This window comes from Pseudoalteromonas sp. DY56-GL22, assembly GCF_041414715.1.
Taxonomy (GTDB): domain Bacteria; phylum Pseudomonadota; class Gammaproteobacteria; order Enterobacterales; family Alteromonadaceae; genus Pseudoalteromonas; species Pseudoalteromonas simplex.
The window spans coordinates 115,344-230,686 of record NZ_JANHZR010000006.1 but is presented as its reverse complement, the minus strand read 5'-3'; the positions used below and the strand labels follow the sequence as shown (position 1 = coordinate 230,686).

96 protein-coding genes and 1 riboswitch (1 of these 97 only partly in view) are annotated in these 115,343 nt (G+C 41.9%); of the genes, 48 read left to right on the top strand and 48 right to left on the bottom strand.

Features of this window, described 5'->3' with window-relative positions:
- On the bottom strand, positions 1 to 950 hold the 5' portion of the coding sequence (locus NO991_RS14740) for a porin (protein ID WP_054552296.1). The gene continues 370 nt to the left of window position 1, outside the view; only the first 950 of its 1,320 coding nucleotides appear in the window; the start codon lies at positions 948 to 950; its stop codon lies off the left edge, out of view.
- A gap of 105 nt (positions 951 to 1,055) precedes the next feature.
- On the bottom strand, positions 1,056 to 1,541 hold the full coding sequence (locus NO991_RS14735; RefSeq protein ID WP_054552297.1) for a MarR family winged helix-turn-helix transcriptional regulator: 486 nt from the start codon (positions 1,539 to 1,541) through the stop codon (positions 1,056 to 1,058).
- Positions 1,542 to 1,870: 329 nt separating this feature from the next.
- Here NO991_RS14735 and NO991_RS14730 point away from each other — a divergent pair, with 329 nt between their 5' ends.
- The 5 genes from NO991_RS14730 to NO991_RS14710 all read left to right on the top strand — a co-directional run bounded on the left by NO991_RS14730 (position 1,871) and on the right by NO991_RS14710 (position 8,079).
- Entirely contained in the window at positions 1,871 to 2,722 is an 852-nt protein-coding gene (locus NO991_RS14730; protein WP_300359619.1) for a D-hexose-6-phosphate mutarotase, read from the top strand.
- Positions 2,723 to 2,790: 68 nt separating this feature from the next.
- Positions 2,791 to 3,324: a PH domain-containing protein gene (locus tag NO991_RS14725; RefSeq protein ID WP_054552299.1), complete on the top strand. Its 534-nt coding sequence runs from the start codon at positions 2,791 to 2,793 to the stop codon at positions 3,322 to 3,324.
- A complete protein-coding gene (locus tag NO991_RS14720; RefSeq protein ID WP_300359614.1) occupies positions 3,287 to 4,849 on the top strand; it encodes a PH domain-containing protein in 1,563 nt (520 codons plus the stop codon). Before NO991_RS14725 ends, NO991_RS14720 begins: the two co-directional genes overlap by 38 nt.
- 79 nt (positions 4,850 to 4,928) lie before the next feature.
- Positions 4,929 to 5,171, top strand: coding sequence for a hypothetical protein (locus NO991_RS14715; protein ID WP_054552301.1), 243 nt, complete (start codon positions 4,929 to 4,931; stop codon positions 5,169 to 5,171).
- Between the two features lie 85 nt (positions 5,172 to 5,256).
- A complete protein-coding gene (locus tag NO991_RS14710) occupies positions 5,257 to 8,079 on the top strand; it encodes a hypothetical protein (protein ID WP_300359610.1) in 2,823 nt (940 codons plus the stop codon).
- 1 nt (position 8,080) lies between these two features.
- Here NO991_RS14710 and NO991_RS14705 read toward each other — a convergent pair whose 3' ends face one another.
- Positions 8,081 to 9,220 carry a lipopolysaccharide assembly protein LapB gene (locus NO991_RS14705; protein WP_054552303.1) on the bottom strand — a complete coding sequence of 380 codons (1,140 nt, stop codon included), beginning with the start codon at positions 9,218 to 9,220 and terminating at the stop codon, positions 8,081 to 8,083.
- Positions 9,221 to 9,491: 271 nt separating this feature from the next.
- Here NO991_RS14705 and NO991_RS14700 point away from each other — a divergent pair, with 271 nt between their 5' ends.
- Positions 9,492 to 10,106, top strand: a complete 615-nt coding sequence (locus NO991_RS14700; RefSeq protein WP_138619614.1) for a PQ-loop domain-containing transporter — start codon at positions 9,492 to 9,494, stop codon at positions 10,104 to 10,106.
- A gap of 49 nt (positions 10,107 to 10,155) precedes the next feature.
- Here NO991_RS14700 and NO991_RS14695 read toward each other — a convergent pair whose 3' ends face one another.
- Positions 10,156 to 12,666 carry a zinc-dependent metalloprotease gene (locus NO991_RS14695; protein WP_300419100.1) on the bottom strand — a complete coding sequence of 837 codons (2,511 nt, stop codon included), beginning with the start codon at positions 12,664 to 12,666 and terminating at the stop codon, positions 10,156 to 10,158.
- 265 nt (positions 12,667 to 12,931) lie between these two features.
- Here NO991_RS14695 and NO991_RS14690 point away from each other — a divergent pair, with 265 nt between their 5' ends.
- The 5 genes from NO991_RS14690 (at position 12,932) to NO991_RS14670 (ending at position 21,017) form a co-directional block, all read left to right on the top strand.
- Positions 12,932 to 14,104, top strand: coding sequence for an efflux RND transporter periplasmic adaptor subunit (locus NO991_RS14690; protein ID WP_300419098.1), 1,173 nt, complete (start codon positions 12,932 to 12,934; stop codon positions 14,102 to 14,104).
- A gap of 9 nt (positions 14,105 to 14,113) precedes the next feature.
- Positions 14,114 to 17,251 carry an efflux RND transporter permease subunit gene (locus tag NO991_RS14685; RefSeq protein WP_187490532.1) on the top strand — a complete coding sequence of 1,046 codons (3,138 nt, stop codon included), beginning with the start codon at positions 14,114 to 14,116 and terminating at the stop codon, positions 17,249 to 17,251.
- Between the two features lie 135 nt (positions 17,252 to 17,386).
- Positions 17,387 to 17,470, top strand: a riboswitch (cyclic di-GMP riboswitch).
- A gap of 108 nt (positions 17,471 to 17,578) precedes the next feature.
- Positions 17,579 to 18,148 (top strand): hypothetical protein, encoded by a 570-nt coding sequence (locus NO991_RS14680; protein WP_054552308.1) that lies wholly within the window; start codon positions 17,579 to 17,581, stop codon positions 18,146 to 18,148.
- 322 nt (positions 18,149 to 18,470) lie between these two features.
- Entirely contained in the window at positions 18,471 to 20,564 is a 2,094-nt protein-coding gene (locus NO991_RS14675) for a S9 family peptidase (protein ID WP_371352147.1), read from the top strand.
- Positions 20,565 to 20,615: 51 nt separating this feature from the next.
- The gene (locus NO991_RS14670) at positions 20,616 to 21,017 is read left to right on the top strand and encodes a hypothetical protein (RefSeq protein WP_054552309.1); all 402 of its coding nucleotides are present in this window, start codon (positions 20,616 to 20,618) and stop codon (positions 21,015 to 21,017) included.
- Positions 21,018 to 21,075: 58 nt separating this feature from the next.
- Here NO991_RS14670 and NO991_RS14665 read toward each other — a convergent pair whose 3' ends face one another.
- Positions 21,076 to 21,549 (bottom strand): Dps family protein, encoded by a 474-nt coding sequence (locus NO991_RS14665; protein ID WP_054552310.1) that lies wholly within the window; start codon positions 21,547 to 21,549, stop codon positions 21,076 to 21,078.
- Between the two features lie 364 nt (positions 21,550 to 21,913).
- Here NO991_RS14665 and NO991_RS14660 point away from each other — a divergent pair, with 364 nt between their 5' ends.
- Positions 21,914 to 22,123 carry a hypothetical protein gene (locus NO991_RS14660; protein WP_054552311.1) on the top strand — a complete coding sequence of 70 codons (210 nt, stop codon included), beginning with the start codon at positions 21,914 to 21,916 and terminating at the stop codon, positions 22,121 to 22,123.
- Positions 22,124 to 22,127: 4 nt separating this feature from the next.
- On the opposite strand, the gene NO991_RS14655 is transcribed toward NO991_RS14660, so the two are convergent.
- Both NO991_RS14655 and NO991_RS14650 read right to left on the bottom strand, forming a co-directional pair.
- The gene (locus NO991_RS14655; RefSeq protein ID WP_054552312.1) at positions 22,128 to 22,733 is read right to left on the bottom strand and encodes an alpha/beta hydrolase; all 606 of its coding nucleotides are present in this window, start codon (positions 22,731 to 22,733) and stop codon (positions 22,128 to 22,130) included.
- A gap of 8 nt (positions 22,734 to 22,741) precedes the next feature.
- Positions 22,742 to 23,278 (bottom strand): YaeQ family protein, encoded by a 537-nt coding sequence (locus NO991_RS14650; RefSeq protein ID WP_054552313.1) that lies wholly within the window; start codon positions 23,276 to 23,278, stop codon positions 22,742 to 22,744.
- A 91-nt stretch (positions 23,279 to 23,369) separates the two neighbouring features.
- Between NO991_RS14650 and ylqF the strand changes: the two genes are divergently transcribed.
- Both ylqF and NO991_RS14640 read left to right on the top strand, forming a co-directional pair.
- Entirely contained in the window at positions 23,370 to 24,314 is a 945-nt protein-coding gene (ylqF, locus tag NO991_RS14645) for a ribosome biogenesis GTPase YlqF (RefSeq protein ID WP_054552314.1), read from the top strand.
- Between the two features lie 727 nt (positions 24,315 to 25,041).
- Positions 25,042 to 28,491 (top strand): PAS-domain containing protein, encoded by a 3,450-nt coding sequence (locus tag NO991_RS14640; RefSeq protein ID WP_300543785.1) that lies wholly within the window; start codon positions 25,042 to 25,044, stop codon positions 28,489 to 28,491.
- On the opposite strand, the gene NO991_RS14635 is transcribed toward NO991_RS14640, so the two are convergent.
- From NO991_RS14635 to NO991_RS14590, 10 genes are all read right to left on the bottom strand, one after another.
- Positions 28,488 to 31,460 carry a DUF3857 domain-containing transglutaminase family protein gene (locus NO991_RS14635; protein WP_300363109.1) on the bottom strand — a complete coding sequence of 991 codons (2,973 nt, stop codon included), beginning with the start codon at positions 31,458 to 31,460 and terminating at the stop codon, positions 28,488 to 28,490. The two genes, NO991_RS14640 and NO991_RS14635, sit on opposite strands and share 4 nt — an antisense overlap.
- 112 nt (positions 31,461 to 31,572) lie before the next feature.
- Positions 31,573 to 32,742 (bottom strand): DUF547 domain-containing protein, encoded by a 1,170-nt coding sequence (locus NO991_RS14630; RefSeq protein ID WP_371352145.1) that lies wholly within the window; start codon positions 32,740 to 32,742, stop codon positions 31,573 to 31,575.
- Between the two features lie 179 nt (positions 32,743 to 32,921).
- Entirely contained in the window at positions 32,922 to 34,091 is a 1,170-nt protein-coding gene (locus tag NO991_RS14625) for a DUF547 domain-containing protein (protein ID WP_166341231.1), read from the bottom strand.
- A 99-nt stretch (positions 34,092 to 34,190) separates the two neighbouring features.
- The gene (locus tag NO991_RS14620; protein WP_371352144.1) at positions 34,191 to 35,471 is read right to left on the bottom strand and encodes a PAS domain-containing sensor histidine kinase; all 1,281 of its coding nucleotides are present in this window, start codon (positions 35,469 to 35,471) and stop codon (positions 34,191 to 34,193) included.
- Positions 35,472 to 36,848, bottom strand: a complete 1,377-nt coding sequence (locus NO991_RS14615) for a sigma-54-dependent transcriptional regulator (RefSeq protein ID WP_371352143.1) — start codon at positions 36,846 to 36,848, stop codon at positions 35,472 to 35,474. It lies immediately after the preceding gene.
- 57 nt (positions 36,849 to 36,905) lie between these two features.
- A complete protein-coding gene (locus tag NO991_RS14610) occupies positions 36,906 to 39,356 on the bottom strand; it encodes an ABC transporter permease (RefSeq protein ID WP_371352142.1) in 2,451 nt (816 codons plus the stop codon).
- A complete protein-coding gene (locus NO991_RS14605) occupies positions 39,356 to 40,108 on the bottom strand; it encodes an ABC transporter ATP-binding protein (RefSeq protein WP_105173892.1) in 753 nt (250 codons plus the stop codon). The genes NO991_RS14610 and NO991_RS14605 overlap by 1 nt, the downstream gene beginning before the upstream one ends.
- Positions 40,105 to 41,382: an HlyD family secretion protein gene (locus NO991_RS14600; RefSeq protein WP_138599091.1), complete on the bottom strand. Its 1,278-nt coding sequence runs from the start codon at positions 41,380 to 41,382 to the stop codon at positions 40,105 to 40,107. The genes NO991_RS14605 and NO991_RS14600 overlap by 4 nt, the downstream gene beginning before the upstream one ends.
- A gap of 153 nt (positions 41,383 to 41,535) precedes the next feature.
- Positions 41,536 to 42,198 carry a response regulator transcription factor gene (locus tag NO991_RS14595; protein WP_054552322.1) on the bottom strand — a complete coding sequence of 221 codons (663 nt, stop codon included), beginning with the start codon at positions 42,196 to 42,198 and terminating at the stop codon, positions 41,536 to 41,538.
- Positions 42,199 to 42,310: 112 nt separating this feature from the next.
- Positions 42,311 to 44,602: a TonB-dependent receptor gene (locus NO991_RS14590; protein WP_300544130.1), complete on the bottom strand. Its 2,292-nt coding sequence runs from the start codon at positions 44,600 to 44,602 to the stop codon at positions 42,311 to 42,313.
- A gap of 295 nt (positions 44,603 to 44,897) precedes the next feature.
- On the opposite strand from NO991_RS14590, the gene NO991_RS14585 reads away from it, so the two are divergent.
- The 13 genes from NO991_RS14585 (at position 44,898) to NO991_RS14525 (ending at position 59,517) form a co-directional block, all read left to right on the top strand.
- Positions 44,898 to 46,199, top strand: coding sequence for a GntP family permease (locus NO991_RS14585; protein WP_235372549.1), 1,302 nt, complete (start codon positions 44,898 to 44,900; stop codon positions 46,197 to 46,199).
- Positions 46,200 to 46,208: 9 nt separating this feature from the next.
- The gene (locus tag NO991_RS14580; protein ID WP_300361264.1) at positions 46,209 to 47,396 is read left to right on the top strand and encodes a homoserine O-acetyltransferase; all 1,188 of its coding nucleotides are present in this window, start codon (positions 46,209 to 46,211) and stop codon (positions 47,394 to 47,396) included.
- 4 nt (positions 47,397 to 47,400) lie between these two features.
- A complete protein-coding gene (locus NO991_RS14575) occupies positions 47,401 to 48,162 on the top strand; it encodes a 3-hydroxybutyrate dehydrogenase (RefSeq protein ID WP_300416965.1) in 762 nt (253 codons plus the stop codon).
- Positions 48,163 to 48,171: 9 nt separating this feature from the next.
- Positions 48,172 to 48,879: a CoA transferase subunit A gene (locus NO991_RS14570; RefSeq protein WP_063527828.1), complete on the top strand. Its 708-nt coding sequence runs from the start codon at positions 48,172 to 48,174 to the stop codon at positions 48,877 to 48,879.
- Between the two features lie 11 nt (positions 48,880 to 48,890).
- Positions 48,891 to 49,550, top strand: coding sequence for a 3-oxoacid CoA-transferase subunit B (locus NO991_RS14565; protein WP_300416962.1), 660 nt, complete (start codon positions 48,891 to 48,893; stop codon positions 49,548 to 49,550).
- 227 nt (positions 49,551 to 49,777) lie between these two features.
- Positions 49,778 to 51,019, top strand: coding sequence for an OprO/OprP family phosphate-selective porin (locus NO991_RS14560; protein WP_300360735.1), 1,242 nt, complete (start codon positions 49,778 to 49,780; stop codon positions 51,017 to 51,019).
- Positions 51,020 to 51,031: 12 nt separating this feature from the next.
- On the top strand, positions 51,032 to 51,997 hold the full coding sequence (locus tag NO991_RS14555; protein WP_370625277.1) for a Bug family tripartite tricarboxylate transporter substrate binding protein: 966 nt from the start codon (positions 51,032 to 51,034) through the stop codon (positions 51,995 to 51,997).
- 9 nt (positions 51,998 to 52,006) lie between these two features.
- Entirely contained in the window at positions 52,007 to 52,471 is a 465-nt protein-coding gene (locus NO991_RS14550; protein ID WP_054562934.1) for a tripartite tricarboxylate transporter TctB family protein, read from the top strand.
- Between the two features lie 3 nt (positions 52,472 to 52,474).
- Positions 52,475 to 54,013 (top strand): tripartite tricarboxylate transporter permease, encoded by a 1,539-nt coding sequence (locus NO991_RS14545; protein ID WP_054552331.1) that lies wholly within the window; start codon positions 52,475 to 52,477, stop codon positions 54,011 to 54,013.
- A gap of 14 nt (positions 54,014 to 54,027) precedes the next feature.
- Entirely contained in the window at positions 54,028 to 55,650 is a 1,623-nt protein-coding gene (locus tag NO991_RS14540; protein ID WP_054552332.1) for a sensor histidine kinase, read from the top strand.
- A 37-nt stretch (positions 55,651 to 55,687) separates the two neighbouring features.
- Positions 55,688 to 56,416 (top strand): response regulator, encoded by a 729-nt coding sequence (locus NO991_RS14535; RefSeq protein ID WP_166341214.1) that lies wholly within the window; start codon positions 55,688 to 55,690, stop codon positions 56,414 to 56,416.
- A 209-nt stretch (positions 56,417 to 56,625) separates the two neighbouring features.
- Positions 56,626 to 58,713, top strand: a complete 2,088-nt coding sequence (gene fusA / locus NO991_RS14530; protein ID WP_062566304.1) for an elongation factor G — start codon at positions 56,626 to 56,628, stop codon at positions 58,711 to 58,713.
- A gap of 387 nt (positions 58,714 to 59,100) precedes the next feature.
- The gene (locus NO991_RS14525; RefSeq protein ID WP_138618514.1) at positions 59,101 to 59,517 is read left to right on the top strand and encodes a hypothetical protein; all 417 of its coding nucleotides are present in this window, start codon (positions 59,101 to 59,103) and stop codon (positions 59,515 to 59,517) included.
- 43 nt (positions 59,518 to 59,560) lie between these two features.
- Here the strand turns inward: NO991_RS14525 and NO991_RS14520 are convergent, their stop codons facing one another.
- From NO991_RS14520 to NO991_RS14465, 12 genes are all read right to left on the bottom strand, one after another.
- Positions 59,561 to 62,338, bottom strand: coding sequence for an ExeM/NucH family extracellular endonuclease (locus tag NO991_RS14520; protein ID WP_300360729.1), 2,778 nt, complete (start codon positions 62,336 to 62,338; stop codon positions 59,561 to 59,563).
- Between the two features lie 131 nt (positions 62,339 to 62,469).
- Complete coding sequence (gene hemB, locus NO991_RS14515; RefSeq protein ID WP_054552337.1) at positions 62,470 to 63,480, bottom strand: porphobilinogen synthase; 1,011 nt, start codon at positions 63,478 to 63,480, stop codon at positions 62,470 to 62,472.
- Between the two features lie 13 nt (positions 63,481 to 63,493).
- A complete protein-coding gene (locus NO991_RS14510; protein ID WP_300544146.1) occupies positions 63,494 to 65,350 on the bottom strand; it encodes a diguanylate cyclase in 1,857 nt (618 codons plus the stop codon).
- A gap of 1 nt (position 65,351) precedes the next feature.
- Positions 65,352 to 66,134 (bottom strand): TatD family hydrolase, encoded by a 783-nt coding sequence (locus NO991_RS14505; protein ID WP_138599080.1) that lies wholly within the window; start codon positions 66,132 to 66,134, stop codon positions 65,352 to 65,354.
- Positions 66,134 to 66,658, bottom strand: coding sequence for a hypothetical protein (locus NO991_RS14500; RefSeq protein ID WP_054552340.1), 525 nt, complete (start codon positions 66,656 to 66,658; stop codon positions 66,134 to 66,136). The genes NO991_RS14505 and NO991_RS14500 overlap by 1 nt, the downstream gene beginning before the upstream one ends.
- A gap of 1 nt (position 66,659) precedes the next feature.
- A complete protein-coding gene (gene tatC, locus NO991_RS14495) occupies positions 66,660 to 67,400 on the bottom strand; it encodes a twin-arginine translocase subunit TatC (protein ID WP_054552341.1) in 741 nt (246 codons plus the stop codon).
- A gap of 50 nt (positions 67,401 to 67,450) precedes the next feature.
- Positions 67,451 to 67,783, bottom strand: coding sequence for a Sec-independent protein translocase protein TatB (tatB, locus tag NO991_RS14490; RefSeq protein ID WP_054552342.1), 333 nt, complete (start codon positions 67,781 to 67,783; stop codon positions 67,451 to 67,453).
- Positions 67,784 to 67,788: 5 nt separating this feature from the next.
- On the bottom strand, positions 67,789 to 68,028 hold the full coding sequence (gene tatA / locus NO991_RS14485) for a Sec-independent protein translocase subunit TatA (RefSeq protein WP_054552343.1): 240 nt from the start codon (positions 68,026 to 68,028) through the stop codon (positions 67,789 to 67,791).
- Positions 68,029 to 68,105: 77 nt separating this feature from the next.
- A complete protein-coding gene (ubiB, locus tag NO991_RS14480; protein WP_187489537.1) occupies positions 68,106 to 69,707 on the bottom strand; it encodes a ubiquinone biosynthesis regulatory protein kinase UbiB in 1,602 nt (533 codons plus the stop codon).
- A 17-nt stretch (positions 69,708 to 69,724) separates the two neighbouring features.
- A complete protein-coding gene (locus NO991_RS14475; protein WP_300420705.1) occupies positions 69,725 to 70,330 on the bottom strand; it encodes an SCP2 domain-containing protein in 606 nt (201 codons plus the stop codon).
- 28 nt (positions 70,331 to 70,358) lie between these two features.
- Positions 70,359 to 71,114, bottom strand: a complete 756-nt coding sequence (gene ubiE, locus NO991_RS14470) for a bifunctional demethylmenaquinone methyltransferase/2-methoxy-6-polyprenyl-1,4-benzoquinol methylase UbiE (RefSeq protein ID WP_054552346.1) — start codon at positions 71,112 to 71,114, stop codon at positions 70,359 to 70,361.
- 121 nt (positions 71,115 to 71,235) lie between these two features.
- Positions 71,236 to 72,222: a GGDEF domain-containing protein gene (locus NO991_RS14465; RefSeq protein ID WP_138618532.1), complete on the bottom strand. Its 987-nt coding sequence runs from the start codon at positions 72,220 to 72,222 to the stop codon at positions 71,236 to 71,238.
- 359 nt (positions 72,223 to 72,581) lie between these two features.
- Here NO991_RS14465 and NO991_RS14460 point away from each other — a divergent pair, with 359 nt between their 5' ends.
- Together NO991_RS14460 and NO991_RS14455 are read left to right on the top strand one after the other, a co-directional pair.
- The gene (locus NO991_RS14460) at positions 72,582 to 74,360 is read left to right on the top strand and encodes a DUF885 family protein (RefSeq protein ID WP_300361945.1); all 1,779 of its coding nucleotides are present in this window, start codon (positions 72,582 to 72,584) and stop codon (positions 74,358 to 74,360) included.
- 133 nt (positions 74,361 to 74,493) lie between these two features.
- A complete protein-coding gene (locus tag NO991_RS14455) occupies positions 74,494 to 74,910 on the top strand; it encodes a nuclear transport factor 2 family protein (protein WP_300361947.1) in 417 nt (138 codons plus the stop codon).
- A 9-nt stretch (positions 74,911 to 74,919) separates the two neighbouring features.
- On the opposite strand, the gene NO991_RS14450 is transcribed toward NO991_RS14455, so the two are convergent.
- Positions 74,920 to 75,819, bottom strand: a complete 900-nt coding sequence (locus NO991_RS14450) for a LysR family transcriptional regulator (protein WP_300361949.1) — start codon at positions 75,817 to 75,819, stop codon at positions 74,920 to 74,922.
- A 154-nt stretch (positions 75,820 to 75,973) separates the two neighbouring features.
- Here NO991_RS14450 and NO991_RS14445 point away from each other — a divergent pair, with 154 nt between their 5' ends.
- Entirely contained in the window at positions 75,974 to 76,729 is a 756-nt protein-coding gene (locus NO991_RS14445) for an SDR family oxidoreductase (RefSeq protein WP_054552351.1), read from the top strand.
- Between the two features lie 182 nt (positions 76,730 to 76,911).
- Complete coding sequence (locus NO991_RS14440) at positions 76,912 to 78,396, top strand: FMN-binding glutamate synthase family protein (protein ID WP_055020563.1); 1,485 nt, start codon at positions 76,912 to 76,914, stop codon at positions 78,394 to 78,396.
- A gap of 56 nt (positions 78,397 to 78,452) precedes the next feature.
- On the opposite strand, the gene mtnK is transcribed toward NO991_RS14440, so the two are convergent.
- Complete coding sequence (mtnK, locus tag NO991_RS14435) at positions 78,453 to 79,670, bottom strand: S-methyl-5-thioribose kinase (RefSeq protein ID WP_235372557.1); 1,218 nt, start codon at positions 79,668 to 79,670, stop codon at positions 78,453 to 78,455.
- Positions 79,671 to 79,815: 145 nt separating this feature from the next.
- Here mtnK and mtnA point away from each other — a divergent pair, with 145 nt between their 5' ends.
- On the top strand, positions 79,816 to 80,841 hold the full coding sequence (gene mtnA, locus NO991_RS14430) for an S-methyl-5-thioribose-1-phosphate isomerase (protein ID WP_300417295.1): 1,026 nt from the start codon (positions 79,816 to 79,818) through the stop codon (positions 80,839 to 80,841).
- A gap of 4 nt (positions 80,842 to 80,845) precedes the next feature.
- Here mtnA and NO991_RS14425 read toward each other — a convergent pair whose 3' ends face one another.
- From NO991_RS14425 to NO991_RS14405, 5 genes are all read right to left on the bottom strand, one after another.
- Complete coding sequence (locus NO991_RS14425; protein ID WP_300361959.1) at positions 80,846 to 83,008, bottom strand: winged helix-turn-helix domain-containing protein; 2,163 nt, start codon at positions 83,006 to 83,008, stop codon at positions 80,846 to 80,848.
- Positions 83,009 to 83,102: 94 nt separating this feature from the next.
- On the bottom strand, positions 83,103 to 83,444 hold the full coding sequence (locus NO991_RS14420) for a gamma-glutamylcyclotransferase family protein (protein ID WP_054552356.1): 342 nt from the start codon (positions 83,442 to 83,444) through the stop codon (positions 83,103 to 83,105).
- 1 nt (position 83,445) lies between these two features.
- Positions 83,446 to 83,988, bottom strand: a complete 543-nt coding sequence (locus NO991_RS14415; RefSeq protein WP_300360803.1) for an acireductone dioxygenase — start codon at positions 83,986 to 83,988, stop codon at positions 83,446 to 83,448.
- Positions 83,985 to 84,671, bottom strand: coding sequence for an acireductone synthase (gene mtnC, locus NO991_RS14410; protein WP_300360806.1), 687 nt, complete (start codon positions 84,669 to 84,671; stop codon positions 83,985 to 83,987). The genes NO991_RS14415 and mtnC overlap by 4 nt, the downstream gene beginning before the upstream one ends.
- Positions 84,668 to 85,297 carry a methylthioribulose 1-phosphate dehydratase gene (locus tag NO991_RS14405; RefSeq protein WP_371352141.1) on the bottom strand — a complete coding sequence of 210 codons (630 nt, stop codon included), beginning with the start codon at positions 85,295 to 85,297 and terminating at the stop codon, positions 84,668 to 84,670. Before NO991_RS14405 ends, mtnC begins: the two co-directional genes overlap by 4 nt.
- A gap of 99 nt (positions 85,298 to 85,396) precedes the next feature.
- Here NO991_RS14405 and NO991_RS14400 point away from each other — a divergent pair, with 99 nt between their 5' ends.
- From NO991_RS14400 to NO991_RS14375, 6 genes are all read left to right on the top strand, one after another.
- Complete coding sequence (locus tag NO991_RS14400) at positions 85,397 to 86,539, top strand: methionine aminotransferase (protein ID WP_371352140.1); 1,143 nt, start codon at positions 85,397 to 85,399, stop codon at positions 86,537 to 86,539.
- Positions 86,527 to 87,300 carry an amidohydrolase gene (locus NO991_RS14395; protein WP_300360814.1) on the top strand — a complete coding sequence of 258 codons (774 nt, stop codon included), beginning with the start codon at positions 86,527 to 86,529 and terminating at the stop codon, positions 87,298 to 87,300. Before NO991_RS14400 ends, NO991_RS14395 begins: the two co-directional genes overlap by 13 nt.
- Positions 87,301 to 87,365: 65 nt before the next feature.
- Entirely contained in the window at positions 87,366 to 88,781 is a 1,416-nt protein-coding gene (locus tag NO991_RS14390; protein ID WP_300542507.1) for a mannose-1-phosphate guanylyltransferase/mannose-6-phosphate isomerase, read from the top strand.
- Positions 88,782 to 89,013: 232 nt separating this feature from the next.
- A complete protein-coding gene (locus NO991_RS14385) occupies positions 89,014 to 89,649 on the top strand; it encodes a hypothetical protein (RefSeq protein ID WP_300417315.1) in 636 nt (211 codons plus the stop codon).
- Positions 89,650 to 89,714: 65 nt separating this feature from the next.
- The gene (locus NO991_RS14380; RefSeq protein ID WP_054552374.1) at positions 89,715 to 90,005 is read left to right on the top strand and encodes a hypothetical protein; all 291 of its coding nucleotides are present in this window, start codon (positions 89,715 to 89,717) and stop codon (positions 90,003 to 90,005) included.
- 72 nt (positions 90,006 to 90,077) lie between these two features.
- A complete protein-coding gene (locus tag NO991_RS14375; RefSeq protein WP_300360824.1) occupies positions 90,078 to 90,668 on the top strand; it encodes a hypothetical protein in 591 nt (196 codons plus the stop codon).
- Positions 90,669 to 90,711: 43 nt separating this feature from the next.
- Here the strand turns inward: NO991_RS14375 and NO991_RS14370 are convergent, their stop codons facing one another.
- Positions 90,712 to 92,352: an endonuclease gene (locus NO991_RS14370; RefSeq protein ID WP_300360827.1), complete on the bottom strand. Its 1,641-nt coding sequence runs from the start codon at positions 92,350 to 92,352 to the stop codon at positions 90,712 to 90,714.
- 349 nt (positions 92,353 to 92,701) lie between these two features.
- On the opposite strand from NO991_RS14370, the gene NO991_RS14365 reads away from it, so the two are divergent.
- From NO991_RS14365 to NO991_RS14345, 5 genes are all read left to right on the top strand, one after another.
- Positions 92,702 to 94,516, top strand: a complete 1,815-nt coding sequence (locus NO991_RS14365; RefSeq protein WP_300360830.1) for an assimilatory sulfite reductase (NADPH) flavoprotein subunit — start codon at positions 92,702 to 92,704, stop codon at positions 94,514 to 94,516.
- A 48-nt stretch (positions 94,517 to 94,564) separates the two neighbouring features.
- Positions 94,565 to 96,262: an assimilatory sulfite reductase (NADPH) hemoprotein subunit gene (cysI, locus tag NO991_RS14360; protein ID WP_062566681.1), complete on the top strand. Its 1,698-nt coding sequence runs from the start codon at positions 94,565 to 94,567 to the stop codon at positions 96,260 to 96,262.
- A 38-nt stretch (positions 96,263 to 96,300) separates the two neighbouring features.
- Positions 96,301 to 97,041: a phosphoadenylyl-sulfate reductase gene (locus NO991_RS14355; protein ID WP_194442446.1), complete on the top strand. Its 741-nt coding sequence runs from the start codon at positions 96,301 to 96,303 to the stop codon at positions 97,039 to 97,041.
- Between the two features lie 100 nt (positions 97,042 to 97,141).
- Entirely contained in the window at positions 97,142 to 97,870 is a 729-nt protein-coding gene (locus tag NO991_RS14350; RefSeq protein ID WP_300360837.1) for an ABC transporter substrate-binding protein, read from the top strand.
- Between the two features lie 12 nt (positions 97,871 to 97,882).
- Positions 97,883 to 98,425 carry a DUF4124 domain-containing protein gene (locus NO991_RS14345; RefSeq protein WP_300360840.1) on the top strand — a complete coding sequence of 181 codons (543 nt, stop codon included), beginning with the start codon at positions 97,883 to 97,885 and terminating at the stop codon, positions 98,423 to 98,425.
- Here the strand turns inward: NO991_RS14345 and NO991_RS14340 are convergent.
- The 4 genes from NO991_RS14340 to NO991_RS14325 all read right to left on the bottom strand — a co-directional run bounded on the left by NO991_RS14340 (position 98,422) and on the right by NO991_RS14325 (position 102,889).
- On the bottom strand, positions 98,422 to 98,667 hold the full coding sequence (locus tag NO991_RS14340) for a hypothetical protein (RefSeq protein ID WP_054552382.1): 246 nt from the start codon (positions 98,665 to 98,667) through the stop codon (positions 98,422 to 98,424). The genes NO991_RS14345 and NO991_RS14340 overlap by 4 nt on opposite strands.
- A gap of 386 nt (positions 98,668 to 99,053) precedes the next feature.
- Positions 99,054 to 101,804 (bottom strand): aconitate hydratase AcnA, encoded by a 2,751-nt coding sequence (gene acnA / locus NO991_RS14335; protein ID WP_300545845.1) that lies wholly within the window; start codon positions 101,802 to 101,804, stop codon positions 99,054 to 99,056.
- A gap of 220 nt (positions 101,805 to 102,024) precedes the next feature.
- Positions 102,025 to 102,444 (bottom strand): hypothetical protein, encoded by a 420-nt coding sequence (locus NO991_RS14330; RefSeq protein ID WP_054552384.1) that lies wholly within the window; start codon positions 102,442 to 102,444, stop codon positions 102,025 to 102,027.
- A 70-nt stretch (positions 102,445 to 102,514) separates the two neighbouring features.
- Entirely contained in the window at positions 102,515 to 102,889 is a 375-nt protein-coding gene (locus tag NO991_RS14325) for an RNA-binding S4 domain-containing protein (RefSeq protein WP_138599152.1), read from the bottom strand.
- A gap of 235 nt (positions 102,890 to 103,124) precedes the next feature.
- Between NO991_RS14325 and NO991_RS14320 the strand changes: the two genes are divergently transcribed.
- On the top strand, positions 103,125 to 103,412 hold the full coding sequence (locus tag NO991_RS14320; protein WP_062566674.1) for a hypothetical protein: 288 nt from the start codon (positions 103,125 to 103,127) through the stop codon (positions 103,410 to 103,412).
- A 61-nt stretch (positions 103,413 to 103,473) separates the two neighbouring features.
- Positions 103,474 to 104,136: a hypothetical protein gene (locus NO991_RS14315; protein WP_054552386.1), complete on the top strand. Its 663-nt coding sequence runs from the start codon at positions 103,474 to 103,476 to the stop codon at positions 104,134 to 104,136.
- Here NO991_RS14315 and NO991_RS14310 read toward each other — a convergent pair.
- From NO991_RS14310 to glnA, 5 genes are all read right to left on the bottom strand, one after another.
- A complete protein-coding gene (locus tag NO991_RS14310; RefSeq protein ID WP_138599054.1) occupies positions 104,133 to 104,591 on the bottom strand; it encodes a cyclic nucleotide-binding domain-containing protein in 459 nt (152 codons plus the stop codon). The two genes, NO991_RS14315 and NO991_RS14310, sit on opposite strands and share 4 nt — an antisense overlap.
- A gap of 24 nt (positions 104,592 to 104,615) precedes the next feature.
- Complete coding sequence (ntrC, locus tag NO991_RS14305) at positions 104,616 to 106,001, bottom strand: nitrogen regulation protein NR(I) (protein WP_054552388.1); 1,386 nt, start codon at positions 105,999 to 106,001, stop codon at positions 104,616 to 104,618.
- A gap of 18 nt (positions 106,002 to 106,019) precedes the next feature.
- Complete coding sequence (gene glnL, locus NO991_RS14300) at positions 106,020 to 107,090, bottom strand: nitrogen regulation protein NR(II) (protein WP_054552389.1); 1,071 nt, start codon at positions 107,088 to 107,090, stop codon at positions 106,020 to 106,022.
- An 80-nt stretch (positions 107,091 to 107,170) separates the two neighbouring features.
- Entirely contained in the window at positions 107,171 to 107,692 is a 522-nt protein-coding gene (locus tag NO991_RS14295; protein ID WP_235372566.1) for a DUF4124 domain-containing protein, read from the bottom strand.
- Between the two features lie 133 nt (positions 107,693 to 107,825).
- On the bottom strand, positions 107,826 to 109,232 hold the full coding sequence (glnA, locus tag NO991_RS14290) for a glutamate--ammonia ligase (RefSeq protein ID WP_054552391.1): 1,407 nt from the start codon (positions 109,230 to 109,232) through the stop codon (positions 107,826 to 107,828).
- Between the two features lie 507 nt (positions 109,233 to 109,739).
- Here glnA and typA point away from each other — a divergent pair.
- Complete coding sequence (gene typA / locus NO991_RS14285) at positions 109,740 to 111,563, top strand: translational GTPase TypA (protein ID WP_054552393.1); 1,824 nt, start codon at positions 109,740 to 109,742, stop codon at positions 111,561 to 111,563.
- Between the two features lie 386 nt (positions 111,564 to 111,949).
- A complete protein-coding gene (locus tag NO991_RS14280) occupies positions 111,950 to 112,375 on the top strand; it encodes a BLUF domain-containing protein (protein WP_054552394.1) in 426 nt (141 codons plus the stop codon).
- A 15-nt stretch (positions 112,376 to 112,390) separates the two neighbouring features.
- On the opposite strand, the gene NO991_RS14275 is transcribed toward NO991_RS14280, so the two are convergent.
- On the bottom strand, positions 112,391 to 113,482 hold the full coding sequence (locus NO991_RS14275; RefSeq protein WP_300360604.1) for an MBL fold metallo-hydrolase: 1,092 nt from the start codon (positions 113,480 to 113,482) through the stop codon (positions 112,391 to 112,393).
- Positions 113,483 to 113,631: 149 nt separating this feature from the next.
- Here NO991_RS14275 and NO991_RS14270 point away from each other — a divergent pair, with 149 nt between their 5' ends.
- A complete protein-coding gene (locus NO991_RS14270; protein WP_300360602.1) occupies positions 113,632 to 114,561 on the top strand; it encodes a hypothetical protein in 930 nt (309 codons plus the stop codon).
- Between the two features lie 63 nt (positions 114,562 to 114,624).
- On the opposite strand, the gene NO991_RS14265 is transcribed toward NO991_RS14270, so the two are convergent.
- Complete coding sequence (locus NO991_RS14265; protein ID WP_300360600.1) at positions 114,625 to 115,281, bottom strand: DUF2959 domain-containing protein; 657 nt, start codon at positions 115,279 to 115,281, stop codon at positions 114,625 to 114,627.
- Positions 115,282 to 115,343 lie beyond the last annotated feature (62 nt).

Genomic DNA, 115,343 nt, shown 5'->3' with positions numbered 1-115,343 from the left:
AGCTGGAAGTTCCATGGGCCAATAGTACTGTTTAAGTGCAGTGCCCAAGCGTAGTAATCGCCGGCTTTGTCTTCGCCGTCATGCAAACCACCTGATAACGCAGAAACACCTAGCTCGGTGGTGCCGCCGTCATGCTCAAAATGATAGCCATAACGGCCAGAGAAGGTATTGTACTCACCAATCGGATTGGTTGGTTCGGCATAAACACCTTCATCAGCAGAGCGGAAACCGACAACATCATATGAGTAGCGGTCGCTTCTGTCGTCTACATAGCCGTCAACGCCACCTAGCTCATCATTTTTGAAAAAGCCAAGATCAATTTGCCAGTTATCAGCAATTTTGCGCTTGAATAGCACACCTAAATCATGATCATCTTCAAGACCTATATAATAAGTAGTGCCAAAGAAATAGTTGTGCGAGTTGTAAGGCCAGTTACCAAAAGGCACTTTGGTAATACCTGCCTGCACCTGCCAGTCTTCAGCAAAGTCATAGGCTGCATAGGCATATTTAACTGCAGTCATGTAATCGAAAAAACGGATCTCAGCGTTAAGCTGTACATCACCGACATCGCCTGCAAAATTTAGTCTGAAGATGTCAAAGTCGAAGTCGCCACCGCGGTTTTTATTACCATCGTCATAGGATGTATGGCTGAAGTTGGTACGTACTGCACCCCCAACCTTAATGCCAGATTCTTTTTTAGGAGCTTCAACAGCCGCTGTTTGCTGCTCAAGTTGCTTTTGTTGCTTTGCTACTTGTGCATCAATTTGCGCTTGTTTCTCGGCTTGTTGCTGTGATTTTTCTTCTGCAGCATCAAGTTTGCTTTGCAGTTGCTGCATTTGCTGTTTCAGTAACTGCAGCTGTTTTTGAAGGTCATCAATTTCAGATGCCTGACTAAGACTTGAAGTTGTGCCCAAGGCTATTGCGAGGGCTAACTTTGATAGTTTAAGCATGAATTTTCGCTAGTGTTGGAATGGGTACTACCAAGCATAGTTGATATTCATGCTGAACCCAAGACTAGCCACAGAAAATTAATATTAATCAATCAGTTTTAATTTTTACTGTGGTTCTAATGTCTTGGTGATTGCGCCAACTTCAAGTAGTGGTGAAGCATCAAGTTGATCTGCATCCATCATTGCGGCAATACGTTGCATTGATGAAAGTAATAAGCTTTGTTCCCACTCTTCGAGTGCTGAGAACTTTTCGATGAAGTGCTCTTGCAGAGGTTGAGGTGCTTGTTCTAATAGCTGTTTACCTGCTTCTGTGAGATGCAAACTAACTCGGCGTTTATCTAATTGGCTACGTACACGGGTGATCAGGTTACGGTTTTCTATACGGTCTAAGATATTGGTAACCGTAGCCGGGCTTAAATTTACATTTTGTGCAATGCGACTAGCGGTTATGCCATCGGTTTGTGCAACCTCGTTCATAATCAGTAATTGTGGGCCTGTTAAGCCTGAGGTTTTATTGAGCTGTTTTGAATGAAGGTCGATGGCTCTGATCACTTTGCGCAGCGACACTAGTAGCTCGTCATACTTTTGCATGTTTCTGTCTCTTAAATAAGGCGGCGTGGAACAACCGCAATCGCAAAATATTACACATCTAATAAATTGAGTTCAAATAAATAATAACTATGTGGCTTATAATTTGCGGCCATAAAGGTTGTTATCGTGTTTATTTATTAATTAGAGTAGAAATTAAAACATAAAAGTTGAAATTTAGATGGAGTAATTGTTGTTAACACTTAAAATGCAACTACGAGGTGACACCATCACTTTGTAGTAAAACAATTTATACAAATAACTAAATATTATTTACTAAAAGCCACTGCATTGGGTAAGGTGGATTTTTCTTTCATTAAATGGGACGAATTATGAAGTTATCGCCATCAGTTACGATTGAGCAAAGTGAAACCGGGCTTGAATTTATTAAAGTTGCTAGTGAGTTTTGTAGCGCAACTATTTTTCTGCAAGGTGCGCAGATCACTGAGTTCACGCCAACCGATAAAAAGCCACTATTATGGGTCTCAGAATTAGAAGATTACCAAGAAGGCAAAGGTGTGCGAGGCGGTATTCCAATTTGTTGGCCATGGTTCGGAGTAAGCCAACATGAAGGCTGGCCAGCTCATGGTATTGCTCGCACAAGTTTATGGCGCGCAGAAGAAGTGAAAGAACAAGACGATTCTATTTATATCAGCTTGTCATTGCCGATGACGCAAGTTGATGAAAAGTATTGGCCTTATAAAACTAAGTTATTGGCTGAGTTTATTTTAACCTCTAGCTTAGAGCTGCGTTTAACAACCACGAATTTAGATAACCAAACATTACAGTTCACTCAAGCACTGCACACGTACTTCCCAACACCAGCAATTGAAGAAACAAAAGTAGATGGCCTGCAAGGCGCGAAATACATTGAATTTGCTGAAGGTCCATTTGAGCAAAATGAATTAGTGTCGTTCGCGCGTGAAACAGACATGGTTTATACCGAAGCAAAAGACACTCAGCGTATCATTACACCTGATGGCATTATTGAAGTAGGCCGCGAAAATTCAACATCCTGTGTACTATGGAACCCATGGATTGATAAATCAAAACGCCTTTCTAATTTTGCTGATGACGAATATCACGTCATGCTGTGTTTAGAAGCGGCTAATGTCCTTGATGATAGTGTTGAACTTGCACCTGGAGCAAGCCATACACTTGCAACAAAACTACGCTGGGTATAATTTATAACATATAATAACTCAGTGTTAGCACGTAAGGCCGGCACCGCTGGCCTTTACAAGGAATTACCGTGTTTAGTAATCAACAAATAGAAACCCTTCCAAAGCATCAAACGATTCAATTCCAACCACTTGCAGATAATGCGATATGGCATGTACAACTAAATTGGTTGTTGTTTTATGTGCCTTTAATGGCCGTGATCATTACAGTACGGCACTTTAATCCAGCCATTAGCCAAGCTATTGCTACACCTTGGCTTTTGGTTTTGCCATTGTTGGTAATACTGTCAATGGTTTACAACCTTTACAGCGTTCGCGCCAAAGGGGTAGCAGTAAGAGAGCATGATATTGCCTTTAAGCGAGGTTTAATTTGGCAACAAATCACCTTATTGCCTATTTCTCGTGTGCAACACACCGAAATTCATCGCGGCCCAATTGAGCGAAAGTTAGGACTCGCAACACTCAGGCTTTACAGTGCCGGTGGCATGAGTGCTGATTTACATATCAGTGGGTTAACGGACGAACAATGCAATGATGTCCGCCAGTTCGTGCAAAGTTATGGTGATAATGCAGCAACTCAAGAAAATGAGCTTGCCGATGAGTGATCAACAATGGCAACGCGTGTCGCCATGGGCGCTACTGTATTTTATTGTTCACTTTGCACTGCGCTTCATAAAAGATGGGCTGCTTAATTTACTGCCTATTTTGGTGTTATTTGTTACGCAAGTTGAGCAAAAGCTGTTTTGGGGGCAAATAGCTGTTGCCGTGGCCTCTTTAGTTTTAGTGCTGTATGCCTTTGCTTATTATCGTAATTTTAAATACCGCATAACGGATGGTCACGAAATACTGCTCAATAAAGGGGTATTTAAAAAAGAGCGGCTAACCCTAAAATTTGCTCGAGTACAGAACGTAAACATTGCCGAACCTTTTTATTTTCAGCCAGTTAATTTAGTTAATTGTATTTTCGATGCCGCCGGTAGTAGTGCTCAAGAAGCTGTGATCCCGGGAGTTAAGCTTAGCTATGCCGAGCAAGTTCGTGAACAAGTTATGGAATTTAAGGCTCAGTTACAACAGCAAGAACAGCCGTCTATTGAGCAGAGCGAAGCAACAGATAAACCGAAAACCTTAACGATCAGCAATGCTGAAATTGCTAAGTTTGGTTTGATGTCGAACATGGCAATATTGGCATTGGCTGCACTTGCTCCATTTATGAATGTGATTTTTGAGTACCTCGAAAAAACCATCATAAACCGCCTAGAGGCCATACTGAATGAGCAAGCTGCGTTCGTTGGTAGTGCCGCTGCAATCGCTGTGTTAATCATGGTTGTTGCCATTGTTTTATGTGCTATTTTACTTTCTGTTGTCATGGCCTTGGTGCGCTTTTTTAACTTTCAGCTGTATTTTCAGGACGATAAGTTTAAGCGTGTGGCAGGTTTATTTGAGCGCCAGCAACTCTCGATCAGCGTGTCGAAAATTCAAAGTGTGCAAATCAAGCAAAATATTATTGCTCGGCTGCTTAATCGCTATACCTTAATTTGCCCACAAGTGAGTAGTGGTGGTATGGCTGCTGGGGTTGCGGCACATAAAAATAAACAAACGTTAGTGATGCCAGTAATCACCAAAGAGCAAGTGCAAGCCGTGTGTGGCTGGTTATTTCCATGGTTTGTTGATTTAACAGAGCTTAACTTTGTTAAGCCTGAGCGCGCTTTACTTTATAAGAATACGTTTTTATATGTGGTCCTACCTACTATATTTTCTGCTTTAATTTTCAATGTCTTATTTGATGCTGCTACGATGCTGTGGAGCATTGTCGTGGGCTTAGTTTTGATGATCGGTGTGTTTTTGAATTATCAAAAAACGGGTGTGGCTATGTATCAACATGACGGCCGCTTTTTTGCCGTATTTAAAACCGGCATGCTGGGTGTGCAGTATCGTGTTTTTGAAATCTATAAAGCACAAAGTGTCACCACAATAAGCACTTATTTAATGCTCCGATCACAGCTAAAAAGCTTGTATATACAACTTGCTTCTGGTTCAGTATCAATGCCTTATTTAAAAGCAGAGCTGGCTGAGCAGTTTGCTGATTTCGCCCTATATGAAATAGAAGGCGTCGAGCGGAATTGGTTTTAAATGAAAATAATTCTCAATATCATTGACCTGTTTGGGTTTTTGAGTATACTTTCTCAAAAGCTACAGATGGAGGTTCGCAATGATTTATTTACTACCTATTTTAGCTATTTCAGGTGTTGTCGGATTGCTTTGCTATGCTCGCAATAAGAAGGAGTGTAAAGGTCTTTGCGTAAGTTGTGCAGTGACTTGTATTGCTTTGCTTGTGACTGGCGCGATGGCTCTTGCGGGTCTTGGTGCATTGAGAAGCAGTATTATGTTTGCAGCGACAATATTTATTGTTTATCAATTACTAGGCTTGGTTCGCCCACTTAAGATCGAGTAATTTCTTACACTTTTTAACTTCAGCCTTTTTAAAAAGCATCGCATACTAATCCTTAAATTAAGTAACTTGCTAATCAAGGATTGTGATGAAAAAAGCCCTGTTAACTGCGGCACTACTTGCTGCTAGCCACGCTTCAAGCCAAGAAACTTGGCAAACCATTCATACCGAACACTTTAACGTGCATTTTAGTACTGAGAATCAGCAATGGGCCCGTTCAGCAGCAACAGAGCTTGAAATTGTTCGTGATAAGGTTTTAAAACAGCAAAACCGTGCCCTTGATGAAGTGGTCGATGTACTGGTTTTCGACCCGTTTAACGCCTCCAATGGCTTTGCTTTGCCGGTGACTAACAAACCTCTAATGGCTTTGTTTACCACGCCTCCACAATCCGACACGGTGATTTCTAACACCGATGGCTGGCAGCAGTTATTGATTTTGCATGAATATATTCATTTAGTGCATCTTGCTCAGCCTACTCGAAGCGACGTACGTCAGGTTATTCGTAATAGTTGGGATATTTACGATTTAGTTGATGGCGAAATGCCGCGCTGGGCTGCCGAAGGCTATGCAACGCTGCTTGAGTCGAAAATGACAGGCCGAGGCCGTTTATACGATAACCTTTCAGAAGCAATACTGGTTGAATTTGCCCAGCAAGGTGCGCTGCCACAATATAACCAATTGAGTAGTACCGAAGGAGGCTATTTAGCTGGCTCAATGGCGTATTTAATGGGTTCTCGCTTTCTTGCATGGCTCGAAGAGAACTATTCAGCGCAAACTCTTGATGCAGTTTGGACACGCATGCAAGCGGTTAAAGCACGTGATTTTGATGAGGCCTTTAGCGGGGTATTTGGCGACTCACCTGAGCGCCTATATCGTCGTTTTATTGCCGAATATACTTATAAAGCAATGGCTAAAGAGGTAAGTGAGCAAACACTTACAAGTAAGCTTTGGTTAGAGCTTGATTTATACGCTTCGAACCCTGTTTTAAGTTTAGATAACAGTAAACTTGCGATTGTTGAGCGCAACAAAGATGACGAAACCCGTTTAGTCATTTATAGCACTGATGACAATCAACAGGCTGCCGATGATTTTGCAAAGCAGCAACAAGCGTTACTTGATAATGATCCTGTCGATATCGCAGATAAAGCCCCCAATGTCTTTAAGCGTAAGCAAAAACATGTGCTTCAACAAATTAATAGGCAGGGTATAAAAAACCCGCAGTGGTTAGACGAAAATACTTTGTTTTTCACTGCCACAACAACAGTTGCTAAAGGCTCCATTCAAGGTATTTCTGATTTATACCGCTATGATATCGACACTGGTAAAGTGAGCGCTTTGACGCATCATGCAGGGCTGCGCCGCTTTAGTATTAGTGATAACGGGCAAACTGTTTATGCTGAGCAAACTCAGCATGGTTTCTCTGAGCTAGTGCGCCTTGACCTCAATACGGGTGTTTCTACCCCTTTATTTGAGAAAAGCCTAGAAACGGTTTATGACTATCCATTACTAAGCCCTAATAAAGCTCAACTTGCTTATTTAAAAGCGACATTGAATGCCAACTGGGAGTTGTATATACAAGATTTAAGCTCTCAAAAATCACTTACTGTGCCAATGCCTGAGGGCTATCAGTATCTGTCACAACCTAATTGGCAAGCAGATGGCAAAGGGCTATATTTTGTTGCCGGTAAAAAGAAAGCTCTCGATTTATATCATTATGATCTACAAAGCAATTCACTACGCCAATTAACGCAAGGCCAAGAAGCTGTTGCACACCCAATGGCAATGAATAATGGTGAACTTTTGTATTTATCGATCACTGCTGAAGGGCCGAATATCAAGCATTTTGCTGAGCAACCACAAGGATTAGAGGTTGTTGAATTTGCTAAAAGTGCGGCGCCACCACGAGGGCAAGTAACGAGCGAAGTATTACCTGAGGCGAAAATCTACCCGCAAAGCCCAACTGAGCCAGCCGATTATGATATTTGGCAGCAAAAACCAACCTTTTCGTTGGCATCTCAGTACTATTCAGCTTCATCTTCACTGCTTACCCTTGGCGTAAAAAGCAATGACTTTTTAAAGCAGCTCGATTTACAGGCAGGCTATAGTGCTGATTTACATGACAAAGCATTAGAAGGGGTGTTCGCGGCCGTTAAGTACTCAGCGTTTGATTTAAAATTTAAAGCGCTGTTATTTGATTACGACCTTGAATCAGCAAAACAGTACCACTCACAAATGCCACTAAACATTAGTAACACAGGGGCGCATTTAGCTTTGAGTTACCCGTTGCAGTTTCAGCAGCTTAGTATTACGCCGAGTTTGAGCTATAACTACAGTGACTTTAGTAATGGGGATGATCAATGGTTAACGCTTGGCCTTGAACAAAAATGGCAACATGATAGACAGCAATATGGTTTTGCTCAGTCCGTAAGTGCCCAGTGGCTATCCGGTGATGCTGACCCGAATAATTGGCAGGGCTATAACTTTGCTACCGTATTGAGCGGTTATGCCTATGATATTCCCGTTTATGTTAATTTTGCTCAGCAATATCGCGATGACAGTAGCCTTGCGCTTGGCGGTTATGAGTCAAACTTAATTAATAATGACACGCAAAGTGGCTTTGTTGTTGCCCCTGAGCTGCCGTTTATTAGTCAATTAGGTAACCGCTATAAAGGCTATGGCGGGGGTATTAGTTACAAAGATTCATTACCTTGGCTTTATTACCAACAGCATCAGGTCGATAACCGAGTTTATGCACAAAGTTACGGTCTCAAGTGGCAAGGAGACTTTAGCTTTGGCATGGGGCCTGCAGGTTTAAATGATGTAAACCTTGATTTTGGCGTCGCCCGAGTAGAAGGCGACGACTTTGAAAATGATTTACGCGCTTGGCTAAGCTTTTATTACTCGTTATAAACTAGTGTTGACCTTTTAAGGCGAAAAGCTTGGCGTGATAAAGTGCTAGTTTTTCGTCTTTATTTTCTATCTCAATGGCTTTTTCTAGCCATTCTTTGCTGCTTTGTTCATTACCTTGCTGATAACTTACAATCGCTAACTCTATATATGGTTCAGATAAATACGGAGCTAATGCGATAGCCTCCTCGAGTTGTTGTTTTGCTTTGTAAAATTGGCCATTGTTACGAGCGTTAATCGCTGTAGCGAGTAACTCGAATGGGTCTTGTCTAAGCATAGCAAGTTGAGAATTGAGCTGCTCTGCCAAAACCTGATCATTCAGTTGCTCGGCCAGCACTGCGTAATTATGTAGTAAATTCGTATCTTTAAAGCCATGCTGCATCGCTGTTTGATAAATATGTTTTGCTCCAGCTAAATCACCCGATTGACGATGTAATACGGCAGCTAAATTGTAAAGCGCAGCAGAATTTGGTGTATATTCATTGGCTTTTAAAATATAGCTGTAGCTCAAATCAAATTGGTTAGCAATAAGTGCGTCGCTTGCTAGGTTGCTGTAATAACGGCTAATTAAATCTTTTAGTTCAGCGCGGCCGGAATAAAAACTACCACGAGCAGGAAAGTAGTCAATGACAGTACCTGGCGGTACCAAATAATTATCTTCTTCACTTAAAGGGGCATAGACTTTGGTGCGAAAATGGCCTGACACATACACTATATTATTTTGCTTACTATAAACAGGCTCACTTGAGACCGCTTGGAAACCAGTTTTGAGCCCGACTAGTTGCGCGTATGCGTGAGTTAAAATTGCTAAACTGATGCAATTGCCTTGCTCATTTTGTAATGCCTGTTGGGCATTTAAGGTGGCGCTAAAATAATTAAAATTACTGAGCTTATTTTCTAAGTATTGATAAAGAACTTGATCATCTCTTAAATAGTCACCTTGGTGTCTTGTGAAATAGTTAAGGAAGCGTTTTTGTTCCTCGGCTGGTAAGGTAAAAAGTTCAGGGTCTTTTAGTTCAACTTGTTGAAAATGTTCATTGTTTAGTAAGCTGGCAACGCTAGGAGGGGGGGCTGACTGTTGGCTTGTACTCTCGCATCCAGCCAAAAAGGAAAATAAAACAATTACATATAAAATTGGCTTCATAGCTTTTCTCTCCTGAATACTATCCGCTCAATGTACCCATATTGCAGTGACTATTCAAGTCAGTCGTTAGTGTCATCAGCTGTAAACAGCTTGTACGGATATCTTGCCAATAGTCAGTTGTATATTTTTTATTCTTTATTGCATTCTAATACTCTCTCATTACAATGCCGCGCTCTTTTAAATCGCTTTAAAAACAGTTGTTTACTGCACTTTCATGGGCGATTTATAAATTGCTAACTTATTAACTAAATTGTAACGAGAGAGGTCTGTTTTGGCGCACTTTTTGCCGATTATTTCATGCTTTATTTTAGCGTTTAGCTTTTATCCGCTTTTAAATAAGATCCGTAAAAATCGCAGTGTGTCGGGCGTTTCGCTGTTAATGATGAGCTTTGGTGTTGCGCAAAGTGTGTATTTCATCACCTTTAATTTGTTTTTTCAGCGTTTTTACATGGTTTTGCCGTTTGTTGTTACCGGCATGCTAAGTGGTGTGATTCTTTACTACTTTGTTCGTTACAATGCTGAACGAAAGCAACGCATGCAGCTAGCTGGGTTATTAGCTATCTCGGTCGTGCCTTTTGGTTTGTTGCTTAACCCTCATTATGAAACAGCAACGGTGCTTAACTGGCTAACCTATGTAGGTTTAGTCATGAGCTCTATTCGTGTTATGCCGCAGACTTATAAAACCATTAAAAGTGGTGATATTAGTAATTTAAGTGCGCGCTACTTTAGCCTACAGTTTGTTGCTGGAAGCTGCGGCCTTGCTGCCGAGCTTGCTATGACGACACCGAGTGTGTCTCACATACTGACCTTTGTAATGATTCTACTGACTAATGCAGCGCAACTAGGGTGTATTCAGTATTATAAATCGCGCCCAGCAATGGCTTAAACTAAAAACAAAAGGCTGCCAAGTGGCAGCCTTTTTTGTGTTGCTAAGATTATGCTTCGAGGGCTTTACTAATTAAGCGATCGATATATTGCTTATGCGCTTTAGCTGCGGTGTCTGCACCCCATGGTACGCTCATATCAGCAATTTGATTTAACTGATAAAGCGCGGCAGCTTTGGCTAGGTTATCGTGCTTGCTCGCTTTGCCTAAACCAGCGATCGTGATTAGCTGATTCACATATTCAACTTGTAGATTGTGACTTAGGGTGTTTGCTTTTTTGCTGTCTACAAAAATGCTTGCTGTTAAGTCATTCATAAATTGGTTAAGTGAATACTCGTTGCCATACATTGCGCTGTCTGAAATACGCAGCATGACAGCCGGGTGTAATAACTGAGCAAGTACCAGCTTCTGCATACCTAAAATCATGCCGTGTGGTTTAGGGTCTTCGTTCTTACCGTAATGATTAAAACCACGACGCTGCTGTAGCAGGTAGTTATACAGTGGCTGCATGCTCGAAAGCACATTTGGCGAGAATACTTTGTCGGCTAACACTTGCATTGCATGTTGCTGGCGCTCAAGTGGCACAGGCGTAAATGGTGCACCATTTTTGTCATCGCCCACCACATTACGTTCTACATAAACACCACCAATTTGACGAGATACCACGCCTGCTTGTGTTCTGTAGCTTCTAAATAAAATGTTCGCTGAGGTAACCAGCTGTTGGTATGACTCACCATTAACCGTGGCTTTGTCTTTAAGTTCAGTAAGCAGCTTATTGATAAGCTCCATACGATCATCAGCATATGCGGCAGGGTTAGATGACATATCGCCAATCATTACACGTGGGTCAATATGGCGGCCTGGAGCACGCATATCATCAGCATCATTACCAAACGCTAAAGCATGCTCAGATGAGCGAGCGAGAATTTTCTCAAGGCGTTGTTGCTCAGCCGCTTTATCAGCCAATGCTTGGCTGTAGCCGTATTCAATTGCCCAATCATCGTAAGGGCCAGGTTTGGTTTGGAAGATATCACCTTGCTGCATACCAATAGGGGCAATGTTTGCTGGTGCATAGTCCATAACAGAACCCGTTACGATACCTTGCGTTTTACTCTTATCGTGAACTTCTTTTTCATCCCATAAGATAGATGACTTCATATTGTGGTTAAGACCAAGGGTATGGCCTACTTCGTGTAAAACTAGCTGAGTTAAACCTTGGCGTAAAATCTCTTTGTCTTCAATGCTCGCACCTGTGCCTAAGCCTTTAGCAAGTAGCATGTTTTCTTGAATGCTGTGACCCAATGAGCAATGTAAATCGGTGCTGCTTTGGTTAGTTTCAAGCGTGGTTGCACCTTGGGTGTATAAAGTGTCGTACATCCAACGGTTTTTCATGAAAACATACTCTAACATGATGTCAGAGCCTAAGATTTCACCGGTTAATGGATTCGCAAGGGCAGGGCCATAACCGCCAAATGGAGGGCGTGGTGATGCCGTCCAACGTAACACGTTGTAGTTAATATCGCCCGCATCCCAATCAGCGTCATCAGGTTGTACTTTTACTTCGATGGCATTTTTAAAGCCTGCTTTTTCAAATGAGCTATTCCACGCGAGCACGGCATCACGAATAGTGTCTCGCCACTCAACCGGGGTAGTATTTTCAATCCACCAAGTAATCGGTTTAACTGGCTCAGACAGTGCCGCTGACGGGTCTTTCTTTTGTAAGTCCCAGCGCTTGATGACATCTTCATAAGGTGCCCAATCCGCTGATGTCATATTGTCGAATTCGTTAGTAAAATAACCAATACGTGCGTCATCTTGGCGAGCTTGATAATCATTTTTCGGTAGCGCGACAAATGAATGCTGTACTTTAATTGAAACGTTACGAGGATCGCTTACGGCTTTTGAACCTCGTACTGTTGGGTTAGCATTAGAAAATACATAATCCACCACAACATCTAGGTTATTTGGGTAAGGGCGCTGTTTAACAATACGCGATTTTTTGTCGTTTAACTTACCAAGTTTAAAGCGTTTGCTGGCATTTTTATCTTTTGGGTTTGCCCAAGGTGACACTTTATGCAGTGCTTCACTTAAAAAGAGCTTATCAACTTTAAAAGCAATTTTACCGTCTTCTTCTTTTTCGATTTTAATACTCGCAAGGACAGCTTCGCTGATGTTGGCATCGGCAGAGCGTGCTAGGGCTGAGTTTTCATCAAATTTATAGCGCGGTGTTTTGCTAATAATATCAATGCGGTCAAAGTATTTACGAAACTCAATTAGCTTTGTCTCGCGATATGCCCCTCTGAAGTGACCTGCGTCAGTAACACCATCAACGGTGTGAGCAAAGTACACAAATGGTGTATCAAGTTGAGATTGGTCGATCACCATTAAGTTATCGCCGGTTTTCGCATCTTGGTAAATGCTGAAAACACCGGCAAACTCGCTTTTATCTTTGATCATTTCAGCCAGTGTTTTTGGCTTCTTTTCTTCTTTTTTTGTTTCGGCGGCGTGGCCATTCATGGCAAACGCTAAGCTTAGTGCCAGCGCAATGTTTGTTATTTTCATTGTTAACTCGTTCCTTTCATTATTTCTCAATCAAGTTTAATGAATTAACCCTTTGATAAAAGGCTGTTTGTTAACAAGTGTGAAAGTAGTGTTGTAAGTCTCTGATATTAAGTGGTTTTTGTTTGTAACAAATTGTTCTTAGATAAGTTTTGGTTTTTGTGTTGCCAATTTATCTGTTTTTGTAACAGTTCCTTACAAATGTCACATTAATGTTTCTGTCAGCTTTGGTATGATAGGGCCAGTGAAAATATTATAGGTGTAAGTTATGCGCACAAGTTTATTAAAATGGATCTTACCGTTTGTTGCATTAATCGTTGGTGTTGCTGGTTTTAAGGCAATAAACGCGATTGCTCAAGAGCCTAAAGACAAGGATGTAGTTGATGTGCGTCCTTTAGTACAGGTTGAGCCAATAGCAAGTGATGATCATCAAGTGATTATTAATAGTTACGGCGAAGTGAAACCGCTTGAAAGTACCTTACTTGCCTCGCAAGTGGCTGGTGAAGTTACAAGCTGGCACCCAAACTTTGTTGCGGGTGGCATCGTAGCTCGCGGTGAAGTGTTATTTACCATCGAAAAAGACAACTACGAAGCGGCTGTACTACAAGCTGAAGCGTCACTTGCCAGTGCTCAAGCGGCACTGATCGAAGAGCAAGCACAGGCTAAAGTGGCAGAGGATGAAGCAAGACGTTACCCAGAGCGTGAGCGCACCGACTTATTCCTACGTAAACCTCAAGTTTTAAGTGCACAAGCAGCTGTTAAATCAGCGCAAGCGGCATTAAAACGTGCCGAGCGTGACCTTGCTCGCTGTGAGGTGAAAGCACCTTACGATGCACTGGTGATCAGCCGTGAAATTGGTGTCGGTCAATACATCAATGTAGGCAGCCAAGTTGCTGAAATTAATAATATTGAAAGTGCAGAAATCATTGTACCAATTGCTGGTTTCGATAGTGTATTTTTGCCAAAACGCTTAAAAGGCGTTAAAGCGACCATTATCAATAAAGGCTTAAACAGCTTTACTCGTGAAGCCGAAATTGACCGTGACCTAGGCGTTGTTGATAACGCGACGCGTATGAGCAACTTAGTTGTTCGTGTTGATGACCCATACGGATTAAAGCATGACGTACAACCAATTAAATTTGGTGCTTACGTTCAAGTGAACTTTGCCGGTGCAACATTACAAAACATCTACCGTTTACCGCAGTCTTTAGTGAATAACCAAACGGTGTGGATTGTGAACGGCGAGAATAAACTTGAATCACGTAAAGTAACCGTAGTGCGTGAAGAAGGTGAGTATTTCTACATTAGCGATGGCCTTGAAGTGAATGACCAGTTGGTTCTGACGCTACCTGAGTATCCGCAAGAGGGTATGGAAGTGAAGATTGCTGGAATGAAAGAAATGACAAGCGATGCAGAAACTGCAGCGGTTGAAAAGCTTTAAGGTAGCACTATGACTGATACAAACACAGAAAAACAGTCTGGCCTTATTGCCTATTTTGCCAATAACTCGGTCGCTGCTAACTTAATGATGGTGTTTATCATCATCATGGGGATCATTAGTTATTTCACTATTCAGCGTCAGATGTTCCCGAATATTGAAATTAACTATATCGAGGTACAGGCCAATTATCCGGGTGCCTCACCACAGGAAATTGAAGAAAGTATTCTGATCAAAATTGAAGAGTCACTAAAAGATGTCACCGAAATTAAACGTGGTGTATATCGTTCGTTCCGAAATAGTGGCACTGCAAGTTTAGAGATCAACACAGATGCAGAGCTCACGGATGTACTCGATAAAGTGAAACTACGAGTAGACAGTATTGCGACTTTCCCTGCCGGCATGGAGCCGGTGACAATTAGCCAAGTTGAGTTTCGCCAAGACGTGATTGGTATGACGCTAGTGGGTGATATTCCACTGACTGAGTTAAAGCCTGTTGCAAACAAAATTGAAGATGAGTTATTGCAGTTATCTAATGTGTCGCTGGTACAAAACGATGTACCACTTGATGAGATTGCGATTGAAATTGACCCAGATTCACTTCGTCAATACAACCTTACTTTAAGTGAGGTGGCCAGTGCTGTACGTCGTTACTCTGCAAATATTTCAGCAGGTCAATTACGTACTGACGCAGGTATTATCTCGGTACGTGTTGAAAATCAATATTACAGCGGTGATGAGTTCCGCCAGATCCCAGTAAAAATTGGTGCTAATGGCGCGAAAGTACTGCTAAACGACATTGCTGTGATCAAAGACCAATTCACTGAAGGTGAACGCTATTTTAAATTTAATGGTGAAAATGCCGTTTATTTATCTGTAAAAGCAACTAAAGAACAAAATATGATCCCGGTTGCTGATTCAGTTAAAGCCTTTATTGAACAAAAGAATAAAGAGCTACCAGCCGGTCTTCGTCTTGTGCCACTGATGGACATGACTTATTACCTCAATGCCCGTTTAGACATGATGAAAACCAACCTTTTCCAAGGGGCTATCTTGGTGGCAATTATGCTGTCTATCTTCTTACGCTTTAAGCTAGCACTTTGGGTAATGATTGGTTTACCTGTGTGTTTCTTAGGTGCAATGATGATGATGCCATTATTTGGTATCAGTATTAATATCGTGTCGTTATTTGCCTTTATTATGGTACTCGGGATCGTGGTCGACGATGCCATAGTCATAGGGGAGAGCGCCTACACCGAAATTGAGAAAAAAGGCGGTGGTGTTGTAAACGTGGTAAATGGCGCAAAACGCGTTGCTACCCCAGCAACATTTGGTGTCTTAACAACAATTGCTGTATTTGCACCGTTTACATTATCAAGTGGTCCAGAGAGCGCATTCTTCTTTGGTATCGCCGTGGTGGTTATTCTGTGCCTGATATTTAGTTTGATTGAATCGAAACTTATTTTACCCGCACACATTGCCCATACTAAGTTTCCGCCAATTAATCCTAATAGCTGGCGAGCGCGTTTTAACAAACGTTTCTTTAACTTTGTAAATGGTCCATATAAGCGTTTTATTGAGCTGTGTGTTGAATGGCGCTGGTTTGTACTATTTGCGTTTGTCGGTTTATTGATTTTGACGTTTGGCTTAATTACATCAAACCAAGTGCGTGTGGTACCAACACCAAAAGTACCTCAGGACTTTCCGCAAATTCGTTTAGAAATGAATGAAAATGCCTCGGATATGCAAACAATTAATGCTATTCGTGAAATCGAAGCCATGGTTAACAAGGTAGATCAAGAGACAGAACGAGAGTTTGGCCAAAAGCTAATTCGCGATATCTTAGTGTTTAACCAAGGTCGTACTGAAGCACAATTACTTGCTCCGCTGGTAGATGAAGAGCTTCGCCCGTATAACGCATTCGAATTATCGCGTCGTTGGCGTGAACAAATGCCAAGCATCCCAGGTGTGAAATCACTGCAAATTTACGATGATGTAAATGGCGGTGGTATGGATGGTGAGTTTGGTTACTTACTTTACGGCCCAGATATCGATACCTTAAATGATGCAGGTCGTCGTTTCATCCAACTATTACAACAGCAAAAAGGCTTGTTTGATATTAGTTCGACCATCGATCCGGCGAGCAAAGAAGTACAATTAAGCTTAAAACCTGTGGCATATGATTTAGGTTTAGACCTTGCCAATATTGCTAATCAAGTAGGCGCAAGCTTCTACGGTGGTGAAGCACAGCGTGTTATTCGTCGCGGTGAAGAAGTACGTGTTATGGTTCGTTACCCGAAACTAACACGTGAAGCGTTTGCATCATTAAAGCATGCTGTGATCACAACGCCTGCGGGCCAAGAGGTGATGCTGGGCGATGTTGTTGAACTGAACGAAAAACCAGGTATTAGCTATATTCGCCGTGAAGGTGGCTATCGTACTGTGTATATCTACGGCAGTATCGATGAAGAAGCGATTGAACCGGGTGAAGTGGTTAAGCAAGTTGATGAGAACTTATTACCGCAGTTAAAAGAGGAATACCCATCAGTTAAAACTGAGCTAGGTGGTTCTATTGAAGAACAACAAGCGCAAGCTAACGAGCAAATCATGTTCTTTATTGGCGGTATGATTTTAGTGTATATCTTGCTTGCAGTGCCGCTTAAGAGCTATTCACAGCCTCTTATTGTTATGTCGGTTATTCCATTTAGCTTAACCGGTGCTATTTGGGGTCACTTCTGGTTTGGTTTAGATATTAGCTTGATGTCGGGCTTTGGCTTGATTGCTGCGGCCGGTGTTGTAATTAATGACTCGTTAGTTATGACAGACTTTGTAAACCAAGCACGCCGCGAAGGTATTTCAACTCGCCAAGCGGTTATTGAAGCAGGTTGTGCGCGCTTTAGAGCAATCACCCTGACATCAATTACAACCTTTGCCGGTGTACTACCGATTATGTTCGAAACCAGCTTGCAAGCTAAGTTTGTAATTCCAATGGCGGTTGCACTTGGTTTTGCGGTTATGTTTGCAACTCTAATCACTTTAGTACTAGTACCTTGTTTGTACATTATCATGAGTGATGTAGGTAATGGCTTTTTGAATATATTCCGTTCTGGTCACCGAGTAACGACCAGAAGAAAGCTGGTGAAAGACTAAAGCTCTTTCTGTTTTAAAGCCAACCGAGCGGTTGGCTTTTTTGTTTCTGCATCTTTTGCTAGTAACTATTTGCTATATAAGACCTTTGGTTACATTCTTTTGTTTGATTTGTGATTCGGTCGCGATTATACTCAGTCTTGTTTTTGGCAAACTAACTGAAAAGTTAGGACGCAAAGTTTCCGGTCTAAGGTTTTAAACTATGATAGCGGGACCGCTGATAAGCACATAATCTAGTGCTTTGGATCTTTTGCCTCAAACTAAAAAGTATTTATTTTGTACGGTTGTTAGATAATGCCTATTAGTTGTTCTTAGGGTGATACTTTGTTTATGCATACGTCAATGGCCTCCGGGAAGTGGTTGCCGATTGGTTGCTTGAATCATCATACCCAACTATTTGTTGGTGATAGGGTGATTGTGACCTTTTATGACATGCAAGGAGAGCTAGTCGATTTATCATTCGAATATCCAATAGTCAGTACGGATCAAGGTGAGCCTCATAATTGGCCGCGCTCCGTTGCTGAGCATATTAATGTGCATATTCCGCTAGTAAAAGCTGGAAAAATGACTGATCAAGGTTTAGTGGTAGCCTATCGCTCAAACCAAATTTATGCCCTAGAAGGCTCGGGTATTACGCATGTAAAAGTGGCGTTTAATTGTATCGCCAAGTGTGAAGAGCGAGTAAAAGATAGTCTGCAAGATTATGACTATGTTTATCCTCAAGCATGCAACGATTACAGTGCAGGAATTAAGGTTTTACAACCTAAAACAGGCCATATTTATATGTGTAAACCATGGCCATTTAGCGAGTTTTGTCGTGTTAAAGATTCACACAACCCGCTATTTGAACCAGGTGTAGGAAAAAGCTGGGCTATGGCTTGGCAGCAAGTTTCACATTAAGAGTTTCCCCCTAAATGCTATTTTAGCATTGCTTAGCCCACTCAATTTGAGTGGGCTTTTTTAATACCAACCCGCAATAATACTTAATCATTTTGAGGGATTAAACCTGTCGTTAACTGCGTTAAAAATTCCTCATTTACGACTGCATGGATGCAGGAGGTAGAGCAATGCAGGAGCAATTGCCGAGAACAACTAAATAACGAAATTTTTGCCTTGTTATCAACGAGGTTTTATTGCCTCAAAATAGACTACTTAATTAAGCGGATTGGAATAATTCTGTGATAAACTGCCAGCAATTCGTTTTTTATTTTGGTTTTTTCTTGTGTCGTCAAATTCGTATTCTTTGTCTTTATTAGCGCATCCTCCTGTTGCCAAAAAACAGCCTCATCCATTAACTACTCATCAACTAACTCGCACCGATAACTATTATTGGATGCGTGATGATGAGCGTGAAAATAAAGATGTATTAGCGCACTTAAACGCCGAAAACGATTATTGCGATGAGCAACTCGCCGATATAAAACCACTGCGCGAACAATTATTTAATGAACTAAAAGACCGCATTGTAAAAGACGACAACACGGTACCCGTGAAAGATGGTCAATATTGGTATCACTCAGAAGTACGTGGCGACGATGAATATGCACGCCATTATCGCAGTAGCTCAATAGAGGCACGCGACAAGCACTTGCTGTTAGATGTAAATCAATTAGCTGGCGATTACGAATTTTATGAATTAGGCGAAGTTGCAATTAGCCCTGACGAGCAGCTACTTGCATACTCTGAAGACACTGAAGGTCGTCGTATTTATACCGTGCGTTTTAAAAATATTGCCAGCGGCGAGATGTTTAGTGATGTGCTGGAAAACACCGAAGGCCAAGTGGTGTGGGCTAATGATAATAAAACGGTGTTTTATGTGAAAAAAGACCTGCAAACCTTATTGGGTTTTCAGGTTTACCGCCATGTTTTAGGCACCCCGCAAGCTGATGACGTACTGGTTTATGAAGAGCAAGATAAAAGCTTCTTTATGGGGCTTGGCAAAAGCCGCGATGAAAGCCTGATCATAATTGACCTTGCGACTACAGAAACAAACGATACTTGGGTGCTTGATGCCAATAATCCAGAAGGTGGATTTAGCGCCTTAATGCCACGCGAAGAAGGCCATGAGTTCGATGTCGATAAGCTAGGTGATACCTTTTACATTGTGACCAACTGGCAAGCGAAAAACTTTCGTTTAATGACCGCGACGCAAAGCACCATTGCCGATAAACATCGTTGGCAAGAGCATACAGCACATCGCGAGAACGTATTGTTAGAAGGGGTCGAGATTTTCGATGACTACCTTATCCTCACCGAGCGAGAGCTTGGCCAAACACGTTTTGTAGTGGTGGCTCAGCAAGCCGAGCGTCTTACTTTAGAGTTTGATGACCCTTGTTATTATGCTGCAATTGCCATGAATCCAGAGCCGAATGTGAGCTCTGCGCGTATTTACTATTCAAGCTTAACTACGCCAGGTTCTTTGTATGATGTTGATTTAAAAACAGGTAACAAAACCTTATTAAAACAACAGCAAGTATTGGGTGATTTTAACCCAGAGCATTATCGCTCAGAACGTTTAATGGTTACTGCAAGAGATGGCGAGCAAGTGCCGGTATCTTTGGTTTATCGTATCGACCAATTTAATAAAGATGGAAGTAATCCGCTGTTGCAATATGGCTATGGCGCGTATGGTATTACCATCGATCCTAGTTTTTCAAGTAGCTCACTAAGCTTGCTTGACCGCGGTTTTGTTTATGCGATTGCACATATTCGTGGTGGTGAAATGCTAGGGCGTCACTGGTATGAGCAAGGTAAAAAGCAATATAAGCAAAATAGCTTTAGCGATTTTATTGATGTTACGCATGCGCTTACTGAGCAAGGCTATGCACACCCAGAGAAAGTATTCGCGTCTGGTGGCAGTGCTGGTGGCTTATTAATGGGCGCTGTGGTTAACCAAGCACCTGAGCTTTATTTAGGTATTGGTTGTCATGTGCCATTTTTGGATGTGCTAACTACTATGCTAGATGAGAGTATTCCACTGACGACCAATGAATACGACGAATGGGGTAACCCAAATGATCCAGCGTTTTATGATGTGATTCAGGCTTACTCACCGTACGATAATATTAAGCCACAGGCTTACCCTAATATTCTTGTTACAACAGGGTTTCATGACTCTCAAGTGCAATACTGGGAGCCAATGAAGTGGGTTGCTAAGCTACGTGAGCTTAAAACCGATGACAACATTTTGGTATTTAAAACCGACATGGATGCAGGCCATGGTGGTGCATCGGGTCGCTTTAAAAGCCTTGAAGAAAAGGCATTAGAAATGGCCTTTTTTATTGCTTTATTATCGAATAAAGGCTTAGATAAATAGGTAAATAAATTTTATAAGCGTAAACTTAAGTTGTATTTCAAAGGGGTAAGCATGTTTAAAGCCCATGGTGATTGGCGTTATTTTGTTGAGCCGCCGGTGATTTATGTGGAAATGAGTGGCAGTTTTAATAAAGAAGCCGTTGCTTCATTTAGTATTGAAGTTGCTCAAGAAATCATGAAGTACCCAGAGTTTTCAATTCAGTATGCTGTGGTTAATTTGGAACAATTTGAATTAGCAACTGCCGATAGTATTGAAACTGCTAAGGTTTACTTTCAGGCTGTCAAAGCACGAGGCTACAAACGCGTTGATTACATCAAAGCGAATATCATTGCCCGCAATTTATTAGAAACAGTTTGGTCTGGTGTCGAAATGGATATTAACTTTCACCAAGACGCTGAAAGCTTTTTTCAAATAAGACCCGAGTACGATAATTTAAGAAAGTGGTTAAAATAATACCTTCTGAATATAAAAAAGCCCTCAAGAGAGGGCTTTTTCGTGTCAATTCTGAATATTAACCTAGGTAAGCTTTTAACATCCAAACAAGTTTCTCTTGTTCTTTAATGTAGTCGCCCATTAATGATGCTGTACCTTCGTCATCTGCATCACCAGCTTGTGCTAAGATTTCACGCTGCATTTGAATAAGCGTGCTGTAACCTGCTAAAAGGTTTTCTACTGCAGCAGTGCCTTCTGTGATATTTTTAGCTTCACTGATCTTACTTGCTTCAATGTATTCAGAGAATGCATGTACCGGTGTACCACCTAACGTTAAAATACGCTCTGCAATCTCGTCTACTTTCTCAAGTAGTAAGTTATAAATTTCTTCAAATTTAAGGTGTAATTCAAAAAAGTTACGACCTTTGATATTCCAATGAAAGCCGCGTGCGTTCATATATTGAATTTGGTAGCAGCTTAGTAAAGAGTTTAGTGAATTTACGATATCTTCACTTTTTGCGCTGTTTAAACCAATTGCATTTACCTGTGACATAGATTGCTCCTTAAAAAAACCGTTAAGTGTTTACTTGCTAGTGCTTGGTGTTAAGTATTAGCCATCTTGGTTAATCTGTAAAATGGTTTAATTCGAACACAGTGATAGGTTTTACCTATCAAAGGTTGGTGTTGTCCATTTATGCACTATCAATATAACTTTGAATTACTTTTAATAGACTTGGGGCAACTGAGCAAAAAATCTACCTTATTTTACGAATATTTTAAAATTAGGCAGAAAGTATGATCTAAAACAAGGTTTGCACCTGCTGAGAAACACGCTGATTTAGAACTTGATTTAGGTCAAAAAAACAACGAACCAGAAGCGCATAATGACTTTACCGCATTTAACCAGGAGAAGAAAAATGGACGGTAAAACAGTTAAAGAAAACAAAGCTGAAATAGTCGTTGTCGTGATCGCATTACTTGCATTTGTTATCGGTTTGGTAGGTCATCTAGCAGGTGCTAGCTTCGCAAACTTTGATACCTTTGGCTATATTGCAGCACCTGTACCATTGATCTTAGGGATCATTGTTTTAATCTCATATAAAGTGGCTGCAAGTGCTGAAGATTAAAGTATCACTCACTTTGATTTATAAGCTTAATGATGTAATCCATCACTTGGCGTGAGTAGATCATACTGGTGTGACTCAAATGAAACACCTTATGTTCTGCCATGCCATTGAGCTTGGTTTCATCTATCAAAACTGTACCATCAGAGACACTGCCTTTAGCAATCAGTGGCATTAGCCCTATGGGTAAGTCACCAGCAATACTATAAAGCTTGGCATTAAACGGCCAATTGCCATTCTCAGATAATAGAAACTCCACGCTATTTTTTAACAGCATTTCAAAGCCCTTCTGCTGCATTTGTTTGGCAATATGGCTGCCTTTATGCGGGGTGCCTAAGGTGATCACCTTTTCGACATGGCGGCTTTGAAGAGAATTGGCCTCTAAGTAAGCGCGAGCAACCAAGCCGCCCATTGAGTGGCAAACTAAGGCGGTAGGTTTACCACCAATAAAGCGATCAATCTTATCGAAAATCGCCGCTCTATCGGGAGAGAGCGTGTTATAGGTCAAATTGAGTATTTTTAGTCCTGACTTTTCAAGACGCGCACATAAAGGGCGCATCACAAAGCCTGACATATATAGTCCGTGTAATACTACAACTTGCCTAATTGCCATCGCATTCCTTACATTAACTGTTGCGGTTTAATTTCGATATTTGCTGTGTCTGAGCTAACCCATACTTCACCGTCTTGAATGGTAATAGTGAGCTTAATATTACGATCAGCTAAGTCGGCTAATGCCTGAGTCGCAGCATAATCGAGACTAAAAATACTTAAGTTTTTAAAATCATACAACTTAGGTTGATGTTTTTGCCACCAAATCGCTTGGTTATTTTCACCATAGGTATATAAAACAACTTGCTTCGACTTATTGCAGGCTTTTTTCAGGCGTTTTTCGTCTGGTAGTCCAAGCTCAACCCATAATTCAATTTCTTCGCTATAGTTAATGTGCCAAAGCTCAGGCTCATCATCGGCGCATAAGCCTTTAGTAAACTCTAAGCCTTCACGGGCATTTAGCGCAAAAGCCAACAAGCGGATCATCAAACGTTGTTCGGTTTCTGATGGGTGTTGTGCCAGAGTTAAATTGAAATCTTGATAAATGTGGCGATCCATATCGCTTAACGATAATTGCGCTTTAATAATGGTTGATTTAAGAGCCATAACTGCTTACTTGAAAAAATTTGCGTCATTATAGCGCAATTCGTTGCCGAGCCAGTTAAAATACCGTGAAATTATCTTGTAGGAGTTAAAAATGGCCATCCAGTGGTTCCCGGGTCACATGAACAAAGCCCGAAACGAAATTAAAGAAATCATGCCACAGATGGATGTGATCATTGAGGTACTTGATGCCCGTATTCCTTACAGTAGTGAAAACCCAATGGTTACTGCGCTGCGTGGCGATAAGCCGGTGATCAAAATCATGAACAAGGCGGACTTGGCTGATCCTAAGTTAACGCAAGCTTGGAAAGACTACTTTGAGCAGCAAAGTGGTGTGAAAGCGATTGATTTTGGTAATGATAAAGCAGGTGAAGTGCACCGTATTAATGAGCTTTGTAAAAAATTAGTGCCTCATAAAGTAGGCGCTGATAAACAAATTAAAGCCATGATCATGGGTATTCCAAACGTTGGTAAATCAACGCTTATTAATACTTTGGCCGGCCGTATCGTGGCAAAAACAGGTAATGAACCTGCGGTAACCAAAGCGCAGCAACGTATTAAGCTTGACGATGGCATTATGCTTTACGACACGCCGGGTATGTTATGGCCTAAAGTAGAGAACGAAAACTCTGGTTATCGTTTAGGGGCAACCGGTGCTATTCGTGATACCGCTATCGACTACGAAGAAGTGGCAAGTTACACCGCTGAATATTTACTGCATGCATACCCAGAGCTTTTAAAAAGCCGCTATAAAATTGATGAGCTACCAGAGTCTGACTGGGAGTTTGTTGAAATGGCAGGTAAAAAGCGTGGTTGTATCCGCGGTGGCAATCAAATCGACACTTACAAAATGTCTGAAATTCTTATCAACGAATTACGCGATGGCATTATTGGTCGTATTACCATGGAAACACCGGCCATGCGTGAAGAAGAAGAGCAAATGGTTGCACAGCTTCGCGCTGCTGCAGAGGCGAAAAAAGCCGCTAAAGAAGAAGAGAAAAAACAACGCCGTGCACGTGCACGTAAGAACCGTCGATAAAGTTAACGCATTAACTTTTAGACATAAAAAAAGCCCTGCAAGGGCTTTTTGAGTTTCATATCTACCGTCACCGATATGAGCAATGTAGCAAGTAAAATAAGTAGGGTCGCTTATATGTCGCCAATATCAAGGGGCGTTGCGATTAGCAACATATAAGCTAAAGCTTTAACGTGTCGACACGCGTTTCTGGGGAGAAACAAATTCAATCTCAACAAGTCATCATACTTCGCTTGGCTTGTTGAGATTAATTATCAATTAGGTTTGCGATGCTGTCAATACTTTTTTGAAAATAATTCTCATTTAGTTTTATTGCAGGTTTTGTACGAATTTCAGACATAAAAAAAGCCCTGTAAGGGCTTTTTGAGTTTCATATCTACCGTCACCGATATGAGCAATGTAGCAAGTAAAATAGTAGGGCGATCACCTGTTGCCAATATCAAGGGGCGTTGCGATTAGCAACAGGCGATCTTAGCTTTATCGTGGGCCACACGTGTTTCAGGGTCGAGAAACAAATCAGTTTATTCCGAACAAGTACTTTATCGTCTTGTTGATAGTGATTATCAATTAGATTTACGTGTCTGTCAACACTCAATTGAAAATAATTCTCATTTCTTTGTGTTTGTTTTTTAAACTTCCGTAATACAATGCATTAGCACTAAAGTTAGGCTGTAAATTACGTGCAATAAAAACTATGCTGGGGCTATAACAATTAAAATAATCACATGCGATGTTCTCAATTTGGTCAATAAGCCTTCTTGCAATTGTGTATCTGGCAATTTTATTTGCGGTTGCAGGCTGGGCTGATAAAAGAAAAGTATTGCCTTTTAAAGGCTTAACCTATGGTTTATCACTTGGGGTGTATTGCACCTCTTGGGCGTTCTTTGGCACTACAGCACAAGCTGCATACAACGGCTGGTGGTTGGCTCCGACCTATGCAGGCACTATCTTGTTATTCATTTTTGGGTGGCAAGTCTATTGCCGCATAGCGCATATTTGTCGGCAGCAAAAAATAACCTCAATGGCAGATTTTATTGCGACTCGGTATGGTCAGTCGTCGAGTTTGTCTGGACTCATTTCATTGATTTCAGTGATTGCCATTGTGCCCTATATCTCTTTACAGCTAAGTGCAACTGCACAAAGTATCAACTTACTTACCGACCGTGCTGCCACACAAAGCCATGAAGTATGGGCCGATAGTACTTTTTACATCACGATTGTATTGGCACTGTTTGCTATTTTATTCGGCGCGAGGCGGTTAAAACCCAGTGAGCATAACCCAGGATTGATTGCCAGTATTGCTTTTGAATCTGTGGTTAAGTTGTTGGCGTTTTTAGCGGTGGGTTTGTATGTATGCTTTGCTCTATTCGACAGCCCAGTGGCGCTGTTTGAAAAAGCGCATGACTTAAATATTGATCAGCAAGTGACGGCCACACAAAGTCCAACCTATGTGTATGTTGCTCATACTTTGCTTGGTATTTTGGCGACCTTATGTTTGCCAAGACAATTCCACATGAGCTTTATCGAAAAAAATAACGATAAAGAGCTGGCCTCGGCGCGTTGGCTATTTCCGATTTACCTCTTACTTATTAACCTATTTATTTTACCTATTGCATATGCCGGATTAATTTACTTTCAAGGTCAAGAAGTCGGCTACGACACCTTTGTATTGGCTTTACCTATGGCGGCTGATGATGCTTTTGTGGCGTTATTAGCCTTTTTAGGCGGCTTTTCCGCGGCAACCAGTATGGTGATAGTGTCATCAATTGTGCTTTCAGTGATGATCACTAATGACTTTATTAACCAGTTTATTTTACGCCGCTCGCAACTTACATCGAGCAGTCGCGGGCTTGATAAAAATAACCTATTACATGCACGTAAAATCGTTATCGTATTGATTTTATTGCTTAGTTACTTCACTCACCGAGTGCTAGGCGAAAGTACAACCCTTGCCAATGTGGGTTTGATGTCGTTCACCTTAGTCGCGCAATTTTCGCCAGCCATGATTATAGGCTTATGGTGGCGACAAGCATCGTGTCGCGGTGCGCAATTGGGGATTTTAAGCGGCTTTATTATTTGGGGATACACACTTTTACTACCGAATATCGCTGGAGGTTTAGGAAGCGATAGCTTATGGCTTGTAAATGGACCTTGGGGAATAAGCTGGTTAGCGCCAACCGACTTATTCTCACTAGGCATGGAAAGCATTAGCCAAGCTCTATTGCTATCGTTAGGTGCGAACTGTTTAGTGTATTTCTTAGTGCCTTTATTTAGTCGAGCAACCTTAGCTGAACGCTTACAGAGTAATAAGTTTGTTTCGCAGCTGAATGATTCGAAGGTAAGCAATCATCTACAGCCTTTGAGCTACCATGACCTAGGTGCACTATTGCAACGATTTGCCGAAAAAGAAGCGGCACAGTCTTTGGTAAATCATTACTTTCCGGATGATAAAAGTAAGTGGAAGCGCCCTGCCAATGTCGAGTTAGAGCTATTAGTTGAGCGCGAGATGTCTGCGGTGATCGGCGGCGCATCGGCACGACTTATTTTAGATGTGGCGAAAAATGAGCAGCGCCAGCCTCTAGAACAGGTTGCCGAGTTTGTTGACGAAGCAAGCCAAGTGCTTAAATTTAATCGTGATTTATTGCAATCAACAATCGAAAACATTCAACAAGGGATCAGTGTAGTTGATAGTGAGCTGCGCTTGGTAGCTTGGAACCAAGGCTACAAAAACATGTTCGCCTACCCAGATGATGCGCTTTACATAGGCCGCCCGGTTGCCGACATTATTCGTTTTAATGCCGAGCGCGGTTTATTTAGCGGCGAGAGCATGACCAGCGAAGTTGAAAAACGCTTAGCCTATTTACGCCAAGGCAGTGCTTATAAATACCAGCGCTCGCACAATGATGGTCGCGTGTTTGAAATGCAAGGTAACCCACTGCCAGGTGGCGGCTTTGTAACAACCTATACCGACATCACCGAGTTCGTAAAACAACAAAAAGCGTTAACCGAAGCCAATGTTAGCCTTGAAGAAAAAGTCGCAGCACGCACCTTGGCATTGACTCAAGCAAACCAAGAGTTGTCGATGGCAAAGCAAGTGGCGGAGCAAGCAACGGTCAGTAAAACGCGCTTTTTTGCCGCTGCTAGCCATGATTTACTGCAACCTTTCAATGCTGCGAGCTTGTTTTGTTCTTTAATGAATGAAAAAGCCCAAGACACCGAACTTAAAGAGCTGGCGATGAATATTAAGAATTCATTGGGCAGCGCCGAAGAGTTATTATCGAGTATTTTAGAGTTAACTAAGCTCGATTCAGGCTCATTTAAAGTACAAATGAGCGAGTTTGCTGCCAGTTCGTTGGTTGAGCCTCTGCGTAATGACTACGAAGCCCTTGCCCGTGAAAAAGGCTTAAAGTTCATTATTGAAACCTGTGATGTGCGCTTGCATACCGACAAAGCGCTGTTACGTCGAGTACTACGTAACCTTTTGAGTAATGCGATTCGTTATACCGAGCAAGGTGAAGTGCGCTTAAAAATGCAGTACGACGATGACCATGTATCCTTTATTGTTGAAGACACAGGGATTGGTATTGCATCGAGCGATCAACAAACTATTTTCCAAGAGTTTAAACAGCTTGGTGCAAAGCCAAGCGCCGAGGGGTTAGGCTTAGGGTTGGCAATCACTAAACGTATATGTGACTTACTTAAAATACCCTTAGTGATGGGGTCTGAACTTGGTAAAGGCACGCAATTTACCCTTACCCTGCCTTGTAGAGTGAGTGCTGCGCTTGCGCAAGCGAAAGGCGCTGAAGCATCACAAGAAACAGAGCTGGGGCAATTGCGTATTTGGTTGCTTGATAACGACCGCAACGTGTTAGAGGCATTAAAGCAGCTACTCGAAAATTGGGGCTGTGAAATTTCAATAGCCACTAACTTAGCGGAGCTTGAGCAGTTAAAGGCAAGTCAAGCCCTGCCGCAATTGTTGATTATTGATTATCAGCTTGATGATGGAGTAACGGGACTTGAAGTGATTGAGCAAGCGGCACTAACACACTTACCTGCCATCGTTAATACTGCGAATCATGATGAAGGCATACGCGAATTAGTGCTCGATGCGGGCTATCCATTGCTTTATAAGCCTCTGAAAGCGCCCGCCTTAAAACGCATGATTAAGCGACTGACTTAATCTGCGTTTTGCTCAGTTGCTAAGGTTGACTCTTTGAGGCGTTGCTTAACCTTGGCAACAAAGCGTCTATCTAGGTCGTCTTCATTGCTTAAGAATAACAGCATCTCATTACCGTCATAATCAATAACGGTAAGTGAAGATGTTGTTAGAGGACTTTTTGCATAGTCTGCTTTCACTTCTTTTATTTCATTAAAGTAGAGCAGATCTTTTTCAATTACACCTTGTTCATTTTTCCAGTAACTAAAAAGCGTATTTTTCGTCATGCCATTGCCATCATCTCTGAAATCAAAAAATGCATCGCTATAAAAATACTCCACATTTTCATCACTAGGCATAATCTCTTGACGCTTTAAAAAGTTAACCTGATAAGACCAAAGTTTGTCACCTGTAACTATGGTTGAATTAGGCAATAAGTATAATTCAGCAATTAGCCCATAAAGTAGTAAAGGCGTCGCGAATACAGAAATTAGCAGCTGTCTTGCACGCCATTTTGAGTTGTACTCTAACGCATCTTTAGGTTGGTTCAGGTTTTGAATGTAGTTAACAATTGGTAGCCACAATAAAGGAATGATTAAGAATAGCCACATACCATAGTCACCTAGTGAACTTGCTATTTCACATACAATAATCATTAGCCAAATTACAAAAGCAACCGCAGTTGGTAATATTTTATTTTTGTTAAAGGTTTGTTCGCTATGTTTTATAAGTTGAAGAAACAGTGCAAAAAAGAATAAAGGCGCAAAAATACCTCGGGCAATGGGCATCATATGGCTGTTTTGTTGCTGCTTAATAAACTTCCAATTGCGATAACTCCAGTAATTAATAAATATGCCCAAGCTGAATAAACTATAAAGGTAAAATTTACTGTTGCTTACAGGGTAAAACTGCGCACCTTCAAATTCTGGACGTTTTCGAACTTCAAAACGCCAAGCCGCGATGAAAAAGATGATTGCCGCTAAGTAACTTAAAATAAAAACGCTATACCAGTTGGTTTCGTCATCCGCTGGTGTGGTTGTGGCGCTATTTGTGCCGTATTTAATGATGCCGTAATGGGTCGCGTTATTGAGTTTTTTACGCTCGCTTAGGTAAAGGTCTATTTGATCGGCTGGAATATGATCCTGCTTAGCACTGTAATCAAAGTATAAGGTCAACACCGAGTCTTTAAATGTCACGCGTTTCTCGAGATGAAAAAATGGGTTATCGATTGTGGCCTGCTCATCATCAAACTGCCAATTAGAGTCCGTAAACGTAACCTTTATGGTTGTTTCGATATTATTTGGGTAACGAAACCACATTGGTGCATTGTTACGCTCTCGCTGTTCCGGCTTATAAACTGAGTTTTGAATTTCACTGGCGTAAAAGTCATTTTGAAAATCATTACCCTCAGGTCGCCAAAAGTCATCAATAGTATAGTGCTCATTGGTAATTAGCTGACCGGTGTCCTCTGGGGACTCAACCAGCATAGGTTTGGCAGTTTTTAAGCCCTTGTAGGTATCTTGATAATATTCGCGGTAATCATCTTCTATGCTTTTTAAGCTGTTTTTAGCGATTGAACTGCGGCGGCTAATTGCTTCAAAGTCACCGTATTTATATTGAGTTGAGAAACTAACTGGCTCATCAATACCTTCTGGGATCTGATAATTATCAGAAACCTGTATGCGTTTTAGGGCAGGCTCTGTGAACATATCTGTAAAGCCTGTTTCACCTTGCTTTATTATTAACGCTACATCGTAGTTCGGTTGAGCTAAATTTTCTAAATCGCCGCGCTGATACGAAATGGTCGGATCAAGCCAATAACGCTTACCTTGATGCTCTAAGGTGACAATGACATGGTCAAATAAGCTAGGAGAGACCGGTAAGCTAGCAGTACGTTTTCGGTCTTCAGTGTTAACTAAAGCAGGATGAGCCTCTACCCCGAGCGCTTTAAGTAAAGAAATGAGCAAGACGGTTTTGTCTTTACAGTCGCCATAGCGCAGTGCCAGAGTTTCTGATGCTGGAGTAGGCTGGTGTGAGTTGGTGCCCATTTCTAGGCCCAAATAACGTACTTCGTCTTGGCTAAAGCGCAGGGCAGCCACAATTTGAGACTCTAAATCGGCATGTTGAAACTTAATTTGACGAGCAATTGTTTCAATAGCAGGGCTCACTTCGATGGCAGATTGGTACAAAGGTAACGACCAATTGACTACCTCTTGCCAATTATTTACTTCAGAAAAGTACACTTCCTTGTAAGGCGAATACCAATGCGGTACTTCGCTTGCAGAGCTAAGGGTCGGCTCATTGTGTTGGCTAATCTGGTAGTCAAAACCCGTATCTAGCTTGGTTTTAGTAACAGGCGACTCGCCATTTATAAAGTTGATATATAAGGGCGTAGGCTTTTGCCACTGTACCCGCATAAATTGCTGCACTATCGGCACCGACCAGTTCAGTGTGCGCTTGGTGCTGAAGTGTTGATAAACCGGATTACTGCCCGAAACCGTATAGCTGTAATCTAAAATATCCATGACCCGCATATCATCAATAATGACATTTAGGCTTAAGGTGCCATTGTATATACGACTTGCTAAGTCAGTCTCGCGTTGTAACACCTGTAGCTCGGCACTATTTAGTTTATCTATATATTGGCCGTCACGAATAATGCCTAAACTATTGAGCGTAAGAAATTGATAATTTGGGTCAAAATCAATATTCAGCTGGCTAATATAATCAACCCCAGACTGATTGACCGCTTGCATTACAGTACGATTAAAGCGTTGCTGTGGGGCTTGCTCAGATACCTGAAGCTGAGTGTCGAGCATCAGGTAGAAAGTCCCGTCTCGTATTTGGTCTCGAGGTATCTCAGGGGTAAGTAACTCATGGTGTTTTACCCAGTTAGCTGCGGGCGCAACTTGATACTCTTCAGCGGCTGCAAAGCAGCTCACAAAGAATAAAAAAACAGCCTGTAGCTTAAGTTGTAAGTGCATCCATTTCATTGTTATTTTCTAATTACGTTTAGCTTTATATGACAAATTACTGAATTTCGCTGCATGAGCCAAATAAAGTTCAATATAAATGCTTCTTTTTAGGTCCAATGCTAAATAAGCGTTAGTTTTCAGTGCCTTCTTTGTCAGGTAAATCTGTGATTTCAACGCGGCTATTTACTTCATAGTATTTTTGCGTGATTTTTTTCAAAATCTCGCGGCGCAGTGGGCTTACCTGACCTATTATTTTACTTGAATTATCACCATAGGTCGTAAAGGCCGTATCCCAACCAACTGCCACAATACTTGGATCGATAACTACTGCATTACCGCCACCGTATGGAATATCGCTACCTAAAATATCGGTAATATCGTAATTATCGATACTAAAAGAGAGGTTTTGCACAACTTGGTTTTTATCTGGCTCTGGAATCACTAATGACTGAAGATGAGCAGCTAAATCTTCTTCAAAATTAGGAAAATAGTTTTTCTTTTCAAGGTACAAAGAAGAAACGCGTGTGCTGTGAGTATCAATAACACTGCCTCGATTTGAATTTACAAATTGCACAGCATTGGTGGTCAGAGCGGTAAATACATTTTTTGCTGTATATGGGTGATCTAGTAAATTTGGGCTGCCAATGTAGCCACGGTAATAGCCGTACATTAGTAGTGGATCGTTGTTAAATAGTGGTGCCACAATGTTGTATTCAATGTCGTTCAATGAATACTGGTTACCATTAAAGTTAAAACGCGGCTTATCAAAAAAACTTGGCTCTTCGTTTATTAGCTTAGATAAGTTTTTTACTGGGTACTGCTGAACTAACTCATTGAGTACCGTCACGTTATAAAGATTGAACCAGTAAGCGAGCAGTTCAGACTTTGGCAAGTTACTCAAGTTAATCTTATTTGGCAGGTCGGCCATTTTTTTTTGCACAACTTGCAAAGCTTGCTTCATTTTAGGGTTTTCTTTATAAGAATCATAATAAAAGCGGTTTGCTTCTGTTGCTGTAGACGGTTTAGGGTTAGATGACAACCGTGTACCTATAGCAGTGGTGTGTGAGGTGATGCGGTAGCGGTCAGACACGCCTAAATCAATCACCGAAGCACTTAATATTTGCCCATAGCTAGCGTATTCAAGTGTGGAATTTGAGTTTTCATTATATTGATGAAATTGACTGAACTTCTCTTGGTTAATTGCTGTGGCGGCTGTTTTATTAATAGGTGCCGTTGAATTACAGGCCATTACCAAAATAAGTGACGTTGCTAATGCGATGGGTTTTATGGCGTTTTTCATTTTCACCACCTTGCTTAGTACAAAAAACAAACATATTACTTTTACTTTAAATTGGCAATATCCAGAAAATTAATACAGAAAAAACCAAACTTAAAGCTGGCTATTGCGGCTTTGCTAAGTGTTTTAGTTGGAATTTCAGGGAGATTAAAGCGGCTCATGGCGAGCCGCTTTAGGATACATTATTTATCTTCAGGCTCTTTAGCGGGTAAGTCTTTTATTTCAACGCGGCTATTTACTTCATAGTATTTTTGCGTGATTTTTTGCAAAATCTCGCGGCGTAACGGGCTTACATGACCGACTTCTTTGGTTAAGTTATCACCATAGGTCATAAAGGTTGTATCCCAACCCATTGCCACAATACTTGGATCGGCGACTATCGCATTCCCTCCACCGTATTCAATATCGCTACCTAAAATATCGGTAATATCGTAATTATCGATACTAAAAGAGAGGTTTTGCACAACTTGGTCTTTATCTGGCTCTTGAATAACTAATGATTGAAGATGGTCAGCTAAATCTTCTTCAAAGTTTGGGAAGTAGTTTTTCTTTTCAAGGTATAAAGAAGAAACACGAGTGCTATGGTTACCTATCACACTACCACGGTTTGAATTAACAAATTGCACCGCATTGGTGGTCAGGGCTGCAAACACATTTTTCGCTGTATATGGGTGGTCTAGTAAATTTGGGCTGCCAATGTAACCACGGTAATAGCCATACATTAATAGCGGGTCATTGTTAAATAGCGGTGCAACAATGTTGTATTCAATGTCGTTCAATGAATACTGGTTACCATTAAAGTTAAAACGCGGCTTATCAAAAAAACTTGGTTCTTCGTTTAATAGTCTCGTTAGGTTTTTAACAGGGTACTGCTGCACTAACTCATTGAGTACTGTCACGTTATAGAGGTTGAGCCAGTATGCGAGTAACTCTGATTTTGGTAAGTTACTTAAATTCACCTTGTTTGGCAGGTCGGCCATATTTGCTTGCACTATTTGCAAATCTTGTTTCATCTGAGGATTCTTTCTGTATGAATCATAATAAAAGCGATTTGCTTCTGTTGCGGTAGACGGTTTAGGGTTAGATGATAATCGTGTGCCTATTTTGCTCGTATTATTTGAAATGCGATAGCGGTCTGACATACCTAAATCAATCACCGAGGCATTTAATATTTGCCCGTAGTCAGTGTACTCAAGGGTGATATTTGATTTTTCATCATATTGATGAAATTGGCTAAATTTTTCTTGGTTAATGGCTGTCGTTGCTGTTTTATTAATAGGAGCCGTTGAATTACAGGCGGTAATTAGAATAAGTGATGTTGCTAGTACGATGGGTTTGATGGCGTTTTTCATTTTTATGACCTTCCGTAGTTTAAAAATTAAACATAGCGTGGTTTTTCTGAAAGCACAACAATCTGTTGTTTTTGTTAAAAGTACTAACTTTTGTGTTTCTCAGGTAGGCACAGTAATTATAGCTTGTGTGCCTTGCTGGGGTTTTGAATTTATCGATAACTCAAAACCTTGGTTGCGCACAAGTTCTCGGGTGATCACAAGTCCTATACCTGTGCCATTTGCTTTGGTTGAGTAAAATGGCACGAACAAGTTATCGGGGTTTTGAATACCACAACCTTGGTCGCTAATTGCAATATTTAAGTTATCACCTTGTCTTGACCAAGTGAGGGTAGGGGCTGAATTGCTGTCTGCTTCAAAAGCATTTTTTATCAGGTTTATTAATGCTTGTTCTAGTTGGCCGAAGTCGGCATTAATAAGTAACTCTTCACTGCTATTTATCACTAGTTCAGGAAAGATAGCACTTAAACGCGTGTTTAATTGCTCGCTACTGATTGCCTGCTTTTGTGCGGGTGGTAGCTTGGCAAACGCACTGTAACTGGCTACAAAATCAAGCAAGTGCTGAGCGCGTTTTTCTATTACTTGCAGCATATCTTGAGCGAGATCATCGTGACTGCTAATTTGTCCTTGGCGCTTGAGGGTTTGCAATGATTGACTCATTGAATAAATCGGCGTGAGTGAGTTACGTACTTCATGATTCAACACGCGAATTAAACGTTGCCAAACAAGTTGTTCGTTATCGCGAAGCTGTTGCTCAATTGAAAAGAAGGTTAGTAATTCAAAGTTTCTGCCGGTCCGCCAAAAAGTCTGCGATGAGATTTGAAAGCGTTGTTTAAACAGTGAGTCACTGTTTTGTTGCCATTCGCCATCATGCAGGGCTATGCCTAAGTCGCTGGCCGATTTACCTTCAATCTGGCGATGGCTAATACTGTTTAAAAATGCCTTATTACTAAAGTAAATCAAGCCATGGGGGTCTAGTATAACGATGGGTAAGTCCAGCATGCTGGCAAACTCAAAAACAAACTCTTCAGTTTGCATATAATGGCGTTTGTTCTTGGCTATTTTATTGCTGAGCTTGGCAAAATCTTGCTTAAGCGCTGCAACTCGTCCACTTTGATAAGACGCTAAATGCCAACTATTACTTTCGTCATTTGCCAATGCATCTAGTTGCAGGCCAAAGCGTTCAACCACATCGGTGATCGCACGGTAGCTTTTAATTAAAGCAAAAGCGCTTATTCCGATAAACGGCAATAATAGGCTGATACTGGCAAACCAATCTAGTTCTAAGCTGAGCGAAAGGGCAATACCAAGTGCTAATAGCACCGCTATAACCATATAAAAATAGCGTCGAACACGCTGCTCTAACGACAACTTGCTACTCATTTAGCGTTCTACTTCTTTTAAATCGAGCTGATGTTTATCAATGCGACGATAAATCGCTGATTTACTTAACCCTAAAAACTCTCCTGCGGCGATAACATTGCCATTAAATTGCAGCAGTGCTTTTTGAATCATCTGTTTTTCAAGCTCTTCAAGGGGCAATAGTGGCAAAGCTTGTTCCGCATTACTATTCGGTTGCTCGCAACTTGGTTGATCTAAAATGAGGTCATTGGCTTGAACATTGTTGTTATCGCTCATGATCACCGCGCGTTCAATGCAGTGACTTAGCTCACGAATATTACCAGGCCAGCTGTAATTTTTTAGCGCCTTTAGGGCATCAGGACTTAGCGCCATATTCGCGCGTTGGTATTTTTTACCATGCACCAACAACAAGTGTTCTGCCAAGGGAGCGATGTCGTCTTTTCTGTCGCGAAGCGGTGGAATGTGTAGTTCAATGGTATTGAGTCTAAATAATAAGTCACGGCGGAATTCACCCTGCTCAATGGTCGTAGCTAATTCACTATTGGTAGCAGAAATAATGCGAACATCGGCGGTTTTGGTTTGGCTTGAGCCTAGCACTTCAAATTCTTTGCTTTCTAGCACACGGAGCATTTTACTTTGCAGCTCAAGGCTTAAAGTCGCAATTTCATCTAAAAATAAGGTACCGCCTTCGGCAATTTCAAAACGCCCTAGGCGGTCTTCTTTGGCATCAGTAAAAGAGCCTTTCTTATGGCCAAATAATTCGCTTTCGAATAGCGTCGGGGCAATGGCGCCAACATTCACGCTTACATAGCGTTTATCAGCTCTGAGTGAGTGCTGGTGAATATAATGTGCCAATAAGCTTTTGCCAGTGCCATTTTCGCCGGTAATTAAAATGCTGGCATCGGTTTTAGCTGCGCGCTCAGCTTTGGCAAGCAACAGCTGCATGATTTCTGATTGAGCTATGTAATGTGCTTGTGTGTCACTGGTAAGCGCCTTTAAGCATGCGTTGTCGTGATTACTTTGCTTGAGCTTGAGTTGTTGTTGTACAACGGCGGTTAAGCGCAAGTTATTCCATGGCTTTTCAACAAAGTCGACTGCCCCTAATTGCATGGCTTTAACAGCGACGTCAATGCTGGCCCATGCGGTCATCACAATGACAGGTATGGTCGAACCTAATTGATTTAGTTGCTTTAAAAAGCGTAACCCTTCTTCACCTGAGGTCGTGTCGAGCTTGTAGTTCATATCAAGCAAAATCAGGCTAATGTGCTCCGATTTTAATAATTCAAGGGCATGTTCAGGGCCTTCGGCCTCAAGGCAATGTAAGCCCAGTTGTTGTAATGCAACAGTAGCAGCCAGACGCACATCAGCTTGATCGTCTATGACTAAGATTTTGTCCATGATGTTTTCTTATTATCCTGTTGAGGTGGCTTAAATTTAAGCCACCATTTTGTGCTGTTAATCGTTACGTAGTGCGGCCATAGGTTTTGCTTTAAGCAGTAAAACCAAAGGTCTAAAGCAAGCGAATAGCGCAATACATAAGGTAATACTCCAAGCGAGTAATTGCAGTCTTACATCAAGTATCAGCCAAGACATTAGCTGTCCTTGTAACATGTAAAAACCCACCATTACCGCGGCGAGAGCAACCGCAAAACCAATGAGCACAGGGATAATAGCTTCAACACTCATCAACTTGAATAAGCGTGCTTTTTTTGCACCTAATGCCATACGAATACCAAACTCATAGCGGCGCAGACCCAGGTTGTAGCTCAGTACCCCAAAAATACCGATTGCTGCTAATAATAGAGTAAATAGCGCTAAGGTACTACACAGAACCACGGTCAGTCGGCTCATGTACAGTAAATTGTCGTACTCTTGTTGCAGGTCATTAAACTGCCACATGGTTAGGTCGCTGTTTTTTTCTTTTAGCGTATTAAGTATTTGTTTATTAGTCAGCTTAACGCCTTCAGAAGCTTTGATAGTAAACATGTAGCTATACGGTGTCGCAGGCCACCAAATGTGACGACCAAACGATTCATCGTAGTATTTAGGGTGATTAAAATCTTCGGTTACACCCACCACTTCATACATCTTTTCTTCTAAGCCTTGGTAGCTCTTGCCGATGATATTTCGATAGTCTTGGCCTGGTAATAAGTTTTCAGCCACGCTGACCGATACCAGTATCTCGTTAGTTTCACCGCGTATTGCTTGTTCAGTAAAGGTGCGGCCAGCGAGAATTTTGGTGTTAACTAACGCAAAGTAATCAGGCCCTACCCACTGACTAGGGAAGAAAACTGAGCTTTTACCGTTTACATCAGTCAAGGTGTTGGCGTTTTGTCTTTGCGAAACCGGGCTATGACCCAGGGCAACATCATCAATGCCTTGGCTATCAAGCAAAACCTGCTTGTATTGCAGCATATGTTCGTAGCGCTCAGCCAATGACATCTGATTATTTGGCTGGAAAAGGTTGGCAAAATATAGGTTTTCGGTATCACTGCCGAGTGGGCGGTTAATCGTGCCCATGGCTTTACTCACTACCATCACTGAAAAACTAACAAGCAGCGCGGCAACAAACATTTGTGAGCCAATTAAAATACGCACTGTAAGGCCAGATACCTGTGAAACCCCGCCTTTACCGCTGTTCTGCATTTGCGTATTTAGGGTTTTGTAATTCACCAAACGCGCTGTAATTACAGAGAAAATATAAGCAAGAGCAATACACAGTATGATGGCAACAATGACCAACGTGCTATCCACGGCCAAGCTATTAACCAGTGGCAGTCGGCCTTCTGCTAGTACTTTAAATAAACGTATGCCCCATACCGATAAAAACAGCGCAATGCTTACCGATAAGGTCATTAAAATCAGTGACTGTAAAAAGATACTTTTAAATAATGTGCTGCGTTTTGCACCTAACACCGCCTGCAAGGCGAGGGTTTTATGTTGGGCAAGAGCGCGCGAGAAGAATAAAGTGCTTACATTAAGTACTGCAATAATCAGTAGCCCTACTGCACCGGCTAACATCATTAAGCTTAAGTCATCGTTATTACCCAGCTCAACGTCACGATACGGGGTTACTTCAGGTTTTACATCGGTGATCCCCCCGTTGTTTAGCCACTCTGATTTAACCGTATCAATTTGCTGTTTTAAATCGACTTTAACTTGATCTATGGTGACCCCAGGCTTTAAAACGGCAATCAGTTTTAGGTTTTTGAAAGTGTTTGTCCACGGGCTTTGCCAATCGTCATTGTGAAAGAAACGGCGGTCCGCACTGGATGGAAACCATACTTCAACATCGCTTGCTTTAAACATGTAAGGTGGGCTGAATGAGTCATCAACAACACCGACGATACGGTGAACGTAATCGGTTTCACCCGCCATGACTGAAAGTGTTTTACCAATAATGTTCGGATCGCTGTTGTAATGCTTGCGCCAGAAGTTAGCAGAGATAACAACGCGGTCATCAGGTGTTTCTAGCGTTTCTCCAAGGTCAAAACCTTGTCCCATTAAAAATGGCGTGTTTAATAAGTCAAAGTAGTTGCCGCCAACATACAGCACAGGCTCTTTAGGCTCGCCATCAAGGTTTGCAAAGATTTGCTCACCTGCATTGATCATCATACTTTGTTCAAAGCTTTGATTATGCTTAAGCCAATGCACCATCGATTGATAGCTTTGAAAGCCGGTGGCATCGTAGTCATCATAAGTAAGTGATTGCTCAACCACCACCATGCGGCTTTCATCGTACACATCAAGGGGCTTTAAAAAGTAGCTGTTAACAAGGCTAAGCACCACAAATAAGGTGGCAAGAGTTAAAGCAAGCGTTGCGATAACCGCTGTCACAAAGCCCGGTGCATTCATTAATGATGCCCACGCTAAGCTTAGTTGGGCGCGTGTTTTGGTTAATTTCATTACATCACCTCGGCGCTTTCGAGTACTTGCTCAGCAGTGTCGCTGCTAGGTGCTTGGCGTGCTTCAGAGTAGGAAACAATTTCACCATCTAGCAATTTAAGTTGCGTCTTTGCACGTCCGGCATAACGTAAATCATGGGTTACCATACAAATCGTGGTGCCTTTTTTATTCAGCTCATCAAGCAAGTCCATGACGGCATCACCATTTTTTGAATCTAAGTTACCAGTTGGCTCATCCACCAATAAAATACTTGGCTTGCCAGCTAGTGCGCGGGCAATAGCAATACGCTGTTGCTGACCACCGGATAATTGGTTTGGTTTGTGCTGAGCACGGTGGCCCATCTCAACTTCATCAAGGGCTTGCTTTACCGCAAGCTCAATTTCGTTTGGGCTCATGGCTGGCTCTCGGTAAGTGAGCGGAAGTGCCACGTTGTCAAATACCGATAATTCATCAATTAGGTTAAACGACTGAAATATAAAACCAATGTGAAGGTTTCTAAGTTCAGCTTGCTGATCCATATCAAGGGTTTTTGTGTCGACTTCTTTAATGAAATAGTCGCCAGCAGTAGGGCTATCGAGTAAGCCTAATAATGACAGTAACGTCGATTTACCACAGCCAGATGGGCCGCTAATGCAGATATAGTCACCTTGGTTAATATTCAGGCTGATGTCTTTTAATGCATAGGTTTCAACATTTTGGCCGCGATAAACTTTGGCGATTTTGTTTAATGAGATAAGCGTATTGGTTTTCATAAACTGTCCTGTTCGATTTTTATTGTTGCCAAATGCTGCCATTTAGAAAGGTCTGAAATGATCAGCTGTTCGCCCACGGTGGCACCGCTCAAAAGTTGAATTTGATTGTCACTGAGTGTACCAAATTCGATATTGGTTGGCGTTGCTAACTGGGTATTTGGATTAAGTTTAAACAGCGTGGCTTCGCTGTGTGCTTGTGCTTTTTGTGGCACGTTAATGGTTAATGCATCGGGAATAATGTTGCTAACGACATAGCCTTCGATGCTTAAATCGGGGCGAGCATTAGCGGGCAGTGTGCCTTGTAAATCAAGTTCGATAATAACTCGACCATCGGTAACAATAGGGTCAATTCGGGTGACTTTGGCATCAACTTCACCGTGGTCTGCTTGGCTAAAAGTATTTACTTTCGCTGCCATATTGAGTGCCACTTTTTCGGCATCTGCTTGCTTAACGCTTAGCTCTGCTTTGAGTGCTTTATTTGAGCCAACCACCGCAAGGCGGGTACCGGGCACGAGGTTTTGGCCAAGTTCAACATTCAATTCTTGCAGCATGCCATCGATACCTGACGTTATTTGCAGCTGATCAAAAGCCTGTTGCTCAACTTGATAATTAAGCTCAAATTGGCTTAATAGCTCTTGCTGTATTTTGCTACGTTGTAAGTGCATTTCTTTAAGCTGTGCAAGACGTTGCTGCTCAATACTTACGCGCTCTGTAAGCTGTGCAACGTTTAGCATGCTTCGTTTGTAATCGAGGCTTGAAACAATTCCTTGCTCGATCAGTTTGCTTTCAGCATCGACTCTTAGCTCTGCGCTTTGCAGCTCACTTTTTAAAATGGCGAGATTTGCTTGGCGCTCAAGTAGCTCACTCTGCTGGTTAATTCTTTGTTCATTAACACTGGCTTTTTGGCGAGCAAGTTCTAGCCTAGCGACCGATAAACGCTGCGCTTGCTGTGGGTTGACGAGGCTTAAAATCACCGTGTCTTTTTTAACGATAGTGCCGGGGTATACATGGATAGCTTCGACCATTGCGGTGTCGGTATTGGTTAAATAACGTTGATACTTTGGCTTTAAACGGCCAAAGCCACGTATTTTTACCACAAAATCGGCTTGTTCTACGGTTGCTATTTGCAGCTGGCTTGCAGCAACCACAGTGGGGGTTGTCCATTGATACACCATTAAAGCGCCAAGAGCCGATACGCCAATGGCTGCAACAGCCAGCCATTTTTTAGCTTTTGATTGCTGAGGTTTGCGTTTTAGTGTGCTGTCTAAATCCATGATACTGAGAAATATAAATAATCATGGAATAGCTAAAGCGAGTTTTGTGCCAAAAGTTAAGGTGTTGAAAAGTAGTAGCTTTTTATCTTTTGCAACGTGAGCTTTTCCCACTACTGGGAAAGCGAGTTTTAAAACTGGGAGTGAATGCTTAAATTAGCTTTCTTCGATTTTGCCAACCTGCGAAAGCTGGTTAAACAAAATGCCTGCTTGAGTACGGTTATAAACATTGAGTTTGCGTAAAATCGCTGACACATGTTGTTTGATTGTAGTTTCTTGAATCGACATTTCAAAGGCGATTTGTTTATTCAATAAACCGTCGGCAATCATTGCAAGTACGCGGTATTGCTGCGGAGTTAGTTTTTCGAGGTTACGAGCAAATTCGCTTTGTTCGTCGTTGATCACCACATCGGTTAAATCTACTTCAGGTGGTAACCAAGTGTCGCCATTGAGTACATGACTAATTGCTTCACTAATAACATCTAAAGAAGATGACTTAGGAATATAGCCAGCAGCGCCAAGGCTCATCGCTTGTTTGATTATGGCGGGTGTCTCATTGGCAGAGACCATGATTACCAAGATATCAGGGTAGTGGTTACGCAGTTGCGAAAGGGCTTGCAGGCCATTTGCACCTGGGATCGTAAGGTCTAAAAATATCAGTTCAATCTCAGGATGAGCGCTTAACAGTGCAAACAAACCATCAATGTCACTGGTTTCTTTAATATGTTCTTCAGGCACTGATGTCGCGGCAGCTTGACGCAGCGCACTTCTAAATAACGGGTGATCATCGGCGATTATGGTGTTCACAGCTAAAGACATTCCCTCGATTCTCCAATGCGTTATGTTATAAGTGATTTTGCCTTTTGAAACAAGGTTTGCCTGAGGGGAAGTTTCAGACAAACCTTTCTCACACAAGGATTTAGATTCTATTTTAGAAACGGTAACCAACAGTGAAGGCTACAGTACGAGGGTCGCCGTAGTAACCAATCAGGGTATTATCACCACCTAAACCTGGGGTGTATTTGCTGGTATCTGTTGGGTCTGTTGGATCAGGTGCTACGAACTGGTAACCACCAATCATGTACTCTTCGTCCGTTAAGTTTTTACCGTAAAGACCTGCCGTCCAGTGACCATCTGTGCTGTACCAAGTAATACCCATATTAAAGATACCGTAAGTATCTTGCGTTAATAGGCTATCTTCTTCGAATAGCGCGTAGTTGCCTCTGTGGTAGTAGTTACCGTTGACAACAAAGTCACCCATTTCTGTGTACATGCGGTACGTTGCACCCAGGTTAAAGGTTAAATCAGGTGTGTTTGATACCGTAAAGCGGTCTGATTTATCGAATGCTTCACCGGTTTCTGGGTCGTAATCAATTACGTTATCAAAGCTACTATCGATGTAACCCACTGATGCATCAAAGCTGAGTGATTCTGTTGCAACATAGTTAAGCTCAAGCTCAATACCATCTGATGTTGACTCACCAATGTTACCTAAACGTTGGTTTAGATCTGCAGCGCTGTCGCCCGGTAATACCGAAATATATTGACGGTCTTTATGGTCAAGGGTGAATAACGTGACGTTTGCACGTAAGTTGTTGTTCCACTCACTCTTCATACCTATTTCGAATGAATCAACGATTTCTGGTTTTGCTGCTGGCTCTGCAGTGGTTGCACGTGGATTGAAAGTACCTGACTTAAAGCCTTGCGCATAACTTGCAAAGAACATGATGTCACGATTGTACTGGTATTCAACGCCAGCACGTGGTGTGAAGCGTGACCATTCTTCTTCATCATCGAGTACTGTTGGTACAAGCTGACCTTCTGGGCGAGTGTAACCTGGTACCCAACCTGATTCAGGGTAAACAATGTCAAAGATTAGGCCATTGTTAACCTGCGCTTCTTTTTTGTCTTTGGTGTAACGTGCGCCGAGTGTCATTGACCATTTATCTGTTAAATCAATCGAGCTTTGGATATACGCTGCTTTACTGTTTGAGTTACTACAGCCGCTTACTTCACGAGTTAGGCCTGGTGCCCCTAAGCTTTGACCTAAGATACCTAAAATAGCCTCAAATTGACCGCAAGATTCACCATCATAGTAGTAAAGACCTGAAACCAATTTGTAGTTATCGCCTTGATGATTTAGCTGCAACTCGTGAGTCGTTTGCTCATCATCGTAAATAGCAGGTACGTCGAAAATTTGCAGTGACGTGTTATCAAAGTCGATATTGGTTGGTGAGTAGCTCTCACGGCTTGAACCAATATATTTAATACTAGTGCTGTCAGTCATATCCCAACGAGCAGTTAGGCTGTAGCCTTCGAGTTCAACTTTATTCCATGTTGGTAAGCTGGTGTATGAGTCATACACGCTGTCTGGAACTGGTGCATCGGTAAGAATACTAGGTAGTAAACGGTAACCACCTTTTGCGTTTGATTTGTCTTCTGTTTTATCCCACGCGAGGCGGAAGAATAAGTCATCAGTCGGTGTGTATTCGAGTGTAACACGAGCTGCGGTTACGTCTTTGTTGTAGTTTTCGCGGTCTTGGTTATCAAGAGCCGATGTTAAAAACTCACCAAAGCCATCACGGTTAAGCGTTGCAAAACCAAAACCCACGTAAAGTTTTTCGTCAACAATCGGTAATTGGCCAGTGATTTTTAAATCTTTTTGGTTATAGCTACCTACAGTGCCTTGTATATTTAAGGTAGCATCACCGCTCATTTCTTTGGTGACGTATTTAATTGCACCACCAATGGTATTTTTACCGTAAAGCGTCCCTTGTGGGCCGCGTAATACTTCGATTTGTTGCACATCAAGCAGATCAAGCACGGCACCTTGTGGGCGAGCAAGATAAACATCATCGATATAAATACCTACGCCTGGCTCATACCCCCAAAGTGGATCTTGCTGACCTACACCACGAATAAACGCAGTAATTGTAGAGTTAGTACCACGGCTTGCTTGTAAGGTGGTATTTGGCGAGAACTGCTGAACTTCGGTCATGACGACGATGCCATTTTCAGCTAGCTCTTCAGCACCAATTGAAGTGACTGCGACTGGCACTTCTTGCAGGTTTTCAACAGTTTTACGTGCTGTTACCTGAATACGTTCAAGTTCACCTTTTTTTGCTGCAGGTTCGGCTTGTTCTGCCGCTTGAGCACTGACACCTGCCAAAGCAAGTGATACAGCCAGAGTAAGTGGCGCGACTTTTGGGTTAAGCTTTATCATGTTGTATTCCTTGTTATTGTTGTCATTAGTCTTATGGCCACTCACATCGATGTTGCCGAAGACTGAATAAGATTTGCCCGTGTCACCTGTCAATTAATGTAGAAGATAGTTGCAAAAATTGAATTAGTACCATAGTGCTATACCCGTCACAGCCCTTTATTTATCAAGCAATTAAGCTATTTTTAAAGCAGATAGTACCTTAGTGTTATGTATTTTTTGAACGCTTAGGGTAAGACTGAAAGCATTATTCCGATGTCACCTCATCTGTGTAATAACAATAATTATAGGAATGTCTATGCTGAGCATGATAGGACTGTTAGGCGGTTTAATACTGCTGATCATTTTAACGCTGCGTGGGGTAAATTTATTTATCGCTGCGCCAATCTGTGCACTGTTAGTTGCACTTAGTAGTGGCATGGCCATTTTCCCTGTATCGGCAGATACAAACTTTATTAACGCCTATATGGATGGCTTTGCAGGCTTCTTAAGTGCGTGGTTTTTTATGTTTTTACTGGGGTCGTTGTTCGGTAAATTCATGGAAGACACCGGTGCTGCAGACAGTGTTGCAAGCTACATTGTGGGTAAACTAGGTATGAAGCACGCCGTTCTTGCGGTTGTGATTGCCTGTGCTGTTTTAACCTACGGTGGCGTGAGCGTCTTTATTGTTGCGTTTTCCGTTTATCCAATGGCATTAAGTCTGTTTAAAGATGCAAACTTACCGCGCCGCTTTATTCCAGCAACGCTGGCATTTGGTTCGGTGACCTTTACCATGACTTCGGCAGGCTCGCCAGAAATTCAAAACTGGATCCCGGTTAAGCACCTTGGTACGTCACCCTATGCAGCGTGGGAAGTGAGCTTAGTGGTCGCTATTTTCATGGCGACAGCAGGTTACTTTTGGTTGAACAAGATGATCAAAAAAGCCGTTGCTAATGGCGAAACCTTTGAAGCGCGTGATGATGATCCTGTCATTATTGAGCGTCGTCGTCCGCATCCAATTACGGGTGTGATCCCACTGATTGTGGTGCTGCTTTTATCATTTACGCTACATGATGTACTGCAGCAAACCGCGCTTATTGTCGCTTTGCTTGGTGGTGTACTGAGTATTGTGATTATCAATTTTAAGCATTTTCACGATATGGGTAACGCTATTAATGTTGGTACAACCGGCGCCTTAGTGGCAATCGGTAATACCGCTGCCGTGGTTGGTTTTGGCGCTGTGGCGAAAGTATCACCAGCATTTACCGCCGCTGTCGATGTGATGACCCATATGCCGGGAAATGAGTTGGTTGGTGCTGCGATTGCGGTTAGTGTAATTGCTGGTTTAACTGGCTCTGCTTCTGGCGGGCAAGCCATTGCATTACCCCTTGTCGCACCAGGTTATTTAGACATGGGTGTAAACCCCGAACAACTGCACCGAGTAGTGGCAATTAGCTCTGGAGCCCTCGATACCTTGCCGCATAATGGTTATGTGGTCACAACAATACGCGCTATCTGTAAAGAAACGCACCAACGTGCGTATTGGTCAATGGCAGCGCTGACGGCGGTTATTCCGCTTATCGGTGTTGCATTGGCACTCGGACTCTTTATTATCTTTTAAGGAACAGCAATGAAAACCAAATTAATAATTTTGCTATGGCTGGTTGTATTTAGTAGCACTGCGTTTGACGCTGCAAATAAAGCCGACACCATGCTGGTGGAAAAGCAGCATTTTACGACAAAAGATTTTACCACCGTGTCTGGTGTGACGTTAGAGCAAGTGGATATTGGCTGGGAAAGCTACGGTAAACTAAACGCCAATAAAGATAACGTGATTTTAATCACTCATTACTTCTCTGGTACTTCTCATGCCGCAGGTAAATATAAAGCAGATGATGCCCTACCGGGTTATTGGGATGCGATTATCGGCCCAGGTAAAGCTATCGATACCAATAAATATTATGTGATTAGCTCAGATACTTTAGTAAATGCCAACTGGCATGATGAAAATGTTATTACCACAGGCCCTGCGTCAACTAATCCAAAAACAGGTAAACCTTATGGTTTGGATTTCCCTGTGGTTACGATTACTGACTTTGTGAATGTGCAAAAGCGTTTACTCGACAACCTAGGTATCACTAAGTTACATGCTGTGATGGGTGCATCAATGGGGTCGTTTCAAGCACTTGAGTGGGCAACTCGTTACCCAGATAAAGTAGAGCGTTTAATTCATGTGATTGGCGCTGCAACGATGGATGCATGGACAGTCGCTGCACTTGAAAAATGGGCGTTACCAATTCGTCTAGATAAAAACTGGCAGCAAGGTAATTACTACGGCAAAGAGCGCCCGTTAGATGGTTTAGCGGCAACCATGCTTAATATTACGCAAGATGCGATGCATCCAATTATTTATAACGCGAGCTTCCCTGACTTTAATGTATTGGATGAAGGTGCATTAAAAGATATTCGTACCTTGCCTAAGTTAAACCAAGTACTCGCTCAGCGCGCAATGGCACGAGCTAAAACCCAAGATGCAAACCATGTACTTTATTTGGTCCGGGCATCACAACTATTTACCGCTGGTATGCAAAGCGATTTAACAACGGCACTTAAAAATGTCTCTGCCAAAACATTATTACTACCTGCAACGAACGACTTACTGCTTCGCCCTGAAAACATGCGCACCGTTTTTGACACCATGAAAGCGGCAGGTAAAGACGTTGAGATTTCAGAAATTGAAGGGGGCTGGGGACACCTTGATGGCATTTTCTCAATCGCCCCGAAAGCGCAGCTTATCAGTGAGTTTTTAGAGGAGTAACCCGATGAGCAAAACAGTTTTAATTACCGGTGCAGCCAGTGGGATTGGTCTATATGTTGCCCAGCAACTGGCGATGCAAGGTCACACTATTATTGTGACTGATTTAAATCAGCAAGCAGCACAACAAGCAGCCGCAGGCATTGTTGAACAAGGTGGTAGCGCCGAAGGGTATGCACTTAATGTGGCCGATAGTGATGCAATAGAGCAGTTTTTCATTGAGCTTAATCAGCCAATTGATGTGCTTATTAATAATGCAGGTATTCAGCATGTTGCTAAGCTTGAAGATTTTCCGGCTGATAAATGGCAGTTCTTACAGCAAGTTATGCTCGTTGGCCCGGCGATGATGACCAAGGCGGTACTCCCTCGCATGCGTGAGCAAGATTTTGGTCGCATCATTAATATTGGCTCAATTCATGCCATGGTGGCATCTAAATATAAGTCGGCTTATATCGCTGCAAAACATGGCTTAATCGGCTTTGCTAAAACCATGGCACTTGAAACGGGCGATGCCAACATCACGATTAATACCGTGTGCCCAGCCTATGTAAAAACGCCGCTTGTGGAGCAACAAATTGCCTCGCAAGCCAAAGAACATGGCATTTCTGAGCAACAAGTGATCGACACAATTATGCTAGCACCGATGCCGAAAAAAGCATTTATCGGCTTAGATGAGATCCTGCATACCGTTAGCTTTTTAATGGCCGATGCAGCACGCAATATTACCGCCCAAGCAATCGCCATTGATGGCGGTTGGACTGCACAATAGGAGGAGCCAATGGCAGGTTTTGATAAAGTAGTTACAAGTTATAGCGAAGCAATGGCTGGCCTTGAAGATGGCATGACAGTGATAGCCGGTGGATTTGGCTTATGCGGTATTCCTGAAGGCTTGATTGCGCAAATTAAACGTCAAGGCACCCGAGATTTAACCGTGGTATCGAATAACTGTGGTGTTGATGGTTTTGGTTTAGGGGTGCTACTTGAAGACAAGCAAATCAGCAAGATGGTTGCCTCTTACGTTGGTGAAAACGCGTTATTTGAGCAGCAACTATTAAATGGTGAACTAGAAGTTGAGCTGACTCCGCAAGGCACCTTAGCTGAAAAAATGCGAGCAGGCGGTGCGGGTATTCCTGCATTTTATACCGCAACGGGTGTCGGTACACCGGTGGCTGACGGTAAAGAAACCCGCAATATTAATGGTCGCGATTATTTATTAGAGCCAAGCATTACTGGCGACTTTGCGATAGTTAAAGCGTGGAAAGCAGATCGCTACGGTAACTGCATTTATCGTCATACGGCGATGAACTTTAATCCGATGGCAGCAACCGCTGGCAAAATTACGGTTCTTGAAGTTGAAGAAATTGTTGAGCCAGGGGAGCTAGAGCCAAGCCAAATTCACACGCCGGGTATCTATATTGACCGAGTGATTAAAGGTGAATTTGAAAAACGCATCGAGAAAGTTACCACTAAGCAAGAGAATCAATAAGGAGCACGCTGATGGCATTATCACGAGAACAAATCGCTAAACGCGTGGCGATGGAACTACAGGATGGTTACTACGTTAACTTAGGCATAGGTATTCCAACCTTGGTTGCTAATTATGTCCCTGATGGCATCGAAGTGATGCTGCAATCTGAAAATGGTTTACTCGGTATGGGGCCATACCCAAGTGCAGACCAAGTTGATGCTGATATGATCAACGCAGGTAAAGAAACGGTCACCGCTGCAACGGGGGCGGCTATATTTAGCTCCGCAGAAAGCTTTGCCATGATCCGTGGCGGCCACGTTGATTTAACCGTGCTGGGCGCGTTTGAAGTAGACCAAAACGGCAACATAGCCAGTTGGATGGTCCCGAAAAAGCTGGTTAAAGGCATGGGCGGTGCGATGGATTTAGTGGCCGGTGCTAAAAACATTATTTGTACCATGACCCATGCCAACAAGCATGGTGAATCAAAACTGCTGACCGAATGTAGTTTGCCGTTAACGGGTGTTGGTTGTATCAATAAAGTGATCACTGATTTGGCTCTTTTAGAAATTAAAGACGGTGCATTTCATTTATTAGAGCGTGCTCCGGGTGTTTCGGTTGATGAGATTATTGCTAAGACACAGGGCAAACTTATTGTCTCTGGAGACATTCCTGAGATGACTTTTAGCTAGTTTTGCGACTTTTAAGCAGCTAATTTGCCTAGATTTTATACTAACCCACAGTAATGTGCTTTTTGTTCATGGGTTTTATGAACAAAAAGCCATTTATCACCATCAATGCAACTTACCCCCTAAACATTTCGTTAATCTATCGTTAACACTATGCTCCAAACCAGATCGCCGTTTGCAGTAGGCCGATCAACGACAACAAATAATTATAATCTGGTGTGGAGTAATTCATGAAAGCAAGTAACACACAGCTCGCTTTAGCCGTTGCAGCGGCGTTAGCAAGTACATCAGCATTCGCACAAAGCGACACTGAACAACTACAGCAACAACTCGATGCACTTCAAAAAGAAGTGGATTCATTAAAAACATCTAGCGGCTTCAACCTAGAATTTGGTGGTCGCGTGCAACTTGATTACAACTATTTCGACGGTGCTTACAATGCCGACAATGATGGCGCTGGAGGCAGCGACTTCTTCCCACGTCGTATCCGTACTTATGTTGAAAGTGAACATGGTAACTGGGATCACAAATTACTACTCGAATTTTCTGAAGGCACGGCTGAAATCGTGTTAGCGCGGGTACGTTATGCATTCGACAACGGCTTAAAAGTAAAAGCCGGTAAAATCCGTGAAGACATGTCGCTCAATGCGCTAACCAGTTCTAAACACATTAATACCATTGAGCGTAGCACCCTTGCTAACACCTTCTCGCCTTTCTTCCGCTGGGGTATCTCGGCTTATCAATACTTTAAAGATTCAGGCTTACGTTACGCCGTGGGTGTTTACAAAAACGATGCGTTTGGTGCCTCAGGCCATGACGAAGATGACAAACTAACATTGGCTGTAACAGGTCGCTTAACTTGGTCAAGTGCAGCGCCGGGTGATGTGATTCATTTAGGTGCTTGGCACTCTTATCGTGATATGGGCGGCAATGACTTAAGCGCTCGTTTTGCCCGTGGTGAAGTGCGTGAAACCAATGTGCGCTTAGTCGATTATGCAGTCGGAGGTGAAACCGCAGCGCTAAATAGCATGTCGCAAAGCGGTCTTGAATTTGCCTACCAAGCGAATGCATTCACTCTAGAGGCTGAATATGCCAGCCGTTATCTTGATACGGTAGATAGTAGCAACGAACTTGATGGTGAACGTTTTGATGGCTTCCATGTTTCGGCAAGTTACTTCTTAGGTGGTGAGCAGCGCCGTTACAAAGCAGGCTCAGCATTATTTGTACAACCAAAAGGGATTAAAGATGCATGGGAGCTTGTTGCACGTGTGTCACAAATGAACGCCAGCAGCAAACAGCAAGGTACCGATGTAACCACTTACACATTAGGCACATCATATTACCTAAGCAGCGATATCAAATTTATGGGCAACCTGATTTACAGCGATGTTGATGGTGCCGGTGCTTCTACCCTGGTAGGTGATGAAGATTCAGGTATGGGCATCAGTGCTCGTATGCAGTACTTATTTTAGGAGTCGTGCATTATGACTATGTTTAAATCATTAAAAAGATCTGTTTTAGCAGCTTCATTATTAGTAGCCAGCCCACTGGCATTAGCAAACTTACACTTTTTGGTACCAGGTGGCCCAGGCGGCGGTTGGGATACCACAGCACGTGGTGTTGGTGAAGCAATGGTAAAAGCGGGCATTGAAGATAATGCATCGTTCCAGAATATGTCGGGCGGCGGCGGTGGCCGTGCAATTGCTTACTTGATTGAGTCGGGCACTAAAAAAGGCGATATGTTGATGGTTAACTCAACGCCTATCGTTCTGCGCGCATTATCAGGCAAAATTCCTTACAGCTATCGCGATTTAACACCAGTTGCCAGCATGATTGCTGATTATGGTGCATTTGTGGTGCGTAATGACTCCCCATTTAAAACATGGCAAGACGTTATTGATGCCATGAAAAAAGACCCAGGCTCTGTAAAAGTAGCAGGTGGCTCTGCGCGCGGCAGCATGGATCACTTAGTGGCTGCACAAGCGGTGAAAGCGGCGGGTCTTGATGGTCGTCGATTACGTTACATTCCTTACGATGCCGGTGGTAAAGCGAAAGCTGGTTTACTGTCGGGTGAGGTCAACTTACTTTCAACAGGCTTAAGTGAAGCACTCGAAGTCGCTAATGGTGGTCAGGCACGTATTTTAGCGGTGACTTCTGCAGAAACATTGCCAGATTACCCAGCAATTCCAACCTTAAAGTCGCTAGGTTACGACATGGAGTTCGTAAACTGGCGCGGCTTTTTTGCAACCCCAGATTTACCAGCAGACAAACTTGCCGAGTACACAGAAAAGCTACGTAAGTTGCAACAAACCCCTGAATGGGAAGCGGTTCGTGCCCGCAATGGTTGGCTAAATCTATTTCAAGAAAAAGAAGCGTTTATTAAATCGCTTGAGCAGCAAGAAGCGCAATTACGCGTTGTAATGAAAGAACTTGGTTTTATCCGAGGCTAAGGTTAGACGATGTTAAACCGTGAACTAATTGGACCAAGTTTATTCTTGGTCCTCTTTACCCTCTACGCCCTTGTGGCTTGGCAAATTCCACTTATGCCATTTGAAGAGTACGAAAGCGTTACTTCTGCAACCTTACCAAAAGTGTATGCAGTATTCGGTATCGTGGTGTGTGTACTATCGATTGGTGCCAACTTATTAAAGCAAGCGCCTGCAGAAAAAGCAGAGCTACTCAGTAAGGGTAACTTACTACGTACCTTTGCACTGTTGGTATTAATGGTTGCTTATAGCGCCATGCTTGAACCGTTCGGCTTTTTAATTGCCACCAGTGCCTTTTTAATTACGGGCTTTTTTATCATGGGCGAACGCCGTAAGGCAGTGTTGTTGTTTGCTTCTGTGCCTGTGGCCGTGGTTTTTTGGTTTTTAATGACACAAGTACTGGGCATTTACTTAGTACCTGGCAACCTGTGGAGTTAAGTTATGCTTGATGGAATTATGTTAGGTTTGTCGACCGTACTCGACTGGAACAACTTGCTATATGTGATTGTAGGCTGCTTTGTTGGCACGTTCATTGGTATGCTACCTGGTCTTGGTCCAATTACTGCAATTGCGTTGATGATCCCGATCACTTACAGCATCGGTGCTGATTCGGGCATGATTTTAATGGCCGGTGTTTACTACGGGGCTATATTCGGTGGCTCTACTTCTTCTATTTTGATTAATGCGCCGGGTGTAGCGGGGACAGTAGCGTCATCGTTTGATGGTTACCCACTAGCAAAACAAGGTAAGGCTGGTAAAGCCCTTGCGATTGCAGCTTATTCATCCTTTATAGGTGGGACGATTGGCGCCATTTTATTGATGGTGGCTGCGCCATTATTAGCGAAAGTGTCATTAAGTTTTCAGTCGCCTGATTATGTTGTACTGATGTTTTTAGGCTTAACGGCTATCGCTGCGTTCTCTAATAAAGGGCAATTTTTAAAAGCCATGATGATGACGGTATTTGGTTTAATGCTGGCAACGGTAGGTATTGATCCCTCTTCAGGTACCGAGCGCTTTACTTTTGGCCAAGCTGATTTATTAGATGGTATTAGTTTTTTATTAGTAGCAATGGCAACGTTTGCGTTGGCTGAGGCACTGATTAATGTGGCACGCCCTGAAGCTGAACCAGATAAAAAAATTGATGATCCTGATACGCCAAAAATTGGTTCAACAAAGCTAACCAAAGAAGAAGTAAAAGACATGGCTCCTGTGGTTGGCCGCTCATCTTTACTTGGCTTTATAGTCGGTGTTTTACCGGGCGCAGGGGCAACCATTGCCAGCTTTATGGCCTATGCTACTGAGCGTAACCTTGCTCCAAAAGCACTGAAAGATAAATTTGGTAAGGGTTCAATGCGTGGCTTAGCGGCACCTGAGTCGGCTAATAATGCAGCCTGTACGGGCTCATTTGTACCATTACTGACTTTAGGTATTCCAGGCTCTGGTACAACAGCGATCATGCTAGGGGCATTAATTGCTTACGGTATTCAGCCGGGCCCTATGTTAATGCAAGAAAACCCAAGCGTGTTTTGGGCAGTTATTGTCAGTATGTACTTTGGCAACATTGTACTGCTGATTTTGAATCTGCCGTTGATCCCATATTTCGCTAAAGTGTTGGCAATGCCTAAATCTGTGCTGACCGTGATGATTTTATTCTTCAGCTTAATTGGTGTGTATTTAGTGTCATTTAACACCTTTGATTTATTTATGATGGTGGGCTTTGCGCTGGTGGCCTTGGTGCTTCGATTGTTAGCTTTCCCGATGGCACCTTTATTACTTGGCTTTATCCTCGGTGATATGATTGAGCGAAACTTCCGCCGTGCCATGATGATTTCAGATGGCTCGCTGAGCTTTTTATGGGACCGCCCATTAACACTGAGTATTTTTGTGATTTCGATCTTAGTGTTGTTGTTCCCACTGAAAGACTATATTGTCCAACGTCGTAAAGAAAAAGCAGCTACGCAAGCAGAGCAACATGCGTAGAACAAGGCACTGATATGAGATACACCAATAAGCTAAACCCATTTCAGCATATGGTTAAAAAACCTAAGCGCTTAGAAACGCGACTCATTATTTGGGTTACCGGTCTATGTGTTTTGCAAGCTGTGTTGTTTGGCGCTTTGGTGTATCAGATCACTGCAGAAAGCTTACATAACCACATGGGTGATAAAGCGCTTGCGCTCGCAACCAGTATTGCCTCACGGGATGATGTGCAAAGCGCATTGCAAACCAAGCAAGGGCTTGATGAGTTAAATACGCAAATAGAGCATATTCGTGAACTCACCGCTGCCAGCTTTATCGTGATTGGTGATAGAAATACTCGCCGCATTGTTCACCCCGACTCTGATAAGCTCGGTAAGCCGATGGTGGGTGGTGATAGTAAAGCGGCGCTACGTGGTGAGCGGTATGTGTCGATTGCAAAAGGGAGTTTGGGCGAGTCTATTCGTGGCAAAGTCCCCGTGCTTTCAGAGCAGGGCGAAGTTATCGGCTTGGTATCGGTTGGCTTTTTAGTGCAATCAATTGAACCGCTTATTCGTGCTCGTAGTGCTGAAATTATGCTTTGGGGTTTGTTGTTAGTCGGTTTAAGTATTTTGGCCGCGGTATATATTGGTCAACGGGTTCGTAATGCTATTTTTGGTTTACAGCCTGATGAAATAGCACGATTGTTCTCTGAGCAAGATGCTATTTTGAATACCGTTCGTAGCGGCATTATTGCCCTCGATCCTGAAGGTAATGTACGTAACTTAAACCAACGTGCCTGCGAAATCCTCGGTAAACCGACTAGCTGTATTCATCAGCCACTTAAGCTTGCAGATTTGCTTCCTGAACATAGCGAGTTTTTGATGCATAACCAACAGCGTCCGATTGTAGGTTTTGAATTGTTTGCCGCCGATAAACGCATTGTGTTGTCGCGATATGCATTGCAAGTGCAAGGTCAGGCTGATGGTATTTTGTTGAGTATGCGCCCTGCGGATGAGCTTGAATATTTATCGCAGCAATTAACTAAAGTGCAAGCCTTTGCTGAGTTATTGCGGGTGCAAACGCATGATTACTCGAACAAGCTAAACTTAATTGGTGCGTTAATTCAAATGGGGCAAACGGATCAGGCAATTGAGTTAATTGGTCAAGAAAGTAAAGGCTCGCAAGCGCAGATCCATCATTTACTCGAAAGGATCCAAGATCCGGTACTAGCAGGTTTATTGGTTGGTAAATACCACAAAGCCCGTGAATTAAACGTGATACTTGAGCTTAATCCAGATAGCTTATTAGGATCGATCACCCGTAAAGATATGCTTGAACGGGTTGTCTCGATACTTGGCAATTTGATTGATAACGCAATTGAAGCTGCTATTCGAGCTAGCGATACACGTACCCCTAAGGTTCGTGTTACGGTTGATGAAACCAGTAAAACACTATTGTTTGATGTTGAAGACAGCGGTTTTGGTTTAGGCGATGACAAGGATGTGATATTTACACCACAATACAGTTCTAAGTCAGGGGCTGAGCATGGTATCGGCCTTTATTTGGTCAAAACCAACTTAGATTCGTGTCGTGGTAGTTTAGAAATAGGTGAGTCTGATCTGATGGGGGCACGTTTAAGTGTCTACATTCCAAAATAATAAAAAATGATCAGCCTATAAATAAAAGGTAAAGAACATGACTTACTCAGTTGTCATTGTTGAAGACGAAGTTGAAGTAGCCCAATTATTGGCGCAATACTTATTACTTCCTCATGGCGTTGCTGGCCAACAAGGGGCACGGCAAACTCTACGTCAGGGGCAATATCAGGTTGTTGGTATTGCAGGCAATCTTGCCACCGCGAAAGCGTTATTATCGGCGATTAATGCCGATTTAATTTTGCTCGATATTCATTTACCCGATGGCAACGGTCTTGATTTACTTAATGAATTACGCCGCGAAGAAATGAAAAGCGAAGTAATGCTATTAACCGCAGCAAAAGAAGTAGAAACACTGGAAAAAGCCATGCAACTTGGCGCCTGTGACTTCTTAGTAAAACCATTAATGCTAAATCGTTTAGATCAAGCACTGGCGCGATTCGAAGCAAGGCAACAATGTTTGTCAGATGCCGATGAAGTAACCCAATCTATGGTCGATACTTTATTTGGATCGCAAGAACAGTTAAAAACCCCTGTCAGGCTGCCAAAAGGGGTGGATCAGCTTACTTTGCAAAAGATCTTAAAAGCGTTTAAAGCTAATATTGGCACGGCTTTTACTGCTCAGCAAATGGGTGATTTAGTCGGCGTAAGCCGCTCAACAGCCCGTCGTTACCTCGAATACTTGCTTGAAGCTGAGCAAGTCAGTGCTGATCAGAGCTACGGAAGTATCGGGCGACCCGAGCGTTGTTATAAAATGACAAGTAGCTAATCGCATCATTTAATTGCCAAATCAGCGCTAAATTAGCGATTTTAGTAGCATAAACTCACTATTCGGCACGTTAAAAAGTGCCGCTTATCCTGAGCATAGAAAAATTTTATAAAATTGATTGCATTTTAAGCGACTTCGATGGTGATGTTCGCTTTAAGTAATGCTATACTCCCGCCGAATAATTTTTCGACTTTATTAAGAGTAAAATAATGGCAGATTTATCGAAGTACAGAAATATTGGTATTTTCGCCCACGTTGACGCGGGTAAAACTACCACCACTGAGCGTATCCTTAAGCTTACGGGTAAAATTCATAAGACTGGTGAGGTACACGACGGTGAGTCTACTACTGACTTCATGGAACAAGAAGCTGAGCGCGGTATTACAATCCAATCAGCAGCTGTAACTTGTGAGTGGAAAGGCCACCGCTTAAACGTTATCGATACTCCGGGACACGTTGACTTCACAGTAGAAGTATACCGTTCACTTAAAGTACTAGACGGTGGTATCGGTGTATTCTGTGGTTCTGGTGGTGTTGAGCCGCAGTCAGAAACTAACTGGCGTTATGCGAACGAATCAGAAGTTGCACGTGTAATCTTCGTAAACAAATTAGACCGTATGGGTGCTGATTTCTACCGCGTTGTAGGTCAAGTTGAGAAAGTACTAGGTGCTAACCCACTAGTTATGACTTTACCAATCGGTATCGAAGACCAATTCACTGGTGTTGTAGACGTACTTGAGAAAAAAGCATACGTTTGGGACGAGACTGGTCTTCCTGAAAACTACGAAGTACAAGACGTTCCAGCTGACATGGTAGACAAAGTTGACGAATACCATGAGATGCTTGTTGAGTCTGCTGTTGAGCAAGACGAAGACCTAATGATGGCTTACATGGAAGGTGAAGAGCCTTCTTTAGAAGACATCAAACGTTGTATCCGTAAAGGTACTCGTGATCTTGCGTTCTTCCCAACATACTGTGGTTCTGCATTCAAAAACAAAGGTATGCAGTTAGTATTAGACGCGGTTGTAGATTACCTACCTTCGCCTACAGAAGTTGACCCACAACCTCTAACTGATCCTGAAACAGGTGAGCCTACTGGTGAAGTAGCAACTGTTTCTGCAGATGAGCCACTTAAAGCGTTAGCGTTCAAAATCATGGACGACCGTTTCGGTGCACTTACGTTCATCCGTATCTACGCTGGCCGCATGAAGAAAGGTGACACAATCCTTAACTCAGCAACTGGTAAAACAGAGCGTATCGGCCGTATGGTTGAGATGCAAGCTGACGAGCGTAACGAACTTACTGAAGCACAAGCGGGTGACATCATCGCTGTTGTTGGTATGAAGAACGTTCAAACTGGTCACACTCTTTGTGATCCTAAGCATGAATGTACACTTGAAGCGATGATCTTCCCTGATCCAGTTATCTCAATCGCTGTTGCTCCTAAAGACAAAGGCGGTAACGAGAAGATGGGTATCGCGATCGGTAAGATGGTTGCAGAAGATCCTTCATTCCAAGTTGAAACTGACGAAGATTCAGGCGAAACCATCCTTAAAGGTATGGGTGAGCTTCACTTAGATATCAAAGTAGATATCCTTAAGCGTACTTACGGCGTAGACCTAGTTGTTGGTCAACCTCAGGTTGCTTACCGTGAAACTATCACGAAAGAAATCGAAGATAGCTACACGCATAAGAAACAATCTGGTGGTTCTGGTCAATTCGGTAAGATCGATTACCGCATCAAGCCAGGCGAGCAAAACTCAGGCTTCACGTTCTCTTCATCAGTTGTTGGTGGTAACGTACCTAAAGAATTCTGGCCTGCAGTTGAGAAAGGCTTCGCATCAATGATGCAAGAAGGTGTTCTAGCTGGCTTCCCAGTATTAGACGTTGAAGTTGAACTTTTCGACGGTGCTTTCCACGCAGTTGACTCATCAGCAATCGCGTTCGAAATCGCTGCTAAAGGCGCTTTCCGTCAGTCTATCCCTAAAGCGGGTGCACAACTTCTTGAGCCAATCATGAAAGTTGACGTATTCACTCCGGAAGACAACGTAGGTGACGTAATCGGTGACCTTAACCGTCGTCGTGGTATGATTAAAGACCAAGAAGCTGGCGCAATGGGCGTTCGCATCAAGGGTGATGTACCACTTTCTGAAATGTTCGGTTACATCGGCCACTTACGTACTATCACTTCTGGTCGTGGTCAGTTCTCTATGGAGTTCTCACACTACGCACCATGTCCTGCAAACGTTGCTGAAACAGTAATCGCTGCAGAAAAAGAGAAAAAAGCTGCTAAGTAATTAGCCTTTTAACTTCTTTTAAAAAAACCCGCACTTGTTGCGGGTTTTTTATTGCCTAAAATAGACCGCTTATTAAACGAATTTGTGTGATACCAACCCGCAATAATACTTAATCATTTTGAGGTTTTATTGCCTCAAAATAGACAACTTAATTAAGCGGATTGGTATGAGTGGTATAAATTATAATATTTTAATTTAAATCTATGATAGGTAAAAAGTAGCGGTTTTATAATGAGTTGCGGTCTGGTTTCTTTTTTCTAGTACAAAAGTATTTTTTTGTACCTTGTGTCCCTTTTTTAGACTCTGTAAAATAGCAATCGAATGATTCTTTAATCATTTTGTATTAAACGTCAGCTTATTATCATTAAAATTTTAAGATTCAGCCTCATGAAAACGATAAAGTTAAGTCCTAATTGGACTCTACAGGGAACCAAGATAGCGTTTGCTATTCTTGTTTTATTAAGCGTTACTTTTCTTGGAACATCGCTACTTTTGTTTCTTTTACCTATTTTGCTCTTTATAACTATTTTAAATTTCTTACAACTGCGCTTTTTACACTGTTATAAAGCGGGAATTTGTTATTCGCGTGGAATTAAAAAGCGTTATATTAACACTGAAGATATTGCTGCAGTTGAGTTCTCTCAGCTCGCATTTCTAACTATTTTTAAAGTAGATTTAGTAAATGGAAAAAGCTGCCAATTCTTTAATTGGCAAGTTAGCGATGAGCAAAAAATTGAGATTGAAAGACTCTATAAGGCAAAAGCCAACTCTAGAGTTGAATCAGTTTTAGAGTGTGAAATATAAAAAAGGCCGCGATAAGCGGCCTTTTTACTTAATGCGGTGTCGCTTATTTTTTCATGCGACGACGAAGTGCAAATGGTAAAGCAAGTAGACTTAACCAAGCAAATGAACCAGAATCATCATTTTTTGACTCTTCTTCAGTTTCATCTTCTTCAACTTCTTCGGTTACATCATCTGCCACATCATTGGTAATGTTGATGTATAGCAGTTGTGCTTCTGATAAGTTGCCTGCGCTATCTTCTGCACGGATCATTAATGTAAGCTTGTCTTCTTCTTCAAAATCGAGCTCTTTGGCTACTGTGATTTCACCTGTAGCACTGATTGCAATCGCGTCAGCATGCTCACCTTCAATGCTAAAGCTAACGACAGGTGTATAATCAGCGTCACCATCAGAGAAAACAAGTTGACCAATCACAGCGCCTACCTCACTGTTTTCAACGATTTCGAATGATTGCTGAACTTCGATTACTGGCGCTTGTTGTTCTGGAACAGGCTCTGCAGATTGGATATCAACAATCACTGGGTCGTGATCAGATGCACGGTATGCATCGTCAGCGTAAAGGCTAGCTTGTTGTGTCGATGATTTATACTCAAGGTTGTAGTCTAGGCTGATTGGCTCATCGGCATTGATATGCCAATCCGTAGCAGCAACAACTTTAGCAAGCATAGATTCAGAGACTAGTGCGTGGTCAAGGCTACCAATGCGGCCAGAGAAGCTATAAGAGTAACCTAATGTGTCGCCGTCTAGTTCAGTAACTGCACTTTTCAGACCTTTATCTGCAAATGCACGGATAGGATCTTCCATCGCATAAGCGTTCATATCACCGACTAGGATGATATCTTCATCTTCAACTTCTGTTGGGTAAGTGGCTAACCAATCAGCATATGCATTTGCACCCGCAACACGGATTTCATTCCAACATGCTTGACCATCGCCTAAGTCAGCATTATTACCTTCAGCGCTACCACAGCCGCCTTTAGATTTTAGGTGGGCAACGGCAACAGTGAAGATTTCTTCACTTTCAAGAGATTGGAAGCTTTGTGCAATTGGCGGGCGATTGCTGTAATCGAAAGGTTCTACTGTGGTATGAGCAGCCTTACCAACTTCAGATACTTTATTTGAGCGATAAATAAGTGCTGTCGTGATTGCATCAGTACCAATTTGGTCAACGCCGAAATCAACGAATGCGTAGGTATTTTCTGCATCTTCATCATTAAGTGCAGATACTAGGCTAGCAATGGCGCTATTTTCACCGAAACCGTCATTTTCGATTTCCATTAAGCCAATCACATCAGCATTTATAGCCGTGATTGCGCTAACTAATTTAGCTTCTTGGCGAGTAAACTCTTCTTCGCTATCTGCACCACGGCTAGTTGGGAAGCCTGCACCTTGGCCGTCGCCATTAAAGTAGTTTAATACGTTAAAGCTTGCTACACGTAGATCTGCATCTTCGTTAAGCTCTGGTGCATCTGTACGAGGGTTAGTTGCAGTGAACTCAGGTTGTACTGTTGGGTGAATACGATAACGGTCGAAGCTGTAACCCATTACACCGGTAATCGTATTAACAGTATCGCCTAAACGTAATGTGTTATAGGCATCAAGGCCCGTACCTGGGTAAGCAATAGGATCAAGGTTTTGCTTTGTTGAACCATCGTCGATTAAGATTTGTTTTTTCAGGTTTTCAGCTTCAACAGCATTTGCTGCATCGCCTGGAAGCGCTACTTGAGTTCCTTGGTATAAACGCTCAGTACCTAAGTCAACTTCACCATAGCGACCAAGGCCGTAGTTGTTATTAACGACTAAAGGTTGCGCGATGGTTACTAACATACCTTCGTAAGCTTCAAGGTCTGCCACGTCAGTAACTGGTAAAGTGATAGCGGTTGCATCAGTAGATAAACCTGTCGCACAGATCTCAACTTGGCTAACATCGCCTAGTTGTGTTGCGCTGAAGTATTCAGCAACGCTACCTTTAACACGCACATGGTCACCAACTGCAACGTCGGTATCTGCGAAATAAACAAATACACCTTCAGAAGTTAGTGGGTTTGTATCAACATCAGCAGCAAGTGAGCTAATGAAGAAACCTTTTAGTTGATCATCACCTTGGAAGTCAGCTGTAACAACACCTTCAACTTCTACTTCAGTGTTAATAAGCGGGCTGTCGCCGCCTTCACCTTGAATTGCGCTGATTAAGGTTTTTGCTGCACCACACTCAAGGGGAGTGACAGGTTCTGGCTCAGGCGTTGGCTCTGTGCTCTCACCATATTGACCAATATTGCTGAAATCGTCTTGGTCGAATTGCTCCCACTCATCGCTTGGGTTGAACGCAGAGGTTGCATCAGTACGGCCTGTAGTAACAGTTGCTTTACGGCGCAGTGTTTTATTTTGTGTTGAAACGCCGCCTTCATCCCATGCTGAACCTGGATCAACGCCCAGTTGACCAAAGCTATCAACAATTGCACCATCTTTAGTTAGCACTAATGCGTCATCACCGTTGAAGTAAGTGATTGTTGATTCAGTATCTGCATTGGCTTTTAACTCATCAGCAGAGCCCGCATTTACAATAACGTAGGTTGCATTTGCTGCAAGAGTACCTGTTAAAGCTAAGCTGTTATTAGGGTCTGCTAGATCGCCGTTACCATTTGAGTATAAAGAGATGGTGTAACCGTCAAGCGATAGTTCAGCACTCGATGTGTTGTATAGCTCTACCGCTTTATTGTTAGAGCTTCCTTCAACATATTCAGAGATGATTAGGTTGGCAGAAGCAGGCGCGCTCAGGCTTGCAATAACAAGCGCGAGCGGCGTTAATTTTGTATTTATCATTATTTTTCCCGTGTATGTATTATTAAAGTCCCAATATGGGACACAGTACTTTAAGAAAAATCTATGACAAATTAAATACAAAATGTTAATAAAATAGAAATAATGACCTATTTTAAGAACATTTTTTTAAGTTAGTTGTTTTTTAACCATTTTGCAGCTTGTTTTGCAAAATAAGTCAGGATGCCATCGGCGCCAGCGCGCTTAAATGCTAATAATGACTCCATGATTATTGCATCTTCTGCAAGCCAACCGTTATCAATGGCTGCTTTATGCATAGCATATTCACCGCTTACTTGGTATGCAAATGTTGGTACACCAAACTCATCTTTTACGCGGCGTACTACATCTAAATATGGCATACCTGGTTTCACCATTACCATGTCTGCACCTTCTTGCAGATCAAGGGCTACTTCACGAATCGCTTCATCAGAGTTGGCAGGGTCCATTTGATAGGTCTTTTTATCGGCACCTTTTAAGTTGCCTGCAGAACCTACCGCATCACGGAATGGGCCATAGTAGCTTGAAGCGTATTTAGCTGAGTAAGCCATGATACGAGTGTGGATATGGCCTTCGGCTTCGAGAGCTTCACGAATTGCACCAATACGTCCATCCATCATGTCTGATGGCGCAACTACATCAGCCCCAGCTTCGGCATGCGATAGCGCTTGTTTAACTAAGATTTCAGTTGTTACATCGTTAATCACATAACCGTCTTCATCGATGATGCCGTCTTGACCATGAACAGTGAATGGGTCAAGTGCAACATCTGTGATCACACCTAATGTAGGAAAAGCTTCTTTCAGTGCGCGTACAGTGCGTTGTGCTAATGCATCTGGGTTATAGGCTTCTTCAGCAAGAAGGGATTTTTTATCGCTCGGTGTTACCGGGAAAATAGCGACGGCAGGTACACCTAGCTCTACAAGCTCTTTTGCTTCCTCAAGCAACAAATCAATAGAAAGACGATCTATACCTGGCATTGACTCAATGGCTTCGCGGCGGTTCTTACCTTCTAGCACAAATACGGGAAAAATAAGGTCATTTACAGTTAGTTGGTTTTCAGCCATTAGGCGACGAGAGAAGTCATCACGACGCATGCGGCGCATACGTGTATAAGGGAAAAGGTCGAGTCCTGATTGGGCCATGCTTTGTATACTCCTAGTCTGGTAGAGGATAACTCACTACGCGATTTCGACCTGTTTGCTTGGCATGATATAAGGCTTTGTCGGCATAGTCAGTGAAAAAACTTGGGTTATTAATGTCTTCAGCAATTGCGCTGTAAACACCTGCACTCAAAGTAAATTTAATCGTTGTTCCGGCAACTATTATATCAGTATTTTGGGCTGCTTTGCGTATTTGTTCGGCAATTTCTAATGCACCTTCTAGTGGTGTATTCGGTAATAACACTACAAATTCTTCGCCGCCATAGCGCGCCACTTCATCGAGAGGTCGTTTAAGATGCTGTTTGATGACATCTGCAGCTGCTTGAATGGTTTGATCACCGGTTAAATGACCATAGCTATCATTGATTGCTTTGAAGTGGTCAATATCTAACATGATGATAGCTAGAGGTGTTTGCTCTCGACGTGAGCGACGAATATCCATCAATAGCTTTTTATCAAAGTAGCGGCGGTTTTTGGTTTTAGTGAGGGCATCTTCCATATTGAGCTGTTCAAGCTCTCGGTTTTTCTCTTCAAGTTCGCGTAATGTCACTTGTAACTCAAAGGTACGCTCTTCAATATTAGCTTCAAGATCTTGGCGTGCTTGCTCTTGCAGTTCAAGGCGCTCACGCATTAAGGTATCTTGTGCTTTACTCTCTGCTAGTGCATTTTGTTGCGCTGCGACTTCAGCGTCGCGTTGCATCAAAAACAATTTTATTACCGCATAACTCAAGCTCAAGCTACAAACTAAAAAGCAAACGAAGGTGAGCGAAAGCATTCCGATATTTAAATCAAATGGATTAAATACACCGAGTGCACTGTAAACAATGGCACAGAAGAAAGCGAACAAAGCAACAAAAAAGCCAATGCACGGCTGCTTATATTCATGATTAAACTGCTTTAGAGCAATACCTGCAAAAATGATAAGCACCGCAGGTAAACTCAATAAGCAGAGTGTGATAGCAATATGAATAGGCAAAAACCACATTGTTATAGTGGCAAGCACAACTGCCCATGCTAGCCAATACTGAAAACGGTTTAAGCGAGATTTGGTAAAGCCGAATATATAGCCTTGCAATGGTACAAATAACGCACCACAGATAAAAAATAGAGTTGGGATTGTCAGTTGTTGAAACGATGAGCCACTAGGTTGTAAATAACGATAACCAAAGCCATAAAGGTAAGCCAAAGAAAGCCACAGCAAGGTAAGTAATAATCCTGTATAGGCGAAATAGCGGCGTCTAGAAAAGCCATAAAGCACTAAATTAGTGAGTGCGAGTGATAATATAAAACCGACTAATAAACCGTACAATAAATTAAATTTACTTTTATGCTTTAGGTATTCTGAGGGTTTCCAAAGGCTTAGAGGTACTCTTAAACCCCCATTGTTTTTAACTTTAAGATAAACAACGGAGTGGCTGGCTTTTGGAATGGTTAATGAGACTAACAGAGACTCATTTTTGATTTGCCGATTAGATAATGGGACTGCATCCCCAATCTTTGTGTTAAATAATAATTGGCTACCTTGAAGATGAAACACGCTCACTTCATCGAGTAAAGGGTTATCTATCGATAATATCAGTGGAATAACATCTAATGAGGTGTTTCTTATCGATAGCTTGAGCCACATTGGTTTTAGAGTCATACCTAGATTTAGGGTTTCGCCTTGGCTTGAATGCCAAGTTACATTGTTACTGCTAAAGGCTTGCTGTTGAGTGATAGGATCAAGGGTGTACTCAACATTAAGCGTATGTTGAGATTTGAATTGTGAACTAACAACAATGGAGTTAGCCTGCAAGTAAGGAGTAAATAAAACAACGAAGATTACGCCACAAAGTGACCATAGGCGCTTCATCTTAACCCTTTATGGAAAATAATTGCTGAAAGTTTAGTGTAGTTTGTTTTGCCACTTCAGTAAATTCTGAGCCTTTTAAATCAGCAATTTGCTGACATACATAAGGAAGGTTCTGAGGCTCATTACGGCGAGTTTTAGGTCTAGGCCTAATATTTCTCGGCATTAAAAAGGGCGCATCAGTCTCAATTAACAAGCGATTTAAAGGGATAGTTGGTACTAAGGCTTGTAGTTGTTCACCACGGCGTTCATCGCAGACCCAGCCCGTAACACCGATATAAAGCCCCATTGCTAGGTAACTTTGGAGTGCGTTTTCGTCACCCGTGAAGCAGTGTAGTACGCCTCGTACCTTGTAATCACTCAAGATTGCGAGCATATCTTCGCTGGCATCTCGCTCATGCAAATACACAGGCATATTTAGTTGCTCAGCAAGCTGTAACTGGCGTCTAAAAACGCTGCGCTGAACATCGCGAGGAGAAAAGTCACGATTGTAATCGAGGCCACACTCGCCAATTGCAACCACTTCAGGGTGTTGGCTGAGAGTTGTTAAGTGTGCTTCAAGCTGATCATCTGCAGTTTTTGCATCATGAGGGTGGACCCCAGCTGTGCAAAATTGCTTAAACTGTTTGGCGAGTTTAAGAGAGGCTTGGCTACTTTGCAGATCGCAGCCAATAAGAAGCATCTGTGTTACATTTGCCTCTGCGGCACGTTGTAACACAGCTTGATGAATATCATCAAATTGATGATTGCTTAAATTGACGCCAGCATCAACTAGCGAATAGTTCATTAGTCAGTACGCTTAACACGAATTGAACGGTTTTGCCCTTCGATTCTTAACAAGAATGAATTGAAAACGCCTCGTTCAATTATGACTTTGTCGCTGACCTCTAGCTTCATTCTATCTGAGCCTACTTGGCGCCACTGTTGACCGTTTTCTAGTTCTATAATCAGCTCCCCGTAAGGCGCTTTTCTAACGCTCTTAACCACTGCGGTTATTTCGTCATCATTTTTTTTTGCAACTTCTTTGTGCTCTAAACCAAAGTCTTCATTTTTTGTTTTTAGAGCTTGTTCACTTGTTGCGGCTGCCGCGGCAACAGGAGCTGCTGAGCTAGTTACAGGTTGCTCAATTTGTTTTTTTGTAGCCGGTTTTGAAAGTGATTTACCTGCCATTACGTTGTCGTAACAAAGTAAGCGGTTAAAATCATTTTCAACAAAAGTACAGGCTTGCAATGCTTGTAAGTTAACTTCGTCTGCCTGTGCAGTACCAGCAATAGTTAAAAGAGCAACGAAGGGAATGAGTTGTTTTTTCATTTTATTCCTCGGATTCCTGTTGAGGTTTGGCGGTATAGAATGCAGCCAAAATTAAACCTAATTCAAATAATAACAGCATGGGTAATGCTAGCAATGTTTGTGACAGTACATCAGGAGGTGTTAAGAACATGGCAACCACGAATACACCTACCACGATATAAGGTCGTTTTTCTTTTAAACTTTTCGTTGTTGTTGCGCCACTCCAGCATAACAGCATGATGGCAACAGGTATTTCAAACGCAATACCAAAAGCAAAAAACAGTTTTAAAGCAAAACTTAAATAACTACTAATATCAGGTGCTAATGTCATCATATCAGGGCCAGTATTAGTAAAAAACCCTAAAATAATAGGTAGCACCACAAAGTAGCAAAATGCGATACCACTATAAAATAGCAAGATACTTGAGGCCAAAATTGGCATTAGCATGCGCTTTTCATGTTGATACAAACCTGGTGCTATAAAGCTCCAAACTTGATGCAGTATCATGGGAATAGCAGCAAATAACGCCACAAATAAGGTGAGTTTAAACGGTGCAAAAAAAGGTGCTGTTACATCCGTTGCGATCATGGTGGCAGTGCTTGGCAAGTTTGCAATCAGTGGAGCTGCAACAAAGCTATAAATATCGTTGGCAAAGTACACCAAGGCGATAAATATTAGCAAAATGCTTAACAAAGCTTTCATGAGTCGGTTTCGTAACTCAATCAAGTGGCCAACAAAGCCTGTGTGAGCTTGCTCGGTCATAATTTACTATTCATCATCATTGTTATTGACCACAAAAGCAGAGATTAAATTCACTTTTTTTCGTCATTATTGTTAGTTTCTGCTTTTTCTGGTGTGTCTTTTTTATAACTGTGGGTAACTGACTGAGCAGCCTTTTGAAGTTCGTTTACAGAATCTTGCAGATCTGGTGTGAGCTCTTGCAAATTTTGCTGTTCTGCTTTTTTTAAGTTCTCGTGAAGCTCATGGATACGGAGTTCTTCGTTCACTTCAGCTTTCACTGAATTGGCGACTGACTTTAATGTTTTTACCCAGCGGCTAACTGTACGAATTGCCACAGGCAAGCGCTCAGGGCCTAACACAATCAGACCTACGATAAGTACGACAACAAGTTCCCACATCCCCATGTTGATTAAGCCTTATGGTCGTCTTTGCTTTTCTCTACGGTTTCTTTGCTTTGCGTGTTAGAAGCTTGCTCTATTTGCTCGCTTTTGGAATTAGTTTGGTCATCATCAGACACGGCTTTTTTAAAGCCTTTTACTGCGCTACCTAAATCACCGCCAATGCCACGAAGTTTCTTTGTGCCAAATAACAACACGATGATTGCTAAAATAATGATTAATTGCCAAATACTGATACCACCAAAACCCATGGGTTACTCCGTTTTTATCAAATTTATTGAATAGACTTGCCTTGATTATACCCACCAAAACATAAATAGCACTTAGTTTATGCGCTTCGCCATGCTGCAATAAAGCCTGCTATAGCAAAGCCTGCGGTAATTACACTGGCGACTAAGTCATGCTGTAAATAACATAAGCCTGAAACTATTAAACAGCTACCAGCAAAGATACTAAGTAACAAAGGCTTAGCAGATTGCGGCGCTGGCAATTGTACAGGTTGTTGTTGACGTTTTAAGTTTTGATAAATTAAATCAGGTAATTCAGGCATTTTTTCTGCCCAAAATGGCAAGTTCGCATACATTTTTTTCATTACTGCAAGCGGACCAACTTGTTCTTTGACCCAATCTTCTAGAAAAGGTTTAGCGGTTTTCCATAAATCAAGCTGCGGATACAGTTGTCTGCCAAGGCCTTCAACATACAACAGCGTCTTTTGTAGTAACACTAATTGCGGTTGAACTTGCATATTAAAGCGACGAGCCGTATTAAACAGGTTAACTAGCACGTGGCCAAAAGAGATTTCGGCCAGTGGTTTGTTGAAAATTGGTTCACACACAGTACGAATGGCAAATTCAAACTCTTCAATGCTGGTATCGGCGGGTACCCAGCCAGAATCAACATGCAGTTGCGCTACTTGACGGTAATCACGGTTGAAAAAGGCAATAAAGTTCTCTGCTAAATAGCGTTTATCTTCACGATTAAGGGTGCCCACAATGCCGCAATCAATGCCGATATATTTTGGGTTATGAGGGTTTTCACGTGAAACGAAGATATTACCCGGATGCATATCAGCGTGGAAGAAACTGTCGCGGAATACTTGTGTGAAAAATACTTCGACTCCACGCTCAGCTAGTAGCTGCATATTGGTATTTTGTGCCAGTAATGCGTCGGTATCAGATACTGGAATACCGTAAATGCGCTCCATTACTAATACGTTATTGCGGCTGTAGTCACTGTAAACAAAGGGGATGTAGAGCGAATCTGAGTCTTCGAAGTTACGGCGTAGCTGAATCGCATTCGCCCCTTCACGCATTAAGTCGAGCTCATCGAGTAAAGTTTTTTTGTACTCGTTTACTACTTCAATAGGGCGTAAACGTTTTGCTTCTTTTAATAACTTAGCAACCAAGCGAGCGACTTTTTGCATTAGCATTAAGTCAGCATCAATTTGCTCTTTAATGTTAGGGCGAATGACTTTAATCACCACATCTTGTGGCGCGCCATGCTCATCAATTAAAGTTGCCGTGTGAACTTGTGCAATCGAGGCTGATGCCAAAGGTGTTTGCGAAAAATCACTAAATAATTTACTAATATCATTAATACCGAGCGCCTTTTCGATCAGTTGCTGGGCAAGCTCACCTTCAAAAGGTTCAACCTGATCTTGTAGCAGTGCAAGCTCTAATGCGACATCATGCGGCAGTAAATCACGGCGTGTAGAAAGCATTTGACCAAACTTGATCCACACCGGGCCGAGCTCTTGCAATGCAAGTCTTAAGCGCATACCTGCAGGTTTATCTTTATGTTGGTTACGTAACCAAAATAAGCTGCCACGGGCGAGTTTGGCAAACCAAGGCACTCGTTTACGCGGAATTAATTCGTCTAAGCCATAGCTCAGTAGAGTTTTAGTAATGTAATAAAGACGAGCAGACGACACACAAGTTCCTTAGCGCATTAGCGTGACTGTAACAGCGCGTTAATTCGCATCTCTAATTGAGATACTTGGCTTTTTAATTGGCGATTTTGCTGTTTAAATTCAGCAAGTTCAAGAGGGTGTATGGTCACTGCTAACTCATCTTGGCAAAGCGTTGTTAAGGTATTTTCTAACTTGCTTTTCGTTTGTGAATTACGACGTTTTAAAGCTTGAATAGAGAGCCACAACTGTTGTGCTGGGGCATCGCCAATGTATCGAGAAAAATGTTCTGGCCAATCAATATCAAGCTCAGCAAACGCATTGCTAAAGCCTTGCGCAAGATTTAAATCGCCTTGTAAGTCGAGCTTGTCTTGGCGAATGAGTTGCGTGAGCATTGATGGATCTTTAAGCGCCAATAAGGTGTTGATATCGGCGCTGATCATGCAGTCAAAACTGCGTTCTTGCGTACTGTATAAGTGAATTTGCTCGTCGCTGTAAACGCACAAAATTGACTGTTGCCAATCACGTATCTCAATCAACAGCTGTTTATCAGCAATTGCTGCAAGCTTACCCTTTAACTGAGGGTCTAACTGCAGCAGTTGATTAATGATTCGTTCGACGAGTGATAACAGAGCGTTTGCTAACATCGCGTTACCTACTTAATTTACAGAGTTTTTAGTATTTAAAACCACGGTGAAGGGCAACAATACCGCCAGTAAGGTTTTGATAACTGGTTTGTTCAAAACCCGCATCTTCCATCATGCCTTTTAATGTTTCTTGATCTGGATGCATACGGATAGACTCAGCAAGGTATTGATAAGACTCGCTGTCATTCGCAACCAGCTCACCCATCTTAGGTAAGATATTAAATGAGTAGAAATCGTAGGCTTTGCTCAGTATTTCTTGCTCTGGTTTTGAGAACTCAAGCACAAGTAAACGACCGCCAGGCTTAAGAATACGATACATTGAGCGTAGAGCTTTATCTTTATCGGTCACGTTACGAAGACCAAAGGCAATCGTAATTAAGTCGAAGCTGTTATCAGGAAATGGCAATGCTTCTGCATTCATTTGAACATATTCGATATTGCCAACACGACCAAGATTACGAAGTTTCTCACGGCCAACTTTCAGCATTGAAGAGTTAATATCGCCTAAGATTACCTGACCGGTTTCACCCACTAGCTGACTAAATTTAGCGGTTAAATCGCCTGTACCGCCTGCAAGGTCTAATACATAGTGACCTTTGCGAACACCAGAACTTGCAATAGTTTGGCGTTTCCATAAACGATGAATACCGAACGACATCAGATCATTCATTACGTCATACTTTGCAGCGACTGAGTGGAATACATCTGCAACCATTGATGCTTTGTCGTTTTCAGCAACGGTTTTATAGCCAAAATGCGTGGTCTTTTCTTGATTCTCGTTCATGATTAATCTCTATCGTGGCAATAAAGACTAGTGTACTTGATTGTAGCTGTGGGGTGCAATTTGATTATAACTAAATCATCAGATTAGCATTGCTTTTCATGATTTAGCACAGGTTTAAACTTTACTGGCCGGCAATAAAACTACTTTGCCCAAGCGACTTGGCTTTCGCAGCTGCTAAAGAGGCTTTACGGGCTAAGCTGTTAAAGTCGCCATCGTCTTCATGTTTAGCGATACCTAGGGCTAAGGTAATAGCGGGGAGTTTGGTGCCATTTTTTGAGCTGACAAAGCGCAGCTTTTCGACACCATTTCGTACTTTTTCGGCTATTAAGTTGGCAGTTTCAGGCTCTATGTCGGCAAGTAAGATGGTAAATTCATCTTTACTTGTGCGCCCAGGTAAACCGCTTTCTTGTACGTATTTTTGCACCTGCTTGGCGACTTTATTTAAAATCACCTCACCAATCACATCACCATAGTTTTCAATAAAATGGTTTAAGTTTTCAATGTGAATAGAGATAGCACAAACCGCTTTATTTTGGCCGACCCAAAGTTGAGTTTGTTGATTTAAGTAATGGCGCTTGTATAAGCCGGTTTGTTGGTCGGTGATGTGTTGTTTGCGTAATTGAGTGAGCTGTTTTTGGGTTTTTTCTTGCAGTGATTTGGCTTTTGCTATTTCTTGCTTAAATTGACGATGCTGATTGAGCAGGACTTCAGATTGCTTACTGAGCATTTTTAATGCATGACGCGTTTGCTCAATATTGTTTTCATCAATTGAATGAACACATTCCGTGACTTGATCAGCAAAGCGCACAATATTTTGCTCGTTATTGTTAGCATTTCGCGAAAGGGTGTTTATTACTGAGTCAACGTTGCGAACAATGGCGGTTTTCATTTTATGCCCTTGCTCTATAAAATCGAAATAAAGCTGTTCTACATAGACACAATCGATGGTTTTTCTTTGTGCGATGGCACGGTCAATAGCGGCGTTAAGTTTAGGGTTAGACTGGCTGACGTAGGTGTAAACAACTTGGTAGTTAAGTGGTGACGGCGGTAATGCATGATGTTCTAAAAAGATACATACCTTTGTCATTTTTTCTTGAGCAATAGCCATGGGATCATGGAACATCATTTTTCAATACCACTAAATACGCATATCAACCAATTAATCATCTCTTCCGTAAGGTATAGCTGCTTCCAAGCATAAATACTGAGTCTACAGTAATCTGTAATCAGCCTATTTAAAAGCAAAATCGCTTACTTTGGAACTTAAATTTGTTTCGTTTGTGTCTATTAGCTGATTTTCTCAACAACTTTAACAAGTGTAATTAAAAATTGCTTAAACCTTGCTCATTCTTATTTATACACCGTTGTTAATTTGAGCGTATTTAACCTGAGCTTGGTCGCATTTGTTTGGGTTTTAGCCAGTGCTGCGCTACTTTAGCGATACTGATTAAAACTAAAAAGAATGCTATGAAACAAACACTGTCGCGAACTTTAAATCGTTCTGTTATTGCGGTTGCTTTAGCGTGTACTTTAAGCGCTTGCCAAGTAACAAATATTGATGCTGATCAGCAATTTACTCAAGTAGCCGAAAATATTGTTAATTACCGCCAAAGCATCAGCCCGTATGGTAAAGATAATGGCGTTGATGGTTATTTATTAGAAAATCTATCGGCTGAATTTTTAGAACAAAAATACCAAAAGAATACAGAGTTACTTGCCGAGCTAGACGCTATCGACCGTGATAAGTTATCGGAAGAAAATCGCATTAACCTGACTATTTTACGCGGCCAAGTGCAAAATAGTGTCGATGAATATGTGTTTAATGCGCACTATATGCCGCTGACATCTGAATATGGGTTCCATTCTAGCTTGTCATTTATGATCTCCAGCTCAGATTACACAAAACCACAAGATTACCAGCTATATCTTGCTAAATTACAGCAAATTCCTCGCTATTTTTCGCAAAATATCGGCTGGATGCGAAAGGGGCTTGAAGTGGGCCTAACCCAGCCAAAGGCTGTTTTAGAAGGTTATCAAGACTCAATCACGGCTTATATTGTTGATGATGCTACTAAGTCTGAATTCTACAAACCATTTTTAAATAATACGGCAGGCCTAAGTGATAGCGAGTTTGCAGCGCTACAAAAGCAAGCGCAAACCATTATCACAGAACAAGTTATTCCGGCATATCAAGGTTACTTAACCTTCTTTAACAATGAATATCAACCGGGTGCACGTACAGATATTGGTATTTCAAGTACGCCGAATGGCAAAGCGTTTTACGAAAATCGCGCTAAGTACTACACCACCACAGATATGACGCCAAAAGAAATCCATGAGCTGGGTTTACAAGAAGTCGCGCGTATTCGCGCAGAAATGGAAAAAATTATCGAGAAAGTAGGCTTTGAAGGCTCGTTTGCTGATTTTGTGCACTTTTTACGTACTGATCCGCAATTTTACGCAAAAACACCAAAAGATTTGCTAAAAGAAGCGTCTTACATTGCCAAGAAAATGGATGCGCAGTTACCTAAGTTATTCCACACCTTGCCAAGAATGCCGTACGGTGTTGCGCCAGTGCCAGAGAGCATTGCACCTAAATATACAACGGGTCGTTACTCAGGCTCTCGCCGTGATGACCAAGCAGGTTATTACTGGGTTAATACCTATGCGTTAGATAAGCGCCCGTTGTATGTACTTGAAGCATTAACTTTACACGAAGCTGTACCTGGCCATCATTTACAAATCTCGCTAAATACTGAACTTGAGTCATTACCAAGTTATCGCCGTAATGCATATTTGTCTGCATTTGGTGAAGGTTGGGGCTTATATTCGGAGTTTTTAGGTATCGAAGCGGGCTTTTATCAAGACCCATACAGTGATTTTGGTCGTTTGACTTATGAAATGTGGCGTGCTGCACGTTTAGTGGTTGATACCGGTATGCATATGTATGGCTGGAGCCGTGATCGTGCAATGAAGTTTATGAGCGAAAACACCGCGCTTTCATTACACAACGTGAAGACTGAAACTGACCGTTATATCTCATGGCCTGCACAAGCGTTGTCATACAAAATTGGTGAGTTAACGATTAAACGTCTACGCCACGAAGCAGAGCAAGCGCTTGGCCGAGACTTTGATATTCGCGAATTCCACCATCAAATATTACGTCATGGCTCAGTGCCAATGTCAGTGCTTGAAGAGCAAATTCAACTTTACATTAAAGCTGAATTAGCAAAACGAGCAGCATAGTGGCATAAAAGAAGCGAAAAGGCGTGATTTACATCACGCCTTTTTTAATTAATAAAATGCGAATTCTCCTAGCGCCTTTGTTATTTATCTTTGGGTAATATTATTTTAATCAAATTTGTTAGGAGTAGATTAAATGGACATTATTCCAAAAGCTCGCCTTTTACTTTTAAGTGTATTGGTTGTATTTACTTTTCAAAATTCAGTTTTTGCAAAAGAGGAACCTACACCCAAAGAGGTTGTTACAGTATTGCTTAATGCAATGAAAAATAATAATGAGGAACAAATTCGGGCTGTTTTTGCCGACAATGCAAGCCAAGAATATGAACGTTGGTATAAGCGTAAGAATAGTGGTGATAGATTTAAAAGCTGGCTTGAATCAGACATTATCAATGTTCATGGCCAAGTAATTGAACCTGTATTAAAAATGACGGGTAATCAAGTCGTTGTCACTGGTACTTATAAAAACAATGATGGTTACTCCAGCCCAGCAAATTTTTTATTAGTGGTAGAGCAGGGTAAGATTGTTAGCTGGACAATGCGGTACGATTAACTAGTAATATTAGTTGAAACTTGAGTTGTGTAATGTGCTAACGGCTTCTTTCATTTTATCAATAAACACCTTAATTTTTTGTGGTGTGTAAGGTTGCTTTTTATACACTGCATGTGATGAGTAACTTTTTAACTGGTAGTCCGTTAGCAGAGGAATGAGCTGTTTTTCTTGGATAGCCTCTGAGAAAAACCAAAGCGGCCCAAGGTGAATACCTACGCCATTAATTACTAAGTCTTTCACCGCAGACACACTATTAACTGTGAAGTTACTGTGCATTTTAACATGTGGAAAACGAGTGAAATTAAGGTATTCAATATCGCTTTTTGCTTGTTTTTGAGAATAAAAAATAAAATTGTGTCGTTCAAGATCCATAGGATTCAATGGTATACCAAATTTCTCTAAATACTGCTGACTCGCAACCAGAACTCTGGGGATTTCTCCAAGTTTTCTGGCAATAAGCTGCGAGTTGGCTAACTCACCAATTCTCACCGCAACGTCAATTTTATTGCTAAATAAGTTCTCAAAATCACTACCAAGGAATAATTCAAAATTTAAGTCAGGGTATTGCTTTTGCATTGCCCTACATACTGGGACGACAAACTGTGAACCAAAGTCGACTGGGGCTCCTATTCTTAAAGTGCCGCTTACTTTATGAATACTGTTCGAGATTTCTTCGTCTAATGCTTGTTGAGCATCAAGGATATCTTTTAGTCGTTCAAAATAAGTTTGTCCTTGTTCTGTAGGAGTAGTACGAACCGTTGAACGATTAAGTAATTTTACCCCTAAGCGCTTCTCTAGTGCAGCAACTTTACGGCTGATAGAGGAAGGTTCGATCCCTAATTGTGCCGCAGCATTTTTGAGGCTGCCAGCTTCTACAACTCGAATAAACAGTGACTTAGCATCGTGCATTTAGTTAATTGCATTTTTGACAATCAGTAATTGCATATTCACCTAATTCCCGCACTTTATTCAATTGGATAAAGTAATGAATTGAGAATAGGTACGCCTAATCCGTTTTAGGTTACTTACTGACTTTGATATGAATTACTTAAAGGAGATAGGAATGTCAAAACCTGATGTTAAAGGTAAAGTGGTGGTTGTTGCTGGCGGTGGCAAAAATTTAGGTGGCTTGATCAGCCAAGAGTTTGCTAAAGAGGGTGCAAAAATTGTTGCACACTATCATAGTGACTCTTCGAAAGCGGAAGCTGAGGCGACTGTTGATGCGATTCTAGCGGCAGGAGGTGAGGCGGTGACGTTTCAAGGTGATTTGTCTAAGGCTGATAATGTAACGGCGCTTTTTGATTTTGCTAAGTCTACTTATGGTGGTATCGATATAGCTGTAAATACAGTTGGCAAGGTCCTAAGAAAGCCAATAGTTGAAACATCTGAAGCGGATTATGATTCGATGTTTGATGTTAACTCAAAAACAGCGTATTTCTTTATAAAAGAAGCGGGTAAGCAGTTAAATAACAACGGCAAAATCATCACAATAGTCACCTCTTTACTCGCCGCATTTACAGATGGGTATTCAACATATGCTGGCGGTAAGGCACCTGTTGAGCACTTTACCCGAGCTGCTGCAAAAGAGTTCTCTGGTCGTGGGATTTCGGTTACAGGTATTGGTCCTGGTCCAATGGATACGCCTTTCTTTTATGGTGAAGAAACGCCAGAGCGTGTGGTATTTCACAAATCACAAGCAATGGGAAACCAATTAACACAAATTGAAGATATCGTACCGATCGTTAAATTTTTAGCGACTGATGGTTGGTGGATCACTGGGCAAACTATTTTTGCTAACGGCGGCTATACAACACGCTAATTGATTAGGTGTGCCGTCAACCTCGGCATACCTATTTTTTTGAATTCAATGCTCTTATCACTTCTATTTTGTAAATACTTATCCTTTGAACCAACGAAACCTTAAATATATGAAGTGCTTATTGCACGTAATATAAACACCTTATATGCTTTGAAGGATGTCATTTCACAAAGGGGCCTTGGATGAGTGATTTTATAATTTTTAGTATCGATGTATTTGCCAGCTTGTTTATTTTTGCACTCGGTATAGGTTTGCTGGTGATTGTGTGCTTTTACATTAGTGATGTGACGCAATCTAAACAGGCGATTCGCCGTAATTACCCGGTGATCGGTCGCTTTCGTTATTTTTTTGAACGCCAAGGTGAATTCTTCCGACAATACTTTTTTGCCATGGATAGGGAAGAGCTACCATTTAATCGTGCTGAGCGAAGCTGGGTGTATCGTGCTGCGAAAAATGTTGACCGTACTACGGCCTTTGGTTCAACCCAAAGCCTTGAAGCAACGGGCACTGTGATGTTTATGAACTGTGCGTTTCCGACTTTAGATGAAGATGCACTTGATCCAAGCGAAGTCACGTTAGGGCCTTATTGCCAAGCTCCTTATACAACAAACTCGTTATTTAATATTTCAGGTATGAGCTTTGGCGCATTATCTAAGCCCGCTGTTCGCGCATTATCGCGAGGGGCAAAATTAGCCGGCTGTTGGATGAATACCGGCGAAGGAGGGCTCAGCCCTTACCACCTTGAAGGTGGCGCTGATATTGTGTTTCAGATTGGCACGGCAAAATATGGTGTACGAGATGAGCACGGTAAATTAAGCACCGAAAAACTCAAAGCGATTGCTGAGCACGAACAAGTTAAAATGTTCGAAATTAAAATGAGTCAAGGTGCTAAACCCGGTAAAGGGGGTATGTTACCAGGGCGCAAAGTGACTGCTGAAATTGCAAAAATTCGGGGTATTCCCGAAGGGCATGACTCGATTAGTCCAAATGGTCATCCAGAAATTAAATGCCCAGCAGATTTACTCGATATGATTGAAACGGTACGCAGTACCACAGGTAAACCAACCGGTTTTAAAGCGGTGATTGGTGAATATACTTGGCTCGAAACCTTGTTCAGCGAAATAAATAACCGTGGTATTGAATCTGCCCCTGATTTTATCACTATTGATAGTGCCGACGGTGGAACGGGCGCTGCCCCTCAACCCTTAATGGATTCAGTTGGTTTACCGCTGCGCGAGAGCCTGCCTTTGGTTGTTGATCTGCTAAAAAAACATGGTCTCAGAGAGCGTGTGAAGGTGATTGCATCGGGTAAGCTAATCGTACCGTCAAAAGTGGCTTGGGCACTCGCACTGGGTGCTGATTTTATTGTGTCGGCGCGTGGTCATATGTTTTCGCTAGGTTGTATTCAGGCTCTACAATGTAATAAAGATACCTGCCCGACCGGTATTACGACTCATAATGAACGCTTACAGCGGGGCCTAGATGTGACCGATAAGGCACAACGTGTCGCCAATTATAATAAGTTTATTCATTATGGTGCAGGGCTGATTGCTCATTCATGTGGTGTATCAAGTGCCCGCGAGTTAGCTCGCCAGCATGTGCGAGTGGTACAAGAAAATGGTTTATCAGAGCCGCTCGATAAAATGTATGAGCACTACAATAAATAATCTAGTTGAGTTGAATAATTAAAAGGCGCATTGAGCGCCTTTTTACTTTTTGACTATCAGTTTAATAAACTGATTAACAACGAAAAGAACTCGTCTTTATTGTTACAGCTTGTGGCATTGAGCATCAGTTGCTCGCCGAGTACGAGCGTTTGCTGTTGTACTGCTAAACGAGCTTGTGCATCTTCAATACCGTCTATATCTGCAACATGGGCTAAACCAATAGTACGGCGAATAAGTTCAGCGCCACAGTAGCCAATCGCATCACGCAATACGTGTTGTAAGTAATCTTCGCTAAAGGCGCGGTTTGCAAAGCTAATATCAGTTGCTTCGCTGCTTGCTAGGTTCAGCCAATGTTGCTCAAATTGGCTATAACAGTCTTGTAAGCAAGTTAATAAATGGGTTTGATACTGGCGGCGTTTTGCTTGCTCTGTAATACGGGCGTTTTGGGCACAGTAATTTAGTAGCAAGTTACCCATAAATGAGCCGATATCGAAACCAACAGGGCCAAAAAAGCCGAACTCTGGGTCGATCATTTTAGTGGTTTTGCTATCAACAAAAATGCTGCCACTGTGCATATCGCCATGCAATAAAGTTTGCGGGCACGATAAGAATTTCGCTTTTAATTTAGCTGCGGCTAGTTTTAAAGCATCATTATTACGAATACTTTCGACGTGCTCAGTAAGCTCTGCAGGGAAATTATTGCGCTCATGCTCAATGTACGGATCAGTGAAAAATAAGTCTTCTGTGATCTTACATAAATCAGGGTTAATAAATTGACTGACTTTGGCTTTTTTATCTTCAGCAGATAAGTAAAAGTCTGAGTTATAAAAGCCTGTTCGGCTTAAGTAGAGCGCAACATGGCTGGCCAATAAGGGAAATTGCTCTGCGTTGATTTGTGCGCCACGTAAAATTTGTAACTCACCTAAATCTTCTAACACGGTTAATGCCAGCTCGACATTGTGATGTAATATCGCCACGGTATGCTCTGGACATAACTTACCATGATTAATCAATACTTCGGCTTCGATTCTGGCGCGGTCTAACGATAATGGCCATGACTCACCTACGCAGCGGGCATAAGGGAGTGCTTGCTTTAGAATTACACTGTTGTTGTGCTGATCAGCAACCCGAAAAACTAAGTTTAAGTTTCCATCTCCAAACTCGTATGCAGTCAGTGTTGCATCAGCAGGGAAGACTGAAATTAGTTCGCTTTTAACAAGTTCTTTAATGTAATCAACAGCATGCTCTGCATTAAAGGCAGTGTATTTAGCCATGGCTCTATCTCGTAATACAATTAACTTTGAGCATTCTATACCTGTAACCGTTTAGATGTCCATACATCTAGCTTGTTAGTTATCAAAACTGATGTAAAATAACTATTCACATAAATTAGTTATTCATTAGTTATTCGGATTCAGTATGCAAGATCTCATCGCCAGCAGTATTAAATATCAGCAAGGTACGCTAACCGTGCTTGATCAGTATTTGTTGCCACATCAACAGCATTGGCATGTATGTAACGATGTTGAAACGATGAAAGATTTGATTCTGACTTTGAAAATCCGGGGAGCGCCTTTAATCGGCTTAGGTGCTAGCTTATTGGTTGCACACCTAGCCGAGCAGGGCATGAGTCAATCAGCACTTGCGGTTGCTATAGATGAACTAGAAGCAACACGCCCAACCGCCGTTAACCTTATGCACTGCATGGCCAAGTTACGCGTAGCGCTTGTAGAGACTGATTATGTTGCAGCTGTTGTCTCTACTGCTGAGCAGTTATTTAAAGAAGATATTGCCCTTTGCGATAGCATGGCAGAACGTGGTGCTGCCTTGGTTGATAAAGGTGATAACATTTTAACGCACTGTAATACCGGTGCGTTAGCGACTGCGGGTGTCGGTACTGCATTAGGGGTTATTCATAAAGCGCAGCAACGCCACGGTGATATTCATGTTTGGGTTGATGAAACGAGACCGCTACTGCAAGGCGGCCGCTTAACGGCTTTTGAGCTTGAGCGCTGGCAAATTCCTTATACCTTGATTTGCGATAACATGGCGGCGAGTTTAATGGCTGCGGGCAAAGTAGATAAAATCTTTGTAGGTGCAGACCGTATTGCTGCAAACGGTGACTTTGCTAATAAGGTAGGTACATATAACCTTGCTGTGTTAGCGCATTTCCATAACATTCCATTTTATGTCGTTGCGCCACTTACGACACTTGATACACAAACGGCGTGTGGTGCGAATATCGAAATTGAGCAACGCAGCCCTAATGAAGTGCGCGGTGTTAGTGGCAGTTTTGGCGAAGCAATATGGGCACCAACTAACGCGAAGGTTTATAACCCGGCATTTGATGTTACACCGGCTAGCCTAGTCACAGGCTGGGTGCTCGATAGCGGCGTTTATAACCAATCTGATATCGAGCAAGGTATTCTAAAGCAATTAAAATAGAAAATTACTCAGCACTTTTTTTAGTGTAGAGCTCAATGCTATTTTGACTATTTGCGGTTAGTAACGAAATCGCCAGCTTGTCATTACTCGCATTGATATGCGTTATATAGTGTAAGGGCCGCATTTTCATTGCTAGATCAACATTTTGTATGTTTGCCAAGTCAATACTATAAATTTCATTATTTGTGGCAATATATAAGCTGTGATGGTTGCTTGTCATAGTGATAATTGAAGGCTTTAGCTCGATTAGTTTGTCAGGAGTTATCAGCTCACTATAAGTATTGCTGTCACTATCTAAAAGCAAATATTTTCCGTATTTAGAATGGACGATTAGCTGATTATCATCATACCAAGCAATTGCCAATGGGGTGTCGATGGTGCTTTTGACAACCTGATCGCTGTTGGTGTGCAAAATCATTAGTTGGTTTTGCTGGTTACTAAGCTCGGTAAAGATTACTGCAATTTTATTACCTCTGACTGCTGCTAGTTTGCTGTTTCCTGGTAGTGTCCAGTGTTTAACTTCTGAAAAGTCATTGGCATTTAATAAGCTTAGCTTTTGATTGCTTTTATTAAAACTCACCAGCTGACTGCTGTCGTTATTTGCAGAAATAATGGTGGTATCTTCACCAATTTTGTCGGTTATATCTATATATTGGTTGTTTTTTCTGAGCCAGTGCTGTCGTTTATAGTATTCAAGATCAGCGAAGTAGACATCATTATTCGGTAGTGCGACAACATCATCCTCATGCTTATTAGCTGTGGCAATATAGCTCATTTGTTTTGATTTTATGTCAAATATAGCCGCATCACTGTCGTGTAAATCAGTGCTGATCAGTACACTTTGTTTATTAAGAGGGTAAGCGTAATTTGCTCGTTTTACTGGGGCTTTAATGGCTTGTCCCCGACTCATGGTATCAAATGAAAATGATTCAATAGTTAATTTACCGCGGTTATACCAAACAAGCGAGTTAGTTTGTTTATCATAAGTTGCAGCCCAAGCTCGGTATTCGTTGGTGGTTAAAAGTTTGAGTGAGCTACCGTCTAAATTCGCTATATAAATTTCTGCTTGGCCAACATTGTGGCGTTCAAAAATAACACGGTTGGGGTTTTTAAGTGTTGTTAAAATATAATCGCCAGTGCCAGTAATATTAGGTGATGTAATGCGAATTTCTTCACCGGTCTTTAAGTCTTGCGCATACAGAGCAGATAGGTGAGTTAAGCCACGGTAATTATTACGTCTTGTAATTGCCGTATTACCAATTTCAATGTACTGATCTGGTGTGATATTTAATATAGATTGATTTGTAACTGGCTTTAGTAATACTTCATTTGATAGCAAATTGCTTGCTTGCCAAGCACTACAATCATTGAAGTCACTGTTTTCACATGAACTATAAAATAGCCGCTCGCCATCTTCAGACCAGCCCTGTAAAAAGACAGCGCCAGATGTAATTGAGTACTCTTTTTTTGTTGTTAAGTCGACAACATAAATATGTTGATTGTCATTTTGCAGCACATAGGCAAGCTGCGTTTTGTCGTGATTTAGCAATAATTGATAGTGAGTGCCCTTATGCCATGAAATCGTTTCGGCTTGCAGGTCTAAAAATGGCGCTTCGTTTTGTGCTTCATCATTTACTTTAGGTTGCTGTAAGAACAACCAAATAGCCGCAATCAATAAACCAAGCGCTAAGGCCGCAAAAGGCCATGGCCAGCGTGAAGAATGCGCTTTTTGCTCGTTAAGGGAAGTTGTATTAACTGGAGTTTCAGCTTCTTTATGTTCTGTGTTTTTATCTTCTGTTATTTGTGGGTCTGAAATGGGGGTGGGCTCAAGAGGCTTAACTTTAATAAATAGGCTATAACCTTTGCGGTAATGGGTTTTAATAGTTTGCCCGGGCTGCTTTTCTGATTTGAGAGTTTTTCTTAGTTCAGAGATGGCACGGTTAATAGCATTGTCATCAACAAAACTTTGTTGCCAAATATTCTCAACCAGCTCTTGGCGAGTGATAATGCGATCATTATGCTCAATAAAGAAACACAGCAATTTAAACAATAAAGGTTCTAGTTCACGCTTATGAGTGCCATCGCTGATGGTTTGCTGCTGAGTGTTAAATTGCCACTCACCCACATAAATAACGGTATCGCGTAAGGGTGAAAATGCCGACCCCATGTTTAGTCCTTTAACTAAAAAATATTAATTTTGATAGGGAAGATAATAACAGCTTTTGTTCTTGATTTGGGTCTTTTTGTTTTATATTTGTAAATTAAAGGCTGTTTTTTGCAACATATAGCCAAGCTTGGTTGTTACATTGGAATGTTTCTGCGATTCGTTGATAATCATCTACTTCGTAAGCATCAGCCTGATTGAGCTCACGTTTAGTGATTAAATAAATAGTGCCATTAACAATATCACTTTGTTTGCCTGTTTTGATTAACGCCGGGTGAAAACGTTGACCACTACTTTTTAGCACGGCTTCGTCGGTGATCTCGACTTCACCAATGACATACCCAGTTAGCGTAGCAGGTTGACCTTCGAGCAAACGCCCAAAGGTATCAAGCTGAACCTGCGGGTACTGTAATGTACCGTAAGAAAATAGCTTTTCCATGTTAGTCCAGCAGCGGGAAGTTGGTAGCAATAGTTGACTCAGTGCTTTTAGCGACCCAACCTTCGGTATTATTGAATAAGCGAATTGCTGTGAATTCAGGGTCGCTGCCCATATCAAACCAATGTGGTGTGAGTTCTGGTACTGAAATTAGGTCGCCTTGTTGACACAGCACTTGATACACTTTATCGCCTAGGTGTAAGCAGAATAAGCCTTGGCCTTTCACAAAAAAACGAACTTCATCTTCGCTATGTGTATGCTCAAACAAGAACTTACTGCGTAGTTCGCTGGCATTTGGATTACCCTTAGCAAGCGAAATAACATCCACTGTTTGATAGCCCCCTTCAGCTTTTAAGCGCTCTATATCTTTAGCATAAGCAGTTAAAATTGCGTCATGACTGGTCTCTTGGTCAATCTGTGCTGTTGCTTGCCACTGCTCAAAGCGAACGCCAACGGTATTTAGTTCATTGGCAATCGCGCTTAAGTCTTCACTATGAAACAGTATGTTGTTTGCGTTGTTATCATTAAAAATAGTTAATTGGCTCATGCTAAAAGCTCCGCACTAAATGCTGTGAAATCGTTAATGTATGGGTGAGCGTCGCTTACTGCTTGTCCATCGCGAACAAGGTGTAAAGTGCCAAGGCCTGCAGCTTTGGCAGCATCAAGCTCTGCCACCACATCGCTTAAAAACAATACTTCGGCAGCGTCAAATGGCAGCTCGGCAATAATATTTTCATAAGAGCTCTGCTGTTGTTTTGCGCCAACTTTAGTGTCGAAGTAATCACTAAATAAAGGTCTAACATCACCATAATCAGAAAACTCAAAAATCAGGTGCTGCGCTTTCACAGAGCCCGAAGAGTAGACATATAAACTTTTACCAGCTTGTTTTTGGGCTTGTAAAAAGTCATAAGCATCTGGGTAAAGGTGGCCAGTAAAGTCACCATTTTCGTAGCCTGTTTGCCAAATTAACCCTTGTAACTGCTTAAGTGGGGTAATTTTTTGATCAGTTTCAATCCAATGAATTAAATGTTTAATGACCGTGTCGATATCGGCTTCGGGTTGTTCAATATGTGCTTTAACGGCCTCAATTTGGGCTGCAACTTCCGGGTCTGTTTGATGTGACTTTACAAACTCAGGTAATTGCCCTGCCGCGTAAGGAAATAATACGTCTTTAACAAATGAGATGCGGGTAATAGTGCCTTCAATATCAGTTAAAATTGCTTTGATCATGGCTGAACTCCAGCTTGAATACCTTCTAGTTTTAGGCGCTCAAGCTCACAGCTAAATAGAAACTCTAATCCTTCTAAATGGCGAAGTACTTCTTTGATATCTCGACCAACGACATATAAACCATGGCCACGAATTAATACAGCATGCTCAATAGGCGTGTGAAGGTTATGATCACTGACTAGTAAGCTTAAACGGTCAATGTCTTGGTCATTATCAAAAATAGGAATAGTTAAGGTATCTAAGTGCGATTTGACACCGCTTAAAGATTTTTGCATTTCGTAGCCATGCAAATTGATAGCGTGGCCTTTGATCACGCGAGATAACACAGTTGCCGCAACAGAATGAGTGTGCAAAACAAATTTAGCTGATGGGATCAGCTTATACATATTTAAATGTAGCTCAGTCTCAGCCGATGGATTGCCAGAGCCTTTAGTACGATTACCTTCATGATCAAATTCAATAAATGCATGAGTGCCGAGTTGACCTTTATCGAAACCACTTGCTGTGACGACATAACCGCTTGCAGTGCGGGCTGAAAAGTTACCACCAGTAGCAGGGACCCAGCCACGTTGGCTTACCCATTTACCAGCTTCAATTAGTTCTGAAATAGCGGTATTGTTATGCATATATTCCTCGACATTCTAAAAGTTATTTAGACGGCTATACATCTGTTTTAAGCAATGATAGCATCGCTTCGGGCGCAAAACCATCTTTAAGGAACCTCTGTGTTTGAAAGTAAATTGCCGAATTTAGGCACCAGTATTTTTAGTCAAATGACCGCTCTAGCAAATAAGCACCAAGCGCTTAATTTATCTCAGGGTTTTCCTGAATTTGATGCACCAGAATTACTAAAAAAACAGCTAAATCATTATGTACTTGAGGGAGTAAACCAATATGCGCCTTCAAGTGGGGTTGCAAAGCTACAACAGCAAATAGCGGCTTTGATTGCTAGAAAATACCATAACAACATAAATTACGAGCAACAAGTTACCGTCACCTCTGGGGCAACAGAGGCATTATTCGTAGCAATTCAAGCGCTTGTTAAAGAGGGTGATGAAGTTGTGGTATTTGACCCCGCGTATGACTCGTATCAACCGGCAATTGAACTTGCCGGCGGTCGCTCAGTTCACGTTGCCTTACATGCGCCAGACTACAAAATCGATTGGCAAGCCGTAGCCGATGTTATTACAGAAAAAACACGTGTCATCATCATCAACACGCCACATAACCCAAGCGGTAAAATCTTTAAAACAGAAGATATTAACGCCCTTAAAGAGCTTGTTGCTGAGCATGATTTATATGTGATCAGTGATGAAGTGTATGAGCACATTACCTTTGACGGTGCTTTGCATTTAAGTGCGCTGACCGACTCTGAGTTATTTGCTCGTAGTTTTGTGATTTCAAGTTTTGGTAAAACCTTTCACAGTACTGGCTGGAAGATGGGTTACTGTGTAGCACCCACTCAGCTGATGGTGGAGTTTCGTAAAATTCACCAATATGTGACCTTTTCAAGTTTTACGCCTGCCCAGCATGCATTAGCCGATATGCTTGAGTTAGAGCCTGAGCATGTTGATGAGCTAAGTTGTTTTTATCAACAAAAACGCGACTTGCTCAGCGAAGCACTAGCGCAAAGCCGTTTTAAAATATTACCAAGTGAAGGCACCTATTTTTTGCTACTCGATTACAGTGATGTGTCTGATCTTGATGATGTTGAGTTTTGCCAATGGTTGGTTGAACAAGCGGGTGTTGCAGCTGTACCACTCAGTGTGTTTTATAACAGTGCAAGCAGCGACAAAGTGATTCGTTTATGTTTTGCTAAAAATGATGACACATTAAAATGTGCCGCGGAGATTTTATGCCAACTTTAACCTTAGCTTTAGTGCAGTCATCACTGCATTGGCTTGATAAAAGCGCTAACCTTGCGCACTTTACTGAGCAGCTTAACAGTTTAAACGAGCAAGTTGATTTAATTGTCTTGCCAGAAACATTTGCCACGGGTTTTGCGATTAATCTAGATTGCAGCGAACCAGAACAAGGCGAGGTACTTAGCTGGTTAAAAGCCACAGCTAAGCAAAAAAATACTGTGGTTGCAGGCTCTGTTTTAGTTGCAAAAGGCGACAAAAAGGCTAATCGCTTTTATTGGGTTTGGCCAAATGGCGAAGTGAAGTATTACGACAAACGCCATTTATTCTGTTTAGGTAACGAAGGCAATTTCGTCGCAGCAGGCGAGCATCGCGAGATATTCGCTATCAATGATTTTCGCATTTTGCCGCAAGTGTGTTACGACTTACGCTTTCCTGTATTTCAGCGTAATTGCAACGACTACGATGTGATGATCAACGTAGCTAATTGGCCAGCAGCTCGTCGCCATGTCTGGGATACCCTGCTAAAAGCACGCGCAATGGAAAACCTGTGTTATGTCGTGGGTGTCAATCGCATTGGTGCTGATGGTAATAATGTTGCCCACAGTGGTGGTACTGCCGTTTATGATTTTAAAGGTGACACCTTGGCTAAGCTCGAAGATGGCCAATCGGGTATCATTATTCAGCGCTTAGAAAAATCACCGCTTGATGACTTTCGAAAAGCGTTTCCTGCTCACTTAGATGCTGATCAATTTCAGTTACTGTAATTGCTCGAAGCCGCATACTCAAAAATTTGTTAAACTCATGGTTGGATTATTTACTTTAAGCAATCATGAGTCACAAAATCACCCCCGTTATTCTTGCTGGTGGCATAGGTTCTCGTTTATGGCCTTTGTCGCGTAAAGCGATGCCTAAGCAGTTTTTGTCTTTGCTTAGCGAAAAATCACTGTTACAGAGCACGCTTTTACGAGTGGCTGACTCACAATTTAATGCGCCAATTCTAGTGTGCAATGAAGAGCATCGCTTTATCGCTAAAGCGCAAATTGCAGAAATCACAGATAGCTATACTTTATTGCTTGAACCTGAAGGTAAAAATACAGCCCCCGCGATTGCCCTAGCCGCTGAATTTGCATTGCAAAATGGTCTAACCGATCCCTTACTAGTCATGCCTGCTGATCACCATATCAGTGATTTTGATAAACTTATTGCCTGCTTCGATAATGCGATATCGCTTTGTCAGCAACAACAATTAGTAACCTTTGCCATTACTCCGACTGAGCCACATACCGGCTATGGTTATATTCGCCAAGGTGAACAGTTGGCTCATAAAGGCTGTTTTAAGGTGGCTGAGTTCAAAGAAAAACCAGCTCTGCAATTAGCCGAAAAATACCTTGCCAGTGGTGAGTATGGCTGGAATAGCGGCATGTTTTTATTTTTACCAGCTGTGTACTTGAGTGAGCTTAATCGTTTTGCGCCAAAGATTGCTGACAGTGTCGCAAAAGCGGCTAGCTTCACCGCAGATTTAGGGTTTCAACGGCCTGTTGCGGGTGCGCTCACAGCATGCCCAAGTGATTCTATTGATTATGCTATTTTGGAGCGTAGCGCTAACGTTGCTGTTATACCTGTTGACTTAAATTGGAGCGATGTTGGCAGCTTTTCTGCATTATCGAAAATCGCAGAAAAAGACCATCATGGCAACTATTTAGCCTCACAAGGAGTGAGTTTAGATAGCGAAAATAATCTACTGATCAGCGAGGCTGACCACACTATTGCGGCGCTCGGCGTAAGTAATCAAGCAATTATACATACTCATGATGCCACCTTAGTGGCAGACAAAAGTGCACTCGATAAGCTCCCAGATTTACTTAAACAGCTCGCTGTTGTCGATAGCGATAAACTAACCCACCATCAAGCCGTATTCAGACCTTGGGGCAACTATCGAACTTTAATTGAAAGCACTGGCTTTAAAGTAAAGAAAATAATCGTAAACAGCGGCGCAAAGCTTTCAACTCAACGCCATCAGCACCGTGCAGAACATTGGGTCGTCGTATCTGGAGTGGCAAGCGTGCGAGTAGGTGATGATGAATTTGAATTATCCGCCGACCAATCTTGTTACATCGCGGCTAAGCAGCTACACAGCCTTGCTAATCAGCAATACACGCCACTAATCGTTATCGAAGTACAAACCGGAGCGATACTTGATGAAACTGACATCGAGCGATTTGATGATAGGTATGGGAGGGGATAGCTGGAAGCTTTAAGCTTATCGAAAAGGAGGCTTTTTAACAGAGCTTATGTAAATTCTGTTGTCATTGGTTAAATTTTTACCACCATTTTCTGATGAACTATTTCACTCATCTGACACTCTTAAAAATAAAAAGCGAGGCGCTTGGGTGTTAAAAGGGAATTACAAAGCATGGATCATCTCGATATCGCTACATACTGTGCTTTTGTTGTTACTAGCTCGATATGGCAAGTTTGTGAAGCTTCCCGCCGTCGCTGAACCGCCCAAGGTAATCAACGCGTATGTGAGTGTCGATTTAACAAAGCTACCAAGTTTGCAGAAGACTCAAGACAAACCTTTATCGGATCAGCCGCCAGAAATAGTTGATGAAGCGAAGGCTTTGCCGCTAAGAGAGGAAACCCCTCATAGCAGTCCTAAGCAGAAAAGAGATGCTAAGGTTGTTGAATACTCAGTTAGTGAATCCCAAGAAGTGACAACTGAGGTCGCAAAGCCTGATCAGGCACCTGAACACTCAAAAATAACCGAAGTACCCTTTAAAAAGCTCAACCCGTATGCGCCAATTCCAGAGCTTAAGTTTGAAAATGACTCTTCTAATGCATCGCTATTTGGTCAGGTGAACGCCGCAAATAATAATTCGTCTGTAGGCAGGATTTCTGTACCTGTGCAATTAACAGTATCAGATAAGGCAAAAGTCGTTTGGCAGAGTGGTGATGGCAGCAAGCGCATCGAGGTGCTAAATGGTATGTGTTATGGCATCGATTTTAATTCGGTGTTTGGTAAATCTGGAGTGCCAAGCGGTTCGCCCAGACCTTGTGAAGACAAGGATGCTAGATTATTTAAAGAAATAATGAATAAGTGGAGTAAAAACTAATAAAAAAACACTTTACCTCAACCTAACTTGAGCTTTTAAAGTGGCGTTTTTAAAAGGGCGCTACAATGAATCCATTAGAAAACTATCTATTAAGTTTGCAGATTAATACTTATAAAACTTCAATTTATCAAGTTATTGAAATACAAACGCGTATTTGGCAATCACTCCAATCAGGCTCTAGCTATGCACTGGCCATGCTGGAGGTATTAGAAGTAGTAAACCATTCAAAACAACAGCAGCATCAAGCACTGTTAAAGCAGGTGTTACAGCTTCTTGGCTATAGTGCCCAATCTCAAGTCGGTAATAATTTACTTGTTGCGCATAAGCGCTTTTCACATTCGTTAGAATTATTATGAGCTGTCATTATTAGGTCACAAAGGTTGGGTGAAATAATACTGTTTTAAGGATTGAAACGGAGTTTCTGCATCATGAATGAGCAGCCAGAGATAATTATTATAGGTAATGGCCCAATAAATACCGAGCTTGCTGAGCTGATTGATTGTTGTCCTCGTGTCGTTCGTTTTAACCGCTGTGCAGCAATGCCTACGCACCTAGGTAGGCGATGCACTGATCTATGGCTACTGGGCCGAGGAAGGCAGGCGCAAAGCTTACTTACTGATCCGCTTGTGATGCCGCTTGAAGGGATAAGTAAAGTTGTCGTCACTGATCCTGCGCCAAATTTACTTATGCAGCACATATTCAAACTGATCCGCCGTCAAAGCCGGCTTGACCATGGTGACGCTTTGTTTAATAAATATGGCAAAGGATCACAGCAAGAAAGGTTAACCCAGCAATTTCGCCAATCAGTCCTTGAGTATCTATTAACGTTAGGGCCAACAATACATAAGCCATATTGCCCAAGTTCAGGAACTTTAGCGATTGTTCACTACCTTAAATTGTTTTCAAAAGTGCATATAGCAGGTTTTGGTTTTCAGGGCTGGAAGCGTCATCCGTGGCATTTAGAAAAACGCTATGTATCAGAGTTAATTCACGAAAACAAAGTCATTATGCTTGACTGAAAAAAGGCACTTAGCCGAAACTAAGCGCCTTGGCTTAACGAAGTTACCAGATCATTTCTACAAATTCTGGGTGATCCACAAATGGGTTGCGGTTACCTTGATGTTCATAAGCGGCTTGGTTACGGTCAAGCTCTAATTGGCTAACGGGATCCTCGTTATGCCACTTTAATAACATAGTAACGACCCAGCTCTCAAAGACCTGATTAGATGAACCATTCAGTACAGCGTTACTGTAGGTTGTGTTGTTTTGCCATGAGCCAATCACGTTTTCATAGCGTGTTGCCATATAGAAGTACGCTCTTGCAAAGTCACCTTTAAATTCATCAATTGGTTCAAAAACCGTTCCTGAGTAATTTAATGAGCTGGCTGCACTACCTACTTTGCTGCCGTTACTAGAGGTATAGCTTGCACTAGCTACTTCACCAAATGGGTAGTTACTGCGTTTTGAATTGACATAACCGTCAGTGGCAAAAATATGATGTACGTCTGAATTCATTGGCTCAACTGTTCCACCAAACCAACTTTTCGGGAAAGAATGCTCACGGTTGTAGCAGTCTGCTTCGCTGTTGTAAGTACCACATTGATCGCTTACAGCAACATAGTTGTAGCTGTCTTGGCCTGCCGGGTTTTCTGAATAACGATCTAAAATAGAGTTGTCGTTTTCAAAATACTTATCGCGTGAAGCAACATCGTAAAAACTCCAAATCGCTGAATAGCCCTGCGAGTTGTGACCTTTGATAATGTTGTATAGCTCTGTTTTCAGTGCATAACCACTAAGGCCTTGGGTTGTAACATAGTACCCCGTTGGCTCTGTTGGGGTTGTACCACCGCCGTCACCGCCGCCTGAGCTATCGCCTAGGCTAAACGGCGTTGCTTCTGAGCTTTGGAAGCTTGCACCAGAGGCAAGTACTGTTTGACCTAATGAAAGGCTGTAACTGCCATTGCCGAATGAGCAGCATATGCCATCACCATAACTATCAAAAATCGTAAAACTATAGTCACCATCCGTTAAACATGCTTGCTCACTGTACTGAGTATTTGCTGCATAGCTGCCGCCTGATGCTACTGCACTACCTTGGCTATTGGTGATTTGCCAGCTGGTTTCTTCTCCATAGTTATCGGTAGTGAGGGTTAAAGACACTTGGTTATAGGCGCAGCTGCCCGAAGGTGGTGGGGTTGCGCCAGTGCTTGGTGCAAAGTTATCTACATAAACTACTTCGCTGCCATCAAAACCAGTTACGTCGTAAAAGCGCAGGCCAACATTAATTGATGTGGTAGCAGAGGCTGTGTACTGATAACTGATTTGTTGCCATTGATTAGTTAATGCTGAATTAGAATAGCCTTGATAGCCATCAACCACTAAGCGAGCTTTTACGCCGCCTTCTGTATGGTAAACCCAAGCTGAAAACTCATAAGTTTCACCCGCCACTACATCAACTAGCTGCTGTAAATCGGTATTACTTTGCGTGCCAGTATTAACCACGACTTGCGCTGAGTAATTACCTGAGTAAACCTCATTACTATTAGCGCTAAGGTTAATACCGCTATCTATGGTGCTCCAGCTTGCAGGGGTGTTTGCTGACCAGCTTTCGAAGCTGGCGTTATTAACATTTGCCAATGCTGAACTCGCTAGGCACAGTAAGACACTGGCTAGCATATATTTTTTACATGTCCCGTGTGACATTGTATTTTCCTTTTCATATTTTTTAATAGTTATTGCTGTTCTTAAAATGAACACAGCGAGTATAGGCTAACTGTCTTATGTTGCAATAATGTTAATTAATAAAAGTTTCTTATTTGGGAATTTTTGCTTTTAACATGTTTTTTTTGGATAAATACTAAATTAATAACTAAATGGAATATCAAAGCAGATTCTATTCTTTTTTAATCGCCTCAGACCTCGTTATTCTTCACGCTCAGATAAACCTTTAAAGCGTTTTTATTAGGTCTTTAAAGTCGAAAAAATTGTTCGCGAAATGACGGTAGCAAGTTCGTTTCGCAGTTAACTTTTCAGGGTTACGAGGAATAAATTCATGTTGTTAAGTCAACTAAATGCAGCGGCGAGCCCGCTATCGCAAGAGCAAGTACAAAAGCTGCAAGGCTTAGTGGCTGAACTTAATCCAATTCAGCAAGCGTGGGTAAGTGGTTACTTAGCTGCAAATGCCAACGCAGGTGCATTAACCGGTGGTGTTGCAGCCGCTCCAGATGCAGGTGATGCGGCCCCGCTAACTATTTTATACGGCTCTCAAACGGGTAACGCAAAAGGCGTGGCAAGTAAGTTAAAAGAGCAAGCAGAGTCGCGCGGTCTAACGGTTAAGTTAGTAAACATGGCTGACTACAAACCAACTGCCCTGAAAAAAGAAAAGTTCATCACGGTTGTTGTTTCAACTTACGGTGAGGGTGAACCACCAGAAGACGCTGAAAGTCTGCATGAATTCTTAACGACTAAAAAAGCACCAAAACTAGATGGTGTTAAAGTGGCTGTGATCGGCTTAGGTGATTCAAGCTACGAGTTCTTCTGCCAAACAGCAAAAGATTTTGAAGAGCGTTTTAACAAGCTTGGCGCAGAAACTATTTTCCAGCGTGCTGACTTAGATGTTGATTACGATGATGAAGCTGCTAAGTGGATTGACGGTGCACTTGATGCGTTTGAACCTGATCTTAAAGCGCAGCAGCAAGCAAGTGGTGGTCAAGTTGTGGCGATGCCATTTGGTGCCGCGGCACCAGCAGCAAGCCAATACACCAAGCAAAACCCATTTGCTGCAGAGCTAAGCGTTGTGCAAAAAATTACCGGTCGTGATTCAACCAAAGATGTGCGTCATGTTGAAATTTCATTAGAAGGTTCAGACATTACCTATACACCGGGTGACTCGCTAGGCGTTTACTTCTTAAATGACGAAGCGCTTGTTGATGAAGTCCTTGCGCTTACACAAATCGATTCATCTAGTACGGTTAAACTCGGCGACGAAGAACTAAGTATTCGTGATGCATTAATCGAAAAATTAGAATTAACTCAGTCTTACCCTGGCTTTGTTGAAAAATATGCAACAGCAACGGGCAGCCCTGATTTATTAAAGCTAGTTGAAGATAGAGCGGCAATGCGTGAGTACATTGAGCCTCGCCAAATCTTCGATATTATTCGTCAAAACCCAGCTCAACTAGAAGCGCAAACATTAGTAGACTGCTTACGTAAACTACAAGCACGTTTATATTCGATTGCATCTAGCCAAGCAGAAGTTGAAGAAGAAGTTCATTTAACGGTGGGCTTGGTTGAGTTTGATGCATTCGGTAGCGAGCACTTAGGTGGTTGTTCTGGCTATTTAGCACGTCGTGCTGAAGAAGGCTGCAAAGTAAAAGTATTCAGCGAGCATAACGATAACTTCCGTTTACCGGCTAATGATGAAACGCCAATTATCATGGTAGGTCCGGGTACAGGTATTGCACCTTTCCGTGCGTTTTTACAAGAGCGTGATGCCCGTGAAGCAAGCGGTAAAAACTGGTTATTCTTTGGTAACCCACACTTTACCCAAGACTTTTTATATCAAGTAGAAATTCAAGGTTACTTGAAGTCAGGTTTACTGACAAAAGTGGATGTGGCGTTTAGCCGTGACCAAGCGGAAAAAGTATATGTTCAAGACAAACTTCGCAAAAACAGCCAAGAAGTATTCGCTTGGTTAGAAGCGGGTGCTCATTTCTATATCTGTGGTGATGCAAACCGTATGGCGAAAGATGTTCATCAGGCGCTTGTCGACATTATCAAAGAAAATAGCGGCAAAGATGATGAACAAGCTGAGCAATATTTAAAAGATTTACGTAGCGCAAACCGCTATCAGAAAGACGTGTACTAATCACGTTTAAAGCTAACAGCCGTCACTGTAACAAATTTAGGAAATACCATGAGCGAACAAGACAAAAACGTAAAGCTTTCTGATAACGAGCGTTTGAAAAGAGAAAGTAACTTTTTACGTGGCACCATTGAGCAAGACTTAAAAGACGAGATCACCGGTGGTTTCACTGCTGATAACTTCCAACTGATCCGTTTCCACGGCATGTACCAGCAAGATGACCGTGATATTCGCCCTGAGCGCGCTAAACAAAAATTAGAGCCGTTACATAACGTAATGTTACGTGCTCGTATGCCTGGCGGTATCATCAAGCCAGAGCAATGGTTAGCGATTGATAAGTTTGCTGAAGAGAAAACCAGCTATGGCAGTATTCGTTTAACCACGCGTCAAACGTTCCAGTTCCATGGTGTACTTAAGCCAAATATTAAAGGCATGCATCAAATGCTCAATAGCGTGGGCATTGACTCAATTGCAACGGCGGGCGATGTAAACCGAAACGTATTATGTACAACGAACCCAGTTGAATCTGAGCTTCACCAAGAAGCGTACGAGTGGGCAGCGAAGATCTCTGAGCACCTATTACCAAAAACCAAAGCATACGCTGAAATTTGGCTAAATGGTGAAAAGAGTGAAACCACTGAAGAGCCAATTTTAGGTTCAACTTACTTACCGCGTAAGTTTAAAACCACAGTGACAATTCCACCGAACAATGAAGTGGATGTGCATGCGAACGACTTAAACTTCGTGGCAATTGCAGAAAACGGCAAGTTAGTTGGTTTTAACGTGTTAGTGGGTGGTGGTCTTGCGATGACTCACGGTGATACAGCAACGTATCCTCGTAAAGCAGATGACTTTGGTTTTATCCCACTTGAACACACGTTAAAAATTGCTGAGCACGTGGTGTCTGTACAGCGTGATTGGGGTAACCGCTCAAATCGTAAAAATGCGAAAACTAAATACACACTAGACCGTGTAGGTTCTGATGTATTTAAAGCTGAAGTTGAAAAACGTGCCGGTGTTCAATTTGAGCAAAGCCGCCCGTATGAGTTCACTCACCGTGGTGACCGTATCGGTTGGGTTGAAGGTATTGATGGTAAGCACCACTTAACGCTGTTTATCCAAAGTGGCCGTATTTTAGATTACCCAAATCAACCTCTTAAAACAGGTTGCCGTAAAATTGCTGAAATTCACCAAGGTGATTTCCGCATGACTGCAAACCAAAACTTGATCATCGCAGGTGTTCCGGCTGATCAAAAAGCGGTAATCGAAGAGATTGCTCGCAACCATGGCTTAATTGATGACAGCCATACAGAGCAGCGTAAAAACTCAATGGCGTGTGTGGCATTACCAACGTGTCCGTTAGCGATGGCTGAAGCTGAGCGTTATTTACCAAGCTTAATTGAGAAAACTGAAGCGTTATTAGCTAAGCACGGCATCAGCGATGACAACATCATTATGCGTGTTGTGGGTTGCCCGAATGGCTGTGGCCGCGCCATGTTGGCAGAAGCGGGTCTAGTTGGTAAAGGTCCGGGTAAATACAATGTGTACTTAGGCGGTAACCGCGAAGGCACGCGTATTCCAAAATTGTATTTAGAAAATGTCGGCGAAGACGTATACCTAGACGCATTCGATAAGCTAATTGGCCAATGGGCAAGTGAGCGTAATGAAGGCGAGTGTTTTGGTGATTTTGTAATTCGCAAAGGCATTGTTGCTGAAGTTAAAGTTTCAGTAACCGATTTTCACGCATAATTTTATAAGCGACACCGCTTTAAGGTTTGGAATTAACCATGAGTGAATTTAAAGACATCTTAACGATGAGCAAAGAAGACCAAACAGCCATGCTGGCTGATATTAATGGTCTTCTGACTGATAAAAGCGCAGAAGAGCGTGTTGCGTGGGCACTTGAAAACTTACCAAGCACGCACTTTTTGTCGTCGAGCTTTGGTATTCAAGCGGCGGTGATGTTGCATTTAGTGACATCGCAGCAGCCAGATATTCCAGTGGTACTGACTGACACGGGCTATTTGTTCCCTGAGACTTATCAGTTCATTGAACAAATGACGGAGCGACTTTCGCTTAATCTTAAGGTTTATAAAGCACAGCTTAGCCCAGCGTGGCAAGAAGCAAAGTTTGGTAAACTTTGGGAGCAAGGTGAAGAGGGTATTAAGCAGTACAATCAACTGAATAAAGTTGAGCCAATGACTCGCGCTTTAAACGAGCTGCAAGCAGGCACCTGGTTTAGTGGTTTGCGCCGTGACCAGTCATCAAGCCGTGCTGATAAGCAAATTGTTGAAATTAGCCGTGGCACAGTGAAAGTGTACCCACTTATCGAGTGGAATAACCGCGATATTTATCAGTATCTAACTAAGCATGATTTGCCGTATCACCCGCTTTGGGAGCAAGGTTATGTGTCTATGGGTGATGTTCACACCACCCGTAAACTTGAGCCTGGCATGACAGAAGAAGAAACGCGTTTCTTCGGTTTAAACCGTGAATGTGGCTTACATATTGATGGTGACGGTATCTAATCCTAAATTCCTATCAGAATTTTCTCAAAGCGCAGCTTAGCCTGCGCTTTTTTTGTGCTATTTATATACAATCCCTGGCTCAATTTTATGAGAGAAAATTATGAGTCGTGCCGTTGTTTTTTTATTATTGCTATTAATTACGCCTTTAGTGCGAGCAGAAACTTTACGTGTTGCGTTGTATGACACGGATTACCCACCTTATCATTTTGTTGATAGCGGTCAAAAAGGCCTAGTCGCTGACCTATTAAGCCGCTTTGCCGAAAAATATAATTATGATCTTCAGTACATGCTGGTACCAGAAGTGCGTTCGCAGCATTTACTTGATGAGGGTCAGGTTGATGTTCGTTTAGAGTCTGAGCAATGGTATCGTGGAGATAATCAATATTATTGGAGTGATAGTATTGCGATTGTTGAAGATATTTTAGTTATGCCCAGAGGTTGTCATATTCCAGCGATTGATGAGCTCGGCGGCTATGTGTTGATGGCTCGCTTTGGTTACACTTACCCGCAATTTGAAGCATTGTTTGCAGCTGGCAAGTTGCATCGTGAAGATTTTTACTCTGAAATAGATATGTTGAATGCTTTAGTCGATATGCAGCAAAATCAACGTGTTGCCGTCATCGCAAAAAACACATTGCAGTGGTATGCCTCAAGAAATCATGTCTTTAAGAAATTCACGGTAAGTGATTACAGTGTGGGTAGAGCGCCGATGCAATTACAGTTTACATACAATGAAAAAGGTAAGCATATGAGCGAGCAATTTAACGAATTTATGAAAAATCTTAAATCATCCGGCGAATTTGCTAAGATTGAGAGCAACTACCAATAATCGGTAAATGGAATGATTAAGCGTTTTTGTTATCTTGCGGTTATGCTATTACTGACCAGTGTTGCCCTGCTGTTTTATATTAAAAAGCCAGACGGTAAACCTTACCTAGAGCTGAGCATGTTCGAGCGTTACTCAGAAAAAGTAAGTGGTGATTTGAGTGATTTTGCTTCGCAAGGTGCCGATACACTGACCAGCCAAGCAAAAAAGCTCACTGAGACGTTGAGCTTTAGCAAAAACGCGGATGCACCTGTCGTCGTGTATAAATGGCAAGATGAACATGGTCAGTGGCACTATGCTGATACCCCTCACCCTAATTACGTTAGTACTACAGTAACTTTGGATCCGAACGATATAACTGTGTTACCTGCAGAGACTTTTCAAGCTGATGAAAAGCAAGCTGCAACAGTTAAAACTGACGAAGTACCTTCAGCGCTTGGGATATACGACCCTAAAAATGTACAAAAGATGATGCAAGATGCTGAGCAAGTAAAACAGCTTATGGAGCAACGTAACAAGCAACTTGAGCAGCAGCTCAAAGAGCAAGGTGGGAATTAGCTTTGTTTGTTTTGAGCTGTGAGATCGCTTTCCATTTTCATCAGTAAAATAGTGAGATAAATTTTGGTGGGTAACGAGAACAGCACACCAACAGCAATACACGCTGCGCTTATCATAATGCCATGTATACCCATGCTATCACTTAAGTAATTGCCGGCTAATAAAGAATGCCCCAAAATGATTAGACAAATACCTAAAATAATAAAGGTTTTTAAGATTCGAATGATGGTTTGTTCAGTCATACAAGCACCTCACTTTAGCCTTAATTAAAGTGTAGGAGCTGTTGTCATTAAGAGGATTGTTCTAAATCAAGCAAGTGTCGGTTATTTGTCTAATTTTAACGCGCTGGTTTTTATGCGCTTTTCATTTTTTGTAAATAAGTGTGTTGCTCTAAACTGTAATTTATACCAATTCGCTTAATTAAGTGGTCTATTTTGAGGCAATAAAACCTCGTTGATAACAAGGCAAAAATTTCGTTATTTAGTTTGTTCTAAATCAGAAATTTTTAACGCAGGTAGCGACAGGTTTAATCCCTCAAAATGATTAAGTATTATTGCGGATTGGTATTACTGGTGTTCTAAATAAAAAAGGGGCTGAAAATTCAGCCCCTTAGTTAACTTAAAAGCAATTACTGCTCAGCCAGCATATTACGCAGAACATACTGTAAAATACCGCCATGTTTGTAGTAGTCCCATTCTTTCGGGGTATCTATACGTACATCAACACTAAAGCTAATTTGTTTTCCTTCGCTGTTAGTGGCAATCACACTGACTTCATTGGTTTTGTCGTATAAGCCTTCAAAATCGAACGACTCTTGGCCGGTTAAACCGAGTGACTCATAGCTTTCACCTTCTTTAAATTGTAGGGGTAAAACACCCATACCAATCAGGTTTGAACGGTGAATACGCTCATAGCTTTGTGCAATAACGGCTTTAACACCAAGCAGAAGTGAACCTTTAGCAGCCCAGTCGCGTGATGAGCCCGTGCCATATTCCGCACCCGCTAAAATAATCAGTGGCGTGCCATCTTGCTGATATTGCATCGCAGCATCATAAATGCTGGCGAGCTCATCGCTTGGTTGCATACGGGTCACACCACCTTCGGTACCCGGTGCTAATAGATTACGTAAACGCACATTAGCAAAGGTACCTCGCATCATTACTTCGTGGTTACCACGACGCGAACCGTACGAGTTAAATTGTGCTTTTTGCACACCGTGCTCTTGCAAGTAAAGACCTGCTGGGGCATCTGCTTTAATCGCACCTGCTGGCGAAATGTGGTCAGTGGTTACTGAGTCACCTAATTTTGCTAAACAGCGCGCACCACTAATGCTAGGAATGCCAGGAGGCTCAATCTCCATGCCATCAAAGAATGGCGCTTTTTTGATGTAGGTTGACGCATCATCCCAATCATAAAGTTTGCCATCAGGAATTTGAATTTTCTGCCAACGATCATCACCTTGATACACATTGCCATAGCTTGATGCGAACATTTCTTTGGTGACAGTTTCGCGCACGAGTTCGTTCACTTCACTAACACTTGGCCAAATATTTTTTAGATAAATGTCATTACCATTTGGGTCTTGCGCAAGCGGCTCATTGTAAACGTCGATATCTGTACGACCCGCAATTGCGTAAGCAACCACAAGGGGTGGTGAGGCTAAGAAGTTCATTTTCACATCTTGGTGAATACGGCCTTCAAAGTTACGGTTACCCGATAAAATAGAGCTTACAACCAGTTTATGCTTTTGAATAGCTTCACTGATTTCATCAGCTAGTGGGCCTGAGTTACCGATACAGGTTGTACAACCATAACCGACAAGGTTAAAGCCTAAGGCATCTAAGTCATCCATTAAGTCGGCTTTTTTCAAGTAATCAGTCACCACTTGTGAGCCAGGAGCAAGTGATGTTTTAACCCATGGTTTAACCTTTAAGCCTAATTGCTTAGCTTTTTTAGCTACTAGGCCAGCTGCTAAAATAACACTTGGGTTTGACGTGTTTGTACAACTTGTAATTGCAGCAATGACACAAGCGCCATCATTAAGCTCAAACTCTTCGCCTTTAAAGTTAACCTTAGCTGCGCCCATAAACTGAGCTTCGTTCACTGGCTCATCAGGGTTAGTTGTTGGGCCTTCATCTTCAATGCGCGCCTCTTGAGCATCGCTTTTATCGCGATGTTGCATACGCTCTTCTTGAAAGCCTTTTAAGTGCTCACCAATAATGCTACCTGCTTTATCAAGGGCAATTCTATCTTGCGGGCGCTTAGGTCCAGCAAGGCTTGGCACAACATCATCAAGTGATAACTCTAGTGTGTCGGTATAATGAGCTTCATCGCCAGGGTTACGCCATAAGCCTTGGTGCTTTGCATAGTCCTCGATGAGTTTAAGTTGCTTGTCATCGCGGTTAGTTAAACGTAGGTAGTTAATGGTTTCATCATCAATTGGAAAAATACCGCAGGTTGCACCATATTCAGGTGCCATGTTTGCGATAGTTGCACGGTCTGCAAGCGGTAAATCAGCAAGACCATCACCATAAAACTCAACAAATTTACCTACTACGCCATGGTTACGCAGCATTTCTGTCACGGTTAGTACGAGGTCTGTTGCAGTTGTGCCTTCTGGCAGGCGACCATTGAGCTTAAAGCCAACGACCTGTGGAATAAGTAAGCTGATTGGTTGACCAAGCATTGCAGCTTCGGCTTCAATACCACCCACACCCCAGCCTAATACCCCAAGACCATTGATCATGGTGGTGTGCGAATCGGTTCCGACTAGGGTATCTGGGTAGGCGAGTGATTTACCATTTTTACTATCGTTAAATACCACGCGGGCTAAATATTCTAAGTTAACTTGGTGTACGATGCCGGTTGCTGGTGGCACGACTTTCAAGTTATCGAAGGCAGTTTGCCCCCAGCGTAAAAATTCGTAACGCTCTTTGTTACGCTCATATTCAAGTTTCGCATTTAAGTCGAATGAGCCATCTTCACCGTAGCCGTCAACTTGTACTGAGTGGTCAATAACAAGCTCAGCAGGCGACAGCGGATTAATCTTCGCAGGGTCGCCGCCAAGTTTTTCCATGGCATCACGCATCGCGGCTAAATCGACAATGGCGGGTACGCCGGTAAAATCTTGCATTACAACGCGAGCAGGCGTAAATGCGACTTCTGCTGATGGTTTCGCTTGAGGGTCCCAGTTTAATAAGGCATCGATATCTTGCTTTTTAATATTAACGCCATCTTCATTGCGCAACAGGTTTTCAAGTAAGATTTTTAGAGAGAATGGTAGACGTTTTGCTTTGTCGCCTAAACCTTGTAAAGAGTGAATATGATATTGCTCACCATTAATCGTAAGCTGCTTTTGGGTATCAAAACTGTTATTCATTATTTGCCCCTGTGGTTTGAGCAAGCAATTTGGCTTGCTTTGTTGTTTCCTTTTCGAAATAGACACAGTGTTATTGCAAACTTAATACCAGCTGAGAAATTCATCTAGCTGATGAAAAAATATGCTACCTAATATAGTTGCTGCTGATGTGATTTATTTCAAGGGAAGGGGGCAGATAAAAAGGGTAGTCACTTTAAACTACCCTCAGAAATAAGTGTTTTTAGTTAAGCCAGTTTTGTTGTTTACCTTTATGGCTAATAAACAATAATAGTAAACCAATAACGATAACACACAATGGCATTGCTAATGCGCTAGTACCAAACATAGCAAGGCTATCTATCACCACAAAATTATAATATTGCTGGACTAATACGGCGATAAACGAGATTAAAAATAACTCGCGCGCAAGGGCTTTTTTTACCAGTAATAAGATGCTCGCGAAGCTTGCTGCAAACACGGCTATCGCAAAGGCAGCCGTTGACCAGAGCGGTATGTCGCGGTATGCGGCTTGTTGTGCTTCGGGGAGTTGGTTAATCATTTCGGGTGTGATCAACAGTTGCATTATAAACGCAATGACACCTAAAAGATTCCAAACAAGGGCTGCCCAAGCAAGTGGCTTGAGCCAAGCTGGAGGATTCATAAATCACCTTTTATTGTTGTTATTATCTGGTTCAATTAAAGGTGATTTATGCTAACTAAGCAAGCTCTAGTTAACCAAAAGAGATAGGGCGGCGACCGGTTTTTTCGTCTACTTTTGGTTTTTTAGTACGTTTACGCTTCGATTTTTTTGGCGCTTCTTCAGTGCTTTGTGGTTGTGCTTTTTGTACAGGTTCCGGTGGGCGAGGATTCGGTGTTGCATCTTCGCTTAAAGTAAGTTGGAACAACTCACCATCGAAAGCCAACACGTCACCACTGTATAATTTTTTCCGTTTTATTGTACAAATTTCATAGTTAACCCCAACATAACCTTCACCAATTAAGGCTTTTGCTTGGCCACCAGTTTCGACTAGGTCGAGCACTTTTAACAAGTTGCATAACTCTATTGGCTCTTCTTCTAGTTCAATTTCGATGAAATCTTCGTTCATGTTGGTCTCTCTTAATTCAATCGCAGCCATTATAAAGCCTAGCACTCAATTGAACCAAGATTAAATTTTTAAGCTCTTCAGGCGGTTAAAATTTACAGCAATAAAAAATCTGACATTTTTATAAACAGTAAAAAAACTGCAGTATTTACTGGATACACTGCGCGCGTTCGGAATTGGTGTACAAATTGCTAAATGCATGTCCGTTTCATTTTTTATTCGTTCAGGAGAAGTTGTAATGGGCGTAAGATCAGCGCTAAGAAAAGAGTTAATGGGTTTGCAAGATTCGTCATTGCTTGCTGCAGATGATGTGCGAGCTTTGTTAACGCAAACAATTAAATCTCAGCCTGAAAAGTCAGAACAAGGTTTTGCGTTAATTTCGCGTTTTAATGATAACCATAGCCAGTTAAGTTCAGGTGAAACAAATAAAGAAAAACTGCTTCAGCATCAAACTCACCGTTTATTTAAAGATATTTTATATACCCGTCAAAGTGTTAATAGTTGGCTAAAAAAACATCTTAATTAATTAATTGATTTATTGTTTTCCTCACTTTAGACTACATTTGTAATCTAAGGTGAGAAAGAATATGAAAAGGATAATTTCGGCAGCCATATTTTTAATTTTGGCTGGTTGTCAGCAAGCTACAGTCTACGTATACACAGAAAATCTTGATCAGTCGCAGTTGCAATCATTAGAGCAAGCATTAAATAAGCAAAGCTTACCCTATGAATACACTCAGCTCCCAGTGCCAAGAGAGTTTGCGGATGCAACCTTAATGTTATCGAGTGATAAAATCCTCACTCATGAAACTGAGCAACTTGCTGAAATTATGCAAGGATTGGGTTATGAAGTTGAAATCAAATACACCACAGATGCCAACCACTTTTACAATCATGGCAATATTGGCTTTTATTTAAAAGCTAAAAATACTACCACTAATTTTACTATGCCGGCTCGTGTACTCACCACAGGATGTGTTGAAGACAAGTATAATGATCTTGTTGTTACATTCAGTGATAAGCAAGCTCACTTTACTCTTGCTGGCGGTAGTAAAGTTACTCTTGATTGGGAATACTTATACGGCCACCTAGTCATTTATTATAAAAACTATTCGCAAAGTTACAGCCATTTAACGCCAGAAGTGAGTACCCCTTTTGGTATGAAACCATCAGACACTTACCGTTACACGGCTCGCGTTAATAGCCCAAGTTGGTTAAATTGCTCATTTCAAATTGTGTATATGGACTAGCTACGTGACTCAAGGTAAGTGCTTAACTTAGTAATACGTTCACTCATACCTTCGATTATGCGATCTTTAATTTTCTCGCGGATCACATTCGGCAAGCGGGTAAGTGCTTCAGGGGTGATAGCTAACAAAATGGTATCAACTTTTGCGCGCGCACTCGTACTGTGCTCGCGGTTATTGATAAAAGCACCTTCACCGATAAATTCACCGGGTTCAATGGTGCCAAGTTCAAGAAGATGGCTTTGTTTGAATACCATCAGTGAGCCGCTTAGCACAATATAAAGCCGCTTATCAGTATCGTATTGTTTGAAAACAGCGCGGCCCTGCTTGACCAAATATAAATGGCTAAATGACTCTAATAACACTTGTCGTTCGCTTAATGTGAACTCTCTAAAAAATGGTAATCTGTTAATAATTTCCATTTGTTTAATTAGTGGAATGTGCTCGATTAAATTCATTGACTCACATTGGGTTGCGCGAAATTAGCTAATATTGCGCTCTTTTAGCTTGCGGGTCAATGTATTACGACCCCAGCCGATCTTCACTGCGGCTTCTTGCTTGTGCCCAGCACAGTTGGCAAGAGCAGTTTTAATCAAGCGAGTCTCGAGTTGTGCTTGAATGGCAGGCCAAATATTCTCTTTACCTTGTTTAAGTTCAAGGTTAAGCCATTGTTGGAATGCATCTAGCCAGTCGCCTTCTTGTTCGATTGGTGTAACTGCGACGATTTCAGGTGGTAAATCTTGTTCACTAATAAGTTCACCCGGCGCCATAACGGTTAACCAACGGCAGGTGTTTTCTAATTGGCGCACGTTACCTGGCCAGTTAAATAGGCGTAGTTGCTCAGTGGCTTTTGGGCTTAAAATTTTGCTGTCAACTTGCAGCTCTTTGGCACTTTTATGTAAAAAGTGTTGTGCTAGTCGTTCAATATCTTCCGTACGCTCACGCAGCGCGGGTAAGCGTAAACGCACTACGTTTAAGCGGTGGAATAAGTCGTCACGAAACTTACCTTGTTTTACCAAGTCTTCGAGGTTTTGGTGCGTTGCAGCAATAATACGTACATCAACTTTAATACTTTGATGGCCGCCCACGCGGTAAAACTCACCATCGGCTAACACGCGTAATAAACGTGTTTGAACGTCGAGTGGCATATCACCAATTTCATCTAAAAATAAGGTGCCGCCATTCGCTTGTTCAAAACGGCCTTTACGAATGCTGTCGGCTCCAGTAAATGCGCCTTTTTCGTGGCCAAATAACTCTGACTCAACTAATTCTTTAGGAATGGCAGCCATATTCAGAGCTATAAATTGGTTTTCTTTGCGTGGGCTGTGGTTATGCAGGGCGCTTGCAACTAGCTCTTTACCTGTCCCTGACTCACCATTAATCAGCACGCTCATACTTGATGCTGATAATTTACCGATCGCGCGAAACACCTCTTGCATTGCAGGTGCTTCACCGATGATATGCGCATTGGTTTGTGGTGCTTGTTTGCGTTTAGTTTTCTTCGTTGAGTTAGCACGACAGGCGCTTTCTACCAGTGCCACGGCTTCGTCTAAGTCAAACGGTTTGGCGAGGTACTCAAACGCCCCTTTTTGGAAGGCATTTACCGCCGAATCTAAATCCGAGTGAGCTGTCATGATAATAACAGGTAAGCCAGGATTTTGCTCGGCAATTGTTTCGAGTAACGCCATGCCGTCCATGCCAGGCATACGCACATCAGATACCAATACCGTGGGCTGGCTAAACTTTAATGCGTTAAGCACATCTTGTGCGTTTGCATAGCTTTCAGTGTCAAATCCTGCACGTGCCAACGCTTTTTCCAATACAAAGCGAATTGAGGCATCATCATCAACTAACCAGACTGTTTTCATGACTACTCCAAAAAACCATTAATCCGTAAAAGGCAAATAGATATTAAATTCTGTATGGCCTGGCCAACTGTCACAATCAATGTGGCCGTCATGTTGGTCAACCAAGGTTTGCGCTATCGATAAACCAAGCCCTGATCCATTTTCTTTGTTGGTGATCATTGGGTAGAACAAGGTTTCACGTAAGCTCTTGTCTATACCTGGGCCGTTATCCGAAATTTGGATCAGCAAGGTTTTTTTCGGTGCCTTACCCGGGCGCCTGTGTTGATGATTGATGCGAGTTTTTATTCTTATCTCGCCACCATCAACAAGTGCCTGTTGTGCATTACGAATAATGTTCAGTACCACTTGCTGAATTTTACTCTGATCTATGTATACACTCGGTATACTTGGATCATAGTCTTTCACTAAAGTGATATTGGCATTGTTGTCTAACATGCTCAGTTTAATCACCGACTCTAACGCTTGGTGAATATTGCCATGGGATTTGTGTGGCAGTTGATTCGGACCAAGTAAACGGTCGACAAGCTCGCGTAAACGGTCTGCTTGTTCAATGATTAATTCGGCACATTGATCACGTTCTTGCTGATCAACCTCATACTGCAATAATTGCGCCGCTCCGCGAATTCCACCTAAAGGATTTTTAATTTCATGTGCTAAACCACGAATAAGGTTACGGGCAGCTTGATATTGATGCATTTGATTCGAAGCTTGGTCATGGCGAATTTCATCATCCATTTGGCGGCATTCGAACAGGATATAATTTTCATCGTTGCTACTTATTCGGCGTGTGCTAATAGTTAACTTGGCATGGCGAGAATCGACGAACACCACGTCAGCTCTATGTTGGTGGCAATCGACACCATCAAACAACGAATACTGAGCAATACGTTTTAAATCTATCGAGTGGTAGTTAAATAGGTTGTCGAACGGTTGGTTGATGATACGTTTTGGGCCTAAACCTAAAAGCTCACTGGCGCTATCGTTTGCGTAAACCAGTTTAAAATCATGATCGAGTAAAATAACGGCAGTACTTAAATTTTTCCAAATACTGTCGAGTAATTGAGAATTAAAATGTAGATCTCTGAGCATGGTTGCACCATTTTAGTGCGTTTCAATTTAGTGCAGCTTAGCATACTCTTTTTGCTTTGCGAGACATCATGTCGAAAATTCTAATTTCCGTTATTAATTGAAGTTCTGTGCATGAAAAAAGTGCTGACAGGGCTAACTGAAACGAGTTTATTATTTGCATCAAAAAGTTTCGCTTGTAATGTGTGTTCGCCTCGAAAGACCTCTCTTAGAGCAAAGGTCGTGCTATTACTTGGTGCGCCATGAGGTGAACCATCAACGAGTAATTGAACTTTGAAACCAGTTTCAAAACGGGGGCTGATTCGTGTAGTAACATAAACAGAACCTGTATTTTCTCTCACAGTTTCTTCATTTGCGGGGGCTGCAATTGACACTTTAAAGTTAACAGGGACTGCACTTGGAGCAGTATCAAGAATACTGGTATCAGCTGCAGGCATTGTAAGGTTTTGGGTATTTAACTTGACCTCAGTAGCACCGGGGCGAGGAGTATCAGAAAATACTAATACACCATTCTCATCTTTCCAAGAATAGACTTTTTGTGCTGCTGTATAACCAAAAAAGCTTGCAAATAATAACGATAATACCAATAAGGTTGTGCTTTTCACCCTGCGACCCTGCATTTTTTCACTTAACTAAAACTGTAGAGTAGAACCCGCTCAATTACCATTAAAAAAGCCCGCAGAGCGGGCTTGAGAACACACATTTATTATCTTTTAGATAATTCTGATACAGCGTGTATTACACGCTGTAGTACATTTCGAACTCAACTGGGTGAGTTGTCATGTTAAGTTTTTCAACTTCTTGGCTCTTAAGCGCGATGTATGCATCGATTAGGTCATCAGTGAATACGCCACCTTGAGTTAAGAACTCACGGTCTGCGTCTAATGATGCAAGTGCTTCTTGTAAAGAAGATGCAACTTGTGGGATCTCAGCTGCTTCTTCAGCAGGTAGATCGTATAAGTCTTTGTCCATTGCATCGCCAGGGTGGATCTTGTTCTTGATACCGTCTAGGCCAGCCATAAGCATTGCAGAGAATGCTAAGTATGGGTTAGCTGTTGGATCAGGGAAACGTACTTCGATACGACGTGCTTTTGCAGACGGTACCACTGGGATACGGATTGAAGCAGAACGGTTACGTGCAGAGTATGCAAGCATTACAGGAGCTTCGAAGCCTGGTACTAAACGCTTGTATGAGTTCGTTGACGCGTTAGCGAATGCGTTGATTGCTTTAGCGTGCTTGATGATACCACCGATGTAGTAAAGTGCTTCTTCAGAAAGACCTGCGTATTTGTCACCCGCGAAGATGTTTACGCCATCTTTACCTAGAGATTGGTGACAGTGCATACCAGAACCGTTATCACCTACGATTGGTTTAGGCATGAATGTCGCTGTTTTTCCGTATAAGTGAGCCATGTTATGGATAACATATTTCATCTCTTGGATTTCGTCAGCTTTTAATACCATTGTATTGAAGCGAGTTGCGATCTCATTTTGACCTGCAGTTGCTACTTCGTGGTGGTGAGCTTCTACTACTTGACCTAGTTCTTCAAGAACTAAACAAGTTGCTGAACGCCAGTCATGTGATGAATCAACAGGTGAACACGGGAAGTAACCGCCTTTAACACCTGGACGGTGACCCATGTTGCCACCTTCGTAATCTTTATCTGAGTTCCAAGCAGCTTCTACAGAATCGATTTTGTACATAGAACCAGACATGTCTGATTTGTATTTAACGTCATCAAAAAGGAAGAATTCTGGCTCTGGACCGAATAATACAGTGTCAGCAATACCAGTAGAGCGCATGTACTCTTCAGCGCGTTTTGCAACAGAACGTGGATCACGCTCGTAACCTTGAAGTGTTGAAGGCTCAACTACGTCACAACGTACGATTAGTGTAGCTTCTTCAGAAAACGGGTCCATTTTCGCAGACTCAGGAACAGGCATAAGTACCATGTCTGATTCGTTGATACCTTTCCAGCCAGCAATTGAAGAGCCGTCAAACATTTTGCCGTCTTCGAAGAAATCTTCATCAATTTGATGATGAGGAATAGAAACATGCTGTTCTTTACCTTTGGTATCAGTAAAGCGTAAATCAATGAACTTAACGTCATTTTCTTTGATAAAATCTAAAACCGATTGTGACATGTGTCCTCCAATTGTTGGGTTTTATTTTTGCTGCATTATTGCTTTTCGCTTATATAAGCTGGTTTCGTGCCATGTTTTTAACACCTTGTTTAGGCTTGTAAAAAGTGAACAGGGCTTCGTTTTGTTAACTTTTGTTGCACTAAGTTGGTGCGTAAAAAGATCATTCTGGTGCGTAAAAAGTGCGACCTTGTTTTGCACAATTATTGAGCGTGCCAATTTTTCGGTTATGAACACTATTTAGTGCCAAAATATGGTTCAAAAACTAAAATTTCGCCAGTATTGAGCTCAGATTCACTTTAATTTTCATAAATTTGTCATTTATAAAACAGATACTTATAAAAAGCCTGAAGAAAGTTTATAAATTTATATTGGATAAACTTTCATCCATGCCATTATTAAGGGATAATATGCGCCCTTTTAAATCCTATGCTGGGACATCTGGTGAAAACGCAGGTGACTGCGTAGATCTTGCAGGATCAATGAGATTCAATTTCTCTGAGAAAAAATATGAGCATCGAAAAGTTAAGAAATATAGCGATTATCGCCCACGTTGACCACGGTAAAACAACTTTGGTTGATAAACTGCTTGAGCAATCAGGCACATTAGAAACGCGCGGCGGTAACGAAGAGCGCGTAATGGACTCAAACGACATTGAGAAAGAACGTGGTATTACCATTTTAGCTAAGAACACAGCTATCTCTTGGAACGACTACCATATCAATATCGTAGACACCCCAGGACACGCCGACTTCGGTGGTGAAGTAGAACGCGTACTTTCGATGGCTGACTCAGTATTACTACTTGTTGATGCTCAAGAAGGTCCAATGCCGCAAACGCGTTTCGTAACGCAAAAAGCATTCGCACAAGGTTTAACGCCGATTGTTGTTATCAACAAAATCGACAAACCTGGTGCACGTCCTGACTGGGTTATGGACCAAGTTTTCGATTTATTCGATAACCTAGGTGCAACTGACGAACAGTTAGACTTTAAAGTAATCTATGCATCAGCTATCAACGGCTGGGCAACAATGGATTTAGACGAGCCATCAGATAACATGGAACCAATGTTCCAGATGATCGTTGACGAAGTATCTCCACCGGATGCAGATCCTGAAGGTGCTTTCCAAATGCAAATTTCTCAGCTTGACTACAACTCATACATCGGTGTTATCGGTGTAGGTCGTATCAAGCGTGGTACTGTTCGTCCTAACCAACAGGTGACTGTTGTAAGCGCAGACGGTACTAAGCGTAACGGTAAAGTTGGCCAAGTAATGAGCTACTTAGGTCTTGAGCGTCATGAAGCAGAATCTGCAGGCGCAGGTGACATCATTGCAATCACTGGTCTTGGTGAGCTGAAAATCTCAGACACTATCTGTGATGTAAATACCGTTGAAGCATTACCACCACTAAGCGTTGATGAGCCTACAGTAACAATGACGTTCTCTGTAAACACATCACCATTTGCTGGTAAAGAAGGTAAATTCGTAACGTCACGTAACATTCTTGAGCGTTTACAAGCTGAGCTTGTTCACAACGTTGCATTACGTGTTGAAGAAACTGACAACCCAGATAGCTTCCGTGTTTCTGGTCGTGGTGAGTTACACTTAGGTATCTTAATCGAGAACATGCGTCGTGAAGGTTACGAGCTTGCGGTATCTCGTCCACAAGTAATCCTTCGTGAAGTTGATGGTCAAAAAGAAGAGCCATACGAAACACTTACAATCGACTGTCAAGAAGAGCACCAAGGTTCTATCATGGAACAAATTGGTCTTCGTAAGGGTGAACTAACAGACATGTCTCCAGATGGTAAAGGCCGTGTACGTATGGACTTTATGATCCCAAGCCGTGGCTTAATTGGTTTCCAAACTGAATTCATGACATTAACGTCTGGTTCTGGTCTTCTTTACCACACATTTGATCACTACGGTCCTCACAAAGGCGGTACTATCGGTGCCCGTAAGAATGGTGTAATGATTGCTAACGCAACTGGTAAAGCACTTACTAACGCATTATTCAACTTACAAGACCGTGGTAAGTTATTCATCGGTCACGGTGTTGAAGTTTACGAAGGTATGGTTATCGGTATCCACAGCCGTGACAACGACCTAACTGTAAACGCGCTTAAAGGTAAGCAACTTACAAACGTTCGTGCATCGGGTACAGATGAAGCACAAACGCTTGTTCCACCACTAAACTACACGCTTGAACAAGCGATTGAGTTCATCGATGATGACGAGTTAGTGGAAGTAACACCTGAGAACATCCGTATTCGTAAGCGTCACTTAACTGAAAGTGAGCGTAAGCGTGCGAGCCGTGCAGCTAAAGACTAATAACGTCTTTTAGTTTTGCAATATAGAAGCCGCCGTATTGAAAAATACGGCGGTTTTTTGTTGTAATGATTAGCCGTCAGCCGTCAGCCGTCAGCCGTCAGCCGTCAGCCGTCAGCCGTCAGCCGTCAGCCGTCAGCCGTCAGCCGTCAAAAATCGAGAAGTTAGATTTCAGAAGTCAGATATCAGTTGATCGAGAGGGGGGGGTTATTTTTTATGTAATTAAACAAACAATCTTGTTGTTGAGGAATGTATTTTACTTTGTTCTAACCACTAACCACTAACCACTAACCACTAACCACTATCCACTATCCACTATCCACTCGCAACTTTTTACTAACTCCCCCATCTGTACTATCTTTTCTAAATCCAACTTGCAGGAGAGTAAGATGTATTTAGTTAGACTGATTTATACAAGTGAAATTAGCGATGGGTTTGGGCCTAATGATATTGAGGATATTCTCGAAAAGGCGAAAAAGAAAAATGCTGAATGTAATGTAACAGGGCTACTTTGTTTTAATAGTACTCATTTTATGCAGTGTCTTGAAGGATCGCGAAAAGCAGTGAATGCAACGTATCATCGTATTTTGAATGATAAAAGGCATCGCAACATTATCATGCTGAACTATTGCGAAATTGCAGAGCGGGAATTCGAAAAATGGTCGATGGGGTACATACCATATTCAAAATTAACAACGCCATTAAATATTAAATACTCAGGTACTAGCGATTTTAATCCATTAGCAATGTCAGCAGGAAGTGCTCACAAATTGATGCTTGCTTTGCGAGACTCCATGCTGGATAAAGTTATTTAATATTAGCCCGTACCTTTAAAGCGAGATTTGCTCTCCTTCGTTCATTATATAAACTGGAACTTGGCTGTTCATCTGCTTTTGCATATTTAACAACCTAAGTAATGCCGAATGACTTGAATGGTCACCCATTTGCCAGCTTGAGTTGCCGTAACCCCATGGGATCATCACTTTACAGCTTAGCTCTTCTGCCGCGTTTAATGCATCTTCAGGTGTAGTATGAACATAACGATACCACTTACCATCTTCTTCATGGTAGTAGGAAGCAATTGGCATTAAGCACACATCAATCTCGCCGTATTTTTGCTTAATATCTTGAAAGTGTTTTGAGTAACCGGTATCACCAGCAAAAAACAAGGTCTTACCATTTTGCTCAAGTAACCAACCATTCCATAAGTCTTTATTGTGATCGTCGTAAATAAAGGGAACCATAATACGACTACTAAAGTGATGGGCCGGCACCGAATGAATCGTTAGGTCATTAATTCGTGTACTTGCATACCACGCCATCTCTGAAATATTAAAGCCACCAGTCGGAAAATTATCTGCAAAGCCTAGTGGCACTAAATAGCGGGGAGCATTACCAATTTCTTCGATATCTGCTTTATTAAAATGGTCATAGTGAATGTGTGAGTACATTACCGCGTTTAAACCTTCGAGCTCTGACTTAGTAGGCCAAAATCCGGGCTTACGATAACTGCCACCAGCAAGTTTAAAGGCCAAGTCTACGGGTGAGTCAAACTGATCTTTAACAGGGTCAAACAACAGTTGTTCACCATTTGGTGATTGAATATAAAAGCCTGCATGACCTAACCAACGGACTATAAACCCTGTATTTGTTGTTGGAACTATTTGTTCTGCTTGATATTGGCACTGAGAATTGCTGTCATCACATATAAGTAGCTCTGATGGTTCATAGCAATTGTCTGTACAGGTTGTTGGGTATTCTTTATCACCCGGATAAAGGTTGTGGTAGCGACCTTCGAAGTCACCTTCAGTTTTTAATGGGGTTATAGTGCCTTCACCGGCAATAACATTCACTGTATTTGAGTTGCTACATGCGCTTATAAGTGCTGCTGCAATAAGTGTTGAGAGTGTTTTTAAATACATACTATGCTTACTTTTTATTCTTTGCCGTGAGTTTAGCAAAATAAAAATTAAGATAAATCATTAAAAAGTAACTAAATATTGACTAATTTGTGATGCGTTTTTTTTTGCTATGATTTGAGTGATTTTTGAACAGCAATCAAGGAGGATAAATGAAAATTATTGCTTTTTTAATTGGTGTATTTTCACTGTCGTGTTTAGCCGCTACGGACTCGTTAACATGTAATGGCTGCTCCACTAATGGAATGGAAAACTTAGCTGCGTTTTCACAACAACGGTCGGGGTCTAGCTATGTGGTTATTTTTGATTTTGATAACAGACAAGTGAAAAAGTATTACAGGAGCTTGCGATTTAGTAGCTTTGGTGAGCCTATACGTAACGCTGTTAATGTTGAGTTGAGCTATGAAGAGCAATTTGATGCAAATTTAATTCTGGAGTTTAGGCAAGAAGCAATATTGCTATTGAAAAATAAAAGTGTTGCTATGTTTGTTTCTAATGATGCTGAAACAGATTATATGGGCACTGACTCGAGCCAATCGATCGCCGCATTTTCTAGAGCTGAGATAAGCAACCAAAAAAGTGCCTCTTCAGTTTTAAAATATGTAGGTGGATTTGATGTTAAAGGAGATCCGTATACCTTCTTAAGTCGGTCTAGTTTTAGAAATAATGCATTTGATTATTATTTAAACCAAGATGGTTCTTTGTTTTCTGAATTAATTGACTCTGCTCTAGATGCCGTAAGAATACCCACAGGAAAAGACATGGGGCTCTACGTGGCAATTAATTTTTATGAATCTGCCGATAAAAGTATTTATAACGGCTCTGTCAAAGCTGCAATAGACTTTACAAATGATGTGTTCATCATTTTGAGCGCAAAAGATGCAGATAATAACAGTATTCCATTAAAAGTTAGTGACTTAAATAATGAATTTGTTTTTAAAAATAAAAGCAATGGTGAAACAATATTTCTCAATTATATAAATTTACTGTTTGACAGTCATGGAGGGCACACTCCAAATTGCGTGGTAACATCACACCGCACGCAAGGTGATCAACACATCTTTACATATAGTTGTAAGTAAATTTTTATATGCTCTAATAAAATTAATGCGGCTAATTGCCGCATTAATTTTTAGCTAACTATCTCAACCTGCTTTATTCATTTGCTCAATGAACTTATTCGAGTCTTCAATTGATTTGTTCATATCGTCCATTAACACTTTAATATCGCGTTTAAGATTTGTGAACTCACCTTTGATAGCTGCAACAGCCTGTGCGTTTAGGTTATGTTTTAAGTACAAAACGTTGTCATGTAAAGATGATAACACGGGTTCCATTTTGCTTTCTGCACTGCGCATTGAGCGAAGCAGTTGATCAAATTGGCGCTTAGTTGCGTTGAGTTTTTTGCTGCTTTCACGTTTTAGTGAGGCGCTTTTGTATTGTTCTAGCTCGTCAGCCCATTCATCAAACAGTGCCTCAGCTACATCTTCTACTTTATTGATATTGTTTGTAACGTCGTTCGCTGCAGCTAAGCTCGACTCGTAATCATCATTCAGTTGATTGTAGGCATCTTGTAGCTCACCACCATCAAAGTTGATCAGCGTGGTTAATCTGTCTAGTGCTGATTGAAACTCTTCTTGTGACTCTTGCTGTGCTTCTTTTGTTTCTTCTACGCGGTCCACTAAAATGTCGCGTTTATGCACACCGACAGACTCCATGGCTGAGTAATAAGCTGACTGGCAGCCCGATAATGCCATTGTAACTGCAAATAGTGGTGCACTTAAAAGTGTCAGTTTTTTCATTGAGAATCCTTTTTAGGTACCTGTCATTTCAAATTATGTGGTGGATTGCTATGATTATCAAA

Excerpts from the sequence above, each read along its gene's own strand:
- NO991_RS14735 (WP_054552297.1), bottom strand. The coding sequence starts at position 1,541 with ATGCAAAAGTATGACGAGCTACTAGTGTCGCTGCGCAAAGTGATCAGA.
- NO991_RS14730 (WP_300359619.1), top strand. The coding sequence starts at position 1,871 with ATGAAGTTATCGCCATCAGTTACGATTGAGCAAAGTGAAACCGGGCTT.
- NO991_RS14720 (WP_300359614.1), top strand. The coding sequence starts at position 3,287 with ATGCAGCAACTCAAGAAAATGAGCTTGCCGATGAGTGATCAACAATGG.
- NO991_RS14715 (WP_054552301.1), top strand. The coding sequence starts at position 4,929 with ATGATTTATTTACTACCTATTTTAGCTATTTCAGGTGTTGTCGGATTG.
- NO991_RS14710 (WP_300359610.1), top strand. The coding sequence starts at position 5,257 with ATGAAAAAAGCCCTGTTAACTGCGGCACTACTTGCTGCTAGCCACGCT.
- NO991_RS14705 (WP_054552303.1), bottom strand. The coding sequence starts at position 9,220 with ATGAAGCCAATTTTATATGTAATTGTTTTATTTTCCTTTTTGGCTGGA.
- NO991_RS14695 (WP_300419100.1), bottom strand. The coding sequence starts at position 12,666 with ATGAAAATAACAAACATTGCGCTGGCACTAAGCTTAGCGTTTGCCATG.
- NO991_RS14690 (WP_300419098.1), top strand. The coding sequence starts at position 12,932 with ATGCGCACAAGTTTATTAAAATGGATCTTACCGTTTGTTGCATTAATC.
- NO991_RS14685 (WP_187490532.1), top strand. The coding sequence starts at position 14,114 with ATGACTGATACAAACACAGAAAAACAGTCTGGCCTTATTGCCTATTTT.
- NO991_RS14680 (WP_054552308.1), top strand. The coding sequence starts at position 17,579 with ATGCATACGTCAATGGCCTCCGGGAAGTGGTTGCCGATTGGTTGCTTG.
- NO991_RS14670 (WP_054552309.1), top strand. The coding sequence starts at position 20,616 with ATGTTTAAAGCCCATGGTGATTGGCGTTATTTTGTTGAGCCGCCGGTG.
- NO991_RS14665 (WP_054552310.1), bottom strand. The coding sequence starts at position 21,549 with ATGTCACAGGTAAATGCAATTGGTTTAAACAGCGCAAAAAGTGAAGAT.
- NO991_RS14660 (WP_054552311.1), top strand. The coding sequence starts at position 21,914 with ATGGACGGTAAAACAGTTAAAGAAAACAAAGCTGAAATAGTCGTTGTC.
- NO991_RS14655 (WP_054552312.1), bottom strand. The coding sequence starts at position 22,733 with ATGGCAATTAGGCAAGTTGTAGTATTACACGGACTATATATGTCAGGC.
- NO991_RS14650 (WP_054552313.1), bottom strand. The coding sequence starts at position 23,278 with ATGGCTCTTAAATCAACCATTATTAAAGCGCAATTATCGTTAAGCGAT.
- ylqF (WP_054552314.1), top strand. The coding sequence starts at position 23,370 with ATGGCCATCCAGTGGTTCCCGGGTCACATGAACAAAGCCCGAAACGAA.
- NO991_RS14640 (WP_300543785.1), top strand. The coding sequence starts at position 25,042 with ATGTTCTCAATTTGGTCAATAAGCCTTCTTGCAATTGTGTATCTGGCA.
- NO991_RS14635 (WP_300363109.1), bottom strand. The coding sequence starts at position 31,460 with ATGAAATGGATGCACTTACAACTTAAGCTACAGGCTGTTTTTTTATTC.
- NO991_RS14630 (WP_371352145.1), bottom strand. The coding sequence starts at position 32,742 with ATGAAAAACGCCATAAAACCCATCGCATTAGCAACGTCACTTATTTTG.
- NO991_RS14625 (WP_166341231.1), bottom strand. The coding sequence starts at position 34,091 with ATGAAAAACGCCATCAAACCCATCGTACTAGCAACATCACTTATTCTA.
- NO991_RS14620 (WP_371352144.1), bottom strand. The coding sequence starts at position 35,471 with ATGAGTAGCAAGTTGTCGTTAGAGCAGCGTGTTCGACGCTATTTTTAT.
- NO991_RS14615 (WP_371352143.1), bottom strand. The coding sequence starts at position 36,848 with ATGGACAAAATCTTAGTCATAGACGATCAAGCTGATGTGCGTCTGGCT.
- NO991_RS14610 (WP_371352142.1), bottom strand. The coding sequence starts at position 39,356 with ATGAAATTAACCAAAACACGCGCCCAACTAAGCTTAGCGTGGGCATCA.
- NO991_RS14605 (WP_105173892.1), bottom strand. The coding sequence starts at position 40,108 with ATGAAAACCAATACGCTTATCTCATTAAACAAAATCGCCAAAGTTTAT.
- NO991_RS14600 (WP_138599091.1), bottom strand. The coding sequence starts at position 41,382 with ATGGATTTAGACAGCACACTAAAACGCAAACCTCAGCAATCAAAAGCT.
- NO991_RS14595 (WP_054552322.1), bottom strand. The coding sequence starts at position 42,198 with ATGTCTTTAGCTGTGAACACCATAATCGCCGATGATCACCCGTTATTT.
- NO991_RS14590 (WP_300544130.1), bottom strand. The coding sequence starts at position 44,602 with ATGATAAAGCTTAACCCAAAAGTCGCGCCACTTACTCTGGCTGTATCA.
- NO991_RS14585 (WP_235372549.1), top strand. The coding sequence starts at position 44,898 with ATGCTGAGCATGATAGGACTGTTAGGCGGTTTAATACTGCTGATCATT.
- NO991_RS14580 (WP_300361264.1), top strand. The coding sequence starts at position 46,209 with ATGAAAACCAAATTAATAATTTTGCTATGGCTGGTTGTATTTAGTAGC.
- NO991_RS14575 (WP_300416965.1), top strand. The coding sequence starts at position 47,401 with ATGAGCAAAACAGTTTTAATTACCGGTGCAGCCAGTGGGATTGGTCTA.
- NO991_RS14570 (WP_063527828.1), top strand. The coding sequence starts at position 48,172 with ATGGCAGGTTTTGATAAAGTAGTTACAAGTTATAGCGAAGCAATGGCT.
- NO991_RS14565 (WP_300416962.1), top strand. The coding sequence starts at position 48,891 with ATGGCATTATCACGAGAACAAATCGCTAAACGCGTGGCGATGGAACTA.
- NO991_RS14560 (WP_300360735.1), top strand. The coding sequence starts at position 49,778 with ATGAAAGCAAGTAACACACAGCTCGCTTTAGCCGTTGCAGCGGCGTTA.
- NO991_RS14555 (WP_370625277.1), top strand. The coding sequence starts at position 51,032 with ATGACTATGTTTAAATCATTAAAAAGATCTGTTTTAGCAGCTTCATTA.
- NO991_RS14550 (WP_054562934.1), top strand. The coding sequence starts at position 52,007 with ATGTTAAACCGTGAACTAATTGGACCAAGTTTATTCTTGGTCCTCTTT.
- NO991_RS14545 (WP_054552331.1), top strand. The coding sequence starts at position 52,475 with ATGCTTGATGGAATTATGTTAGGTTTGTCGACCGTACTCGACTGGAAC.
- NO991_RS14540 (WP_054552332.1), top strand. The coding sequence starts at position 54,028 with ATGAGATACACCAATAAGCTAAACCCATTTCAGCATATGGTTAAAAAA.
- NO991_RS14535 (WP_166341214.1), top strand. The coding sequence starts at position 55,688 with ATGACTTACTCAGTTGTCATTGTTGAAGACGAAGTTGAAGTAGCCCAA.
- fusA (WP_062566304.1), top strand. The coding sequence starts at position 56,626 with ATGGCAGATTTATCGAAGTACAGAAATATTGGTATTTTCGCCCACGTT.
- NO991_RS14525 (WP_138618514.1), top strand. The coding sequence starts at position 59,101 with ATGAAAACGATAAAGTTAAGTCCTAATTGGACTCTACAGGGAACCAAG.
- NO991_RS14520 (WP_300360729.1), bottom strand. The coding sequence starts at position 62,338 with ATGATAAATACAAAATTAACGCCGCTCGCGCTTGTTATTGCAAGCCTG.
- hemB (WP_054552337.1), bottom strand. The coding sequence starts at position 63,480 with ATGGCCCAATCAGGACTCGACCTTTTCCCTTATACACGTATGCGCCGC.
- NO991_RS14510 (WP_300544146.1), bottom strand. The coding sequence starts at position 65,350 with ATGAAGCGCCTATGGTCACTTTGTGGCGTAATCTTCGTTGTTTTATTT.
- NO991_RS14505 (WP_138599080.1), bottom strand. The coding sequence starts at position 66,134 with ATGAACTATTCGCTAGTTGATGCTGGCGTCAATTTAAGCAATCATCAA.
- NO991_RS14500 (WP_054552340.1), bottom strand. The coding sequence starts at position 66,658 with ATGAAAAAACAACTCATTCCCTTCGTTGCTCTTTTAACTATTGCTGGT.
- tatC (WP_054552341.1), bottom strand. The coding sequence starts at position 67,400 with ATGACCGAGCAAGCTCACACAGGCTTTGTTGGCCACTTGATTGAGTTA.
- tatB (WP_054552342.1), bottom strand. The coding sequence starts at position 67,783 with ATGGGGATGTGGGAACTTGTTGTCGTACTTATCGTAGGTCTGATTGTG.
- tatA (WP_054552343.1), bottom strand. The coding sequence starts at position 68,028 with ATGGGTTTTGGTGGTATCAGTATTTGGCAATTAATCATTATTTTAGCA.
- NO991_RS14475 (WP_300420705.1), bottom strand. The coding sequence starts at position 70,330 with ATGTTAGCAAACGCTCTGTTATCACTCGTCGAACGAATCATTAATCAA.
- ubiE (WP_054552346.1), bottom strand. The coding sequence starts at position 71,114 with ATGAACGAGAATCAAGAAAAGACCACGCATTTTGGCTATAAAACCGTT.
- NO991_RS14465 (WP_138618532.1), bottom strand. The coding sequence starts at position 72,222 with ATGGCTATTGCTCAAGAAAAAATGACAAAGGTATGTATCTTTTTAGAA.
- NO991_RS14460 (WP_300361945.1), top strand. The coding sequence starts at position 72,582 with ATGAAACAAACACTGTCGCGAACTTTAAATCGTTCTGTTATTGCGGTT.
- NO991_RS14455 (WP_300361947.1), top strand. The coding sequence starts at position 74,494 with ATGGACATTATTCCAAAAGCTCGCCTTTTACTTTTAAGTGTATTGGTT.
- NO991_RS14450 (WP_300361949.1), bottom strand. The coding sequence starts at position 75,819 with ATGCACGATGCTAAGTCACTGTTTATTCGAGTTGTAGAAGCTGGCAGC.
- NO991_RS14445 (WP_054552351.1), top strand. The coding sequence starts at position 75,974 with ATGTCAAAACCTGATGTTAAAGGTAAAGTGGTGGTTGTTGCTGGCGGT.
- NO991_RS14440 (WP_055020563.1), top strand. The coding sequence starts at position 76,912 with ATGAGTGATTTTATAATTTTTAGTATCGATGTATTTGCCAGCTTGTTT.
- mtnK (WP_235372557.1), bottom strand. The coding sequence starts at position 79,670 with ATGGCTAAATACACTGCCTTTAATGCAGAGCATGCTGTTGATTACATT.
- mtnA (WP_300417295.1), top strand. The coding sequence starts at position 79,816 with ATGCAAGATCTCATCGCCAGCAGTATTAAATATCAGCAAGGTACGCTA.
- NO991_RS14425 (WP_300361959.1), bottom strand. The coding sequence starts at position 83,008 with ATGGGGTCGGCATTTTCACCCTTACGCGATACCGTTATTTATGTGGGT.
- NO991_RS14420 (WP_054552356.1), bottom strand. The coding sequence starts at position 83,444 with ATGGAAAAGCTATTTTCTTACGGTACATTACAGTACCCGCAGGTTCAG.
- NO991_RS14415 (WP_300360803.1), bottom strand. The coding sequence starts at position 83,988 with ATGAGCCAATTAACTATTTTTAATGATAACAACGCAAACAACATACTG.
- mtnC (WP_300360806.1), bottom strand. The coding sequence starts at position 84,671 with ATGATCAAAGCAATTTTAACTGATATTGAAGGCACTATTACCCGCATC.
- NO991_RS14405 (WP_371352141.1), bottom strand. The coding sequence starts at position 85,297 with ATGCATAACAATACCGCTATTTCAGAACTAATTGAAGCTGGTAAATGG.
- NO991_RS14395 (WP_300360814.1), top strand. The coding sequence starts at position 86,527 with ATGCCAACTTTAACCTTAGCTTTAGTGCAGTCATCACTGCATTGGCTT.
- NO991_RS14390 (WP_300542507.1), top strand. The coding sequence starts at position 87,366 with ATGAGTCACAAAATCACCCCCGTTATTCTTGCTGGTGGCATAGGTTCT.
- NO991_RS14380 (WP_054552374.1), top strand. The coding sequence starts at position 89,715 with ATGAATCCATTAGAAAACTATCTATTAAGTTTGCAGATTAATACTTAT.
- NO991_RS14375 (WP_300360824.1), top strand. The coding sequence starts at position 90,078 with ATGAATGAGCAGCCAGAGATAATTATTATAGGTAATGGCCCAATAAAT.
- NO991_RS14370 (WP_300360827.1), bottom strand. The coding sequence starts at position 92,352 with ATGTCACACGGGACATGTAAAAAATATATGCTAGCCAGTGTCTTACTG.
- NO991_RS14365 (WP_300360830.1), top strand. The coding sequence starts at position 92,702 with ATGTTGTTAAGTCAACTAAATGCAGCGGCGAGCCCGCTATCGCAAGAG.
- cysI (WP_062566681.1), top strand. The coding sequence starts at position 94,565 with ATGAGCGAACAAGACAAAAACGTAAAGCTTTCTGATAACGAGCGTTTG.
- NO991_RS14355 (WP_194442446.1), top strand. The coding sequence starts at position 96,301 with ATGAGTGAATTTAAAGACATCTTAACGATGAGCAAAGAAGACCAAACA.
- NO991_RS14350 (WP_300360837.1), top strand. The coding sequence starts at position 97,142 with ATGAGTCGTGCCGTTGTTTTTTTATTATTGCTATTAATTACGCCTTTA.
- NO991_RS14345 (WP_300360840.1), top strand. The coding sequence starts at position 97,883 with ATGATTAAGCGTTTTTGTTATCTTGCGGTTATGCTATTACTGACCAGT.
- NO991_RS14340 (WP_054552382.1), bottom strand. The coding sequence starts at position 98,667 with ATGACTGAACAAACCATCATTCGAATCTTAAAAACCTTTATTATTTTA.
- acnA (WP_300545845.1), bottom strand. The coding sequence starts at position 101,804 with ATGAATAACAGTTTTGATACCCAAAAGCAGCTTACGATTAATGGTGAG.
- NO991_RS14330 (WP_054552384.1), bottom strand. The coding sequence starts at position 102,444 with ATGAATCCTCCAGCTTGGCTCAAGCCACTTGCTTGGGCAGCCCTTGTT.
- NO991_RS14325 (WP_138599152.1), bottom strand. The coding sequence starts at position 102,889 with ATGAACGAAGATTTCATCGAAATTGAACTAGAAGAAGAGCCAATAGAG.
- NO991_RS14320 (WP_062566674.1), top strand. The coding sequence starts at position 103,125 with ATGGGCGTAAGATCAGCGCTAAGAAAAGAGTTAATGGGTTTGCAAGAT.
- NO991_RS14315 (WP_054552386.1), top strand. The coding sequence starts at position 103,474 with ATGAAAAGGATAATTTCGGCAGCCATATTTTTAATTTTGGCTGGTTGT.
- NO991_RS14310 (WP_138599054.1), bottom strand. The coding sequence starts at position 104,591 with ATGAATTTAATCGAGCACATTCCACTAATTAAACAAATGGAAATTATT.
- ntrC (WP_054552388.1), bottom strand. The coding sequence starts at position 106,001 with ATGAAAACAGTCTGGTTAGTTGATGATGATGCCTCAATTCGCTTTGTA.
- glnL (WP_054552389.1), bottom strand. The coding sequence starts at position 107,090 with ATGCTCAGAGATCTACATTTTAATTCTCAATTACTCGACAGTATTTGG.
- glnA (WP_054552391.1), bottom strand. The coding sequence starts at position 109,232 with ATGTCACAATCGGTTTTAGATTTTATCAAAGAAAATGACGTTAAGTTC.
- typA (WP_054552393.1), top strand. The coding sequence starts at position 109,740 with ATGAGCATCGAAAAGTTAAGAAATATAGCGATTATCGCCCACGTTGAC.
- NO991_RS14280 (WP_054552394.1), top strand. The coding sequence starts at position 111,950 with ATGTATTTAGTTAGACTGATTTATACAAGTGAAATTAGCGATGGGTTT.
- NO991_RS14275 (WP_300360604.1), bottom strand. The coding sequence starts at position 113,482 with ATGTATTTAAAAACACTCTCAACACTTATTGCAGCAGCACTTATAAGC.
- NO991_RS14270 (WP_300360602.1), top strand. The coding sequence starts at position 113,632 with ATGAAAATTATTGCTTTTTTAATTGGTGTATTTTCACTGTCGTGTTTA.
- NO991_RS14265 (WP_300360600.1), bottom strand. The coding sequence starts at position 115,281 with ATGAAAAAACTGACACTTTTAAGTGCACCACTATTTGCAGTTACAATG.